We start from the raw sequence: 112,640 nt of genomic DNA, 5'->3' as shown, positions 1-112,640 counted from the left end.
GGTCGTACCCGCTGCTCGGCGCCGCCTGCTCGACCTCAGTGCCCTCGAGCACCCCGTCGACCGTCTCCACGTCCTCCGACTGCGGCACCTCAGCAGTCGCCCAGTCCTCGACCGGAGCCTGCTGCTCCGCCCACTGCGGCGCCGCCTGCTCCGACGGCTTCTCCGCCTCCGCCAGCACGGCGAGACGCGCCTCGATCGCCGCCCGCACCTCCGGCGTGCGCTCCGACTTCGCGATCCGCCGCCACAGCGCATTCGCCGCGTCCTTCGACGACACCGCCGCGGCCGCCGCGAACCAGTCCTCCGACGGCGCCACCGGCTCCGGAACCAGCGCCGGCTGCGACGCCGCCTGCGGGGCCCGCTGCTGACGGTCCGCCTGCTGCATCTCCTCCGACGAGTACAGGCCCGACAGGTCCTGCGGGAACGCCTTCCGAAGCGCGAGCATCTCAGCGACCTTCGCGAGCATCAGGTCCGGCATCTTCGCCCACATCGATGAGACCTTCTCGCCCGTCTTCCGACCGTTCGCCCACTCCGCGTCCATCACGACGTAGGAGTCCCACCGAGCGACCGCACGCGTCGCCTGCCGGTGCCCCGCCTTGAACACGCCGACCCGGGCGTGCGTCGGGTACGGCTGCGCGTCCGTCGGCATCCACGCCGTGGACCACGTCTGCCCACCGTCGGACGACCACTCGGCGTCCTCCTGGCCTTCGTACTTCCCGGACCGCTCAGCGACGAGCCGGGCGCCGTCGATCGACACCTGCGTCTGCCACTTCGGTCCCCGCTTGATGCAGTAGATCTGCCGCGCGATCGGGTCCAGCCCGGTCCGCATGCACTGCTGCAGGAACGCCTCCACGACCGGCCGCTCAGCGAGCCGCTGCGGCCCGTTCCGGCCGTCCCGGTACACGAGCCCCGATGCCTCCACGAGCGCCCGCTCAGCGGCGGTCCACGCCGCCTCGTCTCCCGTCGTCGGGAGCGCCACCACTGCGTTCGTCACGCCGCCTTCTCCTTCTTCGTGTCCTTCGCCGCGGTCACCCGCAGCGCCGCCTTCTTCACCACGACCACCTCCGTGCCCGTCTGACGGACGAAGTCCGCCTCGTGCGCGTCCACCGCCAGCCGCTCCCGCTTCAGCGCCTCCTCGGCCTGCCGCAGGTCGTCAAGCGCCTGCTCGAGCCGCTCGTACATCCCGCCCGGCGCCGCAGCACGAGCCGCAGCGACGTCGAGCTCGTACGTCTCCTTCTCGTCGACGACCGCCGGGGAGAACGACACCCGAGCGAGCGCCGACTCCTGCACGAACGCCTCGTCGGATTCGACCCGCTCGAACATCGCCCGGAACGCCGGCTCCTTCAGCGCCTTCGCCTCCTTCTCGAGGTCGAGGCCGCGCAGGTAGTTCAGGGCGAGCGTGTCCAACTCCTCGTCGATCACCGGACCCTCCCCAGCACGAGCAGCCGCGAGGGCCTCGTCGAGCCGAGCGAGGAACTGGTCGGCGATGACGACGAGCTCCGCGAACAGCTCGGGATCGAAGTCGACCCACGCCGTCGGGACGAACAGGTCCAGCGGCTCCGGCTCCTCGTACTGGCCGCCATGCGGAAGCCAGTCGCCGTCGTGCTGCTCCCATGCGTACAGCGACGCCTGCGCGCCGAGCACGCCCATGACCCACTGCTGCTGGATCGCGTAGCCCTTCTTCCGGTACGCATCCGTGCCTGGGGCGATGTCGACACCTGACGTCTTGATCTCCGCGACTTCGAGGCGCAGCCCTGCATCCGTGGAACGGACGCCGTCCGGCGATGCCAGGTGCCGCGGGTTCGACGCCGAGCGGAACACCCTCGACTCCGGCAGCATCCGGTGCGACTCACGCAGCTGCTCCGCGATCACCGGCTCCCGGGTCTTCCCCCACATCGTGTAGCGGTTCCCGATGAACGTCGCTGCGGCCGCCGCCTCACGCGCCTCAGCCGTCGGAGCGAGCAACAGCGCGAGCTTCTCCTCGATCAGCTGGTTCGCCGTCCGACCGCCGAGCCCGCGCGACTTCAGCCACAGGTCCCGGACCTCCGTCGCCGTGACGCCCTGCGCCCGCTCGAACAGCCACTGCGTCCGATCCGTGTCCGGCGCCCCGGCGCGCGCCTCGAGCTCCGCGGGCAGCGCCACCGTGACGGCACTCACGCGGCGTCCTCGTCGAAGATCCCGAGCGTCTCGTTCCCGGTACGAACCTGGTACGCCGACTGCTGCAGCGCTTGCGCCGCCTCGACGCCGTCACCTTCCATCGGCTCGATGTGCACGGCCTTCACCCGCGACTGCCGGCCGTCGGCCGTGTCCAAGTGGCCGATGACCTCGTACGTGACGATCGCCGTCACCTTGTGCCCGAGCTGCGCGGCCGCCAGGACCTCGTCGACTTCCGTCTCCTGCAGGCCGTCCCGAGTCTCCTCGAGCTTCAGCTTCATGATCTGCACGCTCACGACGCGCTCCCTTCGTTGGTCGGCCAGGACACGGCGCCCATGGCCTCGGTCTGCTGCTTGCTCGGCTCCCCATCGATCGGTGAGCCGAAGGACCGCGCACCCATCGCCGCGAGGGCGAGAGCGTCGGCCACGTTGTGGTCCCGGATCGTCAGACCGGGATGGCGAGCCCGCATGGAGGCGAGCACCGCGCGCTTCTTCGCGTTGCCGTCGTCCGCGGCGTACTTCGCACGAGTCCGCGGCGACACGACGACGACCTCGTGGCCGCGCTCGAGGAGGGTGCCGCGGACGATCCACCGCTGCGCGTGCCGCTCGTCCGGCTTCCCGAACCGCGACCCCCACGACGGGCCCTCAAGCACGACGAGCGCCCCTGCCGGCACGTGACCGAGCGTCCGGCTCGCCGTCGACTTGATCCGCCGCCAGGACTGGAGCGCGTCGTCATCGGCCGCGGCATCGACGCGGTGGAGGAACACGTGGCCGGCGCGGACTACCGCGACACCCGTGCTCGCGAGAGACAGGTCCAGCCCGACGACGATCACGAGTCGCACCGGAGGTGATGGAACGTCCACCGCATCGGCACCAGACCAGCCGTCTTGCAGTACGCGCACGCCTGCGTCGTCTGCAGCCCCTGCACCAACGCCGCGTGCTCGTCACACAGCAGAGCGACCGCGCCACAGTGGTTGCAGCGCACACCCCACTCCGACGGCTTCGCGCAACGCTCGACGATGTCCGTCGTCCGCGGCGTTCGCTTGTCGCACTGTGGGTAGTCCGCGAGCGCGATCCGCAGGTGCACTGGCAACTCCACGGCGCTCACCGGTCCTGCTCCGGCGTCGTCACCATCCGGACCGCACCGACCAGCCAGAGCAGGACGATCGCCGCCCACTGTCCGCCCGCCGCCGGAGCCTGTGCGATCGCCGCAACCAGGCCCACCAGGCAGCCCGCGACCAGCCATGGGAATCCGCGACCGATCACCCTCGCGGCGCGCTCACGGTCCGTTTCCGGCCGAGCCGCCATCCGCACCCACGTGCTGGCGCTCATCCCGCGGAGCGCGTGCTCGCCGAGCACGTTCCGCATCGTGAGCGTCACGACGTCGTGCTCGTGATGCACGGAGTGGACCCGCCACATCTGGCCGTCGTCATCGAGCACCACGTCGTCGGTGACGATCTGATTGGCCCGCTGCAGACCGGCAGGAGGCAAGGGGGTAGTACGGAACATGGGTCGTTGCCCTTCAAGAGGAGGTCGATCCCGCCGGAGTCGGTGGCCGGCGGCAGAAGATCAGAGAGAGGTCAGGCCGACCGTGCGGCGCTGATCGGTGTCACGTTCGAGTGCTGGTGCTGGCAGGGCGTGCCCCGCATCCAGGCGTCGAGGCACACGTCCTCGATCCGCCAGGACGCGTTCACGGCCCGCTGCACGCCGTGCAGCTCCTTTGCCCGGCACGCGTCCGAGATGGTCCGCGGGTGCCGCTTGGACTCCGCAGCGGCCTCGGCGACGGTGAGCCACGCCATCACGCCACCTGCCCGACCGGCACGAGGCCCGCGGTCGCCCCGAGGCGATCGACGTAGAACAGGGAGTCGATCGCCACGGACGGAAACGCGAGCTTCACCCGAGCGATGAAGCTGCTCGACGGGGCGACGGTGCCCTTGATGACGCGGTGGAGAGTCGCCGTGTCCACGCCGAGGAGTCGGGCCAGGTCGACGTTCGACTCGAGCTCGTGGGCCCGGCGCAGCTCGTTGAGCTTGGTGAGGTTCAGACGCATCTGCGGTGGCTGTGCACCGGTGGAGAGGTTCTGCATGCGGACATAGTAGGCACGGTTCTGCGCGTGTGCATGGTCTATTCGTGCACGAAATCCCGGCGTGTCGCGGTCGATCCGCATGCCTACGCGGTTCCGTTCGCGAAAAGACGTTGCACGCGTGCAATGGAACGGTTAACCTCGGTGCCGTGAACAAAACGGACTGGCCGACCTACCTCGCCGAAATCACGACGAACCAGTCGGAGATCGCACGCACCGCCGACATCAGCACCGGAACCGTCAGCCGCTGGTTCTCCCGTTCCTCCCGCCCGGACGCGGCGCAGGTCATCGCCGTAGCGCGCGCCTACAACCGCAGTCCGCTCGTCGCCCTCGTCGCGGCGGGCTACCTCACGCGATCCGAGGTCGAAGGCGAGGTTCAGCTCACGGCCGGGATGACGCTCGCCGAGTTCACCGAGCTCGAGATTGCGCAGGAGCTCGTCCGCCGCATCGAGGCCGGGGAGTCCACCGACGTCAGCGACACACCACTCGAAGTCGACCACCCCGCGTGGGCGAATGTCGGGGGCCGTCCCCAAGATGGGCAGCCTGAGGGCACCGCACTCGAGATCGCGCGCCAGAACTTCGAGCAGGAGCTCGAGCGCTCAGGTCTCACCTACGAGGACCTCGGCTACGCGGCGAAGACCAACGCGCGCGAGGTGGAGGAGGATCAGCACACCCCATGACGGACCTGTACGACCCGCGGTCACACGCGGCGGAACTGGGGGTTCCGATCGTCGAGTACCCGCTGCGCGCGGACCTCGGTCGCTACATCCCCGCTCTCCGCACCATCCTCATCCGCCCACGAATGCGCGCCGCCCTCGAGCGCTCCGTCCTCGCCCACGAGATCGTGCACGCCGAACGAAACGAGTGCCAGACCGGCGTCCCGCTCCTCGACCTCCGCATGGAACGCAACGCCGACACCACGGCATCACTCCGCCTCATCGAGGAGGACCGCCTCGTCGACCTCATGCGCTGGACTCCCGACCCCGGCCGCTGGGCCATCGAGCTCGGCGTCACCGCCGACCTCCTCGAGGCCCGCATCACGCACCTGCGGAACCACCGACTCCGAGAGGCAGGCTGATGGCCTGGACCGAGAAGCTTCCGTCCGGACGCTGGCGCGGTGCCTACCGTCTCCCCGACGGCAGCAAGCGCTCCGCCGGCACCTTCGACCACAAGAAGGCCGCGATGAACGCCGCGGCCGCCGCCGAGGTCGACGCCGCAGCGCTCGGCTGGCGCGATCCCCGCGCGGGAGCCCGCACCTGGGGTGACTGGGTCACCGAGTGGTGGCCCACCCGCGACGTCGAGCCCTCCACGCTCCTCCGTGACGAGTCACGACGGAAGACCCACCTCGACGATCGCTGGGGTCCCGTCCCGCTCGTCGACATCACGCGGCACGACGTGAAGGCGTGGGCCGCCGAGCTGCTCCTGGGTATGGCGCCCGCCACCCGGGACCGGTGCGTCGCGCTCCTGTCCGCCTCGCTCGTAGCCGCCGTCGACGCGGAGATCATCGCCGCGAACCCCGCCGCCCGCCTGCGGCTCTCGAGCGCCGACAACTCCCGCGAGCGCTACCTGACCAAGGACGAGGCGTTCCGCCTCCTCGACGAGGTCCCGGAGGGCGTGCCGCGCGCAATGGCCGCGATGCTGCTCGGCACAGGACTGCGGTGGGGTGAGGCTGCCGGTGCCACCGTGCAGCGCCTCGACCGTCGCGCCGGACAGTTCCGTGTCGCTGAGACCTGGGACGACAAGCTGAAGCAGCCGAAGGCGTACCCGAAGGGCCGACGACGCCGCACGGTTCCCGTGCCCGACTGGACACTCGAGCACCTGAAGCCGCTGACGATCGGACGCCGCACGGGGTTCCTGTTCCTCACCACCGATGGAACGCCGCTCGACCATCACAACTACCGGCGGCGCATCTGGATGCCGGCCGTCAAGCGCGCTGGGCTCGACGACGTGCACCTCCACGACGCCCGCCACACGTACGCGTCCTGGCTCATCCAGGACGGCGTCCCGCTGGAAGAGGTCGGGCGGCTCCTCGGCCACGTGTCGCCGCTCACCACGCGTCGGTACGCACACCTCGCGGAGACACCGTCCGCGTCCGTGCTCAGCGCGCTCAGTCGGCCCGAGCGTGGGGCAGACGTGGGGCAGGCCGTCACTCCGACGGACTCCAATGTGATCCAGTTCCGAAGGCGCGACACAGCCTAGAACCCGCGCCAGCACTGGGAAGTGCGCACATCGACTCCCATTCGCGCACGCCCGCCCCGATCCCCCTCGACGCACTTTTAATCCGAGGGTCGTGGGTTCGAGCCCCACGGGGCCCACTGGTACCGCCCACCGGCTTCCCATCCGACCGACGGACGTGACGCAGTTTCGCGTTCTCCTGGGGATTCCCTAGGATCTCCCCATGCGCGATCGCCCTGCGGGCAGGATCGGATCGCTCGATGGCCTGCGCGGAGTCGCCGCGGCCGTCGTCCTGGTCCACCACTCCCTGCTCACCATCCCGTCGTTCGCGAACGGGAACCTCCACCTCCCCGTTCCGGACTCGAGGAGTTGGCTCGTCTACAGCCCGGTGCACGCGTTCTGGGCCGGCGGGGAGGCCGTCTTCGTCTTCTTCGTGCTGAGCGGGTTCGTGCTCACGCTGCCGGCCCTCCGGCGGACACAGGACTGGATCGCGTACTTCCCGAGCCGGTTCATCCGGCTGTACCTGCCCGTCGTCGCCTCGGTCTTCCTCGCCCTCCTGCTCTTCCTCGCCGTCCCGAGGACGGGCGCGCCCGGGCAGTCGGCCTGGGTCGCTCGTCACGCCGAGTCGCTGTCCCTCGGTGGGTTCCTCGGAGACCTGACACTCCTGGCGCCCACCAGGATGAACAGCCCGCTCTGGTCACTGACATGGGAGGTCGCGTTCTCGCTGCTCCTGCCGTTGTTCGTGTCCATCGCCGCGCTCACGCGCAGGCACTGGTGGATCACGGCGATCGTCGCCGCGTTGCTGTCGACCGCGGGGCACCCGCTCCGCATGCAGTGGCTCACGTACCTGTCGATGTTCCTCGTCGGATCCGCGATCGCTGCGGGCTGGGAGCGGATCCCGGCGGTCAAGCGACCGCTCGGGTGGGTCCTGTTCCTGGCCTCGCTGCTCGGGATCACCTGTGCGTGGTGGATCCCCAGCGACATGCCGGGAGCCGTCTTCGAGTCCACCGTCATCACGGCCGCTGCCGCGACGCTCGTCGTGCTCGCCGGCAAGTGGTTGCCGGCCGAGCGGGTCCTGCTCGGTGCCGTCCCCCGCACGCTCGGACGGATGTCGTTCAGTCTCTACCTGGTGCACGAACCGATCGCGGTCAGCGTCGCGCAGCTCGTGCCCACGGCACACCCGTGGCTCACCCCGATCATCACGATCCCGGTCGCGCTCGTCGTCGCGGTCTTCTTCGCCCGGTTCGTCGAGCTGCCCGCGCACCGACTCGCGAAGACGGTGTCGAAACGCGTGTCGGGTACGGACGGCGGAGCACGTCGCGGGCGCCGCGTGGCGGAGAGCGTGCACTAGCCGCGTACACCGCGCACGGAGCGTGCTGCCACCCGCCGTCCGTACAATCCTCGCGTGCCCAGACGAACCGACGACGGTGGCAGGACCGTCCTCGGTCGCGTGCCCACCCGAACGCGACGCCCGACGACCTCGGCGGTCGCGCTCGGTCTGATGGCGCTCGGCGTCGGCGCGTTCGTCGTGCTCCTCCCGTCCGTCTCCGACGCATGCCAGCCGGCCACGACGCCGGTGAGCGCGCATGCCGAGGCAGCTCTGGACCCGGGATCGCGCGTGCTGATCGTCGGCGACTCCTACACGACCGGTCGGGGATCCTCGGACGGGAACCACGGCTGGGCCCAGATGATCTCGGAGAACGAGTCATGGCGCAGCACGATCGACGGCATCCCGGGCAGCGGGTACGTCAACCGCGCGGCGACGGACTCCGTCCAGAACACGTACCTGCCGCGAATCGAGTCGCACGCCAGCCTCGATCCGGACCTCGTCCTCGTCCAGGGCAGCCAGAACGACTGGACGGTGAGCACCCGCGAGCTCCGGAAGGTCGTCACCGCGACGCTGCGCCAGGCTGAGGAACAGTGGCCGGACGCACTCGTCGTCGCGATCGGACCCTCGGCACCGGCGCCGCTCGCGACCGCCACCACGAACATCTCGGACGCCGTCGGCGCCGGAGCACGAGCAGCCGGGGTGCCCTACGTCGATGCGGTCGATGCGCAGTGGTTCACGGAGTTCAACAGTCGGTCGTACGTGGCCGCAGACGGGGAACACCTGGACGACGCCGGGTACCGCTACCTCGCTCGTCGCATCGCCGCCTCGCTGCACGACCTGACGGAGACGACCGCGGAGTGTCAGCCCTCCTGAGTCACCGGCTCGGCGGACGGCGTGGGGGTGCTGGACGGGGCGGGGGTGCTGGACGGCGCAGGTGTGCCGGCGGGCACGGGAGTCGGAACCGGCGTCTGCGTCTGGGTGGGCGTCGGCGCGGGCGCCTGTGTCGTCGTCGGTGCGGGCGTCGGGGCCTGCGGGACGGTCGGCTGGGGCTGCGCGCTCGACCAGGTCGCGGAGGCGGCGTCGTACCGCTGAGGCGTCGACCCGAGGCGAGGGTCGAGGACCACGTCGCCGTCGAGCGGCGTCAGGAGCGAGCTGTCGACCACGATCGTCGGCGAGGATGCGGAGACCCGCTGCGCTCCCGACCGCGAGACGAGCACCGGAGGCCTCGTCGACCGTTCGGTCGTGATCCGGACGGGAGACGCGGCAGCGGAGGTCAGACGGACGGCTGCACCGGTTCCTGCGGGCTGCGCGAGGTCGACGATGCCGATCGATGCCGGGGAACGGAGCAGCGCCACCGCCTTCCCGCCGGAGTACCCACGGACCGCGATGTCGGTGGAGGTCCCGTCCCCGTCGGCGTCCGCGGACCAGAGCGATCCGGTCGACCGTGAGATCGACGAGAAGGTGGCGGCGCCGATCGAGTACCCCTTCGAGGACACCGGGAACACCAGCACGTTGCCCGTCCGTGCCGCCGACGAGTCGGACGCGATGCTCAACGAGTCGATCCGCATCCCCGCCGAGGCGAGCTGGACGGAGTCGAAGTGCGGCGCGGGTACCGGACACCCGACCCCGGACACGGTCAGGGTGCCGAGCGTGCGCGTGCCGAGCACGAGGCCGGCCCCCGTCGTGTCCGTGATCTTCCCCGCGGTGTCCTTCCGGACGACGTTGCGGACGGTGACCGAGCCCGCGGTGACCGTCGGGGTCGTGGCGGACTGGACCACCCGAACGATCCCGTTCGTGGGGACCTTCGCAGTGGTCCACGTGACGTCACCGACCACGAGGTCCCCGAGGATCGATGGGCCGACGTTCACCATCGCGGATGCCCCGGACGGTGTCGCGGTGACCCCGGTGATCGATCCGGAGAAGGACGTCGACCCCGCGTAGTCCACGACGTTGACGGGAGCACCACCGGAGCTGACCGTTCCGGAGATGCCGGTCGCCGTGAACCCGCTGACGTGTCGCTGGACCTCACCCGCGCCGACCCCCGACGTGATCTTGAGGTGCGTGTGGCATCCGGACCCGCGCACGTTGCGGAGGACGACGTCCGTGATGTCGCCCTCGACGTCCCCGAGTCGGGAGCCGTCCCTGCTCTTGCCGTCGACCCCGGTGAACGCCACGAGGTCGTCACCGGAGTTCGAGCCCGTGATGTCCGAGATCCGGAGCTTCGACGCCGGGCCCTGGAAGTGGAGCCCGTCGGACGACGTGTTGGTGAAGGTGATCTTCGAGACGGTCACGTCGGACACGTCGCCGAGGCAGATCGCGTACTGGCCGCCCATCTGCTTCGCGCCCTGGCCCTTCACCGTCAGGTCCGCGATGGTCACGCCCGAGGCACGGCGGATGAGGAACCCGTGCGAGGAGAGCTTCTGCGACAGGGAGTTCTTGTTGCGGTTGATCCAGGTCCCGCCCTGGATCGTGATGTCGGCGTCGGCGACGGGGTAGACGTACGCCTGCGCGGTGAGGGTCGAGGTCGCCGGGACGTCGAGCGTCGCCTGCCCCGGCGACGTGACGGTGACCACGCGGCCGTAGAGCGAGGTCGGTGCGCCGGCCCGCCACGCACGAGAGCCGGCGTCGAGGACCTGGATGCGTCGCCCGACCATGTCGGCGGTGAACGCCCCGGCCGCGCTCGTGACGACCGGGGAGCCCGCGGTCACGGCCACGCTCGTCACGACCGTCGCGATCGACGCGGCGTTCCGGAGCAGGTTGTCGGTCGGTGGCCCGGTGATCGTCGCACCGTGCGCGTCGAGCAGCGTGTTCGCCGGGACGACGAGCGGCTTCGTCAGGACGACCACGCCCGTGAGGCGACGGATGCGCGTCGAGTCCCGTGCGGCGAGCCACCGGTTGAGCTCGTCGGTGGTGGTCTTGGCCGTCGCGGTGAACCGTGCTCCCACTGCCGATGCGGCGGACGCGGTGGTCGCCTCGCCGAGGACGGCGCCGGCGAGGCCGATGCCAGCGAGACCGATCATCGTCCGACGGGTGTGGATGGCGCGGGTCGTCATCAGGTCCAGGGCTCCTGCCGATCGTCGAGCAGGGAGCTCTTCAGGGTGACGAGATCATACCCAGCGGAGGCGACGCCGGCACATCCCCCATTCGAGCGACACGTGTTGCGGAGCTGCGATTGGGGTACACACCGTCCTCAGCGAGCTCATGGCGTTCGCACTGCACAGTTCAGGTCTCGTTCAGCGGTCTGTTGGGATACCGCCGATAGTGTCGTTCCCGCATCCACTCCTCGTGGATCGCCAGCACCACCTGAAGCAGAACGAACGGGGTACACCGTGATCGAGCACATCGACGCCACGCAGTCCAGCACCAGCGGAGACGCGCGCCGCATCGTCGAGCTCGCAGCAGCGACAAACACCACGATGAGCGACCAGCTGCTGCTGGACACGCTCCGCCGGAACGCCCAGGTCACCACCCGGCACATCCGCAAGGACTTCGTCGAGGTCGCGACCGCCTCCAGCGTGCTCGGCTACGTGTGCCGGCAGCGCAAGCAGTTCATCGCCCTCCGCGGCGACGACCCCGCGTGGGCGCACGAGATCGGGCGCTACGGCACCGAATCGCTCGCGGTGGAAGCCCTGCGGATGCGCCGCGGCTGATCAGCCCGCCAGGGTTCAGGACCAGACGCGGCGGATGCCCCAGGAACCGGTCCAGGTCTCGTCGGGCTCCAGCCATCGGAGCCCCTCGCCGGAGTTCAGGGCATCGGCGGGCGCGGTCATCGGCTCGACCGCGACAGCCAGGCCCTTGCCGTCACCACGGGGGAACTCGCGCGACGTGAACACCTGCACGTAGGGGAACGACTCGTCCTGCCAGAGCTGGACGCCATCACCCTCCGGCCCGTGCATGGTCGTGCGCCGGACCCCGTCGGCATCCGGCGTCACGTCGGTGTACGCGGTGTCGAGGTCCGAGTCACCCGCACGACGACCGGCGCGGAGATCGACACCGGTGCCCGCCACGGGCTCGGTGCCGTTCGGGATGCGCTTGTCGTCGACGGTGAACGCCGTCGCGGCGTCGAGCGTGATGACGAGGTCCTCTGCCGGGGTGTCGCCGGCGCGCAGGTACGGGTGCGCCCCGACGGCGAATGGGGCACGCACGCCGGAGCGGTTCGTGATCTCGTGGGTGACGCGGATGCCGTCGTCCACCAGCTCGTGGTGCACCCGCGTCTCGAGGGTGAACGGCCAGCCGTGCTGCGGGTGGATCGTCGCCTCCTGGAGGACGCTGGTCTCCGTCTGCGACACCACGCGGTACGGCGAGAACCGCAGCAGCCCGTGCGAGGCGTTGCCGTACTTCGGCTCGGAGACGTCGAGCTGCTGGGCCGTGCCGTCCAGCTCCCACTTCCCGCCGGCGACGCGGTTCGGCCACGGGACGAGCACGATGCCGTTCGCACCGGCCGGCGCCTCCGACGCCGGGAAGGGCTCGGTCAGGTCGAACCCGGCGACCCGGAGTTCGCGGATACCGGCTGCGACCTCGGTGACGACCGCCTCGACGACCCCGTCCGGGCCGGCGTGACGGAGGAGGTGGTACTGGCCCCCGGTGGGTGCTGCGGTCATGCGCTGTGGTTCCTTCCCGATGCGGTGGTGTCCGACTGTCCGCCGTCTGCCACGACGACCTCGACCCCGGCGGCCCGCACCTGCTCGACGAGCTCCGGTGGCGCTTCCGCGGTCACGACGACGTCGATGTCCCCGAGGCCGCTGACGACCCCGACGTGGGCGCGCCCGAACTTCGAGCCGTCCGCCACCACGACCGTACGCCCGGCGTGGGCGGCGAGCATGCGCTTCGCCTCGGTCTCGGGCAGGTTCACGTTCGTCAGCCCGTGCTCGACGTCCACGCCCGTCCCGCCGAGGAACACCACGTCGGCGGCGATCATCGGCAACAGGGTGTTGTTGAAGGGTGCGACGAGCGAGTGCTGGAGCGGGCGGAGCGTCCCGCCGGTGACGATGACCGTGAACCGGGGAACGGCGCGTTCGAGTGCGAGGGCGGTCGTCAGCGAGTTCGTGACGACGGTGACGTCCACGAGGTCCTCGCGCGCGACCAGTGCCTCGGCCACGGCGGCCGGGGTGGTGCCGACGTCGAGCACGACGCACTGGCCGGACCGCACGAGCGCGGCCGCGGCGCGGCCGATGGCGGCCTTCGCGACCTGGTGCTCGACGGCGGTCTCCTCGAACGGCCGCTCGCCGGAACCGGCCCCGAGGCGGAGCGCGCCGCCGTGCACCCGCTTGACCCGAGCCTCCCGGTCGAGGACCGCGAGGTCCTGGCGGACGGTCACCTCACTCGTGCCGAGCGCCGCGGCGAGCGCCGTCGTGCGCACCATGCCGGGTGCGCCGTCGACGATGGCGACGATGCGCTCCTGACGCAGCGGGGCCGGCATCGTGCCGGCGAGGAAGAGGTCGTCGTCGCTCACACGGGTAGTTTCGTCTGCTTCCGATCACTTTCGCAATCCTTCGTTCATCGAGTAGGCTCGTCCGGTGATCACCAAGCGCGCGACGAAGCTCGCGGACGGCCGCGACCTCATCTACTTCGACGATGCGGACACGACGCTGCCTGCCGAACGTCGCATCGACGAGCGGACACTCGACCCGCGTCCGGCGACCGCGCAGATGCGCCAGGACGTCCTCACGGGCGAGTGGGTCTCCATCGCCAGCAGTCGGCAGAACCGCGTGTTCCTGCCCTCGGCCGACCAGGACCCCCTCGCGCCCCAGTCCGCGGCGAACCCGTCGGAGATCCCGAGCGTGTACGACGTCGCGGTGTTCGAGAACCGGTCGCCCTCGTTCGGTCCGGCACTGCAGGCCGACGACGCTCCTGGCTCGCTGGACTCGCTGACCGAGGTCGGCCTGAACCGGACGTTCCGGTCGGTCGGTCGGTGCGAGGTCGTGTGCTTCTCCCCCGAGACCGCCGGGTCGTTCGCGTCCATCTCCGAGTCGCGGGCCCGCACCGTGGTCGAAGCGTGGGCCGACCGCACTGCTGCGCTCTCCGCGATGCCCGGCATCCAGCAGGTGTTCCCGTTCGAGAACCGGGGCGAAGCGATCGGGGTCACGCTGCACCACCCCCACGGGCAGATCTACGCGTACCCGTACGTGACGCCGCGCACGCAGCGGCTCCTCGACTCGATCGAGCGCTTCGGGCCGGACCTGTTCGAGCAGCACCTCGCGAACGAGCGCGACTCCGACCGGGTCGTCCTCGCCGGCGAGCACTTCACCGCCTTCGTGCCGTTCGCCGCTCGCTGGCCGCTCGAGATCCACATGCTCCCGCACCGCCACGTGCCGGACTTCGCCGGCCTGACCGATGCCGAGAAGGACGAGCTGGCGCACATGCACCTGCGGCTGACCCGCGGGATGGACCAGCTGTACGGCGACCCCACGCCGTACATCGCCGCGTGGCACCAGGCCCCGGTGCACACCGCGCGTGACACCGTGCGGCTGATGCTGCAGATCACGTCGCCGCGTCGGGCGGAGACGAAGTTGAAGTTCCTGGCCGGCAGCGAAGCCGCCATGGGGGCCTGGATCGGGGACGTCGTCCCCGAGCAGCAGGCCGAGTTCATCCGAGGAGGGATCGAACGAGCATGACGTTCCAGCAGGTGTTCGGGTACGAGCCGACGGTGCGGTACTCCGCCCCGGGGCGGGTCAACCTGATCGGTGAGCACACCGACTACAACGAGGGCTACGTCCTGCCGTTCGCGATCGACCGTCGCACGACGGCGTCCATCGCTCCGCGGACCGACCGGGTGCTGCGTGTCGCCTCGGCCTTCGACCCGGAGTCCGTCGTCTCGCTCGCACTCGACGACCTCGAACCGGAGGCGATGAGCGGCTGGTCGGCGTACGTGCTCGGCATCGCGTGGGCGCTCCGGGAGCAGGGCGCGGATCTGTCGGAGAAGAGCGGCTTCGACGTCTTCATCGAGTCCGACGTCCCCGTGGGTGCTGGCCTGTCGTCGAGCGCCGCGATCGAGTGCGGCGTCGCGCTGGCGTTCAACGACCTGTGGGAGCTCGGCCTCGACCGCAAGCAGCTCGCACGCGTCGGGCAGTACTCCGAGAACCACGCGGTCGGGGCACCGACCGGGATCATGGACCAGTCCGCGTCGCTCCTGGGCGAGCGCGACGCCGTCGTGTTCCTCGACTGCCGCACGCTCGACACCGCCGTGGTCGACATGGCGCTGTCGGCGAACGGACTCGAGGTGCTGGTGATCGACACCCGCGTCGAGCACGCCCACGCGACCGGCGGGTACAAGGCCCGTCGGGAGTCCTGCGAGCGAGGCGCCCAGGTGCTCGGCGTCGAGGCACTCCGTGACGTGACGGTGGACGACCTCCCCCGTGCCGCTGCGCTGCTGGACGACGAGACCTTCCGCCGTGTGCGCCACGTCGTCACCGAGGACCAGCGCGTCCTCGACACCGTCCGTACGCTCCGTGGGCACGGCCCGCGGGCGATCGGTGAGCTGCTCGTGGCATCGCACGCGTCGATGCGCGACGACTTCGAGATCTCGGTGCCCGAGCTCGACCTCGCCGTGACCACCGCGATGGCGAACGGAGCCGTCGGGGCACGCATGACCGGCGGCGGGTTCGGGGGTGCCGCGATCGCGCTCGTCGATGCCGCACAGCGCGAGGCGATCGGCGCCGCGGTGACGGCCGCCTTCGCCGAGGCCGGGTACCGGGAGCCCTCGGTGTTCACCGTGCACGCGGACCAGGGCGCGCGCCGAGACGGCTGAGCGGCGCGTCAGCGGGTCATGTGCTCCACGGTGACGGTCGCGCCGCCCCATGGGAAGGACGTGACCGGCAGCGTCTGACGCTGGACCTGGTCCAGCACGAACGCGGACTGCCAGAACGAGTACACCCCGACCCCGACGACGACGAGCACCGGGATCGCGACGAGTGCCACGACCCGGACGATCCGCCCGGCGCGGTGCCGGCCGTACCGGGCGAGCGTCGCCGGGAGCGTCACACCGACGACGCCGGCGAGCACGATCAGCACGAGGACGAGCGGCGACGCGTGTCCGACCACCGACACCGATGGTGGGGCGCTCGGCACGACGGCACCCTGCGCATCGATCCAGTGCCCGTCTGCGTCGACGCCGCCGTAGTCCGCGCTGGCGCTCCAGACCGAGACGGCACGGAACACGAACACCGCGACGACGGCGACCGCCGCGACCATCCATCCGCGGATCCGGAATCGACGCCCCTCGACGGACATGACCGGCGCGGTCACCAGTTGCTCCCCCATGGCGCGACGCTAGCACGCTCGTGACCACGCGAAAGCGACAGTTCCCGGCCGGATCGCGGTGGGGAACTGTCGCTTTCGCGGGGCGGACCCAGCGCGGAACCGGGCGGACCCAGCGCGGAACCGGACGGACCCAGCGCGGAACCGGACGGACCCAGCGCGCCTACTTCAGGTGGCGCTCCGCGGCCTCGACCACGTTCTTCATCAGCATCGCGCGGGTCATCGGCCCGACGCCACCGGGCGTCGGGGAGAGGAACCCGGCGACCTCTGCGACCGCGGGGTCGACGTCGCCGCGCAGCTTCGCCTTGCCGGTCGACTCGTCGACCACACGACTGATGCCGACGTCGATCACGGCCGCGCCCGGCTTGACCCATCCCGGCTGCACGAGCCCGGCGACACCGGCGGCCGCGACGATGATGTCGGCGCGACGGCACTCTGCGGCGACGTCCTCGGTCAGGGAGTGCGTCAGGGTGGCGGTGGCCTCGAGCCGGGTGAGCAGCAAGCCCAGCGGCCGGCCGACCGTCAGCCCCTGCCCGATGATCGTGACGTGCTGCCCGCGGATCGGGACGCCGTAGGCGTCGAGCATGGCGACGATGCCGCGCGGGGTGCACGGCAGCGGGGCGTCGATCGTGCCGGCACCACCGGGGACCGCGAGCACGAGCTCACCGAGGTTGGTCGGGTGCAGGCCGTCGGCGTCCTTCGCCGGGTTCATCAGCTCGAGCATCGGGATCGGGTCGATGCCCTGCGGCAGCGGCAGCTGCACGATGAACGCGGTGACCCGGGGGTCGTCGTTCATCTGCAGGATCGCCGCCCGGATGTCCGCTGGACCCGCCGACGACGGGAGGTCGATGCGGACCGAGTCGAGCCCGATCTGTGCCGAGTCCTTGTGCTTCCCGGCCACGTAGGACACCGAGCCCGGGTTCTCGCCGACCATGATCGTGCCGAGCCCTGGTCGGAACCCGTGGTCGTGCAGCCGGTCGATGCGGACCTTCAGGTCGTCGAGCGTCCGGGCGGCGAGGGCGGTGCCGTCGATGCGGACGGCACTGCCTTCACCCGCCCAGAGCGCCCGCGGCAGGTCGGCCACGGCGCCGCTCACGCGTACAGCGGGAACGCGTCGGCCAGGGCCTTCACCCGGGCGGACAGCGCGTCGATGTCCGGGTTCGGCATGAGCGTCAGCGCGATGATGTCGGCGACCTCGGTGAACTCGGCGTCCCCGAAGCCGCGCGTCGCGAGCGCCGGGGTACCGATGCGGACTCCCGAGGTGACCATCGGCGGGCGCGGGTCGAACGGCACCGAGTTGCGGTTCACGGTGATGCCGACCTCGTGCAGCAGGTCCTCGGCCTGCTTGCCGTCGACCTCGGACTCGCGGAGGTCGACGAGCACCAGGTGCACGTCGGTGCCGCCGGTGAGCACGTCGATACCGGCCGCGCGCGCATCGGACTGCGTGAGGCGCTCCGCAAGGATGCGGGCGCCCCGGAGCGTGCGCTCCTGCCGGTCCTTGAACTCCGGCGTCGCGGCGAGCAGGAACGCGGTCGCCTTGGCGGCGATCACGTGCATGAGCGGGCCGCCCTGCTGGCCCGGGAACACCGCGGAGTTCAGCTTCTTGAAGAGCGACTCCTCGTTGGACAGGATGATGCCGGAGCGCGGACCGGCGAGCGTCTTGTGCACCGTCGACGACACGACGTGGGCGTGCGGCAGCGGCGACGGGTGGAGGCCGGCGGCGACGAGCCCGGCGAAGTGCGCCATGTCCACCCAGAGGGTCGCGCCGACCTCGTCCGCGATCTCGCGGAACTTCGCGAAGTCGAGCTGGCGCGGGTATGCCGACCAGCCGGCGATGAGGACCTTCGGCTGGTGCTCGATCGCCTTCGCGCGGATGTCGTCGTAGTCGACCTCGAACGTCTCCGGGTCGACGCCGTAGGACACGGCGTTGTAGATGCGGCCGGAGAAGTTGAGCTTCATGCCGTGGGTCAGGTGGCCGCCGTGGGCGAGCTCGAGGCCGAGGATCGTGTCGCCGGCGGAGGCGATGGCGTGCAGGACCGCGGCGTTCGCGCTGGCGCCGGAGTGCGGCTGCACGTTCGCGTAGGCGGCACCGAACAGGGCCTTCGCCCGGTCGATGGCGAGCTGCTCGGCGACGTCGACGAACTCGCAGCCGCCGTAGTAGCGCTTGCCCGGGTAGCCCTCGGCGTACTTGTTCGTCAGGACGGAGCCCTGCGACTCGAGGACGGCGCGCGGGACGAAGTTCTCGGACGCGATCATCTCGAGGGTGTCGCGCTGGCGGCCGAGCTCGTTCTGCAGGACCGCGGCGATCTCGGGGTCGACCTCGGCGAGGGGGGCGTTGAAGGTGGACTGCGCGGTGTTCGACGGTGCGGACGGCGCGGGCAGATCGGTGATGGACACGGGACTCCTACGGTGTGCGGACGACCATGCGGTCGTGCTCGGACGGTCGGTGCGCGCTGCCCAGGCGTACGGCAGCGCACCGTGTCAGGTGTCGCTTCCCGATGGTGACCCATCCAACGCCAGTCGCGACGTGACGATCGTACCGAGCCGCCCAGCCTGTGTCACCCTGGAGACATGACCATGCTGTCGCCGGACGTGGACGAAGCCACGAGCACGCGCGCCGACGTGCCGTGGGTCACCGTGGTCTGGGACGACCCGGTGAACCTGATGTCCTACGTCACCTACGTCTTCCAGAGCTACTTCGGGTTCCCGGTCGCCAAGGCGGAGCGGCTGATGCACCAGGTCGACTCCGAGGGACGGGCGATCGTGGCGACCGGCCACCGCGAGGAGATGGAGCGGCACGTCGAGGCGATGCACGGCTACGGACTCCAGGCCACCGTCGACCGGGCGCCCGAAGCGTGAACGGGTACCGCGCGTGATCCCGTTCGTTCGTCGCGGGGATGGCATCCACCTCGGCCTGGCCTCCGGCGAGCGCGACGTGCTGATGAGCCTCACCGAGCAGCTCCGGCAGATCCTCGACGGCGACATGGACTCCGACCCGGTGACGCTCCGGATGTTCCCGGACGCCTACCCCGGCGATCGGGCGGCGAGCGCCGAGTTCCGCCGGTACACGCAGAGCGACCTCCGGACGGCGAAGTCCGCGAACGCGCAGGTCGTCCACGACTGGCTCACGGGGGCGAAGGACGGCGCGCTCACCGCGGCCGACGAGCAGTCCTGGCTCCGGTGCCTGACCGATCTGCGGCTGACGATCGCGGACCGGCTGGGGATCGTCGACCAGGCGACGGAGGACGCGACGCGCACGTCGGCCGCCGCCGTCGGCCTCCGCGACGTCTACGACTGGCTCGGGTACGTCCAGGAGCACCTGGTCACGACGATGACCGACAAGAGATGATCGACCAGCGGTGACGCTCACCTTCCGCGCATCCACGGGATCCGACCTGGAGGCCCTGCTCGCCTTCTCGACGTCGGAACCGGTCGCGTGGACCGTGGCGGACCGGTACCGGCAGGAGTCGGCTGCGCGGAACCACCGCCCGGAGTGGTCGTTCCTCGCGGAGCGCGACGGTCGCCCGGTCGGGCGGGCGATCTGGTGGGGCGGTGCCGACGCGGGAGCGCCGAGCACGCTCGACGACGTGATCGTGTCCGCATCGGAGCACGGCGACCGCGTGGCGATCGCCGCGGGTCTGATCCGGACGGGCGCGCAGGCGTTCGGGGTGCTCCCGGAGTGGATCGTCGACGTCGCGGTCGACTGGCACGACGACCCGTCCGCCGTCGCCGCGGTCTCGTGGCGGGCGGACGCAGCGCAGGCGGCAGGACTGGTCAGGACGACCGAGCGCGTGAGCGTCGCCTGGACGCCTTCGGCGGGGGTGCCGGACACCGGTCCGTTCCGCTTCCGCGAGGGCGACGACGCCGAGTTCACGGACCTGTTCGCCCGGGTCACGGTCGGGTCGCTCGACGCGCACACCGTCGCCACCGTCGAACGGCTCGGCGCCAGGGGCACCGCGGCCGACGACCTCGACTTCTACCGGTCGCTGCCCGGCCGGCGCGAGGACTGGCGGATCGCGGTCGACACGGACGGCCTCACGGTCGGGTTCGTCCTGGCCACGCGGACGGCCTACGACGCCGCGATCAGCTCCATCGGCGTCCTGCCACAGCACCGGGGGCGCGGGGTGGTCGACGCGCTCCTCGGCGAGGGGCTCCGGGTCCACGCCGATGCCGGGGAGACCCGGGTGGTCGGCACCACGGACGCGGCGAACACCCCGATGCGCCGGGCGTTCGAGCGCGCCGGGTTCGTCGTCACGAAGCGCCGGATCGTCTTCGACACCTGAGTCGAAACAGGAAGGCTAACTTGCAAGTTATCCTTCCGAAGCGTACCGTCGGCGACGTGAACAGCCGTGTGGAGACCGAGACCGACCTGGCTGACGAGATCCTCGCCATGCACGGCCGGATCCGCCGGACCCTCCTCGCCGGGAAGGCCGACGACGTCACCGCGTCACAATCGGCAGCCCTCGGACGGCTCGTCCGCGACGGCGCCTCCACGACCGCGGCACTCGCCCGCGCCGAAGGGGTCCGCCCGCAGTCCATGGGCGCGACCGTCCAGGCGCTGGAGGACCTCGGGCTCGTCGAGCGCACGCAGGACCCGACCGACGGCCGTCGCACGATCGTCAGCGCGACCGACGCCGGACACGCTGCCCGCAGGGACTCCCAGCGTTCCCGCACCCGTCTGCTCGCCGAGCGCCTCGCCGCGCTCGACCCCGACGACCGCGCGACCGTCGCGCGGTCCCTCACCATCCTCGGAACCCTCGTCGAGCGGTGACCGCCTGCCAGGCGTGACGGGCGTCCCCGACGCACGCCGAGCCTCCAGGCCGCACCTCCCCGACCACGTCGAAAAGGCACCCCACCACGTCCACCGCAACCGCTCCCACCCCCGTCACCTCGGCGCGCGAATCGAAGGGCTCCGGCTTCGGGCCGAAGCTCCTCGTCCCGATCCTCGTCGGGCCACTGCTCAACCCGATCAACACGACGATGGTCTCCGTCGCCCTCGCGCCGATCTCCCGCGACCTCGGGATCGGCGCGTCGCAGGCGATCTGGCTCGTCGCGGCGCTGTACCTGGCGAGCGCGATCGCCCAGCCGACGATGGGGAAGCTCGCTGACCGGTTCGGGCCGAAGAAGGTCTTCATGGCAGGACTCGTCGTCGTCGGGATCGCCGGCGTCGTGCCCGAGGTCCTGACGGGGTTCGGCGGCGCGGTGTTCGCGCGGGTGCTCATCGGCATCGGGACCTCGTCGGCGTACCCGGCGGCGCTCACCACGCTCCGGCAGCACTCCGCCCGGATCGGCAAGCCCACCCCGCCGCTCGTCCTCGGCGCGCTCTCGATCACCTCGCTGGTCTCCGCCGCGGCGGGGCCGCCCCTCGGCGGCGCGCTCATCGCGGCGTTCGGGTGGCACGCGATCTTCCTCGTGAACGTCCCGATGGCGGCGTTCGGCCTCGTCGTCGCCGGGCTCTGGCTGCCGTCCGACCGGCTCCGACCCCGCTACGACGCGGACGTCCCCGTACTGACGGCGCTCGACCCGTTCGGCATGGTGCTCATGACGGGCACGGTGTCGGCGCTCCTGGTGTTCCTGCTCGACATCTCGGCCGGGCTCTGGTGGCTGCTCGGTGTGGCGATCGTGCTGTTGGCCGCGCTGATCGTCTGGGAGCTCCGGGCAGCGAAGCCGTTCATCGACGTACGGATGCTCGCGCGGAACGGCGCACTGTCCCGCACCTACGTCCGACTGTTCCTCGTCTACATGCTCGCGTACACGATGACGTACGGGTTCTCGCAGTGGGTGCAGGACGTCGCGGGGTACTCGAGCGACCAGGCCGGGTACATCCAGCTCCCCGCGGCGATCGTCGCCGGGATCGTGTCGTTCCTCGTCGCCAGGAAGACGGCGGTCCGCGGTCCGCTCGTCGTCGCCGCGGTCGTGCCGATCGTCGGCGGGCTGCTCCTCCTCGGGCTGCACACCGGATCGCCCGTCGTGCTGCTCGCCCTGGCGCCGGCGCTGTTCGGCATCCCCCAGGCACTCGCGTCGGTGTCGAACCAGGCGGCGCTGTACAAGATCGTCCCGCCCGAGTCGATCGGTACCGCTGCCGGCCTCTCGCGCACGAGCGTCTACATCGGGGCGATCGCCGCGTCGTCGCTCATCGGCGGCGTGTTCGGCCAGGGTCCGACCACGGCGGACCTGCACGTCCTCGGGTGGGTCATCGTGGGGATCGCGGTCCTGCTCACCGCGCTGACGGTCTCCGACCGCGCGCTGGGTTCTCGCGCGGCGCGCTGAGCGCCGCTGCGGCGGGCGCGGCGCGCTGCGCCGCGCGCGCGGCGGCGCGGCCGGTCGCACAACTGAAAGCACACCGCACAACGGGATGACGTGGCGCGCTGTGCTTTCGGTTGTGCGGGCGCGGGCCGGGGGCGCGAGCCGAGGGCGCGAGCCGGGGCCGGGGGGCGCGGGCTGCGGCCCGGCGCCGGACCCGCACCGAGCCTCCCGTCCGCACCGCGCAGCGGCCCCGCCCCGGTACCCTGAACCGGTGACCGACCCGACGCCCACGAGCACCCCCACGCACTGGACCCTCACGCTGGTCTGCGATGACCGGCCCGGGATCGTGCACGCCGTCTCCGGGGCCGTCGTGCAGGCGCAGGGCAACATCACCGAGTCGCAGCAGTTCTCGAGCCACGACACGAACACGTTCTTCATGCGCCTGCAGGTGATGGCGCCCGTCGACCGCGCGACCTTCGAGCAGGCCATCGCGCCCGTGGTCGAGCGCTACGGCATGCGCGTCCAGCTCGACGTCGTCGGCCGGCCGATGCGCACGCTCGTCCTGGTGTCGAAGGCCGGGCACTGCATGAACGACCTGCTCTACCGGCAGCGCGGCGGCCAGCTCCCGATCGACGTGCCGCTGGTGCTGTCGAACCACGCGGACCTGTCCGAGCTCGCGGCGTTCTACTCCGTCCCGTTCGAGCACCGTCCGGTCACCGACGCGGCCAGCAAGGAAGCGATGGAGCGCCGCATCCTCGCGGCGGTGGAGGAGCACGACATCGAGCTCGTCGTCCTCGCGCGCTACATGCAGATCCTGTCGCCAGAGCTCTGCGCCGCGCTCAAGGGCCGCGCGGTCAACATCCACCACTCGTTCCTGCCCGGCTTCAAGGGTGCGAACCCGTACCGGCAGGCGCACGCCCGCGGCGTGAAGCTGATCGGTGCGACGGCGCACTTCGTCACGAGCGATCTCGACGAGGGGCCCATCATCGAGCAGAACGTCGTCCGCGTCGACCACACGAAGGACCCGTCCGAACTGGTGTCGATCGGCCAGGACGAGGAGTCCAGGACCCTCACCCAGGCGGTGCGCTGGATCGCGGAGGACCGAGTCCTGCTCGACGGCGCCCGCACGATCATCTTCAAGTAGGCACCATGAGCAACGCACCACGCTCCCCCATGGACTGGGGAGACACGCCTGACCCGTCCGCGATCGGCAAGCCCCGACGCGAGTTCGACGCCTGGAAGGTGCTGCGGGTGGCCGTCTGCACCTTCGGTCTGCTCTCGCTGGCGTACTGGGGCTACATCGCGTGGCCGTTCCCGATGCCCGGGATCCTGTTCATGATCGGCGCGCCCGTCTTCGCGATCGTCGTCTGGTACCTGTTCCGGTCGCCGCGGTCGCCGATCGAGACGGACGCGGTCGGCAAGACCATCGTCGAGGTGGCCCTGATCGTCGCGGCCGGTGGCTGCTGGATCTCGATCGGGCACCCGGTCGTGGGTCTGGTCTTCATCGTGGTGGCCGCGGTCTCCGGGATCGTCACGTTCCGGCGGGAGACGCGGTGAGCGGCGGGTCCGACGCGTCCGGCCCGTCCAGCGCATCCGGCGGGTCCGGTACGTCCGGCGCGTCCGGCCGGGAGGCTCGGCGCACGCTGGTCCGCGCCCGTCACGTCGTCGACGTGTCCGGGTCCACCGCCGACGGCTGGGTCCTGATCACCGGTGACACCATCCACGCGGTCGGCTCCGGTCCCGAGGCACCTGCCGCGGACGAGGTCGTCGAGCTCGGCGAGGCGATCCTGACCCCAGGGTTCATCGACCTGCACGGGCACGGTGGGGCGACGGAGTCCTACGAGGACGACTCGTTCGCCGAGTCGCTCGCGATGCACCGGTCCCACGGCACGACCCGATCGGTGCTGTCGCTCGTCGCGAACCCCGTCCCCGCCATCGCCGACTCGCTCGCACGGATCCGCGCCGTGATGGACACCGACCCGCTCGTGCTCGGTGTGCACCTGGAGGGACCGTTCCTCTCCCCGCACAACAAGGGCGCCCACAACGAGTCGTTCCTGATCGACCCGACCCCGGCCGCGGTCGACGAGCTGCTGTCGGCCGGCGACGGCGTCATCCGCCAGGTCACCATCGCACCCGAGCTGCCCGGCGCCCTCGACGCGGTCCGCACCGTCGTGTCCGGCGGCGTGGTCGTCGCGGTCGGGCACACCGTCGGCACGTTCGACCAGGCACGCGCCGCATTCGACGCCGGCGCGACGGTGCTCACCCACGCGTGCAACGCGATGCCGGGCCTGCACCACCGCGCGCCGGGGCCGATCGGGGCTGCGGTGGCGGACGACCGTGTGACCCTCGAGCTCATCCTCGACGGCGTCCACGTGCACCCGGTCGTCGCGGAGACCCTGTTCCGCGCAGCCCCGGGTCGGGTCGCGCTGATCACGGACGCGATGGGGGCCGCCGGCGCCGCGGACGGTTCCTACACGCTGGGCTCCCTCGACGTCACCGTGACGGACGGCGTCGCCCACGTCGCCGGGACGGAGACCATCGCGGGGTCGACGCTCACGCAGGACGTCGCGCTGCGGAACGCCGTCACCCTGGCCGGACAGCCGCTCCCCGCTGCCGTCGCGGCGCTGACGAGCGTGCCCGCCGCGGCGCTCGGGCTCGGCGACCGCCTGGGCCGTCTGGCGCCGGGGTTCGCCGCGGACCTCGTGGCGCTGTCGTCGTCGTTCGAGGTGCAGCGGGTCTGGGCCGACGGGCGTCCCCTCGACGTACCCCGAACCGGCTGAGCCGAACAGCGCCTGCACCGAGTGCCCCGTCGCTCGCCCATCGCGATCGCATCGGGCTTGATCATGACGAACACAAGGTGCTCGAGTTCTCCGAGCAGATCAGCCGGGATCAGACCCACGAGCTGCTCCCACACGTGGTCGGCCACACCGATCTCCGCCATGTAGCTCGTTTCGGCGGGTCGTTCACGCAGCGAATCCATCGGTACCTCCATCCCGGTCCGCCTGAGCCGGTCGGAGGGCCTGGATCACGCGTCGTGCGAGTGGAGCGAGATCCAACGAGAGGGCATCGGTCAGGCTGAAGGCCGCGAAACCCTGCCCCTCGTTGAGCTCCATGTCAGCAGGCAGACTCGCCGTGGTCATCTCGAAGACGTGGAGCAGTCGGCCGTCGCCCTCTCGATCGACCACGCGCCACAAGGTGCGGTCGACTCGCGCTCGAACGGAGAGTTCTTCGTGCAGTTCTCGGATCACCGTCTGCTCGGGGGTCTCATTTGGATCGGTTGCACCCCCGAACAACGACCATCGCCCGGGGTTCGAGATCGACGGGTCGTCGTCCCGATGGTGGAGAAGCAGCCCGTCCGGGCACCAGAGCACGGCGACACTCCCTGTGCTGGGACTGTGTGCTGCGTCCTCTCCGTCACGGACGGACAAGTACGGGACATCGCGCTGTTCAGACATCGTCTTCCTCGATTTCCGCCAGCACCCGATGGACGATTCGGCGCGATCGGTTGAACCACGTCGCCGGATCGGCGACGTCGAGACCATCGAACAAGAGCAAGGAGCTCAGCTCGTCGACAGACGTGCCAACAGCCTCGAGGCTCGGAGCGGCAGCGCGGGGACGTTCCAGGCGCCATCGCCGCCCCGGCCAGATCTCATCCCCCTGCCCAGCGAGCGCGTCACAGACATGGCCGAGGGCTGTACCCATCGCGAGTGCAGCCCGCGGCCAATCGCGCAAGGCGCCGAGCGCCAGGGCGTGTTCGACAGCGGTCCGGGCCGACCCGGCGGCCGACCGGACAACGTGTCGACGGAGACCCGATGCACGGAGCACACGTTGCAACTCGGTCTCGGTGGCCCGCCCGTCCAGTCGGCTGGACGCGACACGGCACGCCATATGGAGTCGCTTGCCAGAGACTTCGAGCCCGGCGCCGATGTCCGCGGCGATCCCCACCACGTCGGACCGGCGGTGCAAGCGTGTCCACCAGACGCTTCCGTCTCGGTCGACCTCGCGAAGGAGCTTGCCGTCAGGCTGGTCGACTCGACCACCCTCGACTACCCTGACTCTCTCACCATCCGACGTCGAGCCTGCCCAACGGCCGAGCGTCGGTCGACTCACGTACATCTCGACAGTTCCGACGTCGCGGCATGCGCGCCCCGTAGACCCCTGAAGCCCCCGGTGCGACGCGTCCTGCTCTGGACATTGATCGAGCGCAACGGACATCGTCGTCATGCGAGAACGCTACAAACAACCACCCCGACCTCTCCACCAGACTGAAAAATCCGCAGTGTTGCACAACATGCCGTGGCTATGTGATATTCGTCCGATCGGGTGTCGCGAAGGTGGCAGGTGATCGGCACGGGCGTGCTGATCGATGCCGGCGACGAGCACCTTCTCGAAATCGTCACAGCGCTCATCCAGTCGGCGCTGGTCCTCAAGCGCTGACTGCTTCGCCCCGCAGACCGGCTGAGACGGCGCGCCGCGGGCGACAGGATCACGCCGAGAGCGGGCATTCATTCAACGGTTTGCGGCGTCTGCTTGCTCAACAACCTGCGCTGGGCGCCGAGCCGGCGGACCGTGTGTCGCAGCTACCGCCGATCGGGGTGGAGGCCGACGCTCCGAGCGGTGTCAGTCCGAGGTGCGTGCGGGCTGCTCGGTGCTGCTCTCCTGCTCCACCGGCATCCCATCGTCGTGGCGCAGACGGACGACGCTCGCCAACGTCGACGCGGCCATCGCCACCAGGATGACCACGAGCGACACCCACGTCGGGATCTCCGGCGCCCAGGCAAAGCCGTCCCCGCCGTTGAGGAAGGGCAGCTCGTTGCCGTGCAGTGCGTGCAGCACGAGCTTCACGCCGATGAAGGCGAGGATGAACGCGATCCCGTACTTCAGGTAGACGAGCCGCTCGAGGAGTCCGCCGAGCAGGAAGTACAGCTGCCGCAGGCCCATCAGGGCGAACACGTTCGCGGTGAACACGATGAACGCGCTCTCGGTGATGCCGAAGATCGCGGGGATCGAGTCGAGCGCGAAGAGCAGGTCGGTCGTGCCGATGGCGATCAGGACGACGAGCAGCGGCGTGAAGTGTCGGACGCCGTCCTGCGTGGTGCGGAACCTCATCCCGTCGAAGGTGTCGGTCAGGCGCACGCGTCGGCGCAGCAGCCGGACGACGAGGCCGTCCTTCTGGTCGTCGCCGTCCTCGTCCCGGAGCTGCTGGATCGCCGTCCAGATCAGCCAGGCGCCGAAGAGGTAGAAGATCCAGGAGAAGTCCTCGATCAGCTGGGCTCCGACGAGGATGAAGACGCCCCGGAGCACCAGCGCGATGATGATCCCCAGCATGAGGACCTCTTGCTGGATCTGCTTCGGGACCGAGAACCGCGCCATGATGATGACGAAGACGAAGAGGTTGTCGATGCTGAGGCTGTACTCGGTCAGCCATCCGGCGACGAACTGCCCGGCGGGCTCCCCGCCCGCGAAGACGAACATCGCCACGGCGAAGACCAGCGCGAGCTCGACGTACAGCCCGACCCAGATCGCCGACTCCTTGAGCGTCGGAACGTGCGGACGACGGGCGACGATGAGCAGGTCAGCGAGCAGGATCGCGACGAGGGCGATCATCGAGCCGACTTCGAACACGACAGGAAGTTCCGGCATGCCTCCAGTCTGAGGCACCGCTCAGCACAGCGCGACCACGGTGCGAGGATGAGTCCCATGAGCGTCATGGTCTCCGTGTTCGATGCCAGCCGGTCCCGCACGAGCGAGAAGTACACCGCCTACCCGCCGGACGTGCTGCCGATGTTCGTCGCGGAGATGGACAGCATGCTCGCCGAACCCGTGCGGGACGCCCTCGTGGCCGCCGTGACCGCCGGGGACACCGGGTACGTCGGGCACGGCAGGGCCCTGCCCGAGGCGTTCGCGGACTTCGCAGGCGACCGCTGGGGGTGGAAGGTGGACCCCGACCTGGTCCGGACCACCACGGACGTGTCCGTCGCCGCGGTGGAGGTGCTCCGCCGGGTGATCGAGCCGGGCGACCAGGTCGTCATCATGCCGCCCGTGTACCCGCCGTTCTGGGAGTACGTCAGCGAAGCCGGCGGCTCCGTGACCGAGGTGCCGCTCATCGCGCCGGACGGCCCCGCGGACCCGTTCGACACCACGGCCGGGTGGCGGATGGATCTCGACGGCGTCCGTCGTGCGTTCGCCGACGGCGCCCGGACGGTCCTGCTCTGCAACCCGCACAACCCGCTCGGACTCGTCCACGACCGCGCGTCGCTCGTGGCACTCGCGCAGCTCGCCGCGGAGTGGGACGCCGTGGTCGTCTCCGACGAGATCCACGCACCGCTCGTGCACGCCGACGCGACGTTCACCCCGTTCCTCGACTCCTGCCAGGAGGCAGCCGCGCTCGGCGTCGCGTTGACGAGCGCGAGCAAGGCGTGGAACCTCGCCGGTACCAAGTGCGCGCTGATGGTCGGCGCGTCGGACCGGGCACGCGGGTGGTTCGACGGGCTCCCGGGCGAGGTCGTCGAGCGCACGGGCATCCTCGGGTACACCGCGAGCGTCGCCGCCTTCCGCGAGGGCGGTCCGTGGCTCGCGTCGCTGCTCGCCGAACTCGCCGCGAACCGGCGGATCCTCGCCGAGGAGCTCGGGACCGCACTCCCGGGAGCCGTGCACCGACAGCCGCAGGCGTCCTACCTGTCGTGGATCGACCTCGGGGCGCTGCCGTGGGGCGACGACCCCGCGGCGGTGCTCGTCGACGACGCGAAGGTGGCGCTCGCCAGCGGACCGGCGTTCGGGCGGCAGGGGCGCGGCTTCGCCCGGCTCAACTTCGGGTGCTCGGCGGAGACCCTGCACGAGGGGCTCAGCCGACTGCACTCGGCCTACGCCGCCCGATCGGTGTGACGCCTTACTCGAACAGCTGCCAGGACGGCTTGTTCGCGTACGTGTACTTGTAGTAGTCCGCGAGCCGGAGTCCGGCTGCTGCTTCCTCGTCGACCACGACGGTCGCGTGCTCGTGGAGCTGCAGCGCACTGCCGGGCACGAAGGAACTGAGCGGCCCCTCCACCGCGGCGGCGACCGCGGCGGCCTTCGCCGACCCCTGCGCCACGAGCACCAGCTGCTGCGCCTCGAGGATCGTGCCGAGCCCCTGCGTCATGCAGTGCGTCGGCACCTGATCCAGACTGTCGAAGAACCGGGCGTTGGCCTCCCGCGTCGACGGTGCGAGCGTCTTGATGCGGGTCCGTGACGCGAACGAGGACGTCGGCTCGTTGAAGCCGATGTGCCCGTTCGCCCCGATCCCGAGGATCTGCACGTCGATCCCACCGGCGGCACGGATCGCGGCGTCGTACTCCTTCGCCGCGAACTCGATGTCCGCAGCACGACCGTCCGGCACCCGGACCCGCGACGCGTCGAAGCCCAGCGGCGCCACCACGTCACGCGCGATCACCGACGCGTACGACTCGGGGTGCTCCAGCGGGATCCCGACGTACTCGTCCAGGGCGAACCCGCGCGCTTCGGCGAAGGAGATCTCCCCCGCGTCCACGCGGCGCTGCAGGTCGGTGTAGATGCCCTGGGGGCTGGACCCGGTCGCGAGACCGATGACGGCTGACGGCTTCTTCGCCACGACCGAGGCGATCTTCGCCGCAGCGACGCGACCGACCTCAGCAGGCGTGGGCAGGATGATGATCTCCACGGGCACATCCTACTGGTCATGACCAGTCCGCGACAGGGCCGATCAGTCCGCGACAGGGCCGATCAGTCCTCCAGCGCCACGAGCTCCGGCGTCGACCCGAGCGCGCGGAGCGCACCGCGGAGCGACCACGCCGACACCGCCACGATCAGCACGGCGAGCACGAGCACGACGATCCCGGCCGACCCGGCGAACGCCTCGAGGGCGGCGAGCAGCACACCGACGCTGACCCCGAGCACGTGGACCAGGACGGTCGCGGGGAGCGCGGTCTGCTGCACCCGGGCGAACCGCACGAGTGCACGGCGATCGGCGGGCTCGACCGACGACGCGTGCCCGTCGGCGATCGCCTGCTGCACCCGTCCGAGCCGTTCCGGGTCGACGTCGGTCGGGGCGACGCGACGACGATCCGCCATCGTCCAGAGCACGAGTTCGACCGCGACGACGAGGTACGCCAGGAGCGCCGCGGTCCCGATCAGGACAGCGACCGAAGCCGGCGACGAGGACCCGCGGACGAGTCCGACGACGACCGCGACGACGAGCCCGACCACCACGACACCGAGCGAGGCGAACAACGCGAGTCGCCGACCCGGGGTCACGGCGCGCACCACCCCGGCGAGCGCGAGTCGCCATCCTGCGGCCCAGACCCCGTGGTCCGCCCGCACCTCGAGCGCCCTGCTTGCGCGTGCCATGGTCCGAGCGTATCGACCCATCGGTAGCGTGGCGGCATGCCGACGCCCGACTTCGTCCTGTCCCTGCGCGAGAAGATCGGGAACGCCCCGCTCTGGCTGACCGGCGTGACGGCCGTCGTCACCCGCGGCGAGAACGACGACCGCGAACTGCTCGTGGTCCGGCGGGCGGACAACGGCGCCCTGACACCCGTGACCGGCATCGTCGACCCCGGTGAGGAACCTGCGGTCGCGGCCGAGCGCGAGGTCCTCGAGGAAGCGGGCGTCGTCGCGGTCGCCGAACGGCTGGTGTGGGTGCAGACCCTGCCGGAGATGACCTACGCGAACGGGGACCGTGCGCAGTACATGGACCTCGTCTTCGCGTGCCGGTGGTCGTCCGGTGAGCCGTACCCGGCCGACGGCGAGAACACCGAGGCGTTCTGGGCCCCGGTCTCCGCGCTGCCGGCGATGTCCGAGAACATGCGGGAGCGGGTTCAGGTCGCCCTGGCGGGCGAACCGGAGGCGCGCTTCCAGCGCTGACCGGCACCGCCACCAGAGCCGCGGAAGCGACAGATCGTGCCCAGATTCCTGCGGCATTCTGACGCTTTCGCGACCCTGGACCTGGCCCGGACCGCGGACAGTCAGGCGATCGGTGCGATCGCGACGGGTGCGCCGAGGAGGCGCACGGCGACGGCGTCGCCGGTCGCGTGGCGGTCGCCGACCTCGTGCTGGACCGTGACGACGGTGTCGTCGTCGAGGCGGACGGTCGTCCGTCGGATCGATCCGAGGAAGCTCGACGAGACGACGGTGCCGGTGACGCCGTCCGACGCGAACGCGATGTCCTCCGGCCGGACGTAGGCGAGCACCGGGCCGTCGGCGGCCGACTGGTCGAGCGCCGGCACGCGGAACCCGTACACGAAGACGTCCCCGCCGCGGAGGTCCCCGCGGAGCCGGTTCGACTGCCCGACGAAGTCGGCCGTGAACGCCGACGACGGCGAGCGGTAGAGCGCTTCGGGCGTGCCGATCTGCTCGATGCCGCCCGCGTGCATCACGGCGATCCGGTCGGAGACGGCGAGCGCCTCCTCTTGGTCGTGGGTGACGAACACCGTCGTGATGCCGAGGTCGGTCTGGATGCGTCGGATCTCGTCGCGCAACGACACCCGGACCTTGGCGTCGAGGGCGGACAGCGGTTCGTCGAGAAGCAGCACCCGCGGCCGGGTGACGAGCGCACGCGCGAGCGCCACACGCTGCTGCTGCCCGCCGGAGAGCTGGTGCGGGAAGCGGTCCGCGAAGTCCGCGAGGTGCACCATGTCGAGCGCGTCGACCACACGGGTCTTCCGTTCGCCCGTCGGCACCCGGCGCATCTCGAGGCCGAAGGCGACGTTCTGGCGCACCGTCATGTGCGGGAACAGCGAGTACTGCTGGAAGACCATCCCCATGTCGCGCTTGTTCGCCGGGGTGCTCGCGACGTCGGCGCCGTCGATGCGGATCGCGCCGGCGTCGATGCCCTCGAGTCCGGCGAGCGCCCGGAGCGCCGTCGTCTTGCCGCAGCCCGACGGGCCGAGGAGCGACAGGAACTCCCCCGGCTCGATGCGGAGCGACAGCCCCGCGAGGGCGAGGTGGGTGCCGTAGCGCTTCTCGACCGCCTCGAGCTCGACGACGGCGCCGGTGGCTCGGAGCGACGCGGGTGCAGCGGGGGCGATGGTGGTCATGCGGACTCCTTGGAGGTGCGGCGCGTGCCGATCCGGCCGATGGCGACGAGCAGCACGAACCCGAACACCAGGGCGCCGAGCGAGAAGACCGCCGCGACGTACGGGTCGGTCTGCTGCACGAGCACGAGCCCGGTCTGGAACGTCGTGCGGGAGAGGAACGATGCGAGCGTGTACTCGCCGAGGACGACGGTGATCGTCAGGAAGCACGCCGCGATGATGCCGCGTCGGAGGTTCGGCAGGAGGACCCGCCAGGTCACCGTCCACCACGAGGCGCCGAGCGAGCGAGCGGCCTCGGACAGGGTGGTCATGTCGGTCGCGGTGATGGCGGCGGCGACCGGGCGGAACGCGAACGGCAGCGCGATGATCCCCACCGCGAACGCCAGGGTCCACGCGCCGGAACCGAAGACCTGGGAGACGACCTGGTAGACGGGCACGAAGCCGACGACGAGGACCACCGCGGGGACCGTGATCGGCACGATGCAGACGAACTCCAGGATCCGGCGGAGCCTCGGGTACCGCAGCGCGGTGATGATCTGCGCGGGCAGGAGTACCAGCAGCACGATCGCCACGGTGATGAGCGCGATCACGAGCGAGGCGCCGAGGCCGTCGAACACCGGCTGGTAGGTCGCCCGGTTGACCGGGTCGACGATGGCGGCGTAGTGCGCGCCGGTCAGGGCACCTGAGGTCCCCTGGCGGAAGGTGAACTGCACGAGGGCGGCGATCGGGACGGCGAAGACCACTCCGATCACGGCCAGGACGATCGCGGCGGTGACCCGGGACGGGGCGGCGCCGAAGCGTGCCGTGGTGCGCCGCGACCGGCGCCGGCCGGTCTGCGTGACGCGGGGCGAGCCTCCCGTCGCGGTCATCGCTGCCACCTCGATGCGCGACGCTGCAGGAGCGAGTACGCGCCCATCACGACCGCCATCACGACGACCATGCCGAACGCGAGCACGCCGGCGACGTTCTGCAGGCCGATGATCGTCTCGCTCGTGAGCTGGGCGCGGATCGTCAGCGGGACGATGCCACCCTGCGAGATGAGCGCAGCGGCCGTGGCGAACGACGAGAAGCCGTTGGCGAAGAGCAGGAGCAGCGATCCCCAGAACGCCGGTGCGAGCACGGGGAGGGCGATCCGGCGCCAGTAGGTCCAGCGGCTCGCCCCGAGGGTCGCGGCGGCCTCGCCCCACTGGGTCTTGACGCCCTCGAACGCCGGCATGAAGGTGAGCACCATCAGCGGCACCTGGAAGTACGCGTAGGGGAGCACGAGACCGGGGACCGTGTAGAGGAACGCACCGCCGGAGTTGATGTCCCAGTGGAACGTCGACGCCAGCCACGTCGTCACCAGCCCCTGGGCGCCGATCGTGGCGATGAACGCGAAGGCGAGCATCACGCCGCCGAACTGCGCGAGGACGCTCGCGGCGGAGTCGATCATCGAGCGCACGATGCCGTCGGGGGCGAGCGACGACAGCGCCCAGCAGACGATCGCGCCGACGACCGCACCGACGATCGCGGACACCGCGGAGAGCCCGAACGATGCGCCGAACGCCCGGAGCACGCTCGGGTCCGCGAACGCGGCGAGGTTCGCCAGCGTCGGGCGTCCGGTCGCGTCGAAGAACCCACTGCCGACCGCGATCACCGCGGGGACGGCGAGGAAGAGCACCACGTAGGCGGCGAACGGGGTGAGTCCGAGCCACGCGACGCCGCCGCGGCGCCGGACACGGGGTCCGGCACCGCGGCGGGTGGTGGCATCGGCGTGCTCGCTCGTGACGAGCGTCGCCGCGGGCGTGATGCTCGCTGCGGCCGGCGCGCCTGGTGCCGATGCGGTGGTCATGCTGGTCAGGAGCCCATCGTGGCGGACCACTTGGCGGCGAGGACCTTCGATGCCGCTGCGACCTGGTCGTCCGTCAGCTCGACGTAGTCCTTCGGCGCACCGCCGGCGGCGTCGAGGGCGTCCTGGTCGACCTTGCCCGACTTCTCGAGTGCGGCGAGCGTCGACGGGAAGGCACCGGCCTGCAGGTAGAGGTTCTGTACGTCGGCGCTGGCGATCCACTCCTGCCACAGGCGGGCTGCCGCGGGGTGCGGGGCGTCCTTGTTGATGGCCTGCGAGTAGTACGAGCCGAGGGCCTGACCCTTCGGGACCACGGTCTTCCAGTTCTTGTTCCCACTCGTCCCGGCAGCAGGGCCCCACGCCAGGTTGTTGTACGACCACTGGACGACGACGGGGGTCTCACCAGAGGCGACCGTGGCCTGCGTCGGCAGCACGTTCTGGAAGTTGCCCGCCTGCTTGAGCTTGCCGAAGTACTCGACGCCCTTGGTGATGTCGTCGGCCGAGCCGCCGTTCTCGAGCGCCGCCAGGTACACGGCGGACGCTGCCTGGTTCGCCTGCGTCGGGTCGCCCGAGATCGAGACCTTGCCCTTGTACTCGGAGCCGAGCAGGTCGTCCAGGTCCTTCGGGGCCGACTTGATCTTCGAGGAGTCGTAGCCGATCGACATGAGGCCCGTGTAGTCACGCGTCCACTTGCCGTCCGCGTCCTTCAGGTTCGTCGGGATGTCGCTCCAGTTCGCGACCTTGTAGTCCGTGAGCAGGTCGAGGTTCTGCTGCATGACGGCGTTGCCGAGGTCGAGCACGTCCGGTGCCGTCGACTGGCCCTTCTGCGACTTCACGGCGGCGACCTCGTCGGCGCTCGACCCGTTCGGGTTCGCGGAGTTGACCGTGATGCCGTACTTCTTGGTGAAGCCGTCGATGATCTTGCCGTAGTTCGCCCACGACGGCGGCAGCGCGATGACGTTGAGCTGCCCCTCCGCCTTCGCCGCCGTGACGAGGGCGTCCATGCCGCCGGCGCTCTCGGCGCTCGTGGCGGTCTTCCAGTCGGCGTCGCCGCCGCTGCCGGTGGACGCGGAGCTCGTCGCGGAGCAGCCGGCGAGGGTGACGACTGCGGCTGCGGCCAGGGCGAGGCCGGCCAGGGTGCGCTTGTACTGCACGGAGAGGTGCCTTTCGGGTGGCGTTCGAGGTCCCGGGGAGCGGGTTCTGGATGATCGTGGACGCGGCCGGTTTCCGGTCCGTGCTGGATCGGTGAACGCTGGCGGAACGGTGGGGTGCGGTTGTACGTTCGGGTCGAGCGGCGTGCGACTGGTGACGCGGCGCTGACTGGAGGCACGGGTGGAGTTCACGACGACGGTCCTGCAGGCCAGGAAGACGGCGACGGGGCTCCCGGTCCCCTCGGACGTCATCGACGCGCTCGGCGCGGGGAAGCGCCCACCCGTGGTGGTCACCCTGAACGGCGGCTACACCTACCGGTCGACGGTGGGCGTGATGAACGAACAGTTCCTCGTCCCGCTCTCCGCCGAGCACCGTGAGGCTGCGGGGATCGCGGCCGGTGACTCCGTGACCGTCTCGATCGAGGTCGATGCGCTCCCCCGGACGGTCGACATCCCGTCCGACCTGGCCGATGCACTCGCGGCAGCGGGCGTCCGCGCGGCGTTCGACACGCTGTCGAACTCCCGGCAGCGGGCGCTCGTCGATCCGGTCACGCAGGCGAAGGCGCCGGAGACCCGGACGCGGCGCGTCGAGAAGGCCGTGGAGTCGCTCCGCGGCTGAGTGGTGCGGGCCGCGCGGGTGGGGCGGGGGTCCGCGGGTGTTTTCGCGCGTAGGAGGTCGAATCGCGCGTAGAAGGCGTGGTGTTCCGACCTCCTACGCGCGAAAAGGCTTCCGAATGCGGTGGGTAGGGGTTGGAACGTGCACGTTTCAGGCGCCGAGTTCGACCAGGACGCGCGGGATCTCGGCGAGGAGCTCGCTCGCCAGGTAGCCCATCGGCCCCACCTGCACCGCGAGCCGGTCCCCCGCGGCAGCGTGCACGTGCGTCGCCCACACCGCCGCCTGGTCGACGTCGGCACCGCGGGCGAGCAACCCGGTGATCGCGCCCGAGAGGACGTCTCCGCTCCCGCTCGTCCCGAGCCCACCGGAACCGGTTCCCGTCACCCACGTCCGGCCGTCCGGCGCCGCGACGACTCCGGCGAACGAGACCACAGCGCCGTAGCGCTCCGCGATCTCGAGCGCGTCCGCAGCGTGGCCGTCCACCCCGTGGTCGTCCGTCGTGTCGCGCCCGAGCAACCGCCCCGCCTCGCCGGAGTTCGGGGTCATGACGAGCCGACCGCGCAGCGGCTCGAGCTCCTCGACGACGTCGGCGGCCACTCCGAGCGCGAACGCGTCGAGCACCACGACGGTGTGGTCTCCGACGGCCCCGCCCAGCACCCGGACGATGTCCCTGGCGCCGTCCGGCTCGTCGAGCCCCGGCCCGACGAGCACGGCGTCGGCGCTGCCCAGATCGGCTCGGACCGATGCGATGGCCCCGACGGCGACGTGCCCGTCGTCGTCCTCTGCGAGGGCCTCGACACCGGACTCGGGCAGCGCGACCGCGACGTGGCCGGCGACACTCCGTGCGACCGCGAGCGTCAGCCGCCCGGCACCGACGCGGAGTGCAGCGACGGCGGCGAGCATCGCGGCGCCCGGTGTCCTCGCCGCACCACCGACGACGAGCACCTGGCCGCGGCCGTACTTGCCGGCGCCGGCTCCCGGCAGCGGCCAGGCTCGGAGGAAGTGCGGGGTGATGACCTCAGACGGCACGGACGTCGTCCTTCCGCCCGCTGTGCTCGGTGACCTCGGCTTCGGAGTCATCGACGAGGTGCTCGACCGCGGAGAACTCCTCGAGCGCCCACGGCGCACCCACCGCGTCCCGCCGGAGGCGCGTGAGGGACGCGTTCTGGACGGTGTGCGACTCGGCGAACTCCGTCAGCGCCGGCTCGTCAAGGTCGAGGCACACGGCGACGGCGAGCATGACGACGGCGTCGTGCGCGGCGATCACCAGTCGCTCCGGCTCGTCGAGCCGGTCCACGTCGACCATGAGCGAGCGCAGGCGGAGCAGGACGTCCGCCCATGACTCGCCGCCCGCGGGCCGGTGGTAGTACTTCCCGAGCCACCGCCGTCGGCGTTCTTCGTCCGGGTACCGGTTCCGCACGCCGGCCAGCGTGAGCAGGTCGAGCACGCCGAGCTCGCGATCCCGCAGCCGTTCGTCCACTCTGCGTGACGGCAGCGCGAGCCCACCTGCGTCGAGCGCGAGGTCGATCGTCTGCTGCGCGCGACGATACGGCGAGACCCAGAGCGCGACCGGGACGTCGTCGACCCCGCGGGCGGCGAGCTCCGGGCCGAGGGCGCGCGACTGTCGTTCCCCGAGCGGGCTCAGCGGGACGTCGGCATCGCGGTGCTCGACCTCGATGACGTCGGCGCCCGCGGCATCGGCCTGTGCGGCGGCGACGTTGGCGGTGGACTCCCCGTGGCGGACGAGCCAGATCTCGGTGACGGCCATACCGCCACGCTAGGCCTGGTCCGGTCACGCCGCGGCCAGGATCGCGCTCGGCCCCGGGCGGACGGCACACGGGAGCCCCGCTGCCCGGAGTCGATGCGCCAACGGCTCCGGGAGGTGCAGATCACGCCACTCGACCCGCACGACACGGCGGACGTCCGGCGAGGTGAGCAGGAGTTCTTGCCGTCGTTTCTCGTCGATGAAGGCGTCGGCAGGGGACCTGCCGGCCAGGTACCGCTCTTGCGTGTACTTCACGCGACCGTCGATCTCGACGACGACACCCTGCTCGGGGAACCAGAAGTCGACGACGATCCGGCGCCCGTCGAGCACGAACTCCTGCTGCAGGACCGGCTCCGGGAGCCCGAGTTCCCGGAAGACCACGCGTGCGAACGACTCCGCCGGCGAGCCGGAACGCGCGTCGGCGAGCTCCAGCACGAGTTCGGCCGTGCGCCGACCACGAGCTGCCGGGTATGCGGCGAGTGCGTGGTCGAGCTGGGCGGCGGACACCCCACGACGAAGCGCAGAATCCGCCAGGACCACCGCGGAGCGGACGTCACCCGTGAGTGCGACGTCGATCACGGTGCGTTCGACGGTCGTCGCCGTCACCCGTCCGTCCCGCGCGACCTCCGACGCCCCGAGCGGACGGGTGTGCAGCACGAGACCGGGACTCCGGCTGCGGTACCGGGACCTCGGCACCGTGACGTGGACGTCCTCCGGCCAACCGGCGAGCCACGCGAGTCCGTGCAAGGCGGCCGCCGAAGCGTGCGACGCCGAGGCCGGTGCGCCCAGCCGGAGCAGCCTGGCGTGCACACGTGTGACGTAGCGGGTTCGGGGGCCGGCGGCGTTCCAGTCGAGCGCCCGCACGAACGCGTTGGGACCGACTCGGACGAGCTGGTCGGGGCCGGGACGAGCAGTCCGGCGGCGCATCGCTGAGCCGGACCGGCCGGCTTCTCGGGTGGGCGTGGACCTGTGGATCGGGAGTGGCTGTTCCATGTCACCCACGCTGCCGGACCGGCCACCTGCACTGGCGCGGTGCGGCGCCGACGGTGGACGAGCCTCCAGGCCGGCGATCTGTGGAGGGCTACCGCTTCCCACCCACTTCATCCGCGATGGAAAGCGGAATAGCGCGTAGGAGGTCGGAACAACCGACCTCCTACGCGCGTTTCGGCCTCCCACGCGCGAAACAGCTGCCTACGCGCGAAACGCCCCCACCCACGCGGAGCTGCCACTCCGCGCGACACGACGCCGGACGAGCGCACCCGTGCCCGTCCGGCGTCGCGGTCCCCTACGCCCGCTGCACCCGCAGCGTGACGATCTCGAACGGCCGCAGCGTCAGCGACACGGGCGAGCCCGCGTCCCACGACTCGCCGAGCGGCCGCTCGAGCAGGTCCACCTGCGCCACCGAGGCGACGTCGAACCCGAAGTCCACGCCGACGTCCGTGGCACGACCGCCGAGTCCCTCGTAGAGCCGCACGATGACGTCCCCCGACCGGTCCTCGGCGAGCTTCACGGCCTCGACGAACACCTGCGGCGACGACACGACGACGAGCGGCGACACCGGGGCCGAACCGGCGACCGTGCGCACCGGCAGGTTGAGCCGGTACCCGGAGTCGGCGGCGTCCAGCACCGACTCCCCGACGCGCAGCACCGTGCGGAACACGTGGTGCCCCTGGTCGGCGTGCGGATCCGGGAACGTCGGGCCGCGGAGGAGCGACTCGCGGACGAGCGTCGTCGTCCCGCCGTCGGCACGCGTCGACCGGGTGATGTCGTGCCCGTAGGTCGAGTCGTTCGCGACGGCGACACCGAACCCGGGCTCCGCGACGTGCACCCACCGGTGCGCCGAGGTCTCGAAGCGGGCGAAGTCCCACGACGTGTTCTGGTGGGTCGGCCGGTCGATGTGCCCGAACTGGATCTCGCTCGAGGCGACGCTGGCCCGCACGTCGAGCGGGAACGCCAGCTTCAGGAGCTTCTGCTGCTCGTGCCAGTCGACCTCGGTCTCGATGGTGAGCTCCGGTTGCCCGGCGACGGCCGAGTAGCGCGTGGTCACGGTCGACGAGCCGACCGGACGGACCACGACGAGCGAGTCCCCCTCGACCGACACCGAAGTGGCCGACAGCGCGTTCCCGTTGCGCTGGTACGCGCGGTCGATGTCCCACGCCTCCCACTGGTTCGGGGTGTCGCGGAACACGGTGTACTCCGCGGCGACCGTCCCGGGCGCGATGGCGTCGCGTCCGGTCGCGTGCTCGACGAACGACACGACGTGGCCGGCCGCGTCGATGGTCGCCACGACCGCGCCGGTGTCGAACACGAAGTGGTCGCCGGAGCGGACGGGAGGCGCGGCTTCCGGCTCCGAGCCGAGGGAACCACCCAGGGCGGTTGCGTCCCCCGCACTGACCGGCGACGCGTTGAACCGCACGACGGTCCCGTCGGTCGAGCCGCCCGAGAGCGCGGTCGTCGCGTCGCCGATCAGCCCCTCGAGCGTCTCGGCGACGAGCCGGTAGTTCTCCTCGGCGTTCTCGTAGACCCACGCGATCGAGGAGCCGGGCAGGATGTCGTGGAACTGCTGCAACAGGACGGTGTGCCATGCCGCTTCGAGCTGCTCGTAGGGGTAGTCGAGCCCGAGGCGCACGGCAGCGGTCGCCGCCCAGAGTTCGGCCTCGCGGAGCAGGTGCTCGGAGCGACGGTTGCCCTGCTTCGTGCGGATCTGCGACGTGTAGGTCCCGCGGTGGAACTCGAGGTACATCTCGCCGGACCAGACGCCGGGGACGGGGAGCTCCTGCTCGAGCTGCTCGAACACCTGTGCGGGCGTCCCGAGGTCGACGCGGGGCGAGCCGTCGAGGTCGTGCTGACGGTGGGCTGCTGCGACCATCTCGCGCGTGGGACCACCGCCGCCGTCGCCGAAGCCGTAGAGCAGCATCGACGTGTTCGCGGTGCCGCGCTCCTTGTTCTGCCGCTCCCCGCGGTGCAGGTCGGCGGGCGAGACGTCGGAGTTGTACGTGTCCGCCGGGGGCAGGTGCGTCAGGATGCGGGAGCCGTCGATCCCCTCCCAGTGGAACGACGTGTGCGGGATGACGTTCGTCTCGTTCCACGAGGGCTTCTGCGTGACGAACCACTTCGACCCGGCTGCCCGGACGATCTGCGGCAGCGCCCCGGTGTACCCGAACGAGTCCGGGAGCCATGCCTCCGGGGTGTCGACGCCGAACTCCTCGAGGAAGAACCGCTTGCCCGCGACGAACTGCCGGGCGAGCGCCTCACCGCCGGGCAGGTTCGTGTCCGACTCGACCCACATGCCGCCGACCGGGATCCACCGTCCTTCGGCGACGCGCTGCTTGATGCGCGCGAAGATCGACGGGTACTCGTCCCGGATCCACGCGTACTGCTGGGCTGACGAACACGCGAAGGTGAAGTCGGGATCGCGGTCCATCAGGTCGAGCACGTTCGAGAACGTCCTGGCGCACTTGCGCTTCGTCTCCCGGACCGGCCAGAGCCAGGCGGAGTCGATGTGGGCGTGCCCGACGGCGATCGCCCGGTGCGCCGCTCCACTCGCGGGGACGGCGAGCACCGGTGCGAGCACCTCGCGGGTGGCTGCGGCCGTCCCGGCGACGTCGTCCGGGTCGAGCGCATCGGCGGCACGCTCGAGCGCCCGGAGGATGTCCGCGCCACGGGTGCCGTCGGTCGGCAGCTCCGCCATGAGCCCGCGGAGCACCCAGAAGTCCTGCTGGAGCTCCCACACCGTGTCGTCGCGCTCGACGACCTCGAGCGCGCGGAGCCGGTAGATCGGCTCGTCGCCGGCGGTCTTCCGGGACCCGAGCGGCGTCGCGCCCTGGAACGAGTCGCCGCCGATGTCCGGGTTCGCTCCTGCCTCGACGTAGAGCTCGAACGACTCCCCTGGTCCGACGGCGAGCGGCACGGCGTTGTTCCGCGGCTCGATGGCCTTGATCGTGGTGCCGTCCGGCCGGTACGCGAGTCCCTCGGCCTGGAACCCGGGGTGGCGCTTCGTGAACCCGAGGTCGACGAGCAGCTCGGCGGTCGTGCCGTCAGCGGTGCCGAAGTCCTCGGGCACCGTACCCGTCACCTTGAACCACGTCGTGCCCCACGGACGGCCGCCCCACGCCGAGCCCACCGTGAACGGCGTGAACTCCTGCGTGACGGCGTCGGCGAACGGCACGGGTTCGTCGGGCACCTCCCACGCCGTCACCGTCACGGGTGCCGACCGGCGGTGGACCGCCGGGTCGATCCGGTCGCGGACGAGGCGGGCGATGCGGGCCTCGACGAGCGGTTCGTCCTTGTGCATGGAGTTGCTTCCTTTCGCAGGGAGTTCGATCAGCCCTTGATGCCACCGGCGAGGGCGTTGCCGCCGCCGAGGCCTCGAGAGACGACCACGTAGAGCGCGATCACGGGCACGGAGTAGAGGATCGAGAACGCCGCGAGCTGCCCGTAGGCCACGGCGCCGTACTGCCCGAAGAAGTTGAAGATGCTCACCGCGGCGGGCACCTTGTCGGGCGACAGGAGCAGGACGAAGGGGACGAAGAAGTTCCCCCAGGCCTGGATGAACACGAAGATGAACACCACGGCGATCCCGGGACGCATGAGCGGCACGACGATGCGCGTCAGCGTGGTCATCATCGAGGCGCCATCGGTCCACGCCGCCTCCTCGAGCGAGATCGGCACGGAGTCCATGAAGTTCTTCGCCATCCAGATCGCCATCGGCAGGCTGGACGCGGCGAGGAAGAAGATGCAGCCCCACACGTTGTCGATCAGGTTGAGCGACACGAACAGGCTGTAGACGGGCACCATCATCGCCGTGATCGGCAGGCAGGTGCCGAACAGGATCCCGTAGAGGAACGGCTTGTTCACCCGCATCTTGTACCGGGACAGCGGGTACGCCGCCAGCAGCGCGACGACCACCGTGATGAGCGCGCACCCGCCGGAGAGCAGCAGGCTGTTCGCGAGCGGGATGAACGACAGCTCCGGTGTGAGCACCTTCGTGAAGTTGTCGAGCGTGAACTGCGACGGCACCTTCACCGACAGTGAGGCGTTCGCGTCGACCGATGCGAGCACGAGCCACAGCAGCGGCACCGCGAAGCAGATCGCCACGATGAGCAGCACGATGTTCGACACCCACCGCATGGTCCGCCCGCGGGGCGACGTCATGTGCAGCGCACCGGGAGCGGTCACGGATCGGGTGGTCGTGTCGGGACGAGCAGCGGTGATCGCCATCAGTCCACCTCCGGCTTCAGCGCCCGGATGTAGACGATCGAGAAGAGCGCCCCCACCACGAGCAGGATGGTCGCGATCGCGGTCCCGAAGCCGAGCTGCGAGAACTTGAACGCCTCCTGGTACGCCAGGATCGGCAGGGTCGACGAGTCCGTTCCCGGACCGCCGGCGGTCATCACGTAGATGAGGGTGAACACCGACAGCGTCTGCAGCGTCGTCAGCATGAGGTTGGTGGAGATGGACCGCCGGATGACCGGGAGCGTGATGTAGACGAGGCGCTGCCAGCCGGTGGCGCCGTCGACCTCGGCCGACTCGGTGATCTCCTCGGGGACCTCCTGGACGGCGGCGGAGTACACGAGCATGGAGAACGCGGTGCCGCGCCAGATGTTCGCCAGGATGATGCTGAGCATCGGGAGCGCGTACAGCCAGTTCGGCCCGGTGATCCCGATCAGCCCGAGGAACGAGTTGAGCGTGCCCTTGTCGTTGAAGAACGCGTACGCGGCGAACGCGGCGACGATCTCCGGCAGGACCCAGGCGGCGACGACGAAGGTGCCGACGAGCCCGCGGATGACCTTGTTGGCGTTCCGCATGAGGAGTGCGAGCCCGAGACCGACGACGTTCTGGCCGACGACGGCCGAGGCGATGAGGAAGACCAGCGTCAGGACGACCGACTTCGGGAAGTCCTTGTCCTGGAACAGGTCGATGTAGTTCTTGAAGCCGATGAACTCCTGGTTCGCGGCGCCGGCGCCGGTCAGTGCGGAGTTCGTGAACGACCCGTAGAACGACGAGATCACGGGGCCGAGCAGGAAGATGACGAGGAGGACCACCGCGGGGAGGAGCGGGACCGCTCGTCCCACGTTCCGCAGTGGGCGCCGCTTGCGCGGCACGGGTGGGTCGGTGCGCTTCGGCGAACCGGGCGCCGACAGCGTCGGCGCGATCGGGGTGCTGGTCATGCGGGTGCCGCCTTCATGGGGTGCTGACGGAGCTCAACAGGGGAGGGTCGGACTGGAGGCTCGTGGCGGGGCCGCAACGAGCCTCCAGTCCGTCATGTGGTCACGTCAGCCGACGTCGACCGTCTTGTCCTTGCCGACCACGCCGATCAGGGACTGGTCGTAGGTCGCAGCCGCCTGTTTCGGCGTCTGCTGGCCGGTCATCACCGATTCCATGGCGACCTGGATGGCGTTCGAGATCTGCGAGTAGTCACTCGTCGCCGGGCGGAAGTTCGTGTGTTCCACGAGCCCGGAGAAGAACTTGAACGTCGGGTTGGACGCGTCGTACTTCGGGTCCTCGGAGACGTCCTTGCGGACAGCGATCTGCGAGTTCTCGATGTCGTACTTCATCGAGCCGTCCTTGTTCAGGAACGTCGAGATGAAGTCGAACGCGGCCTGCGGGTTCTTCGAGTTCTTGCCCACCGCGAGCGTCCAGCCACCGGACATGCTGTTGTAGCCGGGAGCCTGCCCGTTCTGCGTCGGCATCGGCGCCTGACCCATCACCGTCGACCAGTCGGCCCACGGAGCGGTGCCGGACTTCAGCCAGGTGCCGGACTGCCACGACCCGTCGAGGTCGATCGCGAGCTGGCCCTTGGGGAGCCAGGTCTGCGCGATCGTGGTGCCGACGTTGGTGTCGAGCGCCTGCTGCGGTGTCGGGCCGAGGCCGCCCTGGTAGACGTCCTTGATGAACTGCAGGGAGTCCTCGAACTGCTTCGAGCCGGTGACCCACTTGCCGTTCTTGTAGAGCGTGTTGCCCTTGCCGTCGGCGCCGTACAGGAGCATCTCGAAGCCCTGCATCGTCGACGCCTCGCCCTGCGGCTTGCCGGAGTAGACGTTGAACGGGATGACGTCTGGCTTCTTCTCCTTGATGGTCTTCGCCGCCGCGAGCACGTCGTCCCAGGTCTTGGGCTGCCACGGGACGGGGAGGCCGACCTCCTTGAAGATGTCCTTGTTGTACCAGAGCGCACGGGTGTCGGTGCCCATCGGGACGCCGTAGATCTTGCCGTCGTCGCCCTGACCCGCCTGCTTGGCGTTGTCGTAGAACTGATCCCACTCCTTCCACTTCGCCGTGTACTTGTCGAGCGGCAGGAGGTAGCCGGCCTCGGCGTCGGCCTTCACGAGGAAGGTGTCCTCGTACATGACGTCGGGAGCGGTGGCCGGGGCCTTGTTCATCAGCGCGAGCTTCGTGTAGTAGTCGTTCTCCTGCGCCTGGATCGGCACGAGGGTGACCTTGACGCCAGGGTGCTCCTTCTCGTAGGTCTTCTTGACGACCTTCATCTGGGCGTCGAGCTGTTGGAAGGAACCGAACTTCTGGTACGCGATCTTGATCGTGTCACTCGAGGCGGACCCCGAGCTCGAGCAGCCTGCCAGGCCGAGCGCGGCGACTGCCACGGCTGCGAGTCCGGCGATGATTCGGGTGCGTTTCATCGGTGCTCCTTTGCACAGGTGATGTGTGCGCGGGCCCCATCGCTCGCGTACAGGGGTTACTCCACCGTATGGACTTATTGCTTGTCAAGGGGTTCCCGGAGATTGGCGCACGGTTCGTGACCCGGGGGTGCCCTGTCTCGCGCGGGCCGGAGGGTCGAATCGCGCGTCGGAGGTCGAAACGCGCGTCGGAGGTCGGTTTTTCCGACCCCCGACGCGCGATCCGGCTTCCCATCGCAGGCGTTGTGGGCGAGTTCGCGCGTCAGATCGGGGTCGCGCCACCCCGGACGGTGATGCCGCCGGACGCGGGGACGTCCACGTGCAGGATGCTCGGGCGACCGACGTGGCGGCCCTGCCGGATCACGACGTGGTCCCCGGCGCCGGCCTTGCCGATCGCGCGGAGGTAGGCGCCCGTCGACGCCGCAGCGGATCCCGTCGCGGGGTCCTCGGTGATGCGGCCGACCGGGAAGAGGTTCCGCGCCTCGTACTCCCCCGGGCCCGTCGGGTGCAGCACGGTGACCGTGCCCGCCCAGCCGCGCTCGCGCTTCAGGGCGGCGAGCGCCGCCGGGTCGAAGCGGAACTGGTGGAAGCGCTCCGCGTCGTCGAGCACCACGACGGGGTGCCAGTTGCCGGCGTAGGACTCGAGCAGCGGGTACCCGTCGGCGACGTCGTCCGCGGTCAGGCCGAGCAGCTCGAGGAGCGCAGCGGGATCGAAGTCCCGGGTGGCCGGTTCGACGCTCGTCATCGCGACCTGGACCGCTCCGTGCTCGTCCCGCGTCGCGTCGAGTGCGATGTCGCCGGCGATGGTGGTGAAGGTCCGCGGGCCGGTACCGTGCCGTTCCGCGAGGGCGACCGCGAGCGCGACGGTCGCGTGGCCGCAGAACGGAACCTCGGCGCCCGGGGAGAAGTACCGGACGCGGAGGCCGTGTGCGGTCTCGCCCGTGACGAACGCGGTCTCGGGGTACCCGACCTCGGCAGCGATCGCGAGCATCTCCTCGGCGGACAACGCGCTGGCGTTGAGGACCAGTCCGGCGGGGTTGCCGCCCCCTGGTTCGGAAGCGAAGGCGGTGTAGCGGAGGACGTCAGGCTGCATGCTCCCAGCGTGTCATGCCCGGGGCGAGTCTCGCGCCCGGCGACAGTCCTCGCGGCCCACACCGCGAGGACCGTCGCTCACGCCGAGACTCGGCCCCGCACCCCCCGACGGCGACGCGCGGCCAGCACGCCGGCACCCGCGGCGAGGAGCAGCAGCGCTGCAGCGATGCCACCCGTCAGGTCGGTGCCCGTGAACGCCAGCGCACCCGTCACCGGATCGATCGTGATCGTCGTCCACCCGATCACCGACCCGTCAGCCGCCGTCACCACGATCCGGTGCGACCCCGCCGGAGCATCCGCCGGGATCGTCACCCGCACGCTCCCGTCAGCCGCGACCGTCACCGTGCCCAGCAACGTCGGCGTCGAGAACATCCACACGCTCACCCGCTGCCCCGCGTACTGCGCCCCCACACCGATCGTGATCGTCTCACCCGGACGCGCCGACGACGGCCCCGTGACCGTGCCACGGTTCGCATCCGTCAGGGACGACTCCGACGGAGCAACCGGCGCCGAACCAGCACCAGGAGCCGGCGTCTGACCGGCACCCGGAACCGTGCCAGGGTCCGTCGGGTCCGTGCCCGGGTCCGTGGGGTCCGTGCCGGGATCGGTCGGCGGTGTGCCACCGTCGTCGGTGCCCGGGTAGGTGCCCGTCCGCAGCGAGAAGCCGTCGGTGTCGTTGTCGTCCGCGTAGAACGTCCGGCGGACCCCGTCGGTGCTGCCGTCCGTGATCGCGAAGCCCTCGTTGGCGAGCGCGCGGTCGGCGTTCGCCGGCGCTTCGTACACGGTGTCGAGCGTGAAGACGCCGTCCTGGACGGTGTACAGCGCCGTCCGGCCGGCGCAGGCGTCGTCGCAGACCACCCAGAGCGCGTCGAGCGTCGGGTCGAACTGCACGTCGGCGACGACCGCGAACGGCGAGGCGATCGTGGCGACCCGCTGGAACGAGCCGTCGTCCATCAGGGCGTATGCATAGGTGCTCGCGGTGCCCTCGACGCCGACGAAGAAGAGCCCGGCACCGTGTCCGGGGTAGGTCGACGGGGAGTACGCCGCGCCGGTGTGCTCGTCGGTGAAGCCGTGTGCGGTGAGCCAGGCGTCGGGGATCCAGCTGACGCCCTCGAGGCCGGAGTTCGCACCGAGGCCGGGGAAGTCGGCCGCGAGGTTCCACTCGTCCGTGGCGTTCAGCGTCCGCTCGGAGCCGTCGGTCGTGGCGAAGCGCAGGACCGCAGGGCGACTCGTCGAGGACACGTCGTTGTTGCGCTCCGTCGAGACGTAGACGGCGCCGGGGTCGTCCGACGTCACCGTGACCCCCTCGGCGTCGGGCGTCCCGGAGCCGTCGGCGTAGTGCAGCGTGGTGCCCGCCGCGTTCGACGGTGCCCAGCCCCCCGCGCCGTCGGAGACCATGCGGTAGAGCAGGCCGTCGCCGTTCTGGACACCCCAGAGCACCCCGCCGTCCTTCGCGGTCGCAGCGGGCTGCCAGTCGAGGCCGCTCAGGTCGCCGGAGAAGGTGTCCTCGTCGTCGAGCACCGTCTCGTCCGGGCTCCCGGGCCAGGCCTTCGCCGTGATGACGCCGGCGAACTCGTTCGCGGCGCCCTTCGTCGGCGAAGCGGTCACGGCGAAGTCGCCCGTGCCGTCCGGGTTCCGGCCGTAGGTCGTGGCGGCGTGCGCGGTCCACGAGTACGAGTCGATGAGCTCACCGGTCGGGCTGAACAGCCGCGCGGAGTCGGCCTTGCCGAGCCCGAAGCCGAAGTCGGCCTCGTCGAGGACGGTGAACTCGCCGGCGGCGATGGTCGTGCCGGCCGGGATCGGGTAGCCGTGGGTGTCGTCGTCGTCCTTGAAGACGTACCCGCCGAGGTCGACCGAGGTCGTGCCCGTGTTCGTCAGCTCCACCCAGTCACCCGGGACGCCGTCCTGCGACTCGACCTCGTTGATGCGCACGGGCGAGGAGCAGTCGTTCGCAGCACCCTTGGTCGACTTCGTCGTGTCGACGAGGTCGCCGGTGCCGTCCGGGCAGCGGCCGTACGTGACCTTCGCGTGCTGCTGGTACGCGAAGTCGAGGACGAGCGCGCCGGTGGTGTCGAAGATCCGGACCTCGTCCGGGTTCCCGAGCCCGAAGTCGAAGCCGTCCGCTGTGGTCGACTTCCCGTTGAGCACGAAGTACCCGCCGGGAGCGACCACCGAGCCCGCGGGGAGCACGTAGGGGGTGTGCGCGTCGCTGTCGTCGAGCATCGAGTACCCGCTGATGTCGATCGCTGCGGACGAGGTGTTCTTCAGCTCCACCCAGTCGACGTCGTCGCCGTTGGACTCGACCTCGTTGATGACGAGGCCGTCGGGCGCGGCGGCGGTCGGAGCGACGCCCGACGTCGCCGCGGCGGCGGCCGGAGCGGCGGTGCTCGGCGTCGCGGCGACCGCCGGAGCGCTGGCGAGGACGCCGGCGACGAGCACGGCACAGGTCGCGGCTGCTGCGCCGAAGCGGAGGACAGGGGTGGGCATGCAGGATCCTTCGAGCGGGACGGCGGGGACCTGCACGACTGTTCAGCACCCGGGCGTCCGGCCGGTGTCGCGGCGGTGAACGACGAGTGTCGTCACGAGCGCCTCGGCAACCGACGTGCCGGGCGCCCGTGCGGCAGCGCCGGAAGGACCAGGCCCCCGTCAGCGCCGGATGAGCAGGGCGCTCGCCCGCGGCGACAACGCGGCGTCGAGCACCAGGCACGCGGCACCCACCGCGGCGACGTCCGCCCCACGGTCGCTCTCCACGACGGTGACCGGGTGCTTCGGGACGAGGAGCGGCGACTCCGTGATCGCCGCACGGGCAGCGGGCAGCGCAGCAGCCGAGATGCGGGACCAGAACGGCCCGCCGAACACGACGCGGTCGATGTCGAGCAGGTTCACGATGAGCACGGCAGCGCGTCCCATGACGGTGCCGGCGTCGGCGGCGAGCTCGAGCGCCGTCTGGTCGCCGTCGTCGATCGCCGCTGCCAGCGCGTCCCACGCGCGGTCGACCGCCTCGACGTCCGACGGTGCGACGACCCCGAGGTCGAGCCCCCGCGATGCGGCGATGCCGACGAGACGCTCTGGCGCGACGGCGGAACCCACCTCACCCCGGTCGGCAGCGCTGTCCGGCGTCCCGCTGAGGACCCCGAGCTCGACCATCAGGTGTCCGGCGTCACCCGCGTTCGCGCCGGTCCCGCGCACGGGTTCGTGGTCGATGACGAGCCCGACACCGAACCCGGTCCCGAAGTACACGAACGCGAAGTTCCTGGTCGACGACTCCCCCGCCAGGAACATCTCGCCGACCGCGGCCGCGGTGACGTCCTTCTCGAGGAGCACGGGGTGTCCGGTTGCCTCGGCGAGGGCGTCCCGCAGGGGCACGTCCCGCCACCGGGGCAGGAACGGCGGGTCGACGACGATCCCGGCGTCGATGTCGATCGGACCAGGACTGGCGATGCCGACACCGAGCACGGAGTCCCGATCCACCTCGGCGTCCGCGATGAGGCGGTCGACCGCCGAGGCCATCGTCCGCACCACCTGCTCGGGGTCGTCCGCGGTCGGGGTGGAGGTGGTGGTCGACCCGACGACGGTGCCGGCGAGGTCGAGCAGGACGTAGGTGACGACGGCCGGGTCGACGTGCACACCGACCGCGAACCGGCTGCCCGGTTCGAGCCGGAGGATGGTCCGGGGCTTGCCGCGCCCGGACACGATCGTGCCCGACTCGACGATCATCCCCGCGTCGATGAGGAAGCGCGTGACGTTCGACACCGTCTGCGCGCTGAGTCCGGTGCGACCGGCGAGCTCCACGCGGCTCAGCCCGTCGGGCGACCGTCGGACCGCGTCGAGCACGACGGTGCGGTTGAACCCGCCGATCGACGGCAGGTTCGCGCCGCGCCGGTGTTCCGCCATGTCTGGACCATATCGTGCCGACTCCGCCGTGCGACCCACCGTGTCGCCGGCCCGCTCCGCCTCACCCGGGACGGGCGACCCACTGGCCCCCGCACGGGTACCACCGTTAGCCTGACCGCATGACGGACCTCCGCCTCGAAGAACTCTCCGCAGCGACCGCCGCCGCGGCCAACTCCCTGACGCTCAAGCCGGGGCAGGAGCAGTTCGTGCAGCCCACGACCTACGGCGTCGCCGAGTCCGACGTCAAGCCGAGCGCGTCGTGGCCCCGTGTCGTGCTCGACGGCGACGAGGTCGTCGGACTGATCATCGGCAGCTTCGACGCCGACAACCCGCAGGAGGAACTGCAGGCGTGCATCTGGCGTGTCAACGTGTCCGCCACCGCACAGGGCAGGGGCATCGGGCGCTTCGCGGTGCACGGCCTCGCGGACGAGGCCCGCAGCCGCGGCTTCGAACGCCTCACCGTCGTGTACGAACCCGGCGAGGGCAGCCCGGAGGAGTTCTTCCGCGCGGTCGGCTTCGACGTCGTCCGCGAGACCCAGTACGGCGACCACTTCGCGGTGCTCTCGCTGTAGTGGAACCGGCAGCACCGCTGGAACCGGCAGCACCGCTGGAACCGGCAGCACCGGTCGACGACTTCGGCGCCGCCGTGGCCGAGGTGGTGCGCACGATCCCACCGGGTCGCGTGATGACCTACGGCGACGTCGCCGCAGCCCTCGGCTCGAAGGCGTCCCGCGCCGTCGGCAAGGTGATGGCGCACGAGGGCGCAGACCTGCCGTGGTGGCGCGTGGTGCGGTCCGGCGGGCTCCCGCCCGTCCACCACGAGGCGCGCGCGCTCGAGCAGTACCGGGTCGAGGGCACGCCGCTCACGTGGCGCGACACGACCTGGAGGCTCGACATGCGTCGGGCGCGCTGGTCACCCGACACCGTTGGTCGCGACGGATTCGACGGTCGCGACGAGCGTGACCCGAACTTCCCGCGCGACCCGTTCTGATCGGGCCCACGGGTCCTAGAGGTCGAAGCGGGTGCCCTTCGGGTTCGACGGCAGCAGGAACATCACGAAGAGGACGAGCGACCCGATGGCGGGGAGCACGTGCAGGAACTGCCAGAAGCCGGAGCGGTTCGCGTCGTGGAGCCGGCGGGCGCCCAGCGCGAGCGAACCGACGAGCGTCGCGAGAGCCCAGAGCACGAACAGGTACGAACCGACCGGGTTCTCGAGCATCGCGGTGTCCGGCGTGAAGATCTGCGGCACGAGCTGCAGCACGAGGCCGATCGCCAACGACGTGATCCACCACCACCAGAACTCCGCGCGCGACGCCCGCCCGGTGAACACGGTGTACTTCCGCCAGAAGCGCCGGACGGCCTCGGCGAAGGGCGCTCCGTAGAAGGGGTCGCGCAGGGCCACGCCGCCGGGCTGCGGACTGTCGTTGGTCATCCCCCAAGCCAACCACGTCCTCCAGCCCGGCAGCGCGCTACACCAGCGAGTCGCGCCAGGCCGCGTGCAGCTGGGCGAAGCGCCCGGTGCCCGCGATCAGGTCGTCCGGCGTGCCGTCCTCGACGATCTTGCCGTACTCCATCACGAGCACCCGGTGGGCGATCGCCACGGTCGACAACCGGTGCGCGATGATCACCGCGGTCCGGTCGGCGAGCAGCGTCTCCAGGCCCTCCTGCACGAGCCGCTCGGACGGGATGTCGAGCGACGCCGTGGCCTCGTCGAGGATGAGCACCTTCGGGTCAGCGATGAACGCCCGCGCGAACGAGAGCAGCTGCCGCTGGCCCGCCGAGACACGACCGCCGCGCTTGTTCACGTCGGTGTCGTACCCGTCTGGCAGCGCCATGATGAACTCGTGCGCGCCGACGGCCTTCGCCGCGGCCTCGATCTCGTGGCGCTCCGCCCCCGGCTTGCCGAGCGCGATGTTGTCCGCCACGGTCCCGGAGAACAGGTACGCCTCTTGCGTCACCATGACGATCGCTCGGCGCATGTCCCGCGAGTCGAGGTCGCGGAGGTCGACACCGTCGAGCTTCACGGACCCCTGCGTCGGGTCGTAGAAGCGCGCCATCAGCTTGGCGAGCGTCGACTTCCCCGCACCGGTGGACCCGACGAGCGCGATGGTCTGCCCTGCCGGGATGTGCAGGTCGAACTCCGGGAGCACGACCTTGCCCTTGTTGTAGGCGAACACGACGTCGTCGAAGTCCATCTTGCCGTGGGCGTCGGCGAGCTTCGTCGGCTTCACGGGCTCCGGCACGCTCGGCCGTTCCTCGAGGACGCCGGAGATCTTCTCCATCGCCGCCGATGCCGACTGGTACCCGTTGTAGAACATCGCGAGTTCCTGCGCCGGGTCGAAGAAGCGCTTGGCGTACAGCGCGACCGCGAGCAGCGCACCGACCTCGAGCGTCCCGCCGACGACCCGGAAGCCGCCCACGATGACCACGGCGGCGAGTGTCGCGTTGCCGATGAGCACGAGCACCGGGTCGAACGTCCCGAACAGGTTGAACACCTTCGTGTTCGCCACCCGGTAGTCCTCGACGTAGCCGCCGTACTCGTCCCGGTTGCGCGACTCCTTGCGGAACGCCTGCACCGCCCTGATGCCGGTCATCGTCTCGACGAAGTGCACGATCACCCGTGCCGAGGTGACACGGGTCGCCCGGAACAGCGTCTGCGAGTTCGTCTGGAACCAGCGGATCAGGAACCAGAGCGGGACGAGCGACACCGCGAGCACCAGCCCGGACGTCGGGTCGAGCGAGACGAGCGCCACCGCGGTGAAGCCCATGTAGAGCACGCCCTGGATGAGCTGGTTCAGCCCCGAATCGAGGAGCTCGCGGATGGAGTCCAGGTCGCTCGTCTGGCGGGAGATGATCCGGCCGGACGTGTACGTCTCGTGGAACTCGAGCGACAGCCGCTGCGTGTGCAGGAACACCCGCTTGCGGAGGTCGAACAGGATCGCCTGGCTGATGCGCGCCGCGAGCACGGTGTACCACGCGGTGAGCACCGCGCCGGCGATCGCCACCACGATGTAGGTCGCGACGACGCCGAACGCCGGCACCCAGTCGTTCTGGTCGAGCACCGCCGGCAGGGCGTTGTCGATCCCCCACGCGATGAGTGCCGGGCCGGCGACCTGTCCGCCCGTCGACACCACCACGACGATGCCGAGCAGGACGAGCCGGAGCTTCAGCGGAGCCGCGAGCGACCCGAGCAGGGCGAGGGAGCGGCGCCGCAGGCGCTTGCTCTCCGCCTTGGTGAAGTCCTCGCGCTCCTCGCCGCGCACGCCCAGGGTGGTGATGGATGCGGTGATCGGCGCGGCAGTCTGCGTGTCCGCAGCGTCGTCGCTGACCGGTGCCGTGCCTCCAGGCAGGTTCTGGTCGGTCTGCTGGCTCATGCCATCGCCTCCTCTCGGGTGTTCGCGTCGTCGTCGTCGAGCGACGAGATGACGTAGCGGTAGTGCTCGTTGGTGGCCATCAGCTCCGAGTGGGTGCCGACGGCGGTGATGACGCCGTTCTCCATGAGCGCCACGCGGTCAGCGAGCGTCACGGTGGACGGACGGTGCGCGACGATGAGCGACGTGGTCTCCGCGAGGACCCGGCGGAGCCCCGCCTCGACCCTGGCCTCGGTGTCGACGTCGAGCGCCGACAGCGGGTCGTCGAGGACGAGCACCGACGGTCGTGCGGCGATCGCGCGGGCCAGTGCCAGACGCTGTCGCTGCCCACCGGACAGCGAGAGCCCCTCTTCCCCGACGCGGGTGTCGACGCCGTCCGGCAGGTCGTCCACGAAGGACGCCTGCGCGATGTCGAGCGCCTCGCGCATCCGGGCCTCGGCTTCCTCGCCCTCGACGTCGGGGCGACCGAGCAGCACGTTCTGCCGCACCGTCGTCGAGAACAGGGTGGCGTCCTCGAACGCGACGCCGACGTGGCGACGGAGTTCCTCGCGGGTCAGGTCGCGGATGTCGACGCCGTCGATCGTCACCGACCCACCCGTCACGTCGTAGAGCCGCGGCACGAGCGACAGGAGCGTCGTCTTGCCGCACCCGGTCAACCCGACGAGCGCCATCGTCTCGCCGGGCTGCAGCTGCAGCTCGACGCCGTTGATCAGGTCCGCGTACTGCGGCGGCGAGTCCTGGTAGCGGAAGTGCACCGCGTTGAACGACAGCGCCCCGTGCGGCTCGACGATCGTCTTCGGGTGTTCCGGGTCCGTGATCGTGTTCTCGGAGTCCATGACCTCGAAGAAGCGGTCGACCGCCGTGCGGGTGTCGAACGTCATCGAGAGCAGGAAGCCGATCGACTCGATCGGGAACCGCAGCACCGTCGCCGTCGCGAAGAACGCGAACAGCTGCCCGACGCTGAGCTGCCCCTGGCTCGCCAGGTAGATGCCCGCGAGGAGGCACAGCGCGAACGCGACGTCCGGCACGAGCAGCAGCCACAGCCAGATGCTCGCGATGGCCTTCGCCTTCTTGATCTCCGTGCCGCGGAGCGCCTCGGCCTGCTCGCTGAACTCCTCGAGCTTGTAGCCGCCGCGACCGAAGGCCTTGAGCACGCGGATGCCGTGCACCGACTGCTCGACACTGGTCGCGAGGTCACCGACCTGGTCCTGGCTGCGGCGCGCGACGACGGAGTACCGGCGCTCGAACAACAGCCCGTTGATCCAGAGCGGGATCGAGGCGATGAGGAAGATCAGCCCGAGCAGCCACCCGAAGGTGAACAGCACGACGAAGCCGACGACGATCGTGACGATGTTCACCACGAGCAGCACGACGCCGAACGCCAGCCACCGACGGATCAGTGACAGGTCGGAGACCGACCGGGACAGCAGCTGCCCGGACTCCCAGCGGTCGTGGAACGCCACGGGCAGGTCCTGCAGCTTGGCGTACAGCGCGTTCCGCATGCTGGTCTCGATGCGGGTCGACGGGCGCATCACCATCCGGCGGCGCGAGGCGATGAAGAACGCCTCGAGCACGCCGAGGGCGAGCACGCCGAGGCCGGCCGGCCAGATCTGGGCGGAGTCCTTGGAGGACAGCGGCCCGTCGACGAGCCACTGCAGGACGTAGGGGATTGCGAGCGCCACCAGGGAGGCACCCATCGCCGCGGCCATGCCGGCGATGAGGCGGCCCTGGTAGGGCTTCACGTAGGGGTAGATCCGCGCGATGGCACGGAAGGTGGACGGGCGCGCCGTGGTGGGCGACTTGGACATGCGTTGCGTCCTCATGCGTCTGCCGAGACGGGCAGGTCGGTCCGTCGGTTGCTCGGATCCGGCCTGGAGGCTCGGTGTGCGTTGCGTGGTCATCATCAGCCGGGCGCGTGGTCGCGCGCCACCGCCGTCGCTTCCGTGACGTCGGTCGGGCCGGTAGGCGCCGAGGGACACTCGTCCCCCGGGTTCTCAGCGGGGTGGTTCGCGGTCGCCGAGCTGCTGTCGTGTGCAGGTGCGGCGCCGCGAGGCCGTGGGAACGGCCTGGCTAGGCGGCGGCCGCGGCCCGTCGGGGTCGCGGAGCGGGAGTGGTCCCCACGAGGGACACGAGACCTGCCCGGGCAGCCGTCGCCACTGTTCCGGTCGTCGTGTTCATCGTCACTCCAGTCGTCGTCTTCGTCACCGTTGTGTCCGCGGTGCCGCCGGCTCCTGGGAGTCGTCGGCGTGCCTGTCGCGGAGCCTTACAGACTATTCGCAGCGACTCTCAGCGCGCAATAGGCTTCGTGCGCTTTTGCCAAATCCGTGGACGAAACCCGCGGGCTCGCTGAGGCCTGACTGGTCACAACACCCCGCTCAGCTCTGCGGAGTGGTCAAGATCCGTCGCTCACACCCCGCGCGAACGACGATCCACGACCACTCGACGACACACACGCGGGGTGTCGTGACCAGTCGGCCTCAGTGGAAGAAGTGACGCTCGCCCGTGAAGTACATCGTCACGCCGGCTGCCTTCGCCGCGGCGATGACCTCCTCGTCGCGGACGCTGCCCCCGGGCTGCGCCACCGCACGGACGCCGGCGTCGAGCAGCACCTGGAGCCCGTCGGCGAACGGGAAGAAGGCATCGGACGCGGCGACCGACCCGGCAGCGCGGTCCCCGGCACGGTTCACGGCGAGGTGGCACGAGTCGACCCGGTTGACCTGCCCCATGCCGACACCGACGGACGCGCCGGCGTTCGCGAGCAGGATCGCGTTCGACTTCACCGCGCGCGAGGCCTTCCACGCGAACGCCAGGTCCGCCAGGGTGGCGTCGTCCGCGGGCTCGCCCGAGACGAGGTTCCAGGTGGACTGGTCGAACGTCGTGAAGCGGTCGGCGTCCTGCACGAGGAACCCGCCGGAGATCTGCTTGACCTCCCGCGGGGCGAGCGCGAAGTCCGCGGGCAGCGTGAGCAGGCGGATGTTCTTCTTGCGCGACAGGATCTCGAGCGCCTCGGGGTCGAACCCGGGTGCGACGACGACCTCGGTGAAGATGTCCTTGACCGTCTCGGCCATCGCGACGGTCACGGGACGGTTCGCCGCGATCACCCCGCCGAACGCCGACAGCGGGTCGCAGGCGTGCGCGGCGGCGTGGGCGGCGGCGATGGGGTCCGCCGCGTCGACGGGTGCGATCGCGATGCCGCAGGGGTTGGCGTGCTTGATGATCGCCACGGCCGGTGTGTCGAAGTCGAACGCCGCACGGATGGCCGCGTCGGCGTCGACGTAGTTGTTGTAGGACATCTCCTTGCCGTGCAGCTGCGTCGCCTGCGCGATGCCCGTGCCGCCGTCGGAGGTGTACAGCGCCGCCGCCTGGTGCGCGTTCTCGCCGTAGCGGAGGGTGGCGTGCAGCGAACCGCCGAGCGACAGCGTCTCGTCGAACGCTCCGGGGGTCTCGATGTCGTGACCGGCGGCTGCGACCACGTCGGACGCGAAGTACGACGCCACCGCGGTGTCGTACGCCGCCGTGTGCGCGAACGCCTGCGCCGCGAGGCGCTTCCGGAGCTCGAGCGACGTCCCGCCGGCACGGACGGCCTCGACGACCTCGGCGTAGGAGGACGGCGACACGACGATCGCCACGTTCGGGTGGTTCTTCGCCGACGCGCGGACCATCGCCGGGCCGCCGATGTCGACGTTCTCGACGACGGTCGCGGTGTCGGCACCCGACGCGACGGTCTCGACGAACGGGTACAGGTTCACGACGACGAGCTGGAACGGCTCGATGCCGAGCTCGCCGAGCTGCTGCTCGTGCGACTCCAGACGCAGGTCGGCGAGGAGCCCGGCGTGCACCGACGGGTGCAGGGTCTTCACGCGACCGTCGAGCGACTCGGGGAAGCCCGTCACGCTCGCGACGTCGGTCACGGCGTAGCCCGCGTCACGGATCGTCTGCGCGGTGGACCCCGTCGACACGATCTCGACACCGGAGTCGGCGAGGGCACCGGCGAGCTCGAGCAGGCCGGACTTGTCGCTCACCGAGATGAGTGCGCGACGCACGGGCACGACGTCCCGGTCGCGGTACAGGCTGGGGTCGGCTGCGTGCACGCTCATGCGCTCGTGGTGCCCTTCAGATCGGTGGTGCCGTTGGCGATGTCGAGGATGGTCTGGATGAGCAGGCGCCGCTCGACCGGTTTGATGCGGTCGTGCAGCGTCGACTCGGAGTCACCGGGGAGCACGGGGACGCGCTCCTGGGCGAGGATCGGGCCGCTGTCGACGCCGTCGTCGACCTTGATGACGCTCGCACCGGTCTGCCCGACCCCGGCCGCCAACGCGTCACGCACGCCGTGGGCACCGGGGAACTCCGGCAGGTACGCGGGGTGCGTGTTGATGATCGCGGGACCGAACTCGGACACGACGGCCGGCGGCAGCAGGCGCATCAGCCCGGAGAGGACGAGGAGATCTGGCGACCAGGGCCGGATCTGCTCGGCGAGCGCCTGACCCCACTCGGCACGGGTCTCGTACCGGGAGAACGGCACCGTGAAGGTCGGGATCGAGTACTCCTCGCCGAGACCGAGTCCCTCGGCGTCACGGTCGGCCCCGATGGCGACGACCCGCGCGGGGTACTCCGCGTCGCGGGTCGCTTCGAGCAGGGCCCGGAGGTTCGATCCGGCACCGGAGATCAGGACCACCAGTTCGAGCACGGGGACAAGCCTACCGGCGGTGGTGCGCTGCTACGCCCGGTCGTCCTTGGGTCGGCGCCACCACGGCAGCTCGTCGTCGGCGATCTGGTCGGTGGCGTCCCACCGCGGCTGCTGGGTGGGCGCCGGTGCTGCCGACTGCTCGTCGACGTCGTCGCGCCCTGCCACGAACTCCTCGGTGCTCCAGGGGAACGCCGGCTGCTCGTCGCGCGCGCCCGCGACCTCGGGCCGCTCGGGACGGTGCCGGTCCGGGCGGTCGTCCGGTGCACTGTCCGGCCGCTCGGCGTCCGCACCGGTCACCCGGTCGCGCAGGTCCCCGGCTCGGTCGCGGATCCCGCTGGCCCGCTCACGCAGGTCGTCGGCACGGCCACGGACGCCGTCGGCAGCGCCGCGCAGACGGTCACGGATGCTGCCGCCCCGGCGGAGCGGCTCGGACGACGCCGGCGCGGTCGTCGGCGACACGACGGCACCGGTGCGCGCCCACTCGGGGATCTCCACATCGGCGTCCGCGTCACGGTCCGGCGCCGACACCGGACGGGAGGCCCGTGGTGCGTCCACCTGGCCCCGCACGTCGTCCTCGATGGTCTCGGTCACGGCATCGTCCGGCTCCGGCGCTCCGGCTCGCGACGGCACGTCCGCGCGGCGCGCACCGTCGTGCGCTTCCTCGACCACGAACCGGTGCACGTCGGTCGTCCGCCCGGCACCCGCACGATCGAGCGCGTCGAGCAGCGAGCCCTCGGCCTGCACGGACGCAGCGTCCTGGTCGTCCTCGGTCTCGTGCCAGCGCTCCCGGGTCCAGGTGCGCTCGGGCATCCGCACGAGGTCCTGCCCGACGGCGAGGGCCACGATCGCGGGCACGCCGACCTCGAGCGCTGCGAGCGACCCGACGACCAGCGCGTGCGGTCCGACGTCGGCCAGACGCCCCGGTCCGAACGACCCGGACGACAACCAGGCGACGAGCCCGGTGAGCACCCCGGCGACGATGCCGGTCGCGAGCCCGCCGGCGGCGCGGTGCAGCGCGCTGTCCTCGGACCCGAGTGCACGGACCAGGCGCGGTCGCAGCAACCCGCCGACCGCGAACCCGGCGAGAACGGGGACGAGCACCCACAGCAGACCGAACGTGTGTCCGGACGACGGCAGCGCACCGAAGACGGGGATGCTCGGGATCGGCCCGAGGGTGGTGCCGATCGGCGAGACGCTCGAACCGGTGCCGATCGCGAACCCGGGGCCGACGAGCCACGAGGTCGCCCAGCCGACGAAGTCCGGCAGGAACGCCAGCTGCCCGATCGTCAGCGAGATCCCACCGACGACCCCGGCGTGCGAGCGCTCGTACAGGGTGATGACCTCGGCGAAGGAGCCGAAGAGCAGGAAGCCGACGACGACCGCGGCGGCGGCGACGACCATCGCGCTCGCAGCGGTACCGGCTCGCAGCCCGAAGCCCGCGACCGAACGCCACACCGCCGGCACGCGGTCGAGCTGCCCGATGACCCACGCGGTGACCGGATCGGCCGGCATGGAGCGACGGCGACGGCAGACCTCTGCCGCGACGAGCGCCGGGATCCCGAACCACAGCGCCGGGAACACCACGGCCTGCCACACGGTCGGCTGTGTCGCCGCGGACGTGGAGGACAGCGCGAGGCCGAGCCCGAGGGCGGCGACCACCCCGGTGCCGACGAGCACGCCAGTGACGCGGTGCTCCGTCTCGGCGAACCGTCGTCCGGCTCGCCCGCCGAGCCATGCCGTGACGAGTGCGAACCCGAGCGCGGCGAGCGTGACCGAGATCGGGTCGGCGGCACCGCTGACCCCGGAGGCCTTCGCGGTGGCGGCCCCGAGCACGAACGTCACGTCGACGCCGTGTCCGACCAGCCAGACGCTGCCCGCTGCCTTCCAGAACACGTCCCAGTCGACCTGCAGGCCGTACTCGAAGCCCCAGAGGAGCGTCAGCGGCACGAGCGCGATCCCGACGCCCACGCCGACCGTCACGATCGCCTCGACGGCGGCGAGCAGTGCGGTTCCCAGGCGGTTCATCGCAGCGAGGATACGTGCCGATCCGCCGACTCCGAGGGTGCCGCGCGGCTCCTGTGGAGAGTCAGCAGGACGTGGACCCCTGTGGAGCGTCAGCGCCGACCAGTGAGCGACCAGACTTGCGAGGTCACCACGGCGACGATCACCGCGAGACCGTACGCGACCCACCGGTCGACCCCGAACGCCCCGGACACGAACACCGTCGCGAACCCGGCGACGACGGCGATCACGACCGAGAGCGGCGTGGTGTTCGTCCGACCGGAGACGTCCGTCACGTACCCGGCGTGCGGTTCGTAGTCCGCCGGGTCGTAGATCGCCGGGTCCCTCGGCATCGTCGCCGCTTCCGGGTCGAGCGGGCGTTCCCCATCGTGTCGCGGTCGGGCGAGCACGGCGTAGACAACGAACCAGCCGCCGGTCGCCAGCAGTACGACGGCGAGGAACCAGAGCGGGACCCCGTCACCGGCGACGACGGAGCGCAGCGGCGAGACGACGGCACCGATCGCGATCACCACCAGGGTGCCACCGGCGACGATCCATCCTCGGGACGCTGGCGGTCTGATCGTGCGCGGCACAGCAGCGGACGGTTCGGGCATGCGGTGAGGCTACCGGTGGCGCCGGGCACTGGTGCCGGACCGGGAACGACGGGAGGCTCGGTGCGGAACCCGCACCGAGCCTCCCGGCAGTCCTGACGTGGACGCGACCCGCTAGCGGGCGGCGACCACCTCGCGCAGCAGCGCAGCCGTCTCGGACGGCGTCTTGCCGACCTTGACGCCGGCCGCCTCGAGTGCCTGCTTCTTCGCCTCGGCCGTGCCGGCGGATCCGGACACGATCGCGCCCGCGTGGCCCATCGTCTTGCCCTCGGGCGCGGTGAACCCGGCGACGTACCCGACGACCGGCTTCGTGACGTGGGCCTTGATGTAGTCCGCCGCACGCTCTTCGGCGTCGCCACCGATCTCGCCGATCATGACGATCGCCTCGGTCTCGGGGTCCGCCTCGAACGCGGCGAGCGCGTCGATGTGCGTGGTGCCGATGACCGGGTCGCCGCCGATGCCGATGGCGGTGGAGAAGCCGAGGTCACGGAGCTCGTACATCATCTGGTAGGTCAGGGTGCCCGACTTCGAGACGAGGCCGATCGGGCCCTTGCCGGTGATCGTCGCCGGGGTGATGCCGACGAGCGACTCCCCCGGGGTGATGATGCCGGGGCAGTTCGGACCGATGATGCGGGTCGTCCCGCCCTTCGCCTTGGCGTGCGCCCAGAACTCCGCCGAGTCCTGCACGGGGATGCCCTCGGTGATCACGACGACGAGCGGGATCTCCGCGTCGATCGCTTCGAGCACGGCGTCCTTCGCGAACGCCGGCGGGACGAAGACGATCGAGACGTCGGCACCCGTGGTGTCGATGGCCTCGCGCACCGAGCCGAACACCGGCAGGGTGACGTCGCCGTGGGTGACGGTCGTGCCGGCCTTGCGCGCGTTCACACCACCGACGACCTGGGTGCCGGCCTTCAGCATGAGGGCGGTGTGCTTCGTGCCCTCGCCACCGGTGATGCCCTGGACGATGACCTTGGAGTCCTTGTTGAGGAAGATCGACATGGTCAGTCCCTTCAGGCCGCTGCTGCAGCGAGTTCGGCGGCCTGCTCGGCCGCATCGTCCATGGTCGCGGCGACGGTGACGAGCGGGTGCGCCGCCTCCGCCAGGATCCGGCGACCCTCTTCCACGTTGTTGCCGTCGAGGCGCACGACGAGCGGCTTGGTGGCCGCGTCGCCGAGGATGCCGAGCGCGGCGACGATGCCGTTCGCGACGGCGTCGCAGGCGGTGATGCCGCCGAAGACGTTCACGAAGACGCTCTTCACCTGCGGGTCGCCGAGGATCACGTCGAGGCCGTTCGCCATGACCTCTGCCGAGGCGCCGCCGCCGATGTCGAGGAAGTTGGCGGGCTTCACACCGCCGTGACGTTCTCCGGCGTACGCGACGACGTCGAGCGTCGACATGACGAGCCCCGCGCCGTTGCCGATGACGCCGACCTGGCCGTCGAGCTTCACGTAGTTGAGGCCGTGGGCCTTCGCCTTGGCCTCGAGCGGGTCCTCGCTCGCGGTGTCCTCGAGCGCCTTGTGGGCGTCGTGACGGAAGTCCGCGTTCTCGTCGAGGGAGACCTTGCCGTCGAGCGCCAGGATCTGGCCGTCGCCGGTGCGGACGAGGGGGTTCACCTCGACCAGGGTGGCGTCCTCGCCCTTGTAGACGTCGTAGAGCTTCACGAACACGTCGGCGACCTGGTCGCGGAGCGCCTCGGGGAAGTTCGCCTGCGTCGCGATGTCGAGCGCAGCCGCCTTGTCGATCCCGGTCAGCGGGTCGACCTCGACGCGTGCGAGCGCCTCGGGCTTCTCGACCGCGAGCTGCTCGATCTCCATGCCGCCCTCGACGCTGACGAGCGACAGGTAGGAGCGGTTGGCGCGGTCGAGGAGCACCGAGAAGTAGAACTCCTCGGCGATGTCCGCTCCCTGCGCGATCATGACGCGCTTGACGGTGTGGCCCTTGATGTCGAGGCCGAGGATGGCCTGGGCGTGCTCGAACGCCTCGTCCGGGGTCTTCGCGACCTTCACGCCGCCCGCCTTGCCACGGCCGCCGACCTTCACCTGGGCCTTCACGACGACGACGCCGCCGATCTTCTCGGCCGCTGCCCTCGCCTCCTCTGGGGTGTCGGCGATGATCCCCTGCAGAACGGGGACGCCGTAGGACTCGAAGAGGTCCCTGGCCTGATACTCGAAAAGATCCACGCTGTTCTTCTTCCCGCACTCGTCGTGCGATCGGCATCGGTTTCGCAGGTCGCAGCGCTCAGCATCGAGGGTCGCTCGATGTCGAGACAACGGCCGTGACAGAGCCTAGCGCCGCCACATGGACGTCGAGACAACGGACAGCACCAGCCCGCACAGACAGCAACGGGTCGCCACGCGGACGTCGAGACAACGGACAGCACCAGCCCGCACAGACAGCAAAGGGTCGCCACATGGACGCGCGATCCGGGGGACGGCATCCCGGAAACCGTCCCAGGCATCGGACGGCACGGTGGTCCGGTGCACGATGGACTCCGAACCCGAGCCGCCGAGGTCTTCGGCTGGCACCTCCACCCCGACCAGGAGACCGTCGTCGACGCGGTCCTCGACGGCAGGGACGCCCTCGCGGTGATGCCCACCGGCGCCGGCAAGTCCGCGATCTACCAGGTCGCCGGACTCGCCCTCGACGGCCTGGTGGTCGTCGTCTCGCCGTTGGTCGCCCTGCAGGAGGACCAGGTGGTCGGGCTCGCCGAGCACCCGGGCGCTCCTCGTGCCGTGACGGTGAACGCCACGAAGGGCACGCGCGACCTGACCGAGGCGTGGGACGACGTCGCCGCCGGCGCGGTCCGGTACGTGTTCCTCGCCCCGGAGCAGCTCGTGAAGGACACCGTCATCGAGCGACTCCTGGACGTCGGCGTGGCGCTGGTGACCGTCGACGAGGCGCACTGCGTGTCGTCGTGGGGGCACGACTTCCGCCCGGACTACCTGGCACTCGGCGAGGTGGTCGAGCGACTCGGCCACCCGCCAGTGCTGGCGCTGACGGCGACGGGCTCCGGCCCCGTGCGTGACGACGTCGTCGAGCGGCTCCGGATGCGCGACCCGCTCGTCCTCGCCACCGGCTTCGACCGCCCGGAACTCCGGCTCGAGGTGCGCCGCCACGGGGACGACGAGGGCAAACGGGAGGCGGTCGTCGACCAGGTCGCCAGCCTCGAGGGAACCGGCATCGTCTACGTCGCGACCCGTGCGGAGACGCTCGTGTACGCCGACGAGATCGTCGAGCGCGGCCGGGTCGCCAAGCCGTACCACGCCGGACTGCGGGTGGCGGACCGCGAGCAGGTCCTCGCCGGGTTCCACGACGGATCGGTCGAGGTCGTCGTGGCGACGAGCGCGTTCGGCATGGGGATCGACAAGCCGGACGTGCGATTCGTGGTGCACGCCGACGTGCCGGAGTCCGTCGACGCCTACCACCAGGAGATCGGCCGCGCCGGGCGGGACGGTGCGCCGGGGCTCGCCACGCTGCACTACCGCGAGGAGGACCTCGGGCTCCGCAGGTTCTTCGCCTCCGGCAGCCCGCGTCCGGCATCGCTCCGCTCCGTGTTCGACGCGGTCCCCGCCACCGGGTCGATCGCCCGCGCCGACCTGGCGAACGCGTCCGGACTGTCGGCGCGCACCGCGGGACGGGCGGCGAACGCGCTCCTCGACGCCGATGTCCTCTCGGACGACGGCGACGGGCTGGCGCGCGCCGCCGACGCTCCGCGCGACGCGTCCGCCGCCGCGAAGGCCGCACGGGACCGCGCCGCCCAGCTCGTGACGATCGAGGAGTCCCGCATCGCGATGATGCGCCGGTTCGCCGAGACGTCTGGTTGCCGCCGCCAGTTCCTGCTCGGGTACTTCGGCGACGAGCTCCACGAGCCATGCGGGAACTGCGACACCTGCTCAGCCGGGACCGCGGACGCGACCACGGGCGTCGACGGCGCACACGACGCCGAGTGGCCGCCCGACGCAGCGGTGGAGCACACCGAGTGGGGTCGGGGTGTCGTGATGAGCACCGAGGACGACCGGCTCACCGTCTTCTTCGACGACGCCGGGTACCGGACCCTGGCCCTCGCGGACATCGCCGAACGGCACCTGCTCGAACGGGTCTGAGTCCCCCACATCCTGGGCGACCCGCCAGGGCCCCGGCGTACACCAGGAGGCCCGACGGAAGGAGCGCCATGACGGCGGAACAGAACCAGCAGGCACAGGAACGACTCGGCGAGATCCTCGAGGCGCGCGCGTTCGACCGGTTCAGCGAGGTCTGGGCCGAGGACGTCGTCGACCACGACCCGGCGCCGGACCAGGCACCTGGGCTCGCGGGCATCGTGGACTTCTGGACCGAGTTCACGACGGCGTTCCCCGATCTCTCGCTCGAACCGGACCCGCTCGTCGTGACCGACGACTACATCACCGCCGTCTTCACGATCCGCGGGACCCACACCGGCCCGTTCCAGGGCCACGAGCCCACCGGCCGCGACTTCACGGTGCGCGGCATCCAGGTGTCGAAGTTCCGCGACGGCAAGATCGTCGAGCGCTGGGGCTCCACCGACGAGAAGGGCCTGGCGGAGCAGCTCCGCCTCGGCGAGCACGACACCAAGTTCGTCAGCGCCTGACCCCGGCACGACCCGACCACGAAGGAGCAGCACCATGACCGATCCCGGCATCAGCCCCGTCGACGACTTCGACGCAGAGGAGCGCCGCGACGACGACGTCGACCGCGAGCACGTCGGACCGTACGAGGTCGACGAGACCGACGAGTCCCTCGAGACGGTGACGAACGACGCCGTCGCCGGCGAGACCGTCGAACCGCAGCCGGGTGACGGCACCGACGACGGCCCCACCGGCGGAGCGCCCCGCGAGGGCTCGCCGGACCTGTGGGAGCACGACGGCGACTCCGAGCTCCCCGACCTGGGGAACGACCTCGGCACGAAGCCGCTGTAGTCAGCACCGCCCAGCACCGCATCGACCACGGAGCACGGCTCGGTACCATCGAGCCGTGCTCCGTCGTGTCCAGGCCAGTGTCCGCGGCATGCCAGCGGTCGCACGGCTGCTGGCGATCGCGTCACTGCTGCTCGTGGCCGCCTCGGCGCACACGGGTGTCCGCTCGGGCGTGACCGCGTGCGGCCCGTCGACCTACGGCCCCTCCTGCGGCACGAACCTCCTCTGGTTGCCCCTGCTGATCGGCGGAGTGCTCGTCGCCGTGGTCGCCGCGACGCCGTCGCACTGCTGGCCGCTCCCCGCGATCTGGCTCGTCGCGACGCTCGTCGCGGTGAGCACCGGCCCGGTCGGCAGCGTCGCCTTCGTCGTCGCCGCGCTCGTCGGCGGCGCAGCCGCCCTGGCCGGCGCCGTCGCGATCGACGTGGTGCCGCGCCGACGCGAGCGGGGCACGAGACGGTGACCAGCGAACGGACGGGAGGCTCAGCGCCGGACGTGCGCCGAGCCTCCAGTCCGCCCCGTGGTCGGGACCGGGTGCTCGACCGGTTCCTGGCGGACAGCACCCCCGTCGTCGCCGGCGGGCGTGCGATCCTGCTGCAGATCGCCGACCCGGTGGTCGCGGCCGGCGTCCGCCGGCACTCGGACTTCGCGCGGCGGCCGCAGCAGCGGCTCGCCCACACGCTCATGTACATCTACGCCGTGATGCTCGGCTCGCCCTCGGACGCGGCGATCGCGACGTCGTTCGTGCACCGCGCGCACGCACCGGTCACGGGTGCGGACGACGCCGACCGGCAGCTCTGGGTGGCGGCGACGCTGTACGACTCGGCGCTCCGGGCGCACGAGGCGTTCGGCGACGCGGTGCCCCCGGAGCTCGCCCAGCGCATGCTGGCCGCCTACGAACCGATCGGGGTGGCGCTCCGGGTGCCGGCGGGACGCTGGCCAGACTCCGTCGCCGCCTTCGAGCACTACTGGACCGGCACGATCGCGGGGCTGCAGGTCACCGACGACGCGAGGGCCGTGGTGCGCGACCTGCTGCACCCGCGGTTCGCGCCGCTCTGGGTCCGTGCCGCGATGCCGCTCGTGCGGATCGTGACCGTCGGCATGCTCCCCGATGCGGTCCGCGCGCAGTACGGCTTCGCGTGGGGCCCGCGCGAGCGACGGCGGTACGCACGGGTGACCGCAGGAGTCCGGCGCTTCCGGGCCGTCGTGCCGGGACCACTGCGGCGCCTCCCCGGCCCGCTGCTGCTCCGACAGATGCGACGGATCGCGAAGCAGTACTTGTCACACTGACAATTACCGTGCTACGGTCGGGTCATGGCAGTCGAACTCACCACCCGGAACGCTTCCGGAACCAGCGTGACCCCGACGTTCTCCACCATGCGGTTCCCCGCTGGCGAAGCACACGTCAAGGTCGCGAACGACGACGCCGACACGGGGGAGACCACCGAGATCGCGACCCTGCGGGGCGCGAGCGGCGACGACCTCCTCGCGCTCGGCATGTGGGCGGACGCCGTGCGACAGCGCGGCTCGAAGTCGGTCGCACTCATCCCGTACCTCCCAGGCGCCCGGCAGGACCGCGGACTCCCCTTCGGGGCGAAGGTCTACGCGGACGTCATCAACGGCTTCGGCATCGACCAGGTCATCGCCTTCGACCCGCACTCGCCCGTCATCGTCGGGCTGGTCGACAACCTGACGGTCGTCACGAGCGAGCGGGTCGTCCGTGACGCCGTGGTCGCCGGTTCCGACTACGTCGGCATCATCGCCCCGGACAAGGGCGCCGTCGCACGGGCCACCGCGGTCGCCGACGCCTGCGGCCTGCCGGTCTTCCGGGCCGAGAAGCACCGCAACCCCGACACCGGCAAGCTCGACGGGTTCACCTGCGAGCCCCTCCCCGAGTCCGGACGGCTGCTCGTGGTCGACGACATCTGCGACGGCGGCGGAACGTTCATGGGCCTCGCCGGCGCGACCGGCCTGCCGAAGGAACGCCTCGGCCTCTGGGTCTCGCACGGCGTCTTCTCCGGCCGGGCACCGGCACTCGCCGAGCACTTCGGCGAGATCGTCACCACCGACTCCTACCCGGCGCAGACCGACGTGCCCGGGCTCACGACCGTTCCCCTCATCCCCTTCCTGACGGAGCAGATCCGATGACCACCACCGACACCACCGCGACCGGCACGACGACCACCGCCGGCATCGAGCCCCGCATCACCGGTCCGAGCCCCATCGCGCCGCTCCTCGCCGTCGACGGGTACAAGCACTCGCACCGGCAGGTGTACCCGCAGGGGACCACGCGGATCCTCATCAACTGGACGAACCGCTCGAACGCACACATGCCCGAGTCCACGCACGCCGTGGTGTTCGGCCTGCAGGCGTTCATCCAGCGCTCCCTGGTCGAGGCATGGGCGCCGTTCTTCGCCGCGGACGAGGACCTGGTCGCCGACCTGTTCCAGCAGGCGCTCGAGGGGTACTTCGGCCCGAACCACATCGGCGTCGACCACGTCCGCGCCCTGCACCGCCTCGGGTACCTCCCGCTGACGATCACGGCCCTGCCCGAGGGGACCCTCGCGCCGATCGGTGTCGCCACGCTCACGGTCGAGAACACCGTCGACGAGTTCTTCTGGCTGCCGAACTACATCGAGACCGCCCTGTCCGCGTCGATCTGGCACCCCTCGACCGTCGCCACGAAGGCGCTGGAGTACCGCGACCTGATGGAGGACTGGGCAGCGCGCACCGGTGCCGTCCCGGAGAGCATCGACTTCGCCGCGCACGACTTCTCGTTCCGCGGGCAGTCCAGCATCGAGTCCGCGGCGGCCGGTGGCGCCGGACACCTGCTCTCGTTCCTCGGCACCGACTCGATGCCGTCGCTCGACTTCATCGACCGGTACTACCCGGGCGACAACGGTTGGGTTGCGGCGAGCGTCCCGGCGACCGAGCACAGCGTGATGTGCGTCCGCGGGGCCGACGGGGAGCTCGAGACGTTCGAGCAGATCCTCGACGTCTACCCGACGGGCATCGTGTCGGCGGTCAGCGACGGCTTCGACCTGTTCAAGGTCATCACCGAGACGCTCCCGCAGCTCAAGGACCGGATCACCGGGCGCGACGGCAAGCTCGTGATCCGCCCGGACTCGGGTGACCCGGTCGACATCGTCACCGGCACCGTGCACGGGGTGGGTGCCGACGCGCTCGCCGACCCGGCGCGCAGCCACGAGGAGAAGGGCGTCGTCGAGCTCCTCGACGAGATCTTCGGCCACACCGTGAACGACGCCGGGTACAAGGTCCTCGACCAGCACATCGGCGTGATCTACGGCGACAGCATCACCCTCGACCGCGCTCGTCGGATCTACGAGCGGCTCGAGGCCAAGGGCTACTCGAGCGACAACATCGTGCTCGGCATCGGCTCGTACACGTACCAGTACATGACCCGGGACAACCTCGGCAGCGCCGTGAAGGCGACGTGGGCGCTGGTGGACGGCGAGCCCGTCGACATCCAGAAGGACCCGAAGACGGGCAGCGGCAAGAAGAGCGCGAAGGGCCGCACCGCCCTGCACCGTGACGAGACCGGCGAGATCCGGCAGAGCGACCAGGCGAGCGCGGCGGACGAGGCGACGAGCCTGCTCCAGCCGGTCTGGACCGACGGCCGGTTCCTCGTGCACCAGTCCTTCGCCGACGTGCGTGCGACGCTCCGCCGCGAACGCGCCGACCGTGCCGCACGCCGGGCGGCATCGGCGTGACCGACGGCGCCGTGGCGGCCCGCGACCAGCCGCTCATCGCGATCGACGTCGTCCCGATGTCGTTCACGGCGGGCGACGGGCTGCTGGTCGCCACCGCGCGCCGGCCGTACGACCCGTACGCCGGACAGGAGGCACTCCCCGGCGTGCTCCTGGACGGTACGGAACTGCTCACCGACGGGGCGCATCGCGCGCTCCGCACCAAGACCGGGATCGACGACGCGTCGATCCGGCACCTCGCGCAGATCGGCGCGTTCGACGGACCAGAGCGGGACCCGCGGTCGACGGCGATCAGCATCGCGTTCGTCGCGGTGGTGGCGGGGTCCGATCGCGGCGCCGAGTCGTCGGCCGAGGCCGGCGGGGGCCCTGGAGTCGCGTCGTCGGCGATCTGGCGCGACCCTGCGCAGGCCGAGCCGGGCCTCCCGTTCGACCACGACCGGATCATCCAGGCCGCGCTCGACCACGTCCGCACCCGGCTGTGGCGGGACCTGCCGCTCACCCGCGCCCTCCTCGGAAGGCGGTTCACGACGGCGGACGCGAGCCGGCTGCAGACCGCGGTGACCGGCGTCGCCCCCGATCCCGGCAACCTGAACCGGGCGCTGCGGACCAACCCGGCGCTCGTCCGGGCGGCGGCGACCACGACGTCGGGCCAGCGTGGCGGACGTCCCCCGGTCTCCTGGACGTGGGCGGACTGACCGGGGTTGGCTGTGGGGATGCCAACCGCACCCCTCTCCGGCGACCCGTCGTTCGCGTTCCCCGAGTTCACCGATCCGCCCGCCACACCGATGGCCGCCGCGCGGGCCTGGCTGGCGACGGCCGACGACGTCTCCGAACCGCTGTCGATGACGCTCGCGACCGCGGCGGACGGGGTCGTCAGCGCCAGGACCGTCGACGTCAAGCGGCTCGACGACGAGGGGCTCGTGTTCGGGTCGTCCACCGAGAGCCCGAAGGGACGGCAGCTCGCAGCCAACCCGGCGGCCGCGCTGCAGGTGTACTGGCGCGAGACCATGCAGCAGATGCGGTTCGAGGGGGTCGTCGTGGTGCTCTCCGACGACGAGTCCGACGCCCTCTTCGCCGACCGGTCACCGAAGTCCCGGGCGGCGACGGCCGCAGCCCACCAGTCCGAGCCGCTCGACGGCACGTTCGACGACCTGCTGTCCGCTGCCGGGGCCCTCGGCGACGATGCCTCCCGTCCGGCGTCGTGGGTCGCCTACCGGCTCGAACCGGTCGTCGTGGAGTTCTGGCACGGCAGCCGCGACCGCATGCACCGACGCCTGCAGTACCGCCGGTCGGATGACGGGTGGACGACACGCGTGCTCCAACCGTGAGCTGTCTTCGGACAGGGCGCGCGGTGCTCCCGCACAACCGGGAACAACTCGCGCCACCGAAGTCGGTGGCGCGAGTTGCTCCCGGTTGGTCGAACACGGACCCGACCGGCGAGGTCGGCGCCCGCCCTACGCCCGCGCGACGGGGTTCGGCATCGACCCGGCGCGGATGAGCGACGACGACTGGTCCGCCAGGTCGACCATCGACAGGGTGTTCCGCAGCTGCAGCCGGTTCAGGCAGGAGTGCTCGAAGACCGGCGCACGCAGGTCGAGCGGGCGGCGCCGGTCCGGGTGGGCAGCAGCGTGCCGGTCGATGCACGCGCCGACGAGCTCCCAGAAGCGGGACTCCGGCAGGACCCCGTCGTCGTCGAGGATCGCCGCGACGAACCGCAGCACCCCGTCGAACACGTCGGTGAACACGGCGAGCGCCGCCTCGTCGTCGTCGACCGGGTGCACGATGCGCTCGATCCCGGCCGGCACGGCGACCGGAGCGAGCACCGCGACCTCTTCCCCGATGTCCTTCATGACGGCGCGGACCACGACACCGTCGCGGAGCACCAGCACGAGGTTCTCCCCGTGCGGCATGAACGCCAGGTCGTGCACGGTCAGGCAGTGCACCACGGGGAGCAGGTACGCGTCGAGGTACCGCCGCACCCACTCGTCCGCCGGCAGCCCCGACCGGGCGACCAGCGCCGAGGCCACCGCCGCACCGGAGGCATCGCGGTGCAGCAGCGCCGCCATCGTCATGAGCTGCTCGCCGTCGGACAGCCGCGGCACCGGGCTCTCCCGCCAGAGCGCCGCGAGCATCTTCCGCTGCGGCGACGACACGTCCACCCGGTGGTACGCGTCGCCCGTGTACCCGATCGCCGCGTGTTCCCGCAGCACCTCGAAGCCCGCTGACCGCAGCGTCGGGTCGGCCGAGACGATCCCGGCGACCCAGTCGTTCACCGCAGGGGTGTTCCGCATGTAGGCCGGCGACATCCCACGGAGGAACCCCATGTTCTGCACCGCCAACGCCGTCTTGACGTACGACCGCGTCGGGTCCGTCCGGTCGAACGCCGTCCGGATCGACTGCTGCGGCTGGTGCTCGTCCGGCCCCTCCCCGAGGTCGACGAGGTCCTGTCGTCCGAGGTCCGGCGCGAACGTCACGGCGATCCGGTGCTGCCACTGCCACGGGTGCACCGGCAGCCACACGTAGTCGTCCGGGTCGAGCCCGCGGCGCTCCAGCGTCTGCCGGAACCCGGCCACCGTCGCCGCGGGCAGCTCGGCCGCCCAGTGGGCGTCCTCGGTCCGGTCCGCGGCGAGCGCCAGGTGCGTGTGCTCCCGGCGTGCCGCGAGCCACCGGTACCGGAACGTCCGCCCGGACTCCGGCGCGTACGCCCGGTACTCGTCGAGCCCGAACCCGATGCGACCGTTCGACGCCACGAACGCCGGGTGCCCCTCGGTCATCGCCGCCTCGGTCGCCTGGAACGCCGCGACCGCATCCACTCGTCCCCGCGCGAGCTGGGCAGCGGATGGCCCGCCCCGTCGGTGCTTGGCGGCGGCACTGGCGAGGGTCGAGGCGATCTCCTCGAGGTACGTGCCGAGCAGCTCGTCGGGGATCCCGAGGAGGTCGCGGAGCTCGAGTACGAGGTCCTGCGCGCTGAGCGGCACCGCGTCACCGTCACGGGTCCGGGTCAGCGATGCCTCGTCGATCGACCAGTGCTCGAGCGCGTGCAGCCGTGCCAGGAACCGGTAGGTCGACGGCCCTGCCGCAAGGCGCCAGCCGTCGCCGTCGGCCACCGGTGCGATGAGCCGCTCGTGGGTGAACTCGGTGATCGCCTTCGCCACGAGGTGCCGCTCCGCGACGTCGAGGTGCTCCGGTCGGAGGTGCGCAGCGGGTCCGTCGTCGTCCGGCACCCCGATCCGGTCGGTGTCGAGCACCGAGAGCAGCGCGCGCTTGCCGTCGACGTCGACCTCGCGGAGCACCCGGAACCCGACCTCGGCGTTCTTCGCGTGCACCGCGGTGTTCCGGACGTCGGGCTCGACCACGACGCGACGTGCGCCGAGGGCGTCCCGACAGTGCTCCACCACGGTCCGCATCACCGCGCTCGTGAGTCCGTGCACCCGCCCGTCGGCAGGCGGCGGTGCGACGAGCAGGTGCATGCCGACGTCGCCGGGTTCGGCGGGCCAGACGTCGGTCAGCAGCACGGCACCCGGGTCGTAGGTCTCGGCGAGGAAGCACGGCTCGCCGTCGCGGCGCCCCAACCACGCGGCCTGCGCCGGGTCCGCCTGCACGCCGGCCAGGTACGCGCGCACGGCCTCGACGTCGAGATGGCCCATCTCCCACCAGCTCGACGCCGGGTGGGCGAGCCACGCCTGCACGACGGCGGCGTCGCGATCCGGGTCCACGGGTTCGACGGACAGGAGGCTCGGGGTCGCGCCCGCCTCGCGGGGCACGTCGAGCAGGACGGTTCCGTTCTCGGTCATGCGCGCACCTCCGCGCGCTCGGCGCCGCGCCGTTCCGGCGCGGCCCCCGGGGCCCCGGCCTGCCGTGTGGCGGGCAGGCCGAACTCCTGGAAGGCGATCCGGTCCTCCAGTCCGTGGACAGGGCGACCCGTGACGGACCGGATGATCGACGCGTTCCGCCACGCACCCATGCCGAGGTCGGGGGCGGTCAGCCCGTGCGTGTGCTCCTCGGCGTTCTGCACCCAGATCCGACCACCGATGGTGTCCACGTGGTGGTCGCGCGCAACGGCGAACCGACCGCGGGAGTCCCGCGCGACGAGGTGCTCGACCGGGTCGAGGAACCGCGTCGGGCGCGGGGCGTACCCGGTCGCGAGGACGAGCCGCTCCACCTCGTGCTCGTACGTCTCGCCGAGCTGCTCGTGCCGGAGGGTCAGTCGGTACCTGCCCCGGTCGGCGAGCCAGGAAGCGTCCACGACGCTCGTCTCGGTCCGCAGCGACGTCGGGATCGGGCCGCTTGCACTGATCCGGTACAGCGCGTCGTAGAGGTCGTCGACCAGGTCGGCGCTGATGCCCTTGTACAGCCCGCGCTGTTCGCGTCCCAGGCGGTCGCGGAGGTCCTCGGGCAGCCCGTGGAAGTGGTCTGTGTACTCGGGGCTCGTCATCTCGAGCGTGAGCTTGGTGTCCTCCATCGGGAAGAACCGCGGCGACCGGGTGATCCAGTCGAGCGTGTAGTCGTGCGCGCGGATGTCCTCGAGCAGGTCGCGGTAGACCTCGGCGGCGGACTGCCCGCTGCCGATCACCGCGATGCTGCCGGCGCTCCGGAGGGCGTCGCGGTTCGGCACGTACTCGGCGGAGTGGATCACCGGGCCGGGCAGGTCGCGGAGCGCCGACGGGACGGACGGCGCCGAGCCGACGCCGATGACGACGTGGCGGGCACGGTACGCCTCCGGGCCGTGGTCGGTGTCGGCGTGCACGGTGAACAGGTCCGTCGCCTCGTCGTGCTCGACCGCCGTGACCGTCCGACCCCAGCGCAGGGTGTCGAGGCGCTCGGCGGCCCAGCGGCAGTACGCGTCGTACTCGCTGCGGAGGGGGTGGAAGTCCTCGCGGATGTAGAACGGGTAGAGCCGGTTCGTCTCCTTGAGCCATGCCAGGAACGAGAACGGGGACGTCGGGTCGGCCATCGTGACGAGGTCCGCCATGAAGGGCACCTGGATCGTGGCGTCGTCGAGCATCATGCCGTGGTGCCAGGCGAAGCCGTCTGCGGCGTCGAGGAACACCGCGTCGAGGTCGTCGAGCGGGTCGGTCAGGCAGGCGAGGCCGAGGTTGAACGGGCCGATGCCGATGGCGACGAGGTCGAGGGGGTCGTTCGAGGTCGTGGTCGTGTTTGTGTTTGTGTTTGTGTTTGTGTTTGTGGTCATCGTGCTGCTCCTGCTGTCTCGGCTGCGGCGGCTGCTGCGGTTGCGGCGGCCGTTCTGGCCACGTGGTCGAGGGATGCCCGCATCTGCTCCGGGGTGGTCTCCGGGTTCAGGAGCGTGAGCTTGTTGCACGGCCGCCCGTCGATCACCGTCTTGGCGACGAGGACCCGCCCCTCGGCGAGGAGCACTGCCCGGAGCGGTGCCACCAGGGCATCGGCCTCGGCGTCGGACATCCCCGCCGGCTGCCAGCGGAACAGCACCGTGCTGAGCTGCGTCGGCGCGACGAGGTGCAGGTCCTGGTGGTCGGCGACGATGGCGTGGGTGGCCTCGGCGAGGTCGATGACCGCGTCGAACGCTCGACCGATCGCGTCCGCGCCGGTCGCTCGGAGCGTCGCCCAGAGCTTCAACGCGTCGAAGCGCCTCGTCGTCTGCAGGGACTTGTCCACCTGGTTCGGTTCCGCCGCGTCCTCGGGGTTCAGGTAGTCGGCGTGCCAGGCGATCCTGCGGAGGTCGGCGGGGTCACGGACCAGCAGGGCACTCGAGGAGACCGGCTGGAAGAACGACTTGTGCAGGTCGGTGGTCACGCTGTCGGCCCGCTCGATGCCGTCCAGCAGGTGCCGGCGGGTGGGCGAGACGAGCAGGCCGCAGCCGTACGCGGCGTCGACGTGCAGCCAGACGTCCTCGAGGTCGCAGACGTCGGCGACGGGTTCGAGCGGGTCGATCACGCCGCGGTCGGTCGTGCCGGCCGTGGCGACGACCGCCAGCGGGGTGCGGCCTGCGGCGCGGGTCTCGGCGATGGCCTCGGCCAGGGCTGCGGGGACCATGCGGCCGGCGGCATCGGTGGGGACGATGCGCACCTGGCCGATCCCCAGCAGGCGTGCGGACTTCGCGATGCTGAAGTGGGTCTCCGCCGTGGTGAAGACGGTGTGCGGCCCGCGCGGTGCCCGCTGCTCGACTCGCTCCCGCTGCTCGACTCGCTCCCGTGCGATGAGGAGCGCCTGCAGGTTCGACTGCGAGCCGCCGGAGGTGAAGATGCCGTCGCCCGCCGCGAAGCCGATCCGGCGTGCCAGCCAGTCGACGACGTGTCGCTCGATCTCGGTGCCGATCCGCGACTGGTCCCAGGTGTCGACGGACGGGTTCACCGCCGCGAGCACGGCCTCGGCAGCGACAGCGGGCAAGGCCACCGGACAGTTCAGGTGTGCGAGGGAACCGGGGTGGTGGAACCACACGGCCTCCCGGACGAACAGCTCGTCGAGCTCCACGAGTGCCCGGTCCGTCCCGAGCGGTACGCCGTCGAGATCGATCCCGGCCACCCGGTCCCGGAGTTCGGCGGCGGAGGTGCTCGTCGTCGGCGTCGTCACCCCGGCGACGCGGTCGGCGAGCCGGTCCACGGTCGATCCGACGAGGTCTCGGTAGCGGGCGGCGGTGGCGTTGGTCAGCATTTCGATCACAGGTGTCACGTTAGGTAAGGCTAACCTCACCTTGAATCGGTTGTCACCCGAACAGGGGGCCGGGCGTGGCGTCAGCAAGGTCCGGCATCATCGTTGGATGAACAACCCCGTGGTCCGTCCGGCGAGCGTCACGGACGCCGACCGCATCGCACGCGTGCACGTCCAGGCCTGGCAGGAGGCCTACGCACACCTGTTGCCGGCGTCCTTCCTGGCGGCACTCGACGTCGATGCGCGAGCGGATCGGTGGCGGACGGTCATCGCCGACGTGGAGACCGACGTGTTCCTCGCCACGATCGACGACGTCGTCGTGGGCTGGGCCTCCGCGGGTCCGGGACGTGATCCCGAGGCTCCACGCGACCGGGAGCTCGAGGGCATCTACATCCTGGCGTCGACGTACGGCTCGGGTGCCGGGCAGGCGCTGCTCGACGAGGCCGTCGGCGACGCGCCGGCCTACCTGTGGGTGGCGGACGACAACCCGCGGGCCGAGGCGTTCTACCGGCGCAACGGATTCCACCGGGACGGAGCGGTGAAGCGTGTCCACCTCGGCCCGCACCCGCTCGAAGCCGTGCGGTTGGTGCGCTGAGCTGTCGTGCGCTGAGCGCTAGAGCTTCTCGATCGGGGCGATCTTGATGAGGAGCTTCTTGCGCCCGGCCGAGTCGAACGCGATCTCGGCGATGCGCTTGGCCCCCTGACCGGTCACCGCGGACACGGTACCCTCGCCGAAGTCGACGTGCTTGATGCGGTCGCCGGACGCGAGCTCCATGTCGCCGTTGTCACGGACCTGCCCGGAGACGCGGTTTGCCCACTCCGTCTTCGGCCGGGTCTTCGCCGCCGCCGCAGCTCGGTCGTAGGAGCCGCCGCCCCAACCGCCACCGCCGCGGTAGCCACCACCACCGCCGCCACCGAATCCACCGGGTCCGGCGCCGTCACGCTTGGCGTTGAGCGCACGCGGCTGCGTCCCACCACGGCTGTTCGCCATGCCGGGTGACTGCTTCCACTCGATGAGCCCCTCGGGGATCTCCTGCAGGAAGCGGGACGGCATCGCCACGTTGACGTCGCCGAACTGCGCGCGGGTCATCGCCAGCGACAGGAACAACGACTTCTTGGCGCGGGTGATGCCGACGTAGAACAACCGGCGTTCCTCGGACGGGCCACCAGGTTCGTTCGCCGACATCCGGTGCGGCAGCAGGTCTTCCTCGACGCCGGTCAGGAACACCGCGTCGTACTCGAGGCCCTTCGCCGTGTGCAGCGTCATGAGCGACACCGTTCCGGAGGAGTCGTCGAGCTCGTCCGCCGCGGCGACCAGGGAGACCTCGGTCAGGAAGTCACTCAGTGTGCCGTCTGGGTTGTTCTTCTGGAACTCCCGCGTCACCGCGACGAGTTCGTCGATGTTGTCGGCACGCGCCGAGTCCTGCGCGTCCGGGGACTTCCGGAGCTGTTCGAGCAGTCCGGAGCCGTCCAGGAGCTGCGTGAGCGTGTCGACGACCGGCTGGTCCTGCGCCTTGGCCGAGACCTCGTCGAGGAGCGCCGCGAAGGCCGTGATCGCGTTCCGGACCTTCGGCCCGAACCCGAGCTCGTCCGCGTGCCGGAGCGACTCGCGCATGGTGACGTCGTGCTCGTCGGCGTAGCGCTGCAACGTCGTCTCGGTCACCGCACCGATGCCCCGCTTCGGGACGTTGAGCACACGGCGGAGCGCCATCGGGTCCGCCGGGTTCGCGACGGTGATCAGGTACGCCATCGCGTCCTTGATCTCGGCGCGTTCGTAGAACTTCGTGCCGCCGAGCACCCGGTAGGGGATCGCCGCGCGGATGAAGATCTCCTCGAGTGCACGCGTCTGCGAGTTCGTCCGGTAGAACACCGCCATGTCGCGGTAGTCCATGCCGTCCTCGTGCAGGCGCTGGATCTCGTCCGCGACGAACTGGGCTTCGTCGTGTCCGGTGTAGCCCGTGAAGCCAACGATCTTGTCGCCGGCGCCGACCTCGGTGAACAGGTTCTTCACCTGGCGGTCGAAGTTGTTCGCGATGACGGCGTTCGCTGCGTCGAGGATGTTCTGCGTCGAGCGGTAGTTCTGTTCGAGCAGGATCACCTTGGAGTTCGGGAAGTCCCGCTCGAACTCGACGATGTTGCGGATGTCGGCGCCGCGGAAGGCGTAGATCGACTGGTCCGAGTCGCCGACGACGGTCAGCGACGCACCGGCGATCGACCCGTCCGCCTCGCGCATCCTGGCGACGTGCTGGCCTTCGTCCTCGAGCCGGTCGACCTGCTCCACCGGGACCGGACGCGTCAGCTCGCGGATGAGCGAGTACTGCGCGTGGTTCGTGTCCTGGTACTCGTCGACGAGGATGAACCGGAAGCGCCGCTGGTAGAGCGCAGCGACCTCGGGGAACGCCCGGAACAGGAACACCGTCTGGCCGATGAGGTCGTCGAAGTCGAACGCGTTGGCGCGACGGAGGTCGTTCGTGTACCGCCGGAACACCTCGGTGAACATGACTTCCTGCGGGTCGTTCGCGTTGATGTTCCGCGCGTACGAGTCGATGTCCTGCAGTTCGTTCTTGAGCTTCGAGATCTTCGACGCCGCCGCACCGACCGTCAGACCGAGCGTGTCCGCTTCGAGGTCCTTGATGATGCGCTTGAGCAGCGCCCGCGAGTCGGCGGAGTCGTAGATGGTGAACGACTGCGGGAAGCCGAAGCGCTCGGCTTCACGACGCAGGATCCGCACGCACGCCGAGTGGAACGTCGAGATCCACATGCCCTCTGACGCCTGGCCGACGAGGGCACGGACGCGCTCGCGCATCTCGGCGGCCGCCTTGTTCGTGAACGTGATCGCGAGGATCTGCGACGGCCATGCTTCACGGTTCGCGAGCAGCAGGGCGATGCGACGCGTGAGGACGCTGGTCTTGCCGGAACCGGCTCCGGCCACGATGAGCAGGGACTCGCCGCGGTACTCGACGGCTTCCTTCTGCTGGGGGTTCAGACCGGCGGTGAACGGGTCGTCGTACGGGCGGGCCCCGGCACCCGGCTCGGGCGTCGAGTCGAATGGGTCGAGCACGATCGTCATGTCCGGGACAGTCTAGGCCGGACCCCCGACACCGGCACCCCGCTCCTCGGCCAGCGAACGCGCCCGGACCGCGAGGTCGGTGTGGTCCGCGAAGACCCCGTCGACCCCCGTCCGCACCACCGAGGTGAACCACCGCTCCCAGTCGCCGTGCGCCGCGACATCCCCGCCACGCCGGAGCGGCGCGGGCAGGAACCGGTTCTCCGGCCGGAGGGTCCACGTGAAGACCGCGAGCCCGACCGCGTGCGCACGCTCGACGACGTCGGACCGCACCGGTCGGGGGTCGTCGAGCGCCACCGGATCAGTGCCGGCCATCAGCGTCTTCAGGTCGACGCTGATCCCGTCGAACTCCTCGGCCAGCCCCGCGAGCGCGCCGTCCGTGCGCTCGTCCGCATAGGTCGGAGCCGCACGTCCGTGGGACGCGACCTCGTCCGCGGCGCTGCCCCTGGCCTCCTGGAGGTACACCAGCCGACCACCGGCGCCACGCGAGCCGATGTCGCGGAGGACGCCCTTCTCGAAGCACTCGAACGTCAGTCGTTCGTCACCACGCCACCCGGCTCCCCCGACGACGCCGTCGACCAGCTCCCCCATCGGCAGCCCGATCGAGTCGAAGTACGTCGCGTGCTTGACCTCGGCGACGAGCGCGACCGGGCGGGGTGCCGCGTCGAGGATGGCGAGCAGGTCCTCGAGCCGCAGGACCGGGTTCTCGCCGTCGTGCTCCGCGGACCGCGGACGCAGTGCCGGAAGCCGCTCGCGCGTGCGGAGTGTGGAGAGTTCGTCCCACGTGAAGTCCTCGGTGAACCAGCCGCTGAGCCGGTTCCCGTCGACGACCTTCGTGGTGCGCCTCGCAGCGAACTCGGGGTGGTCGGCGACGTCCGTCGTGCCCGAGATCTCGTTCTCGTGCCGGAGCACGAGCACGCCGTCCTTCGTGGGGACGAGGTCCGGTTCGATGGCGTCGGCTCCGAGGTCGATCGCGAGCTCGTAGGCGCTGCGGGAGTGCTCCGGGCGGTACCCGGAGGCACCGCGGTGGGCGATCACGAGGGTCATGCGGCCGACCCTACTGGGCGGGAGTTGCCGGTCCGTGGGCATCGTGCGCACCGCAGGATGCCCGCACCACGAGCTCGGCCGGGAACTCCCGGTGTTCGGTCTCCGGCTCACCGAGCAGTCGCCCGACGGCAGCAGCGGCCATCGGCACGACCGGCTGCCGGACGGTGGTGAGCGGGGGCCACGTGTACTCGGCTTCCCACGATCCGTCGAACGCGACGACCGCGACGTCGTCGGGGACCCGGACGCCGCACTCGTGGAAGGCACGGAGGACTCCGACCGCCGTGCGGTCCGAGGCGGCGAACACCGCATCGGGACGATCGCCCTCGTCCGCGATCTGCAGTCCGGACACGTAACCACCTTCGCGCGTGTACCCGCCGTCGTAGACCCGGCCTGGAGGCACGCCCCACCGCTCGCAGGCGGCTCGCCATCCACGATGGCGGGGTTCTCGGGCGTTCGGCTCGCCGACGAACGCCACCTGCCGGGCGCCGTGGCCGAGCAGGTGCGCCGTCGCCTGCTCGGCACCGGCCTGCAGGTCGGTGCCGACGCTCGCGACACCCGCTCGCGCCGACGAGACGTTCAGTTCCACCCACGGCAGGCCGACCGGGTCGATGGCACCCGGGTCGGCTGCTCCACTGGAGAGCACGAGCACGCCGTCGACCATGCGCGCCGCGAACTCCTCGAAACGCGCGCGGAGTCGGTCTGGCTCGAAGCTCGTCGCCGTCGTGTAGAGCGCGTACCCGCGCTCCCACGCGGCGGATTCGATCGCCGCCGCGTACTCGGCGAAGAACGGGTTCGCGAACACGGGGTCCTCGCGATCCGGCACGGCCAGCACGAGCGTGCGGGCAGAACCGGATCGGAGGGCCCGCGCTGCCTGGTTCGGCCGGTACCCGAGCTCGGCGACGGCTGCGAGGATCCGTCGCCGAGTCCCGGGAGCGACCGGCGCTCCACCGTTCAGCGCGTAGCTCACGAGCGCATCCGAGACCCCGGCGAGCCGGGCGACGTCCCGCCGCGTGGGCTTCCGGGGGCGCTCGTCGCTCGTTCCGTTGGTCACCGGTCGATCATGACACCCGATCGGCAACGGGCAGCGCCTCACCGACGGCGACCGGAGCGTCACCCTGGTCAGGGACCGGCAGCCGTTCCCCGTCCCGCCGGGCGGACTCGAGCGCGATCAGCCCGGGCAACGTGTACCGCGCTGCCTGCCACGCGTTGACCGGCGGCAGTACTCCGTCGTTGACCGCACGGACGAAGTCGTCGACCAGCAGGTGGTGCGATCCTTCGTGCCCGTTCGGCGCGAACGCGAACTCTTCGGGCAACCGGTCCGTCAGCGCGTCGTGCACCGGCGCGTGCCCGGAGATGAACGAGCTGCGGAGCGCCGGGGAGACGTCCGCCAGGCGCGGGTCGTCCTCGGACATGGTCGGACGCGTCGCGATCTGGTCGGAGACGTCGGTGACCCCGTCACGGTCCTGCCAGACGGAGTTCGTCACGAGCTGCTCGAAGCTGCCGTCGGTGCCGAACCACCGGAAGCGGCTCTCGCGGATGTAGGACGGGAAGCCGACGCGACGGAACTCGTTGATGCGCATCGAGCCGCCGCCGTCGAGTTCGAACAGTGCCGTCATGTTGGAGAAGTCGTTGTCGAACATGCTGACCTCGGTGTCGAAGACCCCGTCGCCGCGGTCGTCGTGCACCCCGATGCAGCTCACACTGACCGCGTGCCGCGGCACCGCACCGAGGACACCGCCGATCGCGTGGGTCGGGTACCACATGGGCGGATAGCTCGCCGTGGCCTTCCACTCGTCGCCGCCGCTGTACTTGTACGCGTCGTAGAAGCCGAGGTCCATGTCGTGGACGTAGTCACCCTCGGCGTAGAACACCCGGCCGAACGCGCCTTGCTCCGCCTTCTGCCGCGCGAACACCGTCGCCGGGTTGTACTGACTGGTCTCGCCCATCATGTAGGTGAGCCCGGTCTCCTGCACCGCGGCGATGATCGACTCGATCTCGGTCAGCGCGGTCGCCATCGGGACGGCCGAGTACACGTGCTTGCCCGCACGCAGCGCCTGCAGCACGAGCGGTCCGTGCGTCCAGCGCTGGGTGAAGATCGCGACGGCGTCGACGTCCGGGCTCGCGAGCATCGCCTCGAAGCTCGGGAAGGTCCCGGCGAGGGCGAGCTCGTCGACGAGCTGCTCGGCGCGCTCCGGGATGACGTCCGTGGCGTAGACGTCGGAGATGCCGGGGTGCTTGTCGAACAGGGTCGCGAAGTGGCTGGCGAACTGGCCGGCTCCGACCATGCCGAGGGTGAACGTCATGCTGGCTCCTTGGGTGGGTGTGCGTCGTTGCTCGACCATTGTGGCCATGCGGGTTTACTCGTGTCAACGGCTGGTCCTCGATGTGCAGGGCCATGTATCCACGGGCACATGTGGAGGAGTGGGCACCCCGGATCCCAGCCGGCGGCGCGACCATCCCGCCATGGCCGATCGATCCCTGTCCACCGCCGTCGAGTCCCGCATCGACCGCGCCGCCCGCCGCGTGCTCGACGCCGGACGGCAGCCCCGGACGCCGATCCGCGAGTTCGTCACCGAGTTCCTGGTCTTCGGCGCGAAGCAGGCGTGGGCGTGCACGTTCGGGGCGCTGCTGCTCGGCGTGATCGCGCTCGCACGCATCGCCTGGCCCGATGACGCCCCGGTCGCCAGGAACGACGCCCTGACGATCGCCGCGATCGCCATCCAGGTCGCGATGCTCGTGTTCGGACTCGAGGCCGTGCGCGAGCTCCGTGTCGTGCTGCTCTTCCACGTCGTCGGCACGGTCATGGAGGTCTTCAAGACCGACGTCGGCTCGTGGGCGTACGACACGGGCGGCCTGCTGCACGTCGCCGGCGTCCCGCTGTTCTCCGGCTTCATGTACGGCGCGGTCGGGTCGTACATGGTCCGCGTCTACCGCCTCTTCGACCTCCGGTTCTCGCGCTACCCGAAGCAGTGGCACACCGCAGTGGTCGCCGCAGGCGTCTACGTGAACTTCTTCGCACACCACTTCGTCTGGGACGCGAGGTACGTGCTGCTCGCGCTCGTGGTGGTGCTGTTCGCCAGGACGACGATGCACGTGCGCGTCTACCGGACGACGATCCGGATGCCGATCCTCGTGGCGATGGGGCTGGTCGCGGTGTTCATCTGGATCGCCGAGAACGTCGCGACCTGGGCGGGGGCGTGGTCCTACCCGGCACAGGTGGCCGCCTGGCACCCTGTCGCACCGACGAAGATCGTGGCGTGGCTGCTGCTCATGACGATCTCGGTCGCACTCGTCACGTGGCTCTCCCCACCGCGCCCGCTCTCGGCCCGCTCGGTGAACTCCCGACCCGCACCGACCCATCCCGCAGCCCGCGCCCGTAGAGTGCATGCACGGACGGCAGCACCGGCGTCCGCTCGCCGCGAATCCTCAGCCTTTCGGCGCGACGCACACCTAGGCTGAGAGGACGCGAAGGAACGGTCCATCGTTCCCGCTCGACGACCCGAATCCAGAGGAATCACGAGGACACCATGGCTTTCAAGCCCGGTTTCGACCAGTCCCCCGCCTTCAACGACGCGGGCCGGAACGCTTGGGGCGCCGGCGCCAACTCGCAGCAGGCCGGATGGGGCCAGACCCCGCAGCAGTCGGCGGGCATGACGCCCGAGCAGCTGCAGCACATGTACGACCGTCCGTCGGCGAGCACGGTCGACACCGACCGCATGTCGTACGAAGACACCATCGTCAAGACGCTCATGGCGTTCGGTGTGCTCATCGTCGGCGCGGTCGCCGGGTGGAACCTCCCCCCGATCGTCTGGATCGCGGGCGCGATCATCGGGTTCGTCCTGGCGCTCGTCAACACCTTTAAGAAGAAGCCGTCCGGTGGCCTCGTGCTCGCGTACGCCTTCTTCGAGGGGCTCTTCGTCGGCGGCATCTCCGGCGCCTACAACTCCATGTGGGACGGCATCGTCACGCAGGCGGTCTTCGGCACCCTCGGCGTGTTCTTCGTCACGCTGCTGCTGTTCCGTTCGGGCAAGGTCCGTGCGACCCCGAAGATGACGCGGTTCTTCCTCGTCGCGATGGTCGGGTACATGGCGTTCTCGCTCGTCAACCTGGTCCTGATGTGGACCGGCGTCACCAACACGGCGTTCGGGCTGCTCGGCACGACGGTGTTCGGTATCCCCCTCGGCGTCCTGATCGGCATCTTCGTGGTCCTGATGGCCGCGTACTCGCTCGTCCTCGACTTCGACCAGATCAAGACCGGTGTCGAGCGCGGTGCCCCGCGCATCTACGGCTGGACCGCGGCGTTCGGCCTCATCGTGACGCTCGTCTGGCTGTACCTCGAGATCCTGCGCATCCTCGCCATCGTCGCGAGCAGCTCCCGCAACTAGCGGCAGCGCACACACGAAGGGCCCCGGCACTCGCCGGGGCCCTTCGTCGTGGTGGTCCGCCGCCCGCAGCCCGTCGCCCGTCGCGCGCTCGCCCGTCGCCCGACCGGTCACAACTCCCCGCTCAGGTTCGCCGACCGGTCACGAAACGTCGTTCGGAGCGCCGACGACCGACGGTCTGTGACCACTCCACGAACGTGAGCGGGGTGTTGCGACCACCCGGCACGGGGCACCCGGCACGCGGGCACTCGGCACCGGGCCCGGGGGCACGGGGCACCCGGCACGCGGGCACCCGGCACCGGGCCCGGGGGCACGGGGCACGGGGCACCCGGCACGCGGGCACCCGGCACCGGGCCCGGGGGCACGGGGCACCCGGCACGGGCACGCGGCACGCGCACGGGGGCACGGGGGCGCCGGCACGGGCACGGGCACGGCGGTATCGGGGGACAGGGGCACCCGCACCCGCGGCGCGCCCCACACACGCCGGAGGCCCGCCGAGCATTGCTCGACGGGCCTCCGGCGTCAGGGGAGCATCACTCCCACTCGATCGTCCCCGGCGGCTTCGACGTGACGTCGAGCACGACCCGGTTGACGTCGCGCACCTCGTTCGTGATGCGGTTCGAGATCCTCGCGAGCACGTCGTACGGCAGACGGGTCCAGTCGGCGGTCATCGCGTCCTCGGACGAAACCGGGCGGAGCACGATCGGGTGCCCGTACGTGCGCCCGTCGCCCTGGACGCCCACGGAGCGGACGTCCGCGAGGAGCACGACCGGGCACTGCCAGATCTCGTCGTCCAACCCCGCAGCGGTCAGTTCTTCACGCGCGATCTTGTCGGCCGCGCGCAGGATCTCCAACCGCTCCTTGTCGACGGACCCGACGATGCGGATGCCGAGCCCGGGGCCGGGGAAGGGCTGGCGGCCGACGATGACCTCGGGGAGCCCGAGCTCGCGGCCGACGGCACGGACCTCGTCCTTGAAGAGCGCACGGAGGGGCTCGACGAGCTCGAACGTCATGTCCTCAGGCAGACCACCGACGTTGTGGTGCGACTTGATGTTCGCGGTACCGGAGCCGCCACCCGACTCGACGACGTCCGGGTACAACGTGCCCTGCACGAGGAACTTGACCTCGGCGTCGCCGTCGGACGCGCGGGCTTCGAGCACGAGTGCCTCGGCGGCGGCCTCGAACGTGCGGATGAACTCGCGCCCGATGATCTTGCGCTTCTGCTCCGGGTCGCTCACGCCGGCGAGGGCGTCGAGGAACTGCTGCTCGGCGTCGACCGTGATCAGGCGGACGCCGGTCGAGGCGACGTAGTCCTCCTCGACCTGCTTGCGCTCGTCGGCACGCAGGAGCCCGTGGTCGACGAAGACGCAGGTCAGCTGGTCACCGACGGCCTTGTGGACGATCGCTGCGGCGACGGCGGAGTCGACCCCACCGGACAGCCCGGCGATGACGCGGGAGGACCCGACCTGCGCGCGGATGCGGGCGACCTGCTCCTCGATCACGTTGGACGAGTTCCAGTCGCCGGGGAGCCCGGCCGCCTTGTGCAGGAAGTTCTCGATGATCTCCTGCCCGTGCTCCGAGTGCTTCACCTCGGGGTGCCACTGCACACCGTAGAGCTTGCGCTCGTCGGACGCGAAGGCCGCGACGGGAGTGGACGCACTCGACGCGAGCACGTCGAAGCCGGCAGGTGCCGCCGACACGGAATCGCCGTGCGACATCCAGGTCGTCTGGGCGGCCGGCTGTCCACCGAGCAGGACGGAATCGGTCCCGCTCACCTCGACGGAAGTGGCGCCGTACTCGCGGAGACCGGTGTTCGCCACCGTCCCACCGAGCGCCGATGCCATGGCCTGGAAGCCGTAGCAGATGCCGAGGACCGGGACGCCGAGCTCGAGGATGTCACCGTCGAGCGACGGTGCGCCTTCCTCGTACACGGACGACGGCCCGCCGGACAGCACGATCGCTGCCGGGGCCTTCGCACGGACCTCGTCCGCGGTGATGGAGTGCGGGACGATCTCGCTGTAGACGTTCGCTTCCCGCACGCGGCGAGCGATGAGCTGCGCGTACTGGGCTCCGAAGTCGACGACGAGGACGGGACGCTGTTCGGTCTCGCTCACCGAGCGGCCTCCTTCTCACGCGCCTGTTGCGCGGTCAGCTCGTGGTAGGTGTCCATGGCGATCTTCTGCATGCGGTGCTCGACCACGAACGACATGAACGGGATGATGCCCCCGAGGGCGATGAGCAGGAACCGGATCGGCTTCCAGCGCATGATGCTCCACAGACGGAAGTCCGTGAACAGGTACAGCACGTACAGCCAACCGTGGGCGATGAGGATGCCGATCGACAGGTTGAAGGTGCCGGGGTCCTTGCCCGCAGTGCCCTCCGGTACGAAGAACGCCCCGCCGCCGAGCTGCATCTCGAGGTGCAGCGGCGTGTACTTGATGACCATCTCGACCACCAGGGCGAGCAGCAGCACACCGGTGATGTACGCCGAGACGCGGTACCACTTCACCGCTCCCGGGATCTTCGGGATGTCGCGGGTTCGGACGGTCAGAGCCATATCGGCCATCCTACCGTCGTGCGAGCATGACCTCTTCGTCCTCGTTCTCGCGCTCCCAGGCGTCCTTCACGAAGCGCCACCAGAGGAACACGGCGAACCCGGCGAAGACGACCCACTCGACCGCGTAGAACAGGTTCAACCAGTCGAACTGGACGTCGCGGGTCGGTGCACGGTCGGCCACGGTGGACAGGTCCGCTGCCTTCGCCGTGGCGCCGTCCGCGACGACGTAGCCGCCGTACATGCGGTCGTCGAACGCCTTCCACGTGTTCACGAACCGCGCGGGTGCCACGGCGGAGTACTCGTTCTGCTGGAACGAGTCCTGGTCCGGGGACTCGGACGGGTAGTACCGCCCCTGCACCGTGACGGTCGCGCCGTCCGCCAGGCGGTCACCGCCGGCGACGGCGGCTGCCTTCTGGTCGGACCAGCCGATGACGACCGGGAGGCTCGCTCCGGTGGTCGTGTCGACCATGTGTCCGACGGTCTGGTACTTCCCACCCCCGCTGCGCCCGGTCAGGACGGTCGTGTCACCTTCCACGAAGCGGCCGGTGACGGTCACTTTCTGACCGGCGAGGCTGTCACCCACCCCGCGCTCGGGCTTCGACACGTCCGACAACACGTGGCGCGTCTCGGTGGTGGCCGGGAGCGGCTTGCCGTTCTCGATGCTGCGCTCGAGTTGCCACTTGCCGAGGAATGCGAACACCGCTGCGAGGACCAGCGCGAGCAGCAGCAGCGCGATCCATCTCGGTCGTCGGGCTACGGCCCACATGCGTATCAGTACTCCGGATCGCGCTGGCGTGCCGGGCGTTCGGGGCGCTCGGCGGGGATCTCGACCGACGACGTCCCCGTGCTCACCGTCTCCGGTTCACGCTCGGATGTCGTCTCCGGTCGACCATACTCGCGCTCTTCGCTGCCAGCAGCCTCCACGAGGGCGATCTCCTCGGCGAACCGGGCATCGCGTTCGGCCTTGCGCGCAGCCGCCGCCTCGGCGGCGGCGCGCTCGCGCCCGCGCAACTTGCGCACCCGGGCAGGACGGACCACGAGGCGGCCGATCCGGTCCGAGTTCGAGGCGAGCAACGGCCCCAGGATCGCCATGATGAGGACGTACAGGCCCGCGAACGCGGTGATCCGTGCCTCCAGTCCGGCGGCAGCCGAGAGCGTCGCGAGGATCAGCGCGAACTCGCCACGGTTCACCAGGATCACCGCGGTGTTGATCCCCTGCTGGACGGAGAAGCCGTTCATCCGGGCGACGAGCTGCCCTGCGACGGCGTTCAGCACGACCGTCATGCCGACCGCCGCGAGGACCGGCCAGAGCACCTCGCCGAACGTGGCGATGTCGAGACCGAGGCCGAAGTTGACGAAGAAGAACGCCGCGAAGACGTCACGCATCGGGAGCGCCAGCTGCTCGATGCGGTCGCGGTATCGCGTCGCGCCGCAGAGCAGGCCGATCACGAACGCGCCGATCGCGTCGGTCACGCCGAGGAGCTCCCCGATGCCACCGAACATCACGGCGAGACCGAAGAACAGGATCGTGAAGAGCTCGTCGTCACGCGTCGCGAAGATCCGCGACACCTGTTTGCCGCCCCACCGCGCCAGGCTGAACATCACGATGAGGAACCCGAACGCCAGCCCGAGCTTGCCGATCACGCCCCACACGTTCGTGTCGCCGGACAGCACGACGGAGACGATCGCGAGGTAGATCGCGATGAAGACGTCCTCGATCACGGTGACGCCGAGGATCATCGGGGTCTCGTCGTTGGCCAGACGGCGGAGTTCGATGAGCAGCTTCGTGACGATCGCACTGGACGACGTCGCCGTCATCCCGGCGATGATCAGGGCTTCCCGGGTGCCCCAGCCCAGGGAGAACCCGAAGGCGAACCCGACGCCCATGTTGATCGCGACGTACGTGCCGCCGGACACCAGGAGTTTGCCGGCGTTGCCGTAGAACTCTTCCTGGTCGAACTCCAGCCCCAGGTTGAACAGCAGCAGGATCAGGCCGAAGGTGGCGATGAGCTCGATCGTGTGCGATTCGACGCTCAGCCCGATCCACGGCGTGTGCGGGCTCGCGATGAGCCCGACGATCATGTAGATCGGGATGGCTGGCAGGCCGATCAGCTTGCCGAGGCGTCCGAGGACGTAGGCGATGAGGAACAGGCCGCCGATGGTGAGCAGCTCACCACCCAGGTGCATCCGCGCTACCTTCCGGGCGGGGCCTCGGCAGCTGCTGCCGCCGCGAGCTCACCGCTGCGGTAGAACGAGAAGGCCTTCGCGACCTTCTCGGGAGCGCCGGCGACGACGATCGTGTCACCCGGGAAGACGACGAAGTCCGGTGACGGCGCCGGGTTGGCGCTGTCGCCACGGACGACGGCCACGACGGTCAGGCCGATGAAGCCCGAGTCGTGCAGGTCGCCGAGCGGCTTACCGGCGATCGCGTCGTCGTAGTCGACCGAGAACCAGTCGATCGACAGCCCGGGGATCTCGTCGAGCTTGTCGAGCCCCTCGGTGATGCGGGTCCCGCCGAGCAGCTCGGCGAGGGTGTGCGCTTCGTCCTCGCTGAGGCGCAGCGACACCTTCTCCGACTTGTCGGCGCCGTCGGAGACGTCCGCGAAGGAGATGAGGTCGGAGTGTCCCGACCGGTGCGTGATGACACCACACTTGCCACCGTCGTCGGTGTAGAAGCTGTGCAGCACGCCGACTCCGGGGAGTTTGACGCGGTGAACGTCGACCATGATGGCTCCCTTTTCGAGTACGCCCATGCTAACCACCGATGGCCCCGGCGCATTCCATCTGTGGAGATCGCATCGCGCGGTCAGCGGACGTCGGCTCCCGCGTCCCGTGCAGCAGTCAGGAGCGCTCCGTCGACGACGAGCTCGACGACCGCGGCGATCTCCGGCGCCAACCACCGATCGTCGCCAGGACCGGCCACGCGCTGCCGGAGCGCGGCCCGGACCGCGCCGGTCACGGGTGCCGACGACTCCCCGCGGAAGTCCGCCGCCCGAGCCGCGGTCATGATCTCGATCGCGAGCACACGCCCGAGTCCGTCGACCGCGCGACGGAGCTTCCGCGCGGCGCCCCAGCCCATCGACACGTGGTCCTCCTGCATCGCAGACGTCGGGATCGAGTCCACCGACGCCGGCACCGCGAGCCGCTTCAGCTCGGAGACGATCCCGGCCTGGGTGTACTGCGCGATCATGTGCCCGGAGTCCACGCCGGGGTCGTTCGCCAGGAACGGCGGCAACCCTCCGGACCGGCTCGCGTCCAGGAACCGATCCGTCCGTCGCTCCGACATGCTCGCGACGTCAGCCACCGCGATCGCGACGAAGTCGAGCACGTAGCCGATCGGCGCCCCGTGGAAGTTGCCGTTCGACTCCACACGCCCGTCGATCGTCACGACGGGGTTGTCGACCGCCGACGCGAGCTCACGCGAGGCGACGAGCGCCGCGTGGTCGAGGGTGTCGCGCGCCGCACCGTGCACCTGGGGTGCGCACCGTAGCGAGTAGGCGTCCTGCACCCGGGTGAAGCCGGACGAGCGATGTGCGGCGATGACGGGTGACCCGTCGAGGGCGGCGCGCATGTTCGCTGCCGACCGCGCCTGCCCCGGGTGCGGCCGGAGCGCCTGCAGATCGGCGGCGAACACCGTGTCCGTCCCGGCGAGCCCCTCGACGCTCATGGCGGCGGCGAGGTCGGCGGTGGCGACGAGGTCCCGCAGGTCTGCCAGCGCGAGGAGGAGCATCCCGAGCATGCCGTCGGTGCCGTTGATGAGCGCGAGGCCTTCCTTCTCGCGGAGGACGAGTGGCTCGATGCCCGCAGCGGCGAGCGCATCGGCGGCCGGCATCGGGACGCCGTCGACCCGCACCTCGCCCTCGCCCATCGCGGCGAGCGCACAGTGCGCCAGCGGTGCGAGGTCGCCGGAGCAGCCCAGGCTGCCGTACTCGCCGATCACGGGCGTGATCCTGGCGTTCAGCAGCGACGCGTACGTCAGCGCGACGTCCGGCCGGACCCCGGTGCGACGGGTCGCCAGGGTGGAGAGCCGCAGGAGCATGAGCGCACGGACGACCTCGTCCTCGATCGCCGGACCGCTCGACGCGGCGTGGCTCCGGACGAGGGACGCCTGCAGCTGCTTCCGTCGGTCGAACGGGATCTGCTTCGTGGCGAGTGCGCCGAACCCCGTCGAGACCCCGTAGTGCGGCGCGGTGTCGTCGGCCAGCGCCTCGATCACCGCGCGGCTGTCGGCCATCGCGACGAGGGACGCCGGGCTGAGCTCGACGAGGGCACCGTGCCGTGCCACGGCGACGACGTCAGCCGGGTCGAGGGCGCCGATGTCGACGGAGACGGGACGAGACGCGATGACGGTCATGGTGCTCCTTTGCTGTACCGGCTACCCGGTACAGCAATTGAAGCACCCGACCGCCTCCGCGACTACTTCGGCTCGGTGGTCTTCTCGCCGACGACCTGCTCGTCGCTCGCCGTCGCCCCCTCGGTGCCCTCGCTCCGCCCGCCGCCGACGACCACGTCGTCCTCCTCGAACCCGAACGCGATGTCCGGCGCTTCGAGACGCACACGGTCAGCGGACGCGTCGTCCGGTTCGAGCTGCGAGGCCCGCTCGGCGGCGACGCGCTTCAGGTAGTTCGACACCTCGGCCTCGGTCTGCTCCTGGTCCCCGAGCACACCGGCCATGAGCTTGGCCGCCACGGGAGCCGCCGACTCGCCACGGTCCCACGCCTCGATGGAGATGCGGGTCCGGCGGGCGAGGACGTCCTCCAGGTGGAGTGCTCCCTCGTGCGAGGCCGCGTACACGACCTCGGCGCCGATGTAGTCGTCCGCACCCGGGAGCGCCTCGGCGAGCGCGGGGTCCTCCTTCACGAGCTGGAGCACCTCGCTGGTGAGCGTGCCGTACCGGTTGAGCAGGTGCTCGACGCGGACCTTGTGCAGCCCGAAGGTGCGGGCGGTGCGTCCGCGCTTGTTCCACGCCGCCGGGTACCCCTCGGCACCGAGCAGCGGGATGTCCTCGGTCGTCGACGCCGGGATCTTGCCGTCCATCGCGGCCACCGCCTCGTCGATGGCGTCCTTGCCCATCACCCGGTAGGTGGTCCACTTGCCACCCGCGACGACCACGAGCCCCGGCACCGTGTGCGCGACGACGTGTTCGCGGCTGAGCTTCGACGTCTGGTCCGACTCCCCCGCGAGCAGCGGCCGGAGTCCGGCGTAGACGCCCTCGACGTCCTCGCGGGTGAGCGGGACGCGGAGCACCTTGTTGACGTGTTCGAGGATGTAGTCGATGTCCGCCGCGGTGGCTGCCGGGTGCGCCTTGTCGAGGTACCAGTCGGTGTCGGTGGTCCCGACGAGCCAGTGCCGTCCCCACGGGATGACGAACAGCACGCTCTTCTCGGTGCGGAGGATCATGCCCATGTTCGACTGGAAGCGGTCGCGTGGGATGACGAGGTGCACGCCCTTCGACGCCCGCACCTTGAACTGCCCCCGCGTGCCCACCATCGCCTGGGTGTCGTCCGTCCAGACACCCGTCGCGTTGACGACCTGCTTGGCCTTGATGTCGAACTTCTCGCCGGTCTGGATGTCGTGCGCGTGTGCGCCGACGACTCGTTCGCCGACCTTGATGAACCCCTCGATGCGGATGCGCGACGCGGCGTGGGCGCCGTAGGACGCAGCCGTCCGGACGAGTGAGGACACGTAGCGGGCGTCGTCCACCTGGGCGTCGTAGTAGGTCATCCCCCCGACGAAGGCGTCCTTCTTCAGGGACGGCATCGAGCGGAGCACCTGCGTGCGGCTGAGGTGTCGGTGGTGCGGGACACCGGGCGGGCGCCCACCCGACCAGCTGAACGCGTCGTACATCGCCATGCCGATGCCGATGTAGAAGCGCTCCCACACGCGGTGGTTCAGCGGGTACAGGAACCGGACCGGCTTCACGAGGTGCGGCGCGATGCGCTGGAGCAGCAGGCCGCGCTCGATGAGGGCCTCTCGGACGAGCCCGAAGTTCAGCTGCTCGAGGTAGCGGATGCCGCCGTGGACGAGCTTCGACGAGCGACTGGACGTCCCGGATCCCCAGTCACGGGCCTCGACGATGCCGACGCTCAGGCCGCGGGTCACCGCATCGAGCGCGCTCCCACCACCGACGATCCCGCCGCCGACGACCAGGACGTCCAGCTCCTTGGTCTTCAGCACCTCGATCGCGGCCGCGCGTTCGTCCGGTCCGAGCTTCGCCCGGGGGTCGAACCCCGCCGTGCCGAATGCTCCGGTCGGTGCCTTCTTGCCCGAGACCGTCGTTGCCATCATCGCCTCCGCGCTGCCGTTGCGAGCGGCGCCGGAGCGTCACCCGCGCTGCACGGGTGCCACCGTCACTGCTGGTGGTACGGCGCCACGACCACTTCTACTCGCTGGAACTCCTTGACGTCGGAGTAACCGGTCGTCGCCATCGAGCGACGCAGCGCCCCGACGATGTTCGCGCGGCCGTCCCACGTCGGGGTCGGGCCGTTGAGGATGTTCTCGAGCGGGGCGATCGTGCCGACCTCGACACGGCGGCCGCGCGGCAGCTCCGGGTGGTGCGCCTCGGCCCCCCAGTGGAACCCGCCGCCGGGGGCTTCGGCCGCACGGGCGAGTGCCGTGCCGAGCATGACGGCGTCGGCACCCATCGCGATCGCCTTGACGACGTCGCCGGCGGTGTCGAGGCCGCCGTCCGCGATGACGTGCACGTAGCGGCCACCCGACTCGTCCATGTAGTCACGGCGGGCGCCGGCGATGTCGGCGACCGCGGTGGCCATCGGCGCGTGGATGCCCAGCGCGGCACGGGTGGTGGAGGCAGCGCCGCCGCCGAACCCGACGAGCACACCGGCGGCACCGGTCCGCATGAGGTGCAGGGCGGCCGTGTAGGTCGACGCACCGCCGACGATCACGGGGACGTCGAGCTCGTAGATGAACTTCTTGAGGTTGAGGGGCTCGGTGCTCTGCGACACGTGCTCCGCGGAGACGGTGGTGCCGCGGATGACGAACAGGTCGACACCGGCGTCGACGACGGTCTGGGAGAACTCCTGCGTGCGCTGGGGGCTGAGCGACCCGGCGACCGGGACCCCGGCGGCACGGATCTCGGCGAGCCGCGCGGTGATGAGCTCGGCCTTGACCGGCTCGGCGTAGATCTCCTGCATGCGCTTCGTGACGTTGCCGTCGGTGAGCGCACGGATCTCGGCGTAGTAGGGCTCCGGGTCCTCGTACCGGGTCCAGAGCCCCTCGAGGTCCAGGACACCGAGGATGCCGGCCTTGCCCATCTGGATGACCGTCGCCGGCGAGGCGACGGAGTCCATCGGCGCGGCGAGGATCGGCGCTTCGAAGGTGAAGGCGTCGATCGACCACTGCACGTTCACGTCACGCGGGTCACGCGTGCGCCGCGAGGGGACCACCGCGATGTCGTCGAACGCGTACGCCCGACGTCCGCGCTTGCCTGCACCGATCTCGACTTCACTCACCCGGCAAGCCTACCGGTGGCCTACCGCGCGCGTCGTCGGCGGAGCATGCGGAGCGTCAGGCCGAGTGCGAGCGCCAGGACGATGAGCACGACGAGCAGCGCCGCCGCGACCTTCACGAGCAGTGCGGCACCGACGAAGAGCACGGCGAAGACGACCCAGACCAGGATGTCCATCGCGATGCTCGAGACGCGTTCCACCTGCGGAACGCTACCCGCATGGCGGAGCCGAGCCGAGCCTCCAGGCTGGGAGAGGGGCCGTGCGGCGCAGAAGCGACTTCGCACGACCCCTCTCGGTCGCCGGTACCGCCCCCACAGCGGCACCGGCATGTCGACCCCGACTCGCGCTAGCGAGCGGCGTCGACGTCCTTCGCGAGCGTCCCCAGGTAGAGCTCGATGACCTTCGGGTCGTCGGCGAGCTCACGCCCGGTGCCCGAGTACGCGTTCTTCCCCTGGTCGAGCACGTACCCACGATCGCAGATCTGCAGACAGCGTCGCGCGTTCTGCTCCACCATGATGATCGACACTCCGGCCTTGTTGATCCGGCGTGTGCGGATGAACGTCTCGTCCTGGCGCACCGGGGACAGCCCGGCGGACGGCTCGTCGAGCAGCAGCACCTTCGGGTCCATCATCAGGGCCCTGGCCATCGCGACCGACTGCCGCTCGCCGCCGGAGAGCGATCCGGCGCGCTGGCCACGACGCTGCCCGAGCACCGGGAACAGGTCGTAGATGACCTCGAGCCGCTCGGCGAACTTCCGCGGCCGCAGGTAGATCCCCATCTGCAGGTTCTCCTCGATGGACAGCGACGGGAACACGTTGTTCGTCTGCGGCACGAACCCGACGCCCGCCTGCACGAGCTTGTTCGCCTTCATGTTGGTGATGTCCTCGCCCTGCAGCGTCACCGAGCCGTCCCGCACGGAGACCAGCCCGAACAGCGCCTTGAGGAGCGTCGACTTGCCGGCTCCGTTCGGGCCGATGATGCCGATGAGCTCACCCGGGTAGCAGTCCAGGTCGCAGCCGTTCAGGATGTTCACCCCCGGCAGGTACCCGGCGACCAGGCCGCTGGCACGCATCACCGGTTCCAGCGTGGCCGTCCCGGTTCCGCCGGCCTGCGCTCCGCCGGTCGGACTGGAGGCACGGGTCGGTTCCGCCCCGTTCGTCGCGTCGGTCATCGGGTCGCCTTCCCGTCGTCGGCGGGGTCCGCCGTGCTGTCTGCTGTCGTGTCCGTTGCGGGTGGCGCCGTCGCGTCTGTCGGCGGCGCCGTGTCGGCAGCGCCCTCGGCGTCCTCCTCGGCGACCTCTTCGGCGAGTTCCTCGTAGGTCTCCTCGGTGAGGAGCGAGTCGTCGCCGAGGTCGGTGTCGTGGTGCGCCCCGAGGTACGCGTCGATGACCGCCTGGTCGTCCATCACCGTGCCGGCCGGCCCCTCGGCGACGACGCGCCCCTCGGCCATGACGACCACCCAGTCCGAGATGTGCCGGACCATGTGCATGTCGTGCTCGACGAAGAGCACGGTCATGCCGTCGTCGCGGAGGGACTGGATGTGCCCGAGCAACGACTGGGTGAGCGCCGGGTTCACGCCGGCCATCGGCTCGTCGAGCATGATCATCGTCGGGTCGGACATCAGCGCCCTGGCCATCTCGAGGAGCTTCCGCTGGCCGCCCGAGAGCGATCCCGCGTAGTCGTCCTTCTTCTCGAGCAGCTTGAACCGGGCGAGGAGTTCCTCGGCCTTCGCGGTGATCTCCCGCTCACGGCGGCGCCAGACCGGTGCGATCAGCGCGGCGAAGAAGTTCTCGCCGGGTTGGTCCTTCGCGCCGAGCAGCATGTTCTGCATCACCGTGAGCCGCGACAGCGCCTTGGTGAGCTGGAAGGTGCGGACCATGCCGGCCCGGGCCACCTTGGCGGCACCGGTGTTGCCGAGGGTCTTGCCGTTGAAGACCCAGCTCGCGTCCTTGCCGCTCGATGGCTTGTCGAACCCGGTGAGGAGGTTGAAGAACGTCGTCTTGCCGGCACCGTTCGGCCCGATCAACGCGGTGATCGAGCCGCGCTGGACCTCGAGGTGGTCGACGTCGACGGCGGTCATGCCGCCGAACTTCCTGGTGATGTTGTCGACGGTGAGGATGGCGTCGGGCTTCGCGGCGCCCGGCGTGTGCGCGACGGTGCTCGTGGAGGTCTCAGACACTGAACGTCAGCTCCTTCTTGTTCCCGAGGAGTCCCTGTGGACGGAAGACGATGAGCAGCATGAGCGCGACGCCGACGAGGACGTAGGAGAACTGCTCCGCCTGCTGCGCGTTCATGATCGAGTTGGGGATGAAGTCGCTCGCGAGCGTCCTGATCGCGAGCCGGACGACGAAGAACAGCACCGAACCGAGCACCGGCCCGAACACCGTCGCCGCGCCGCCGAGGATGAGCGCGGTCCAGATGAAGAACGTCATCGAGCGACCCATCGCGTCCGGTTGCACCGAACTCGGCAGGACGTAGATGACCCCGGCGAGCGCTCCGAGCGCACCACCGAAGACGAGCGCCTGCATCTTGTACGAGTACACGCTCTTGCCGAGGGAGCGCACCGCGTCCTCGTCCTCGCGGATGGCCTTCACGACGCGGCCCCACGGGCTGCGCATGAGCAGGAAGAGCACGAGCGTGAAGAGGGCGACGAGCCCCCACCCGACGATGCGGATCCACCAGCCGTTCACGCCGTTGTTCGAGTACGTGAACCACAGGATCGTGGTCGTGCCGTCCGGCAGGAAGCTCAGCGCGTTGAACGGGTCGCGGTAGGCCGATCCGGCGATGCCGTTCGATCCGCCCGTCGTCGTCGTGAGGAGACTCGACCTGCCGACCATGCGGATGATCTCCGCGCCGGAGATCGTCACGATCGCCAGGTAGTCGCCCCGCAACCGGAGCGTCGGGATGCCGAGGATGATCGCGAAGACGATCGCCACGAGCAGTGCGACGAGGACCGCCATCCCGAACGGCAGCCCGTTCGTGATCGAGATCGCGAAACCGTAGGCGCCGAGCAGCAGGAACGCCGCCTGCCCCATGTTCACGAGCCCGGTGAGCCCGAAGTGCACGTTCAGCCCGATCGCGGCGAGCGCGAACGCTGCCGTGGTGGGCGCGAGTGCCTCCTGCGTCAGTGCGCTGAGGAGGTTGACGATGTAGTCCATGACGGCGCTCCCTTAACCGATCCGCTCGGCGCGACCGAAGATGCCCTGCGGCCGGAACAGCAGGATGAGGATGAGGATGACGAGTGCCGTGGCGTACTTGAAGTCACCGGGCAGCACCAGGTTCGTGAGCTCGACGACGACGCCGATGATCATCGACCCGACGAGCGCGCCGTAGGCCGTGCCGAGACCACCGAGGGTCACGGCGGCGAACATGAGCAGGAGCAGCTGCAGGCCGGTCTGCCAGTTCACGCCGTTGAGCACGAGGCCGAGCATCACGCCGGACAGTCCGGCGAGCCCGGCGGCGAGCGTCCATACGAACCGGATGACCCGGTCGACGTCGATGCCGGACGCCGACGCGAGCGCCGGGTTGTCGGACACCGCTCGGGTGGCACGGCCGAACCGCGTCTTCGCCAGGAACAGTCCGGTCGCGACGAGCACGACGAGCGCGATGCCCATCGCCACGTAGGACTGCACCGTCAGCGTCACGCCGGCGAACGTCACCGTCGCGGGGTTGCTCTGCTGGATGCGGACCGTCGAGGCCCCGAAGAAGTACTGGAACGCGTACTGCGCCGCGATCGACAGACCGATCGTGACGATCATCAGCTGCGTCAGGCTGATCCGTCGGCGGCGCAACGGTTTCCAGATGACCATGTCCTGGAAGTACCCGGTCGCCGCGCAGAGGGCCACGACGATGACGCCGGCGAGCCAGACGTTCATGCCGAGCTGGTTCGCGAACACGTAGGCGAGGAGCCCGCCGAGGGTCACCTGCTCACCGTGCGAGAAGCTCGAGAGGCCCGTCGTGCCGTAGATCAGCGAGAGACCGATCGACGCGAGCGCGAGGAGCAGCCCGAGCCGGATGCCGGACACGAACTGCTGCCAGGCCCGCGCCGCTGTGACGCTCGTCGAGGCATCGCTCGTCGTCGCACCCTGCTGGTCGGACAGCTGGAAGATCTGCCCGGCGTTGGCGTTGAGGTTCGCCTGTACGGTGCGCTTCGCGTCGGCCGCGTTCGTCAGGAACTGTCCCTTCGGCAGCGTGTCCTGGTCGACGGTCACCGAGTACTGCCCTGCGGCCGGGACGCTGACGGACCAGCGGCCGGCGTCGGTCGTCGTCGACGTCGCGGTGAAGCCGCTCGGGCCGGTCACGTCGACGTCCACGCCCTCGGCCGGCTTCCGCTCGGAGTCGAGGATGGTGCCCTGGATGCAGCCGTTGGTCGGGCTGACGGTGCAGGGCTGGGTGCTGGACGGCGCGGTGCTGGCGGACGCGCTGGGCGTCGCGCTCGCCGTGGCCGCGGTCGTGGCTCCCTGTGCGGGGAGGGTCACGGCCCAGTCGATGAAGAAGGTCGCCAGGAAGGCCGCGACGAGCACGACGACGAGCACCAGTCGGCGACGACCTGGCGCACCGGGGCGGAATCGGCGCAGCAGCGCAGATCCCGCAGGAGTGATGGATCCCACGGAAGAGCCTCTCGTTCGGATGCCGAGGAACCTATGGGGATTTTGTGTCACCCGTGTTTCCATCTCGTTCCCTGTGGAATTCGTGCCGGAACTGTGATGCTGTGCAGGGAGCTCCGAGGCGGGCCCGCACCGAGCCTCCAGGCCCGGGCCCATCCGGAATGCGCGCCCCGTCGCGCGCGTTAGCATGGTCTATCCGGAACCCACAGCTGCGTTCCCGGTGTCTGAAACCACTTCACTCGCCCACGAAGGGGACCCATGGACCAGCCGGATCCGTTCGGATTCATCGGACTCACGTACGACGACGTCATGCTCCTGCCGGGGTACACCGACGTCATCCCGAGCGAGGCGTCGACCGCGTCCCGGCTCACCAAGCGGATCACGGTCAACGTCCCGCTGCTCTCCGCGGCGATGGACACCGTCACCGAGGCACGCATGGCGATCGCCATGGCGCGCCAGGGCGGCATCGGCATCCTGCACCGCAACATGTCGATCGCCGACCAGGCCGCTGCGGTCGACAAGGTCAAGCGCTCCGAGTCGGGCATGATCACCAACCCGGTGACCACCAACCCGGACGCCACCGTCGCCGAGGTGGATGCGCTCTGTGGACAGTTCCGCGTCTCCGGCCTCCCCGTGGTGGAGGGCGACGGCACCCTCGTCGGGATCATCACCAACCGTGACATGCGGTTCGTGGCGCCGTTCGAGCAGCAGACCACGCTGGTGCGCGACGTCATGACCAAGGCGCCGCTCATCACCGCGCAGGTCGGCATCGACCCGGACGACGCCGTCGCGATCTTCGCCCAGCACAAGATCGAGAAGCTCCCGCTCGTCGACGCCGACGGCAAGCTCCGCGGGCTCATCACCGTCAAGGACTTCGACAAGAGCGAGAAGTACCCGGACGCCACGAAGGACGACGCCGGACGGCTGCGCGTCGGTGCGGCGATCGGCTTCTTCGGCGACGCATGGGAGCGCGCGACCGCCCTGCTCGAAGCGGGCGTGGACGTGCTCGTCGTCGACACCGCCAACGGCCACAGCGCCGGCGTGCTGGACATGGTCCGTCGTCTGAAGGCCGACCCCGCGTTCGACGGTGTCGACGTCATCGGCGGCCAGGCAGCCACGCGTGAAGGAGCGCAGGCGCTCATCGACGCCGGTGTGGACGCCGTCAAGGTCGGTGTCGGCCCCGGCTCGATCTGCACCACCCGCGTCGTCGCCGGCGTCGGTGTGCCGCAGGTCACCGCGGTCTACGAGGCGTCCCTCGCCGCACGCGAAGCCGGCGTGCCGGTCATCGCCGACGGCGGGCTGCAGTACTCGGGCGACATCGCGAAGGCCCTCGTGGCGGGCGCTGACACCGTGATGCTCGGCTCGCTCCTCGCCGGCACCGACGAGTCCCCCGGCGACCTGGTGTTCGTCGGCGGCAAGCAGTTCAAGGCGTACCGCGGGATGGGCTCCCTCGGCGCGCTGCAGACCCGCGGCAAGAAGACCTCGTACTCGAAGGACCGGTACTTCCAGGCCGACGTCCCCTCGGACGACAAGCTCGTGCCGGAGGGCATCGAGGGCCAGGTGCCGTACCGCGGCTCGGTCGCGAACGTCGTGTACCAGCTCGTCGGCGGGCTCCGGCAGTCGATGTTCTACGTCGGCGGCCGCACGGTCCCCGAGCTCAAGGCGCGCGGCAAGTTCGTCCGCATCACGCCGGCCGGGCTCAAGGAGTCGCACCCGCACGACGTCCAGATGGTCGTCGAGGCGCCGAACTACCGCAGCTGACACACTCGGGCCTCCGAGACGCCCCCGTTCCCTGAAGACACCGCCGAATCCGGCGGTGTCCCAGGGGGACGGGGGCGTCTCGCGTTCGGGGGGCATGCCGGCGGGTGTACCGCACCAGCCGCGAACCCGTGGAGACGCACAGCTTCTGTCACGGCTCGGTAACGAAACAGTTTGCGTACCGCCCCGTCACACGGGCGAAACACCCGGACCCTACTTTTGCTCGCATCCCCACACGGAGGCGTCGCACTCGACCCGATGCGGCTCAGCCTCCGTGCCGAGAAAGGGTTCCACGGATGATCAGAACCACCCGCGTCACCACGGCGCTGGCACTGGCGGGAGCGGCAGCGGTGCTGCTCGCGGCGTGCTCCACGGCCGGCAGCGCCGACCCGTCGTCGTCGGCTTCGGCAGCGAAGAAGGACCCGGCGTCGAGCTGCAAGGCACCGTCGTCACCAGGCACCGACGCGCTGAAGATCGGCACGATCCTGCCGCTCACCGGCTCGCTGGCGTACCTCAACCCGCCCGCCGAGTCCGGTGTCGGCCTCGCGGTCGAGGACATCAACTCCGCCGGCGGCGTGCTCGACAAGGACGTCACGATCGAGCCGCAGACGGACTCGGGTGACAGCACCGACATGACCGTCTCGAGCTCCGCCGCGACGAAGCTCGTCAACGCGAAGGTCCCGGTCGCGATCGGCGCGGAGTCGTCCTCGGTGACGCTCAACGTGATCGACCAGCTCACGAGCAACTGCATCGTGGAGATCTCGCCGGCCAACACGGCGACCGACCTCTCGGGCTACTCGTCGTACTACTACCGGACCGCTCCGCCGGACTCGGTGCAAGGTTCGGCGCTCGGCCAGCTCATCACGGGCGACGGCAACGCCAAGGTCGCGTTCCTGGTCTTCAACGACACGTACGGCACGGGCCTCCGCAACTCGGTCCAGAAGGCCGTCGAGGCCTCTGGTGGCCAGGTCGTCTACGGCGGCAAGGGCAAGGGCCAGGAGTTCCCGCCCGGACAGACCACGTTCTCGTCCGAGGTGACGGCCGCGCTCGCGACCAAGCCCGACGCGATCGTCGTCCTGGCGTTCGACGAGACGAAGTCGATCATCCCCGAGCTGAAGTCGCAGAACGCCGACATGGCGAAGATCTACATGTCGGACGGCAACACGGCGGACTACTCGAAGGACTTCGACCCGGGCACACTCGAGGGTGCACAGGGCACGATCCCCGGTGCTTCGCCGAAGGACGAACTGAAGCAGCGCCTCGTCGACTACTACAAGACGTCGTCGGGCAAGGAGCTCACCGACTACTCGTACGCAGCCGAGTCCTACGACGCAACCACCCTCGCCGCTCTCGCCGCGGTGAAGGGCAAGGGCACCGACTCCGGGACCATCCAGGCCAACATGGCTGCGGTCTCCGGCGCGGACGGCGGCACCGAGTGCTCGACGTTCAAGGACTGCAAGGCACTCCTCGACGACGGCAAGGACATCCACTACACGGGTCCGTCCGGCATCGGTCCGTTCGACAAGAACAACGACCCGTCGACCGCCTACATCGGCATCTACAAGTTCGACGGTGACAACAAGCCGCAGTACCAGAGCGCGATCCAGGGCTCGGTCGCGAAGTAACACCACCGCACCCGCGAAAGCGACAGTCCCCGGCAGGGTTCCTGCCGGGGACTGTCGTTTTCGCGGAACGACGGCACGCGGCACGCGGCACGCGGCACGACAGGACGACAGGACAGGACAGGCGGCCGGACGGGAGGCTCGGGGTGCGTCCGTCAGGCGGGTGCGGCCGGCAGGACGGCACGTCGGGCGCGGCGCGCGGCGGTGAACGAGTCCACGGACAGGATCACGAGGGCGCACCACACGATCCCGAAGCCGATCCACCGCGAGGTGCTCATCGCCTCGTGCTGGATCGTCACGCCCACGACGAGCTGCATCACGGGCGTCAGGTACTGCGTCAGCCCGAGCGTCGAGAGCGACAGCCGCCTGGCCGACGACGCGAAGAGCAGCAGCGGCACCGCCGTCGCCGGGCCCGCCCCGATCATGATCAGCGCGTGCACCCAGCCCTCGCTGCCGAACGTGATGCCGCCGCCGATCCCGGTGATGCTGAGCACGACCAACGCGCCGACCGCGAGCGGTGTGAGCCACATCGTCTCGATCGTCAGGCCGGAGAGCGCGTCCACGGTGCCGCCGACGCGCTTCTTCACCAGGCCGTACAGCCCGAAGGAGAACGCCAGCGCGAGCGAGATCCACGGCATCTGGCCGTACCCGACGGCGATGACGACGACCGCCACGACGCTGATGCCGACCGCGGTCCACTGCGCCGGACGGAGGCGTTCCCGGAGCAGCACGACGCCGAGCGCGATCGTCACGAGCGGGTTGATGAAGTACCCGAGCGCGGCCTCGACCGTGTGGCCCGTCGTCGTCGCGATGACGTACACGGTCCAGTTCACGACGATGAGCACCGCGGCGATCGCCATGACCCCCATCACCCGACGCTGGACGAGCAGGGACCGCGTCCGGAGCCACGACCGTGTCACGGCGATCGCGATCACGCAGAACCCCAGCCCGAAGACGATGCGCCAGGCCACGATCTCGAAGGCGCCGGCCGGGGCCATCGCCGCGAAGAGCAGCGGCATGAGTCCCCAGAGCCCGTAGGCGACGATCGCCTGCACGACCCCGACGGATGCTTCGCTCCTGGCCACGCGCTCGGTCACGGACCAATGGTACGGACGTGCGCCGACACGACGACGTGCCCCGAACCTCCAGGCCGGAACGGCGAACGCCCCGTCAGCCGGGAGCTGACGGGGCGTTCGTTCGTGGAGCGGGGTTCAGTGCTCGATGACCGCGAGGACGTCGCGAGCCGAGAGGACCAGGAGGTCCTCGCCCGAGTACTTGACCTCGGTGCCGCCGTACTTCGAGTAGATGACCTTGTCGCCGACGGCGACGTCGAGCGGGACGCGGTTGCCGTTGTCGTCGATGCGACCCGGACCCACGGCCACGACCTCGCCCTCCTGCGGCTTCTCCTTCGCGGTGTCCGGGATGACGAGACCCGAAGCAGTGGTCTGCTCCGCCTCGACCTGACGGATGACGATGCGATCTTCGAGCGGCTTGATGGTGACGGCCACGGTGACCTCTTCTTTCTCGGTACTGACTCGGTACAGATGAAAACCGGTTGGCACTACGCACACGAGAGTGCCAAGTCCAACTGTAGGGGGCCGCTGGCACTCGGTCAATCCGAGTGCCAGCGCATCCGTTGATGACAGGATCGTCTCATGGACGCCGCCGATCTCGCCCAGCTGTTGACCCCGGACGGGATGGCGCTGCTCGACCGTACGCCGAGCGTCTCCGACGACGGTGAGATCGTCCGCGTCGTCTCCCGGCTGCGGGCGGAGGGGCACGATCCCGGGCTCGTCGCCGCCGTGCTGACCCAGGCGAAGCTCCGGCAGAAGGCCAGGGGGAAGTTCGGCGACTTCGCGTCGCGGATGCTCTTCACCGAAGCCGGGCTCGAGCAGGCCACCCGGCTGTCCGTCGCAGCCCAGCACGCCGGACGCTTCGCCGCGGCGGGGCTCCGTCGGGTGGCGGACCTCGGCTGCGGCATCGGCGGGGACGCGATGGCGATGGCGGCGCTCGACCTCGACGTGACGGCGGTCGACCGCGACGAGGTCACGGCGGCGGTCGCCACGTACAACCTCTCGCCGTGGTCCGATGCCCGCGTGGAGCTCGGGGACGCGGCCTCGTTCGACCTGTCGCGCGTCGACGGCGTCTGGATGGACCCCGCACGACGGACTGCCGGCCACGCGAACACGCGACGCCTCGCCGACCCCGACGACTGGTCGCCGTCGCTGGACACCGTGTTCGCGGCGGCGACGACCACGCCGACCGGGGTGAAGCTCGGCCCCGGGATCGACCGTGACCTCGTCCCGGACACCGCGGAAGCACAGTGGACGTCCGTCGACCGCGAGGTCGTCGAGCTCGCACTCTGGTTCGGGCCGCTCGCACGCCCTGGCATCCGGCGCGCGGCCACCGTCATCGGGCCGCACGGCATCGCGGAGCTGACCGCAGCGGACGACTCCGAGGACGAGCCGGTCGGGCCGATCGGCGAGTACCTCTACGAGCCGGACGGCGCCGTCATCCGGGCGCGGCTGATCGGTGACCTGGCGCGGTCGATCGACGGGCACATGCTCTCCGACGGGATCGCGTACGTGACGTCCTCACGTGCGGTGACCACGCCGTTCGCGCAGGGCTTCCGGGTGCTGGACACGATGCCCCTCGACGAGAAGCAGCTCGCGGCACGGCTCGCCGCGGACGGGATCGGCACGGTGGAGATCAAGAAGCGCGGCGTGGACGTCGACCCCGCCCAGTTCCGGAAGCGACTGCGGCTGCGCGGCGGGTCCGGCCGGGTGACCCTGGTGCTCACCCGGCTCGAGGGCCGCCACACGGCGATCCTCTGCGAGCGCCTCAGCTGATGAACGCGCCGGTCGAGCCGTAGTCGTAGTTGTCGTCGTAGTACCCGCCGCCGGAGTGGCCGATCGCGAAGACGACGACCACGATCCAGAGGATCCACACGCCGGTCATCACCCACCCGGCGATGATGCCGGTCAGTGCGAGGCCGCGGCCCTGCTCGCCGTTCTGCTTGATCTTGCCGAGCGCCACGTGCCCGAGGATCGCACCGGCGGGGCCGAGCAGGATCGCGATGAAGAAGAACGGGATCGCACCGAGACCGAACACGATCGACAGGATCGCGAGGATGTTCGTCTTCGGGCGCTGCGCGTACGGCTGGTACCCGGCGTTCGAGTACACGCCGGCGGGGGCGTAGGGGTTCGCGTACGGCGCGGAACCGGGAGCGCCCTGCCCGGCGTACGGGGCCGACCCGGGGGCGGATGCGGCGTACGGGTTCTGCGGTGCGCCGTACTGCGGCTGCTGCGAGGCGCCGTAGGGGTTCTGCTGCTGCGGAGCGCCGTACTGCGGCTGCTGGGGAGCGCCGTACGGGTTCTGCTGCGGCGCACCGTACTGTGGCTGCTCCGGAGCACCGTACTGCGGCTGCGGCTGCGGCGGCTGCTGCTGCTGCGGCGCGTACGGGTTCGGCTGCTGCGTGTCCTGGCCGTACCCGTTCGGCTCCGCCGCCGACCCGGGGGCCGGTGCCGATGCGGTCGGGTCCTGCGACGCCGGCTGCTGCCCGTCCGGCTGCTGTTCGCCCGGCTTCGGCCACTGGTTCTGATCGGACACGTTGCACCCCTCCCGACGACCCGTGCGGCCGTCGCTCCCGATCCTCCCACAAGCGCGGGGGTCGGGCTCAGACCTGGACGGTCGTCACCGGCAGCGTCGAGTCCGCGGCGATGCCGAGGTCGCTCGGCGCGTGCCCCTCGGCGACGAGTCGCGCACCGATGGCCGCGATCATCGCCCCGTTGTCGGTGCAGAGGTCGAGCGGGGGGATGCGGAGCTCGACCCCGGCTGCGGCGCAGCGGTCGATCGCGACCGCGCGGAGGCGCGCGTTCGCCACGACGCCGCCGCCGAGCAGCAGCCGGTCCACCCCGGTGTCACGGCAGGCGTTGAGGGCCTTGGTGACGAGCACGTCGACGACGGCCTCGCGGAACGAGGCGGCGACGTCGGCCACGGGGACCTCGCGCCCCTCGTCACGGCAGCGCTCGACCCACCGCGCGACGGCGGTCTTCAGCCCCGAGAACGAGAAGTCGTACCGGTGCGCCGCCATGTCCTTCGGCAGGGTCAGCCCCCGCGGGAACCGGATCGCCTTCGGGTCGCCGTCCGCCGCAGCCCGGTCGATCTGCGGCCCACCCGGGTACGGCAGCCCGAGGAGCCGCGCGACCTTGTCGAACGCCTCTCCCGCGGCGTCGTCGATGGTCTCACCGAGGAGCTCGACGTCACCGACGAGGTCGCGCACGAGCAGCAGCGACGTGTGCCCACCGGACACCAGGAGCGCCACGGTCGGCAGCTCGATCGCGCTGCCGTCGGCGCGCAGGACGTCCGCCCCGACGTGCCCGACCAGGTGGTTCACGCCGTAGAGCGGCTTGCCGGTGGCCACGGCGAGCGCCTTCGCCGCACCGACCCCGACCATGAGCGCGCCGGCGAGCCCCGGCCCCGCGGTGACCGCGACGGCGTCGAGCTCGTCGAGCGTGACACCCGCCTGCGACAGCGCCTGCTCCAGCGTCGGGGTCATCGCCTCGAGGTGCGCACGAGCGGCGACCTCGGGCACGACGCCGCCGTAGCGCGCGTGCTCCTCCATGCTCGACGCGATGACGTTGGCGAGCAGGGTGCTGCCCCGGACGATGCCCACGCCCGTCTCGTCGCAGCTCGTCTCGATGCCGAGCACCAGCGGTTCACGCATCGAGCGTCTCCTGTCCGATCGGGCCGGGTCCCTGCCTCGTGGGCGCGAGCGTCGCTCGCATCACCCACGCGTCGACGCCGTCCGGCTGGTAGTACCGCGGGCGGGTGGCGATGTGCTCGAACCCGAACGCCGTGTACATCGCCTGCGCGACGGGGTTGTCGGCGCGGACCTCGAGGAAGACCTCCTCCACCGCGCGACGACGAGCCTCGTCGAGGAGCTCGGTGAAGAGTGCCCGGCCGATGCCCCTGCCGCGGTGCTCGGCCGACACGGCGATGGTCTGCACGTCGGCGACCGGGTTGCCCGCGAGCGACGACAGTCCCGCGTACCCGACGACCGTCGGGGCGCCGTCGTCGACGGTCTCCACGACGACGTAGTACCCGTGCGGCGAGTACAGCTCGCCGGACATCTGCGACGCCGACCAGGCGTCGGTCGGGAACGAGGCGTGCTCGAGCCACATCACGTCGTCGAGGTCCTGCGGGTGGGCGCGCCGCAGGCGCAGCCCGTCGGGCAGGCGCCCGCCGGAGGCGCTCACTGCTTCACCCGCTTGGGCGCGCCCGGCATGGTGACGTCGGGGTCGCGCAGGTAGAGGGGGGTGTCGTCGGCGAAGGAACCGCCGGAGGCGAGCCGGTCCGCGGCGAGCGAGCCGAGCCTCCCGGCCGGGATCGTGACGGCGGTGACCCGCCGGAACCGACTGGAGGCTCCCAGCACGTCGTCCAGGTCCGCCGGCTTGGCGAGTCCGGGACCTGCGGTGCGCGCGCCGGTCTGGTCGTGGACGCTCCAGTAGACCTCGCGTCGGCGGGCGTCCGTCAGGACGACCAGCGGGCCGTCGTGCTCGGCGGCGACGGCGTCGTGGCTGACGAGCGGCAGGAACGGGACGCCGCGTGCCGCGGCGAACGTCCGTGCGGCCGCGATGCCGACACGCAGACCGGTGAACGGACCCGGACCCATCCCCGCGACGACGCCCGTGACGTCGGCGGCGGTGATCCCCGCGTCGTCGAGCACCCCCTGCAGGAAGGGGCCGATGACCTCGGCGTGCCGACGGGTGTCCTCCGTCGAACGCTCGGCGAGCACCTGTCGTGTCTCCGGATCGACGACGGCGACGCTCGTTCCGGCGGACGTGTCGATGGCGAGCAGCACCCGTCCATCGTAGGCGTCCGGCCCGGTGAACGAGAGCGGGGCTGCTCGACACGACGGGAGTCGCGTCGGGCAGCCCCGCTCGGGACCATTCGGGTCAGCGCGGCAGGATCGCCGGGCTCGTCCCCGCTGCGAGGCCGACGCCGAACGCCGTCGCAGCGTTCGTGTTGGTCACCGTCCAGAGGTCACTCGAGTTCGTCTGGACCGCGATGACGTACCCACTCCCCACCGCCGCGATGGACGGGCTCGAGTCGGTCGCCATGCCGATGGAGAAGTGCGTCGCGGCGTTCGTGTTCGTGACGCTCCACAGGTCGCCGTTGTTCGCCTCCGCCGCGACGACGTACCCGCCCGAGGTCGCGAGGATCGCCGGGCTCGTGCCGCCTTCCATCCCGATGTGGAAGGCCGTGGCGGCCTTCGTGTTCGTGATCGTCCACAGCACGTGCGTGTTCGTCTGCACGGCCACGGTGTACCCACCGGACGTCGCTGCGATGGACGGGCTCGTCCCAGCGGCCATCCCGACGTCGAACGCCGTGGCGGCCTTCGTGTTCGTGACGGTCCAGAGCTTGCCCGTGTTGGTCTGCACCGCGACCGTGTACCCGCCGGACGTGGCCACGATGGACGGGCTCGTCCCAGCGGCCATCCCGATGTCGAAGGCGGTCGCCGCCTTCGTGTTCGTGATCGTCCACAGGTCGCCGGAGTTCGTCTGCACGGCGATGACGTACCCGCCGCCGGAGGTCGCGATGATCGACGGGCTGGTCCCGGCCTTCATGCCGACCGGGAAGTGCGTCGCCGCACCGCCCGACGTGATCGACCAGAGGTCACCGCCGGTCGCCTGGAACGCGATGACGTAGCCGCTCCCCTGGGCCGCGATCGCCGGGCTGGTACCGGAAGCCACTCCGACCGGGAACGACGTCGCGGCCTTGCTCGCCGTGACGCTCCACAGCCCCGTCGACTTCACGTGCGCCGCGGTGACGTAGGACGCGGACGGCGTCGGCGCGTTCGGGATGCCGGGCCCTGACGTCACGCCGGGCTGCGACGAGTTGTGCGTCCCTGCCGGAGCGGTACCCCGAGGCGTCCACTGACCGGGATCGGCGATGAACGCCGGCGCGACGGACTGCACGTACGACGAGTACGAGCCGTTCGTGTACGTCGTCCACGGCGAGAAGCTCTCCCCGGCGTCGACGTACTTCGCGAAGGCCGCCTCGGCGTTGTTCCACGGGTCGAGCATCTGGAAGTCCTGGCCGTACTGCGGCACGGAGTCCCCGCAGGTGATCTGCCAGAGCCCCCACCCGGCACGGTCGCTGCCGGCACCGCAGTAGCCGACCCCCTGCTGGATCGCCCCGGGGTTGCCGCCGCTCTCGGCGATCGCGATGGCCGCTGCGGTCTTCGCCGATGCCGCCGTGCCGCCGGCGTCGATCCAGAACCCCTCGATCGCCGCGTACGACAGCGCGCCGCTGCCACCCGACGCCGCCGAGGCCGATGTGGTGGTGGTCACGGCAACCCCTGCCATGACCAGTGCTCCGACGGCGACGCCGCCCATGAGCCTGAAGAACGAGAACCGCTTGCGTCGTGGAACCGACGCCTCCCCTGGTGTCATGGGTACAGGCTGGCCCCGGGATCCGTCATGAGCAGCGCGCGAAGCTGGGAAGACGGTGTCGAGACTGAGAGTCCCGCAAGGACGACCCCTCGCTCTGGGGACAACGCGACGCTGTCGGATCGACTCCGGCGGCCGACAGGGGTCGATGCGGGCCGTCCGGGTCGGCCCGCATCCACAGGGAGCGCCAGCGCATGCAGCAACGCACCATCAGAGCCGTCCTCGCGGCCGTCGTCCTCACCGCTGGACTCGTCGCGGTGCCGATCGGCAGCGACTCGGTCGCACACGCCGAGGTGCCCATCGGGAACATCGGCAAGTTCAAGCAGACCTTCCGCGAGAGCTTCAGCACGAAGGCCTCCGCCGGGGGTCAGTTCGCGAAGACCTACGCGAAGTCGTGGCAGCCGTACCCGGACGGGATGGGCGACGGCAAGTACTGGTCCGGCACGCAGATCAGCGCGCACGGCGGGATCATGGACGTCACCCTCGACGGGAAGCACGGGGCTGCGGGGACGTTCGGGACACCGTCCGGGGCGTGGTCGCACGTCGGCGGGAAGTTCACCGTCCGCGCCAAGGCGAGCGGCGCGACCGGCAACGGCGCGGCGTTCATGCTCTGGCCGACGTCGAACGTCTGGTCGGAGGGCGAGATCGACTACCCGGAGGGCAACTTCGAAGCCGCACCGGTTTCCTACCAGCACTCGATGACGGCCGGGGCGGAGTTCAACGCCACCAGTGCATCCGCCCGGGTGTCCTGGCGCGACTGGCACACCTACTCGATCGAGTGGATCCCGAACAAGTCCGTCACCTACTTCGTCGACAACCGTGTCGTCCAGACCGTCACCAAGGACGTCCCGAAGACGGCGCACCGGTACATGTTCCAGACCGGCAACTGGGGCGCGACCGGGCACCTCAACATCGACTGGGTCACGACGTACGACTACAAGCCCTGACGGGTCAGAGTTCGACGCCGGCCTTCCGCAGGTCCGTCCCGATCGCCGCGGCCAGGACCCGCTGCCCGGCGACCGTCGGGTGTTCGCTGTCCGATTGCAGCAGACCGTGCCCGTCGGCGATCGGCTGCCCGATGTCGACGTACTCGCCGTGCACGGCGGTCACCGCGGCCTCGAGCGCGTCGGAGCTCACCGAGACCTCGTCCGGGATGCTCCCCGGCTGGTCCCACAGGGTGCTCAGTCCGACGATCTCGGCGTGCGGGAGCGCCGAGTGGAGGTCCTCGATCGTCTCGGAGGTCGCCCGCTGGATGTCCGCGGCGCTCTCGCCCATGTCGTTGTCCGACGACTGCACGATGACGAGCGTCGGCTTCGCGGCGACCGCTTGGGACACGAGTCCGTCGTAGTGGGTGTTGCAGGCGTCGCCGTCGTTGATGAAGCCGGCACCGCTGCACGCGACGTTCGTGAGGGCGAAGTGCTCCTTCGCGGCGAGCACCGCGGGCCACGCCAGGTCCTCGCTGTCCAGGCCGTAGCCGGCCATGATCGAGTCGCCGATGGTGGCGACGCGCTGCGCTGATGCGGTCGGCGACGCGGTGCCGGAACCGGAGGCCTCTGAACGGATCGAGTGCGCCGCCCCGAGCGCGACCACGACGACCGCGACCCCGGCGGCGACGACGAGGACCCGGCGCATCTGCATGCGTCCACGGTAGCCACCGTCATCGGATCGTGATCGCCCGGCACCGGAACACGCAGGACCTTCATCAGGTCGCTGATCAGAGCGTCACGCCCGCCCAGCGCGGACCGGTGGCAGTGACGACGACACGGCGGGGCTCGTCGGGGACGTCGTCGGGGTCGAGGTCAGGATCGAGCGTCGCAGCACCGGTCGCGCGGACGATCTCGACGTCGAGCACGCTGTCGCCGATGCCGTCGACGAACCCACGCCCCCACTCGACGACGACGATCGCACCGTCCCAGTCGAGGTCGAGGTCGTCGAGCTCGAGGGGGTCAGAGAGCCGGTAGGCATCGACGTGCACCAGGTCGGGCCCGGCCGTCGTGGGGTGCGTCCGTGCGAGGACGAAGGTCGGACTCGACACCTGGCCCCGCGCGCCGAGCGCCGCACCGAGTCCGCGGGTGAGCGTCGTCTTGCCGGCGCCGAGCGGCCCGGTCAGCACGACGAGGTCGCCGGCGCGCAGGACCGCGGCGATCCGGGCGCCGAGTGCGCCCATGTCGTCGGTCCCCGCGACGGTGGTGTCGAGCAGGACGGTCACGCCGGCTCGCCCCGCAGGTACTCGCCCACGCGCCCCTCGACGGAGTGCCCGGAGTAGACGCGCGGCACGCGGGAGCCGATGCGGCAGACGATCTCCTCGCCGATGGTGCCGAGCGCCGCACCCCACTCGAGCACGGTCGACTCGTCGCGCTCGCCCGTGCCGAAGAGCACCACCGTGTCCCCGGTCCGGACGTCGTCGTCCCCGACGTCGACGAGGAACTGGTCCATCGCGACCCGACCGGCGATCGGGT

Annotated in this window: 109 protein-coding genes and 1 riboswitch (2 of these 110 only partly in view); of the genes, 37 read left to right on the top strand and 72 right to left on the bottom strand. The window is 70.6% G+C overall.

What is annotated here, in order from left to right:
* From bet to ACEN9V_RS14025, 8 genes are all read right to left on the bottom strand, one after another.
* Window positions 1-991, bottom strand: partial view of a phage recombination protein Bet gene (bet, locus tag ACEN9V_RS14060; protein ID WP_413600812.1) — the 5' portion only. Its footprint begins 5 nt before the window's first position; 991 of the gene's 996 nt are visible here — the first part of the coding sequence; the start codon lies at window positions 989-991; the stop codon falls past the left edge of the window.
* On the bottom strand, window positions 988-2,154 hold the full coding sequence (locus ACEN9V_RS14055; RefSeq protein WP_413600811.1) for a YqaJ viral recombinase family protein: 1,167 nt from the start codon (window positions 2,152-2,154) through the stop codon (window positions 988-990). Before ACEN9V_RS14055 ends, bet begins: the two co-directional genes overlap by 4 nt.
* Window positions 2,151-2,447, bottom strand: a complete 297-nt coding sequence (locus ACEN9V_RS14050; RefSeq protein ID WP_413600810.1) for a hypothetical protein — start codon at window positions 2,445-2,447, stop codon at window positions 2,151-2,153. The genes ACEN9V_RS14055 and ACEN9V_RS14050 overlap by 4 nt, the downstream gene beginning before the upstream one ends.
* Window positions 2,444-2,992: a hypothetical protein gene (locus tag ACEN9V_RS14045; RefSeq protein ID WP_413600809.1), complete on the bottom strand. Its 549-nt coding sequence runs from the start codon at window positions 2,990-2,992 to the stop codon at window positions 2,444-2,446. The genes ACEN9V_RS14050 and ACEN9V_RS14045 overlap by 4 nt, the downstream gene beginning before the upstream one ends.
* Window positions 2,980-3,258 carry a hypothetical protein gene (locus tag ACEN9V_RS14040; RefSeq protein WP_413600808.1) on the bottom strand — a complete coding sequence of 93 codons (279 nt, stop codon included), beginning with the start codon at window positions 3,256-3,258 and terminating at the stop codon, window positions 2,980-2,982. Before ACEN9V_RS14040 ends, ACEN9V_RS14045 begins: the two co-directional genes overlap by 13 nt.
* Window positions 3,255-3,659: a hypothetical protein gene (locus ACEN9V_RS14035; RefSeq protein ID WP_413600807.1), complete on the bottom strand. Its 405-nt coding sequence runs from the start codon at window positions 3,657-3,659 to the stop codon at window positions 3,255-3,257. The genes ACEN9V_RS14040 and ACEN9V_RS14035 overlap by 4 nt, the downstream gene beginning before the upstream one ends.
* A gap of 71 nt (window positions 3,660-3,730) precedes the next feature.
* Window positions 3,731-3,949, bottom strand: a complete 219-nt coding sequence (locus ACEN9V_RS14030; protein WP_413600806.1) for a helix-turn-helix domain-containing protein — start codon at window positions 3,947-3,949, stop codon at window positions 3,731-3,733.
* Complete coding sequence (locus tag ACEN9V_RS14025) at window positions 3,949-4,236, bottom strand: hypothetical protein (RefSeq protein WP_413600805.1); 288 nt, start codon at window positions 4,234-4,236, stop codon at window positions 3,949-3,951. The genes ACEN9V_RS14030 and ACEN9V_RS14025 overlap by 1 nt, the downstream gene beginning before the upstream one ends.
* A gap of 44 nt (window positions 4,237-4,280) precedes the next feature.
* Here ACEN9V_RS14025 and ACEN9V_RS14020 point away from each other — a divergent pair, with 44 nt between their 5' ends.
* The 5 genes from ACEN9V_RS14020 (at window position 4,281) to ACEN9V_RS14000 (ending at window position 8,611) form a co-directional block, all read left to right on the top strand.
* Window positions 4,281-4,913, top strand: a complete 633-nt coding sequence (locus ACEN9V_RS14020) for a helix-turn-helix domain-containing protein (RefSeq protein WP_413600804.1) — start codon at window positions 4,281-4,283, stop codon at window positions 4,911-4,913.
* The gene (locus tag ACEN9V_RS14015; protein WP_413600803.1) at window positions 4,910-5,311 is read left to right on the top strand and encodes an ImmA/IrrE family metallo-endopeptidase; all 402 of its coding nucleotides are present in this window, start codon (window positions 4,910-4,912) and stop codon (window positions 5,309-5,311) included. Before ACEN9V_RS14020 ends, ACEN9V_RS14015 begins: the two co-directional genes overlap by 4 nt.
* The gene (locus tag ACEN9V_RS14010) at window positions 5,311-6,432 is read left to right on the top strand and encodes a tyrosine-type recombinase/integrase (RefSeq protein ID WP_413600802.1); all 1,122 of its coding nucleotides are present in this window, start codon (window positions 5,311-5,313) and stop codon (window positions 6,430-6,432) included. The genes ACEN9V_RS14015 and ACEN9V_RS14010 overlap by 1 nt, the downstream gene beginning before the upstream one ends.
* Window positions 6,433-6,631: 199 nt before the next feature.
* Window positions 6,632-7,759 carry an acyltransferase family protein gene (locus ACEN9V_RS14005; protein WP_413600801.1) on the top strand — a complete coding sequence of 376 codons (1,128 nt, stop codon included), beginning with the start codon at window positions 6,632-6,634 and terminating at the stop codon, window positions 7,757-7,759.
* A 54-nt stretch (window positions 7,760-7,813) separates the two neighbouring features.
* The gene (locus ACEN9V_RS14000; RefSeq protein ID WP_413600800.1) at window positions 7,814-8,611 is read left to right on the top strand and encodes an SGNH/GDSL hydrolase family protein; all 798 of its coding nucleotides are present in this window, start codon (window positions 7,814-7,816) and stop codon (window positions 8,609-8,611) included.
* On the opposite strand, the gene ACEN9V_RS13995 is transcribed toward ACEN9V_RS14000, so the two are convergent.
* The gene (locus tag ACEN9V_RS13995; protein ID WP_413600799.1) at window positions 8,599-10,791 is read right to left on the bottom strand and encodes a hypothetical protein; all 2,193 of its coding nucleotides are present in this window, start codon (window positions 10,789-10,791) and stop codon (window positions 8,599-8,601) included. The two genes, ACEN9V_RS14000 and ACEN9V_RS13995, sit on opposite strands and share 13 nt — an antisense overlap.
* A 276-nt stretch (window positions 10,792-11,067) precedes the next feature.
* On the opposite strand from ACEN9V_RS13995, the gene ACEN9V_RS13990 reads away from it, so the two are divergent.
* Entirely contained in the window at window positions 11,068-11,388 is a 321-nt protein-coding gene (locus ACEN9V_RS13990) for a hypothetical protein (protein WP_281265897.1), read from the top strand.
* Between the two features lie 15 nt (window positions 11,389-11,403).
* Here ACEN9V_RS13990 and ACEN9V_RS13985 read toward each other — a convergent pair whose 3' ends face one another.
* A complete protein-coding gene (locus ACEN9V_RS13985) occupies window positions 11,404-12,339 on the bottom strand; it encodes an aldose 1-epimerase family protein (protein ID WP_413600798.1) in 936 nt (311 codons plus the stop codon).
* The gene (locus ACEN9V_RS13980) at window positions 12,336-13,190 is read right to left on the bottom strand and encodes a DeoR/GlpR family DNA-binding transcription regulator (protein ID WP_413600797.1); all 855 of its coding nucleotides are present in this window, start codon (window positions 13,188-13,190) and stop codon (window positions 12,336-12,338) included. Before ACEN9V_RS13980 ends, ACEN9V_RS13985 begins: the two co-directional genes overlap by 4 nt.
* Window positions 13,191-13,254: 64 nt before the next feature.
* Between ACEN9V_RS13980 and galT the strand changes: the two genes are divergently transcribed.
* Both galT and galK read left to right on the top strand, forming a co-directional pair.
* A complete protein-coding gene (gene galT / locus ACEN9V_RS13975; protein WP_413600796.1) occupies window positions 13,255-14,352 on the top strand; it encodes a galactose-1-phosphate uridylyltransferase in 1,098 nt (365 codons plus the stop codon).
* Complete coding sequence (galK, locus tag ACEN9V_RS13970; protein WP_413600795.1) at window positions 14,349-15,485, top strand: galactokinase; 1,137 nt, start codon at window positions 14,349-14,351, stop codon at window positions 15,483-15,485. The genes galT and galK overlap by 4 nt, the downstream gene beginning before the upstream one ends.
* Window positions 15,486-15,493: 8 nt before the next feature.
* On the opposite strand, the gene ACEN9V_RS13965 is transcribed toward galK, so the two are convergent.
* From ACEN9V_RS13965 to glyA, 3 genes are all read right to left on the bottom strand, one after another.
* Complete coding sequence (locus tag ACEN9V_RS13965) at window positions 15,494-15,997, bottom strand: hypothetical protein (RefSeq protein WP_413600794.1); 504 nt, start codon at window positions 15,995-15,997, stop codon at window positions 15,494-15,496.
* A gap of 160 nt (window positions 15,998-16,157) precedes the next feature.
* Entirely contained in the window at window positions 16,158-17,069 is a 912-nt protein-coding gene (locus ACEN9V_RS13960; protein ID WP_413603068.1) for a tetrahydrofolate dehydrogenase/cyclohydrolase catalytic domain-containing protein, read from the bottom strand.
* A 17-nt stretch (window positions 17,070-17,086) separates the two neighbouring features.
* Complete coding sequence (gene glyA, locus ACEN9V_RS13955; RefSeq protein WP_413600793.1) at window positions 17,087-18,391, bottom strand: serine hydroxymethyltransferase; 1,305 nt, start codon at window positions 18,389-18,391, stop codon at window positions 17,087-17,089.
* A 51-nt stretch (window positions 18,392-18,442) separates the two neighbouring features.
* Window positions 18,443-18,528, bottom strand: a riboswitch (ZMP/ZTP riboswitch).
* 37 nt (window positions 18,529-18,565) lie between these two features.
* On the opposite strand from glyA, the gene clpS reads away from it, so the two are divergent.
* From clpS to nagA, 8 genes are all read left to right on the top strand, one after another.
* Window positions 18,566-18,853: an ATP-dependent Clp protease adapter ClpS gene (gene clpS / locus ACEN9V_RS13950; protein ID WP_281265905.1), complete on the top strand. Its 288-nt coding sequence runs from the start codon at window positions 18,566-18,568 to the stop codon at window positions 18,851-18,853.
* Between the two features lie 13 nt (window positions 18,854-18,866).
* Window positions 18,867-19,343 (top strand): DUF2017 domain-containing protein, encoded by a 477-nt coding sequence (locus ACEN9V_RS13945; RefSeq protein WP_281265906.1) that lies wholly within the window; start codon window positions 18,867-18,869, stop codon window positions 19,341-19,343.
* Between the two features lie 10 nt (window positions 19,344-19,353).
* The gene (locus ACEN9V_RS13940) at window positions 19,354-20,277 is read left to right on the top strand and encodes a GNAT family N-acetyltransferase (protein WP_413600792.1); all 924 of its coding nucleotides are present in this window, start codon (window positions 19,354-19,356) and stop codon (window positions 20,275-20,277) included.
* A 56-nt stretch (window positions 20,278-20,333) separates the two neighbouring features.
* On the top strand, window positions 20,334-20,765 hold the full coding sequence (locus ACEN9V_RS13935) for a MarR family winged helix-turn-helix transcriptional regulator (protein WP_413600791.1): 432 nt from the start codon (window positions 20,334-20,336) through the stop codon (window positions 20,763-20,765).
* 170 nt (window positions 20,766-20,935) lie between these two features.
* A complete protein-coding gene (locus tag ACEN9V_RS13930; protein WP_413603067.1) occupies window positions 20,936-22,264 on the top strand; it encodes an MFS transporter in 1,329 nt (442 codons plus the stop codon).
* Between the two features lie 247 nt (window positions 22,265-22,511).
* Window positions 22,512-23,384: a formyltetrahydrofolate deformylase gene (gene purU, locus ACEN9V_RS13925; protein WP_413600790.1), complete on the top strand. Its 873-nt coding sequence runs from the start codon at window positions 22,512-22,514 to the stop codon at window positions 23,382-23,384.
* Window positions 23,385-23,389: 5 nt separating this feature from the next.
* On the top strand, window positions 23,390-23,797 hold the full coding sequence (locus ACEN9V_RS13920) for a YrdB family protein (protein ID WP_413600789.1): 408 nt from the start codon (window positions 23,390-23,392) through the stop codon (window positions 23,795-23,797).
* 86 nt (window positions 23,798-23,883) lie between these two features.
* Complete coding sequence (gene nagA / locus ACEN9V_RS13915) at window positions 23,884-25,020, top strand: N-acetylglucosamine-6-phosphate deacetylase (protein ID WP_413603066.1); 1,137 nt, start codon at window positions 23,884-23,886, stop codon at window positions 25,018-25,020.
* Window positions 25,021-25,203: 183 nt separating this feature from the next.
* Here the strand turns inward: nagA and ACEN9V_RS13910 are convergent, their stop codons facing one another.
* From ACEN9V_RS13910 to ACEN9V_RS13900, 3 genes are all read right to left on the bottom strand, one after another.
* A complete protein-coding gene (locus ACEN9V_RS13910) occupies window positions 25,204-25,695 on the bottom strand; it encodes an NUDIX domain-containing protein (protein ID WP_413600788.1) in 492 nt (163 codons plus the stop codon).
* Window positions 25,688-26,464 carry a hypothetical protein gene (locus ACEN9V_RS13905; RefSeq protein WP_413600787.1) on the bottom strand — a complete coding sequence of 259 codons (777 nt, stop codon included), beginning with the start codon at window positions 26,462-26,464 and terminating at the stop codon, window positions 25,688-25,690. The genes ACEN9V_RS13910 and ACEN9V_RS13905 overlap by 8 nt, the downstream gene beginning before the upstream one ends.
* 396 nt (window positions 26,465-26,860) lie before the next feature.
* Window positions 26,861-27,883, bottom strand: a complete 1,023-nt coding sequence (locus ACEN9V_RS13900) for a TerC family protein (RefSeq protein WP_413600786.1) — start codon at window positions 27,881-27,883, stop codon at window positions 26,861-26,863.
* A 57-nt stretch (window positions 27,884-27,940) separates the two neighbouring features.
* Between ACEN9V_RS13900 and ACEN9V_RS13895 the strand changes: the two genes are divergently transcribed.
* The gene (locus ACEN9V_RS13895) at window positions 27,941-29,125 is read left to right on the top strand and encodes a MalY/PatB family protein (RefSeq protein ID WP_413600785.1); all 1,185 of its coding nucleotides are present in this window, start codon (window positions 27,941-27,943) and stop codon (window positions 29,123-29,125) included.
* Between the two features lie 4 nt (window positions 29,126-29,129).
* Here the strand turns inward: ACEN9V_RS13895 and nagB are convergent, their stop codons facing one another.
* Window positions 29,130-29,915 carry a glucosamine-6-phosphate deaminase gene (gene nagB / locus ACEN9V_RS13890; protein WP_413600784.1) on the bottom strand — a complete coding sequence of 262 codons (786 nt, stop codon included), beginning with the start codon at window positions 29,913-29,915 and terminating at the stop codon, window positions 29,130-29,132.
* Between the two features lie 62 nt (window positions 29,916-29,977).
* Window positions 29,978-30,601, bottom strand: a complete 624-nt coding sequence (locus tag ACEN9V_RS13885; protein WP_413600783.1) for a hypothetical protein — start codon at window positions 30,599-30,601, stop codon at window positions 29,978-29,980.
* A gap of 36 nt (window positions 30,602-30,637) precedes the next feature.
* Here ACEN9V_RS13885 and ACEN9V_RS13880 point away from each other — a divergent pair, with 36 nt between their 5' ends.
* Window positions 30,638-31,117, top strand: coding sequence for an NUDIX hydrolase (locus ACEN9V_RS13880; protein ID WP_413600782.1), 480 nt, complete (start codon window positions 30,638-30,640; stop codon window positions 31,115-31,117).
* 101 nt (window positions 31,118-31,218) lie between these two features.
* Here ACEN9V_RS13880 and ACEN9V_RS13875 read toward each other — a convergent pair whose 3' ends face one another.
* From ACEN9V_RS13875 to ACEN9V_RS13860, 4 genes are read right to left on the bottom strand one after another with little or no spacing between them, the layout of a single operon-like run.
* The gene (locus ACEN9V_RS13875) at window positions 31,219-32,289 is read right to left on the bottom strand and encodes an ABC transporter ATP-binding protein (protein ID WP_413600781.1); all 1,071 of its coding nucleotides are present in this window, start codon (window positions 32,287-32,289) and stop codon (window positions 31,219-31,221) included.
* Window positions 32,286-33,155: an ABC transporter permease gene (locus tag ACEN9V_RS13870; protein ID WP_413600780.1), complete on the bottom strand. Its 870-nt coding sequence runs from the start codon at window positions 33,153-33,155 to the stop codon at window positions 32,286-32,288. Before ACEN9V_RS13870 ends, ACEN9V_RS13875 begins: the two co-directional genes overlap by 4 nt.
* Window positions 33,152-34,117, bottom strand: coding sequence for an ABC transporter permease (locus ACEN9V_RS13865; RefSeq protein ID WP_413600779.1), 966 nt, complete (start codon window positions 34,115-34,117; stop codon window positions 33,152-33,154). Before ACEN9V_RS13865 ends, ACEN9V_RS13870 begins: the two co-directional genes overlap by 4 nt.
* Window positions 34,118-34,122: 5 nt before the next feature.
* Window positions 34,123-35,268 (bottom strand): ABC transporter substrate-binding protein, encoded by a 1,146-nt coding sequence (locus ACEN9V_RS13860; RefSeq protein ID WP_413600778.1) that lies wholly within the window; start codon window positions 35,266-35,268, stop codon window positions 34,123-34,125.
* 178 nt (window positions 35,269-35,446) lie between these two features.
* On the opposite strand from ACEN9V_RS13860, the gene ACEN9V_RS13855 reads away from it, so the two are divergent.
* Window positions 35,447-35,884, top strand: a complete 438-nt coding sequence (locus ACEN9V_RS13855) for a YdeI/OmpD-associated family protein (RefSeq protein WP_413600777.1) — start codon at window positions 35,447-35,449, stop codon at window positions 35,882-35,884.
* A 147-nt stretch (window positions 35,885-36,031) separates the two neighbouring features.
* Here ACEN9V_RS13855 and ACEN9V_RS13850 read toward each other — a convergent pair whose 3' ends face one another.
* The 10 genes from ACEN9V_RS13850 to ACEN9V_RS13805 form a co-directional block, all read right to left on the bottom strand.
* Window positions 36,032-36,910: an NAD(P)H-hydrate dehydratase gene (locus tag ACEN9V_RS13850; protein WP_413600776.1), complete on the bottom strand. Its 879-nt coding sequence runs from the start codon at window positions 36,908-36,910 to the stop codon at window positions 36,032-36,034.
* Entirely contained in the window at window positions 36,900-37,649 is a 750-nt protein-coding gene (locus ACEN9V_RS13845; RefSeq protein ID WP_413600775.1) for a histidine phosphatase family protein, read from the bottom strand. Before ACEN9V_RS13845 ends, ACEN9V_RS13850 begins: the two co-directional genes overlap by 11 nt.
* 24 nt (window positions 37,650-37,673) lie before the next feature.
* Window positions 37,674-38,639, bottom strand: a complete 966-nt coding sequence (locus ACEN9V_RS13840; RefSeq protein WP_413600774.1) for a hypothetical protein — start codon at window positions 38,637-38,639, stop codon at window positions 37,674-37,676.
* 292 nt (window positions 38,640-38,931) lie between these two features.
* Window positions 38,932-41,940 carry an alpha-mannosidase gene (locus ACEN9V_RS13835; protein WP_413600773.1) on the bottom strand — a complete coding sequence of 1,003 codons (3,009 nt, stop codon included), beginning with the start codon at window positions 41,938-41,940 and terminating at the stop codon, window positions 38,932-38,934.
* Window positions 41,941-41,969: 29 nt separating this feature from the next.
* Window positions 41,970-42,866: a carbohydrate ABC transporter permease gene (locus tag ACEN9V_RS13830; RefSeq protein ID WP_402727187.1), complete on the bottom strand. Its 897-nt coding sequence runs from the start codon at window positions 42,864-42,866 to the stop codon at window positions 41,970-41,972.
* A complete protein-coding gene (locus ACEN9V_RS13825) occupies window positions 42,866-43,816 on the bottom strand; it encodes a carbohydrate ABC transporter permease (protein WP_413600772.1) in 951 nt (316 codons plus the stop codon). The genes ACEN9V_RS13830 and ACEN9V_RS13825 overlap by 1 nt, the downstream gene beginning before the upstream one ends.
* 105 nt (window positions 43,817-43,921) lie before the next feature.
* Complete coding sequence (locus ACEN9V_RS13820; RefSeq protein WP_281265926.1) at window positions 43,922-45,280, bottom strand: extracellular solute-binding protein; 1,359 nt, start codon at window positions 45,278-45,280, stop codon at window positions 43,922-43,924.
* Between the two features lie 259 nt (window positions 45,281-45,539).
* Window positions 45,540-46,370, bottom strand: coding sequence for a PhzF family phenazine biosynthesis protein (locus tag ACEN9V_RS13815; protein ID WP_413600771.1), 831 nt, complete (start codon window positions 46,368-46,370; stop codon window positions 45,540-45,542).
* Window positions 46,371-46,447: 77 nt separating this feature from the next.
* On the bottom strand, window positions 46,448-48,856 hold the full coding sequence (locus ACEN9V_RS13810) for a lamin tail domain-containing protein (protein WP_413600770.1): 2,409 nt from the start codon (window positions 48,854-48,856) through the stop codon (window positions 46,448-46,450).
* Window positions 48,857-49,015: 159 nt separating this feature from the next.
* Window positions 49,016-50,263 (bottom strand): ROK family protein, encoded by a 1,248-nt coding sequence (locus ACEN9V_RS13805; RefSeq protein WP_413600769.1) that lies wholly within the window; start codon window positions 50,261-50,263, stop codon window positions 49,016-49,018.
* A gap of 119 nt (window positions 50,264-50,382) precedes the next feature.
* On the opposite strand from ACEN9V_RS13805, the gene ACEN9V_RS13800 reads away from it, so the two are divergent.
* Window positions 50,383-50,835 (top strand): GNAT family N-acetyltransferase, encoded by a 453-nt coding sequence (locus ACEN9V_RS13800; protein WP_413600768.1) that lies wholly within the window; start codon window positions 50,383-50,385, stop codon window positions 50,833-50,835.
* Window positions 50,835-51,254: an MGMT family protein gene (locus ACEN9V_RS13795; protein ID WP_413600767.1), complete on the top strand. Its 420-nt coding sequence runs from the start codon at window positions 50,835-50,837 to the stop codon at window positions 51,252-51,254. The genes ACEN9V_RS13800 and ACEN9V_RS13795 overlap by 1 nt, the downstream gene beginning before the upstream one ends.
* Window positions 51,255-51,269: 15 nt before the next feature.
* On the opposite strand, the gene ACEN9V_RS13790 is transcribed toward ACEN9V_RS13795, so the two are convergent.
* The 9 genes from ACEN9V_RS13790 to sucC form a co-directional block, all read right to left on the bottom strand.
* The gene (locus ACEN9V_RS13790) at window positions 51,270-51,695 is read right to left on the bottom strand and encodes a DUF805 domain-containing protein (RefSeq protein ID WP_413600766.1); all 426 of its coding nucleotides are present in this window, start codon (window positions 51,693-51,695) and stop codon (window positions 51,270-51,272) included.
* A gap of 37 nt (window positions 51,696-51,732) precedes the next feature.
* Window positions 51,733-53,541: an ABC transporter ATP-binding protein gene (locus ACEN9V_RS13785; RefSeq protein ID WP_413603065.1), complete on the bottom strand. Its 1,809-nt coding sequence runs from the start codon at window positions 53,539-53,541 to the stop codon at window positions 51,733-51,735.
* 92 nt (window positions 53,542-53,633) lie between these two features.
* Complete coding sequence (locus ACEN9V_RS13780) at window positions 53,634-55,442, bottom strand: ABC transporter ATP-binding protein (RefSeq protein ID WP_413600765.1); 1,809 nt, start codon at window positions 55,440-55,442, stop codon at window positions 53,634-53,636.
* Window positions 55,443-56,111: 669 nt separating this feature from the next.
* Window positions 56,112-57,731, bottom strand: coding sequence for a bifunctional phosphoribosylaminoimidazolecarboxamide formyltransferase/IMP cyclohydrolase (gene purH / locus ACEN9V_RS13775; RefSeq protein ID WP_413600764.1), 1,620 nt, complete (start codon window positions 57,729-57,731; stop codon window positions 56,112-56,114).
* Window positions 57,728-58,321 (bottom strand): phosphoribosylglycinamide formyltransferase, encoded by a 594-nt coding sequence (gene purN, locus ACEN9V_RS13770; RefSeq protein WP_281265936.1) that lies wholly within the window; start codon window positions 58,319-58,321, stop codon window positions 57,728-57,730. The genes purH and purN overlap by 4 nt, the downstream gene beginning before the upstream one ends.
* Before the next feature lie 30 nt (window positions 58,322-58,351).
* Window positions 58,352-60,346, bottom strand: a complete 1,995-nt coding sequence (locus ACEN9V_RS13765; protein WP_413600763.1) for a DUF6350 family protein — start codon at window positions 60,344-60,346, stop codon at window positions 58,352-58,354.
* 89 nt (window positions 60,347-60,435) lie between these two features.
* Window positions 60,436-60,936 carry a hypothetical protein gene (locus tag ACEN9V_RS13760; RefSeq protein WP_413600762.1) on the bottom strand — a complete coding sequence of 167 codons (501 nt, stop codon included), beginning with the start codon at window positions 60,934-60,936 and terminating at the stop codon, window positions 60,436-60,438.
* Window positions 60,937-61,047: 111 nt separating this feature from the next.
* On the bottom strand, window positions 61,048-61,935 hold the full coding sequence (gene sucD, locus ACEN9V_RS13755; protein WP_281265938.1) for a succinate--CoA ligase subunit alpha: 888 nt from the start codon (window positions 61,933-61,935) through the stop codon (window positions 61,048-61,050).
* Window positions 61,936-61,946: 11 nt separating this feature from the next.
* Window positions 61,947-63,116 carry an ADP-forming succinate--CoA ligase subunit beta gene (gene sucC / locus ACEN9V_RS13750; protein WP_281265939.1) on the bottom strand — a complete coding sequence of 390 codons (1,170 nt, stop codon included), beginning with the start codon at window positions 63,114-63,116 and terminating at the stop codon, window positions 61,947-61,949.
* Window positions 63,117-63,413: 297 nt separating this feature from the next.
* On the opposite strand from sucC, the gene ACEN9V_RS13745 reads away from it, so the two are divergent.
* From ACEN9V_RS13745 to ACEN9V_RS13705, 9 genes are all read left to right on the top strand, one after another.
* Window positions 63,414-65,039 carry a RecQ family ATP-dependent DNA helicase gene (locus ACEN9V_RS13745; protein WP_413600761.1) on the top strand — a complete coding sequence of 542 codons (1,626 nt, stop codon included), beginning with the start codon at window positions 63,414-63,416 and terminating at the stop codon, window positions 65,037-65,039.
* 68 nt (window positions 65,040-65,107) lie between these two features.
* On the top strand, window positions 65,108-65,542 hold the full coding sequence (locus tag ACEN9V_RS13740) for an ester cyclase (protein WP_281265940.1): 435 nt from the start codon (window positions 65,108-65,110) through the stop codon (window positions 65,540-65,542).
* A 34-nt stretch (window positions 65,543-65,576) separates the two neighbouring features.
* Window positions 65,577-65,870 (top strand): hypothetical protein, encoded by a 294-nt coding sequence (locus ACEN9V_RS13735; RefSeq protein ID WP_413600760.1) that lies wholly within the window; start codon window positions 65,577-65,579, stop codon window positions 65,868-65,870.
* Between the two features lie 55 nt (window positions 65,871-65,925).
* Entirely contained in the window at window positions 65,926-66,327 is a 402-nt protein-coding gene (locus tag ACEN9V_RS13730; protein WP_413600759.1) for a hypothetical protein, read from the top strand.
* A 32-nt stretch (window positions 66,328-66,359) separates the two neighbouring features.
* Window positions 66,360-67,154, top strand: coding sequence for an oxygenase MpaB family protein (locus ACEN9V_RS13725; RefSeq protein ID WP_413600758.1), 795 nt, complete (start codon window positions 66,360-66,362; stop codon window positions 67,152-67,154).
* 24 nt (window positions 67,155-67,178) lie between these two features.
* Window positions 67,179-68,012, top strand: a complete 834-nt coding sequence (locus tag ACEN9V_RS13720; protein WP_413600757.1) for a ribose-phosphate pyrophosphokinase — start codon at window positions 67,179-67,181, stop codon at window positions 68,010-68,012.
* Window positions 68,009-69,595, top strand: coding sequence for a nicotinate phosphoribosyltransferase (locus ACEN9V_RS13715; protein WP_413600756.1), 1,587 nt, complete (start codon window positions 68,009-68,011; stop codon window positions 69,593-69,595). Before ACEN9V_RS13720 ends, ACEN9V_RS13715 begins: the two co-directional genes overlap by 4 nt.
* A complete protein-coding gene (locus tag ACEN9V_RS13710; RefSeq protein WP_413600755.1) occupies window positions 69,592-70,287 on the top strand; it encodes an NUDIX domain-containing protein in 696 nt (231 codons plus the stop codon). Before ACEN9V_RS13715 ends, ACEN9V_RS13710 begins: the two co-directional genes overlap by 4 nt.
* 18 nt (window positions 70,288-70,305) lie before the next feature.
* Window positions 70,306-70,920 carry a pyridoxal 5'-phosphate synthase gene (locus ACEN9V_RS13705; RefSeq protein WP_402727204.1) on the top strand — a complete coding sequence of 205 codons (615 nt, stop codon included), beginning with the start codon at window positions 70,306-70,308 and terminating at the stop codon, window positions 70,918-70,920.
* A gap of 126 nt (window positions 70,921-71,046) precedes the next feature.
* Here the strand turns inward: ACEN9V_RS13705 and ACEN9V_RS13700 are convergent, their stop codons facing one another.
* The 3 genes from ACEN9V_RS13700 to ACEN9V_RS13690 are packed head-to-tail and all read right to left on the bottom strand — an operon-like array spanning window position 71,047 to window position 76,222.
* A complete protein-coding gene (locus tag ACEN9V_RS13700) occupies window positions 71,047-73,386 on the bottom strand; it encodes a GNAT family N-acetyltransferase (RefSeq protein WP_413600754.1) in 2,340 nt (779 codons plus the stop codon).
* On the bottom strand, window positions 73,383-74,783 hold the full coding sequence (locus ACEN9V_RS13695) for a lysine N(6)-hydroxylase/L-ornithine N(5)-oxygenase family protein (protein ID WP_413600753.1): 1,401 nt from the start codon (window positions 74,781-74,783) through the stop codon (window positions 73,383-73,385). Before ACEN9V_RS13695 ends, ACEN9V_RS13700 begins: the two co-directional genes overlap by 4 nt.
* Window positions 74,780-76,222, bottom strand: coding sequence for a pyridoxal phosphate-dependent decarboxylase family protein (locus ACEN9V_RS13690; RefSeq protein ID WP_413603064.1), 1,443 nt, complete (start codon window positions 76,220-76,222; stop codon window positions 74,780-74,782). The genes ACEN9V_RS13695 and ACEN9V_RS13690 overlap by 4 nt, the downstream gene beginning before the upstream one ends.
* Before the next feature lie 106 nt (window positions 76,223-76,328).
* Here ACEN9V_RS13690 and ACEN9V_RS13685 point away from each other — a divergent pair, with 106 nt between their 5' ends.
* Window positions 76,329-76,814: an N-acetyltransferase family protein gene (locus ACEN9V_RS13685; RefSeq protein ID WP_413600752.1), complete on the top strand. Its 486-nt coding sequence runs from the start codon at window positions 76,329-76,331 to the stop codon at window positions 76,812-76,814.
* Between the two features lie 18 nt (window positions 76,815-76,832).
* Here the strand turns inward: ACEN9V_RS13685 and ACEN9V_RS13680 are convergent, their stop codons facing one another.
* From ACEN9V_RS13680 to ACEN9V_RS13665, 4 genes are read right to left on the bottom strand one after another with little or no spacing between them, the layout of a single operon-like run.
* Window positions 76,833-79,289: an ATP-dependent helicase gene (locus ACEN9V_RS13680; protein ID WP_413600751.1), complete on the bottom strand. Its 2,457-nt coding sequence runs from the start codon at window positions 79,287-79,289 to the stop codon at window positions 76,833-76,835.
* Between the two features lie 12 nt (window positions 79,290-79,301).
* Entirely contained in the window at window positions 79,302-80,333 is a 1,032-nt protein-coding gene (locus ACEN9V_RS13675; protein WP_413600750.1) for a glycerophosphodiester phosphodiesterase family protein, read from the bottom strand.
* A 10-nt stretch (window positions 80,334-80,343) separates the two neighbouring features.
* Window positions 80,344-81,384, bottom strand: a complete 1,041-nt coding sequence (locus ACEN9V_RS13670) for a LacI family DNA-binding transcriptional regulator (RefSeq protein WP_413600749.1) — start codon at window positions 81,382-81,384, stop codon at window positions 80,344-80,346.
* Between the two features lie 7 nt (window positions 81,385-81,391).
* Window positions 81,392-82,636, bottom strand: coding sequence for a Gfo/Idh/MocA family oxidoreductase (locus ACEN9V_RS13665; protein WP_413600748.1), 1,245 nt, complete (start codon window positions 82,634-82,636; stop codon window positions 81,392-81,394).
* 160 nt (window positions 82,637-82,796) lie between these two features.
* Between ACEN9V_RS13665 and ACEN9V_RS13660 the strand changes: the two genes are divergently transcribed.
* Window positions 82,797-83,792, top strand: a complete 996-nt coding sequence (locus tag ACEN9V_RS13660) for a DUF817 domain-containing protein (RefSeq protein WP_413600747.1) — start codon at window positions 82,797-82,799, stop codon at window positions 83,790-83,792.
* A gap of 68 nt (window positions 83,793-83,860) precedes the next feature.
* Window positions 83,861-84,718, top strand: coding sequence for a Bax inhibitor-1/YccA family membrane protein (locus ACEN9V_RS13655; protein WP_413600746.1), 858 nt, complete (start codon window positions 83,861-83,863; stop codon window positions 84,716-84,718).
* Between the two features lie 530 nt (window positions 84,719-85,248).
* Here ACEN9V_RS13655 and guaA read toward each other — a convergent pair.
* From guaA to ACEN9V_RS13590, 13 genes are all read right to left on the bottom strand, one after another.
* A complete protein-coding gene (gene guaA / locus ACEN9V_RS13650) occupies window positions 85,249-86,829 on the bottom strand; it encodes a glutamine-hydrolyzing GMP synthase (protein WP_413600745.1) in 1,581 nt (526 codons plus the stop codon).
* The gene (locus ACEN9V_RS13645; protein ID WP_281265959.1) at window positions 86,826-87,272 is read right to left on the bottom strand and encodes a DUF3817 domain-containing protein; all 447 of its coding nucleotides are present in this window, start codon (window positions 87,270-87,272) and stop codon (window positions 86,826-86,828) included. The genes guaA and ACEN9V_RS13645 overlap by 4 nt, the downstream gene beginning before the upstream one ends.
* 10 nt (window positions 87,273-87,282) lie before the next feature.
* Window positions 87,283-88,038 carry an SURF1 family cytochrome oxidase biogenesis protein gene (locus ACEN9V_RS13640; protein WP_413600744.1) on the bottom strand — a complete coding sequence of 252 codons (756 nt, stop codon included), beginning with the start codon at window positions 88,036-88,038 and terminating at the stop codon, window positions 87,283-87,285.
* A 5-nt stretch (window positions 88,039-88,043) separates the two neighbouring features.
* On the bottom strand, window positions 88,044-89,459 hold the full coding sequence (locus tag ACEN9V_RS13635; RefSeq protein ID WP_413600743.1) for a cation:proton antiporter: 1,416 nt from the start codon (window positions 89,457-89,459) through the stop codon (window positions 88,044-88,046).
* A 5-nt stretch (window positions 89,460-89,464) separates the two neighbouring features.
* On the bottom strand, window positions 89,465-89,998 hold the full coding sequence (locus tag ACEN9V_RS13630) for a cation:proton antiporter regulatory subunit (RefSeq protein WP_144760467.1): 534 nt from the start codon (window positions 89,996-89,998) through the stop codon (window positions 89,465-89,467).
* Window positions 89,999-90,078: 80 nt separating this feature from the next.
* On the bottom strand, window positions 90,079-91,626 hold the full coding sequence (hutH, locus tag ACEN9V_RS13625) for a histidine ammonia-lyase (protein ID WP_413600742.1): 1,548 nt from the start codon (window positions 91,624-91,626) through the stop codon (window positions 90,079-90,081).
* Between the two features lie 62 nt (window positions 91,627-91,688).
* Complete coding sequence (locus ACEN9V_RS13620) at window positions 91,689-93,557, bottom strand: glycerol-3-phosphate dehydrogenase/oxidase (RefSeq protein ID WP_413600741.1); 1,869 nt, start codon at window positions 93,555-93,557, stop codon at window positions 91,689-91,691.
* Window positions 93,558-93,622: 65 nt separating this feature from the next.
* Window positions 93,623-94,744 (bottom strand): GuaB3 family IMP dehydrogenase-related protein, encoded by a 1,122-nt coding sequence (locus ACEN9V_RS13615; RefSeq protein ID WP_413600740.1) that lies wholly within the window; start codon window positions 94,742-94,744, stop codon window positions 93,623-93,625.
* Between the two features lie 20 nt (window positions 94,745-94,764).
* Entirely contained in the window at window positions 94,765-94,941 is a 177-nt protein-coding gene (locus ACEN9V_RS13610; RefSeq protein WP_281265965.1) for a hypothetical protein, read from the bottom strand.
* A 146-nt stretch (window positions 94,942-95,087) separates the two neighbouring features.
* Window positions 95,088-95,912, bottom strand: a complete 825-nt coding sequence (locus ACEN9V_RS13605) for an ABC transporter ATP-binding protein (protein ID WP_413600739.1) — start codon at window positions 95,910-95,912, stop codon at window positions 95,088-95,090.
* The gene (locus ACEN9V_RS13600) at window positions 95,909-96,919 is read right to left on the bottom strand and encodes an ABC transporter ATP-binding protein (RefSeq protein WP_413600738.1); all 1,011 of its coding nucleotides are present in this window, start codon (window positions 96,917-96,919) and stop codon (window positions 95,909-95,911) included. Before ACEN9V_RS13600 ends, ACEN9V_RS13605 begins: the two co-directional genes overlap by 4 nt.
* Window positions 96,912-97,898 (bottom strand): branched-chain amino acid ABC transporter permease, encoded by a 987-nt coding sequence (locus ACEN9V_RS13595; protein WP_281265967.1) that lies wholly within the window; start codon window positions 97,896-97,898, stop codon window positions 96,912-96,914. Before ACEN9V_RS13595 ends, ACEN9V_RS13600 begins: the two co-directional genes overlap by 8 nt.
* Window positions 97,899-97,910: 12 nt before the next feature.
* Complete coding sequence (locus tag ACEN9V_RS13590; RefSeq protein WP_413603063.1) at window positions 97,911-99,263, bottom strand: branched-chain amino acid ABC transporter permease; 1,353 nt, start codon at window positions 99,261-99,263, stop codon at window positions 97,911-97,913.
* A 342-nt stretch (window positions 99,264-99,605) separates the two neighbouring features.
* Here ACEN9V_RS13590 and guaB point away from each other — a divergent pair, with 342 nt between their 5' ends.
* Together guaB and ACEN9V_RS13580 are read left to right on the top strand one after the other, a co-directional pair.
* On the top strand, window positions 99,606-101,108 hold the full coding sequence (gene guaB, locus ACEN9V_RS13585; protein WP_281265968.1) for an IMP dehydrogenase: 1,503 nt from the start codon (window positions 99,606-99,608) through the stop codon (window positions 101,106-101,108).
* A 293-nt stretch (window positions 101,109-101,401) separates the two neighbouring features.
* Window positions 101,402-102,730 carry an ABC transporter substrate-binding protein gene (locus tag ACEN9V_RS13580; RefSeq protein WP_413600737.1) on the top strand — a complete coding sequence of 443 codons (1,329 nt, stop codon included), beginning with the start codon at window positions 101,402-101,404 and terminating at the stop codon, window positions 102,728-102,730.
* A 152-nt stretch (window positions 102,731-102,882) separates the two neighbouring features.
* Here ACEN9V_RS13580 and rarD read toward each other — a convergent pair whose 3' ends face one another.
* On the bottom strand, window positions 102,883-103,824 hold the full coding sequence (gene rarD / locus ACEN9V_RS13575; RefSeq protein ID WP_413600736.1) for an EamA family transporter RarD: 942 nt from the start codon (window positions 103,822-103,824) through the stop codon (window positions 102,883-102,885).
* Between the two features lie 114 nt (window positions 103,825-103,938).
* Entirely contained in the window at window positions 103,939-104,235 is a 297-nt protein-coding gene (gene groES, locus ACEN9V_RS13570) for a co-chaperone GroES (RefSeq protein WP_056121496.1), read from the bottom strand.
* 147 nt (window positions 104,236-104,382) lie between these two features.
* Between groES and ACEN9V_RS13565 the strand changes: the two genes are divergently transcribed.
* A complete protein-coding gene (locus ACEN9V_RS13565) occupies window positions 104,383-105,576 on the top strand; it encodes a THUMP-like domain-containing protein (RefSeq protein WP_413600735.1) in 1,194 nt (397 codons plus the stop codon).
* On the opposite strand, the gene ACEN9V_RS13560 is transcribed toward ACEN9V_RS13565, so the two are convergent.
* The 5 genes from ACEN9V_RS13560 to ACEN9V_RS13540 all read right to left on the bottom strand — a co-directional run bounded on the left by ACEN9V_RS13560 (window position 105,569) and on the right by ACEN9V_RS13540 (window position 110,082).
* Complete coding sequence (locus ACEN9V_RS13560; protein WP_413600734.1) at window positions 105,569-106,336, bottom strand: DUF4190 domain-containing protein; 768 nt, start codon at window positions 106,334-106,336, stop codon at window positions 105,569-105,571. The genes ACEN9V_RS13565 and ACEN9V_RS13560 overlap by 8 nt on opposite strands.
* A 67-nt stretch (window positions 106,337-106,403) precedes the next feature.
* Window positions 106,404-107,453: a tRNA (adenosine(37)-N6)-threonylcarbamoyltransferase complex transferase subunit TsaD gene (tsaD, locus tag ACEN9V_RS13555; RefSeq protein ID WP_402727231.1), complete on the bottom strand. Its 1,050-nt coding sequence runs from the start codon at window positions 107,451-107,453 to the stop codon at window positions 106,404-106,406.
* Entirely contained in the window at window positions 107,446-107,985 is a 540-nt protein-coding gene (gene rimI / locus ACEN9V_RS13550; RefSeq protein WP_413600733.1) for a ribosomal protein S18-alanine N-acetyltransferase, read from the bottom strand. The genes tsaD and rimI overlap by 8 nt, the downstream gene beginning before the upstream one ends.
* Window positions 107,982-108,590, bottom strand: a complete 609-nt coding sequence (gene tsaB / locus ACEN9V_RS13545; RefSeq protein ID WP_402727233.1) for a tRNA (adenosine(37)-N6)-threonylcarbamoyltransferase complex dimerization subunit type 1 TsaB — start codon at window positions 108,588-108,590, stop codon at window positions 107,982-107,984. The genes rimI and tsaB overlap by 4 nt, the downstream gene beginning before the upstream one ends.
* A 94-nt stretch (window positions 108,591-108,684) precedes the next feature.
* Entirely contained in the window at window positions 108,685-110,082 is a 1,398-nt protein-coding gene (locus ACEN9V_RS13540; protein WP_413600732.1) for a hypothetical protein, read from the bottom strand.
* A gap of 293 nt (window positions 110,083-110,375) precedes the next feature.
* Here ACEN9V_RS13540 and ACEN9V_RS13535 point away from each other — a divergent pair, with 293 nt between their 5' ends.
* Window positions 110,376-111,128, top strand: a complete 753-nt coding sequence (locus ACEN9V_RS13535) for a glycoside hydrolase family 16 protein (protein ID WP_413600731.1) — start codon at window positions 110,376-110,378, stop codon at window positions 111,126-111,128.
* Between the two features lie 4 nt (window positions 111,129-111,132).
* Here ACEN9V_RS13535 and ACEN9V_RS13530 read toward each other — a convergent pair whose 3' ends face one another.
* From ACEN9V_RS13530 to alr, 3 genes are all read right to left on the bottom strand, one after another.
* Window positions 111,133-111,819: an SGNH/GDSL hydrolase family protein gene (locus ACEN9V_RS13530; protein ID WP_413600730.1), complete on the bottom strand. Its 687-nt coding sequence runs from the start codon at window positions 111,817-111,819 to the stop codon at window positions 111,133-111,135.
* A gap of 76 nt (window positions 111,820-111,895) precedes the next feature.
* Window positions 111,896-112,348 (bottom strand): tRNA (adenosine(37)-N6)-threonylcarbamoyltransferase complex ATPase subunit type 1 TsaE, encoded by a 453-nt coding sequence (gene tsaE, locus ACEN9V_RS13525; protein ID WP_413603062.1) that lies wholly within the window; start codon window positions 112,346-112,348, stop codon window positions 111,896-111,898.
* A 38-nt stretch (window positions 112,349-112,386) separates the two neighbouring features.
* Window positions 112,387-112,640, bottom strand: the 3' portion of a protein-coding gene (gene alr, locus ACEN9V_RS13520; protein ID WP_413600729.1) for an alanine racemase. 910 nt of this gene lie beyond the right edge of the window; the window shows 254 of its 1,164 coding nt (coding positions 911-1,164); the start codon falls outside the window, past its right edge — the gene reads right to left on this strand; it ends in the stop codon at window positions 112,387-112,389.

Source organism: Curtobacterium sp. Curtsp57, assembly GCF_047324335.1.
Classification (GTDB): Bacteria; Actinomycetota; Actinomycetes; order Actinomycetales; family Microbacteriaceae; genus Curtobacterium.
The sequence above is the reverse complement of the archived record's forward strand: the minus strand, read 5'-3'. Positions and strand labels throughout refer to the sequence as shown.

What these genes read in the sequence shown, in the direction of transcription:
- ACEN9V_RS13580 (WP_413600737.1), top strand. Translation starts at nt 101,402, where the DNA reads ATGATCAGAACCACCCGCGTCACCACGGCGCTGGCACTGGCGGGAGCG.
- ACEN9V_RS13995 (WP_413600799.1), bottom strand. Translation starts at nt 10,791, where the DNA reads ATGACGACCCGCGCCATCCACACCCGTCGGACGATGATCGGTCTCGCT.
- ACEN9V_RS13680 (WP_413600751.1), bottom strand. Translation starts at nt 79,289, where the DNA reads ATGACGATCGTGCTCGACCCATTCGACTCGACGCCCGAGCCGGGTGCC.
- ACEN9V_RS13720 (WP_413600757.1), top strand. Translation starts at nt 67,179, where the DNA reads ATGGCAGTCGAACTCACCACCCGGAACGCTTCCGGAACCAGCGTGACC.
- ACEN9V_RS13605 (WP_413600739.1), bottom strand. Translation starts at nt 95,912, where the DNA reads ATGACCGACGCGACGAACGGGGCGGAACCGACCCGTGCCTCCAGTCCG.
- ACEN9V_RS13685 (WP_413600752.1), top strand. Translation starts at nt 76,329, where the DNA reads ATGAACAACCCCGTGGTCCGTCCGGCGAGCGTCACGGACGCCGACCGC.
- ACEN9V_RS13675 (WP_413600750.1), bottom strand. Translation starts at nt 80,333, where the DNA reads ATGACCCTCGTGATCGCCCACCGCGGTGCCTCCGGGTACCGCCCGGAG.
- tsaD (WP_402727231.1), bottom strand. Translation starts at nt 107,453, where the DNA reads ATGCGTGAACCGCTGGTGCTCGGCATCGAGACGAGCTGCGACGAGACG.
- ACEN9V_RS13665 (WP_413600748.1), bottom strand. Translation starts at nt 82,636, where the DNA reads ATGACGTTCACCCTCGGCATGGTCGGAGCCGGCCAGTTCGCCAGCCAC.
- ACEN9V_RS14010 (WP_413600802.1), top strand. Translation starts at nt 5,311, where the DNA reads ATGGCCTGGACCGAGAAGCTTCCGTCCGGACGCTGGCGCGGTGCCTAC.
- ACEN9V_RS13820 (WP_281265926.1), bottom strand. Translation starts at nt 45,280, where the DNA reads ATGAAACGCACCCGAATCATCGCCGGACTCGCAGCCGTGGCAGTCGCC.
- sucD (WP_281265938.1), bottom strand. Translation starts at nt 61,935, where the DNA reads ATGTCGATCTTCCTCAACAAGGACTCCAAGGTCATCGTCCAGGGCATC.
- ACEN9V_RS14035 (WP_413600807.1), bottom strand. Translation starts at nt 3,659, where the DNA reads ATGTTCCGTACTACCCCCTTGCCTCCTGCCGGTCTGCAGCGGGCCAAT.
- guaB (WP_281265968.1), top strand. Translation starts at nt 99,606, where the DNA reads ATGGACCAGCCGGATCCGTTCGGATTCATCGGACTCACGTACGACGAC.
- ACEN9V_RS13645 (WP_281265959.1), bottom strand. Translation starts at nt 87,272, where the DNA reads ATGGCTCTGACCGTCCGAACCCGCGACATCCCGAAGATCCCGGGAGCG.
- ACEN9V_RS13715 (WP_413600756.1), top strand. Translation starts at nt 68,009, where the DNA reads ATGACCACCACCGACACCACCGCGACCGGCACGACGACCACCGCCGGC.
- ACEN9V_RS13885 (WP_413600783.1), bottom strand. Translation starts at nt 30,601, where the DNA reads ATGGCACGCGCAAGCAGGGCGCTCGAGGTGCGGGCGGACCACGGGGTC.
- ACEN9V_RS13895 (WP_413600785.1), top strand. Translation starts at nt 27,941, where the DNA reads ATGAGCGTCATGGTCTCCGTGTTCGATGCCAGCCGGTCCCGCACGAGC.
- ACEN9V_RS13840 (WP_413600774.1), bottom strand. Translation starts at nt 38,639, where the DNA reads ATGGAACAGCCACTCCCGATCCACAGGTCCACGCCCACCCGAGAAGCC.
- ACEN9V_RS13845 (WP_413600775.1), bottom strand. Translation starts at nt 37,649, where the DNA reads ATGGCCGTCACCGAGATCTGGCTCGTCCGCCACGGGGAGTCCACCGCC.
- ACEN9V_RS13790 (WP_413600766.1), bottom strand. Translation starts at nt 51,695, where the DNA reads ATGACCAACGACAGTCCGCAGCCCGGCGGCGTGGCCCTGCGCGACCCC.
- hutH (WP_413600742.1), bottom strand. Translation starts at nt 91,626, where the DNA reads ATGACCGTCATCGCGTCTCGTCCCGTCTCCGTCGACATCGGCGCCCTC.
- purH (WP_413600764.1), bottom strand. Translation starts at nt 57,731, where the DNA reads ATGAGCGTGCACGCAGCCGACCCCAGCCTGTACCGCGACCGGGACGTC.
- ACEN9V_RS13655 (WP_413600746.1), top strand. Translation starts at nt 83,861, where the DNA reads ATGGCTTTCAAGCCCGGTTTCGACCAGTCCCCCGCCTTCAACGACGCG.
- ACEN9V_RS14025 (WP_413600805.1), bottom strand. Translation starts at nt 4,236, where the DNA reads ATGCAGAACCTCTCCACCGGTGCACAGCCACCGCAGATGCGTCTGAAC.
- ACEN9V_RS13735 (WP_413600760.1), top strand. Translation starts at nt 65,577, where the DNA reads ATGACCGATCCCGGCATCAGCCCCGTCGACGACTTCGACGCAGAGGAG.
- ACEN9V_RS14015 (WP_413600803.1), top strand. Translation starts at nt 4,910, where the DNA reads ATGACGGACCTGTACGACCCGCGGTCACACGCGGCGGAACTGGGGGTT.
- ACEN9V_RS13530 (WP_413600730.1), bottom strand. Translation starts at nt 111,819, where the DNA reads ATGCAGATGCGCCGGGTCCTCGTCGTCGCCGCCGGGGTCGCGGTCGTC.
- ACEN9V_RS13535 (WP_413600731.1), top strand. Translation starts at nt 110,376, where the DNA reads ATGCAGCAACGCACCATCAGAGCCGTCCTCGCGGCCGTCGTCCTCACC.
- ACEN9V_RS14030 (WP_413600806.1), bottom strand. Translation starts at nt 3,949, where the DNA reads ATGGCGTGGCTCACCGTCGCCGAGGCCGCTGCGGAGTCCAAGCGGCAC.
- ACEN9V_RS13810 (WP_413600770.1), bottom strand. Translation starts at nt 48,856, where the DNA reads ATGCCCACCCCTGTCCTCCGCTTCGGCGCAGCAGCCGCGACCTGTGCC.
- ACEN9V_RS13765 (WP_413600763.1), bottom strand. Translation starts at nt 60,346, where the DNA reads ATGAACCGCCTGGGAACCGCACTGCTCGCCGCCGTCGAGGCGATCGTG.
- ACEN9V_RS13805 (WP_413600769.1), bottom strand. Translation starts at nt 50,263, where the DNA reads ATGGCGGAACACCGGCGCGGCGCGAACCTGCCGTCGATCGGCGGGTTC.
- ACEN9V_RS13825 (WP_413600772.1), bottom strand. Translation starts at nt 43,816, where the DNA reads ATGACCAGCACCCCGATCGCGCCGACGCTGTCGGCGCCCGGTTCGCCG.
- ACEN9V_RS13630 (WP_144760467.1), bottom strand. Translation starts at nt 89,998, where the DNA reads ATGGTCGACGTTCACCGCGTCAAACTCCCCGGAGTCGGCGTGCTGCAC.
- ACEN9V_RS13880 (WP_413600782.1), top strand. Translation starts at nt 30,638, where the DNA reads ATGCCGACGCCCGACTTCGTCCTGTCCCTGCGCGAGAAGATCGGGAAC.
- galK (WP_413600795.1), top strand. Translation starts at nt 14,349, where the DNA reads ATGACGTTCCAGCAGGTGTTCGGGTACGAGCCGACGGTGCGGTACTCC.
- clpS (WP_281265905.1), top strand. Translation starts at nt 18,566, where the DNA reads ATGACCATGCTGTCGCCGGACGTGGACGAAGCCACGAGCACGCGCGCC.
- ACEN9V_RS13985 (WP_413600798.1), bottom strand. Translation starts at nt 12,339, where the DNA reads ATGACCGCAGCACCCACCGGGGGCCAGTACCACCTCCTCCGTCACGCC.
- ACEN9V_RS13965 (WP_413600794.1), bottom strand. Translation starts at nt 15,997, where the DNA reads ATGGGGGAGCAACTGGTGACCGCGCCGGTCATGTCCGTCGAGGGGCGT.
- ACEN9V_RS13740 (WP_281265940.1), top strand. Translation starts at nt 65,108, where the DNA reads ATGACGGCGGAACAGAACCAGCAGGCACAGGAACGACTCGGCGAGATC.
- ACEN9V_RS13830 (WP_402727187.1), bottom strand. Translation starts at nt 42,866, where the DNA reads ATGGCGATCACCGCTGCTCGTCCCGACACGACCACCCGATCCGTGACC.
- ACEN9V_RS13875 (WP_413600781.1), bottom strand. Translation starts at nt 32,289, where the DNA reads ATGACCACCATCGCCCCCGCTGCACCCGCGTCGCTCCGAGCCACCGGC.
- ACEN9V_RS13565 (WP_413600735.1), top strand. Translation starts at nt 104,383, where the DNA reads ATGGACGCCGCCGATCTCGCCCAGCTGTTGACCCCGGACGGGATGGCG.
- ACEN9V_RS13620 (WP_413600741.1), bottom strand. Translation starts at nt 93,557, where the DNA reads ATGGCAACGACGGTCTCGGGCAAGAAGGCACCGACCGGAGCATTCGGC.
- ACEN9V_RS13695 (WP_413600753.1), bottom strand. Translation starts at nt 74,783, where the DNA reads ATGACCACAAACACAAACACAAACACAAACACAAACACGACCACGACC.
- ACEN9V_RS13865 (WP_413600779.1), bottom strand. Translation starts at nt 34,117, where the DNA reads ATGACCACCGCATCGGCACCAGGCGCGCCGGCCGCAGCGAGCATCACG.
- ACEN9V_RS13705 (WP_402727204.1), top strand. Translation starts at nt 70,306, where the DNA reads ATGCCAACCGCACCCCTCTCCGGCGACCCGTCGTTCGCGTTCCCCGAG.
- ACEN9V_RS13700 (WP_413600754.1), bottom strand. Translation starts at nt 73,386, where the DNA reads ATGACCGAGAACGGAACCGTCCTGCTCGACGTGCCCCGCGAGGCGGGC.
- ACEN9V_RS13905 (WP_413600787.1), bottom strand. Translation starts at nt 26,464, where the DNA reads ATGACGACGATGTCCGTTGCGCTCGATCAATGTCCAGAGCAGGACGCG.
- ACEN9V_RS13910 (WP_413600788.1), bottom strand. Translation starts at nt 25,695, where the DNA reads ATGTCTGAACAGCGCGATGTCCCGTACTTGTCCGTCCGTGACGGAGAG.
- ACEN9V_RS13900 (WP_413600786.1), bottom strand. Translation starts at nt 27,883, where the DNA reads ATGCCGGAACTTCCTGTCGTGTTCGAAGTCGGCTCGATGATCGCCCTC.
- ACEN9V_RS13780 (WP_413600765.1), bottom strand. Translation starts at nt 55,442, where the DNA reads ATGTCCAAGTCGCCCACCACGGCGCGCCCGTCCACCTTCCGTGCCATC.
- ACEN9V_RS13760 (WP_413600762.1), bottom strand. Translation starts at nt 60,936, where the DNA reads ATGCCCGAACCGTCCGCTGCTGTGCCGCGCACGATCAGACCGCCAGCG.
- ACEN9V_RS13635 (WP_413600743.1), bottom strand. Translation starts at nt 89,459, where the DNA reads ATGCACCTGGGTGGTGAGCTGCTCACCATCGGCGGCCTGTTCCTCATC.
- ACEN9V_RS13800 (WP_413600768.1), top strand. Translation starts at nt 50,383, where the DNA reads ATGACGGACCTCCGCCTCGAAGAACTCTCCGCAGCGACCGCCGCCGCG.
- ACEN9V_RS13690 (WP_413603064.1), bottom strand. Translation starts at nt 76,222, where the DNA reads ATGCTGACCAACGCCACCGCCGCCCGCTACCGAGACCTCGTCGGATCG.
- ACEN9V_RS13835 (WP_413600773.1), bottom strand. Translation starts at nt 41,940, where the DNA reads ATGCACAAGGACGAACCGCTCGTCGAGGCCCGCATCGCCCGCCTCGTC.
- ACEN9V_RS13870 (WP_413600780.1), bottom strand. Translation starts at nt 33,155, where the DNA reads ATGACCGCGACGGGAGGCTCGCCCCGCGTCACGCAGACCGGCCGGCGC.
- ACEN9V_RS13660 (WP_413600747.1), top strand. Translation starts at nt 82,797, where the DNA reads ATGGCCGATCGATCCCTGTCCACCGCCGTCGAGTCCCGCATCGACCGC.
- tsaE (WP_413603062.1), bottom strand. Translation starts at nt 112,348, where the DNA reads ATGGGCGCACTCGGCGCCCGGATCGCCGCGGTCCTGCGCGCCGGCGAC.
- ACEN9V_RS13920 (WP_413600789.1), top strand. Translation starts at nt 23,390, where the DNA reads ATGAGCAACGCACCACGCTCCCCCATGGACTGGGGAGACACGCCTGAC.
- ACEN9V_RS13640 (WP_413600744.1), bottom strand. Translation starts at nt 88,038, where the DNA reads ATGTGGGCCGTAGCCCGACGACCGAGATGGATCGCGCTGCTGCTGCTC.
- ACEN9V_RS14005 (WP_413600801.1), top strand. Translation starts at nt 6,632, where the DNA reads ATGCGCGATCGCCCTGCGGGCAGGATCGGATCGCTCGATGGCCTGCGC.
- ACEN9V_RS13815 (WP_413600771.1), bottom strand. Translation starts at nt 46,370, where the DNA reads ATGCAGCCTGACGTCCTCCGCTACACCGCCTTCGCTTCCGAACCAGGG.
- ACEN9V_RS13595 (WP_281265967.1), bottom strand. Translation starts at nt 97,898, where the DNA reads ATGGACTACATCGTCAACCTCCTCAGCGCACTGACGCAGGAGGCACTC.